Consider the following 115,343-nt stretch of genomic DNA (forward strand, 5'->3'; position numbering starts at 1 on the left):
CCTGATAAGCTTCGTCAGTGCTTTCGTACCACCGATATCTCCGTCTGCTTTATAGGAAGTAACCGGTACTGCATTGATTCCGCCTTTCTGCCAGCCTTTATAGACAGTAAAGATATCGGTAACCCCCTCTGCTCTTAAATCCTGATACATGGAACGGATATTATCAACGGTTGTCATGGTGACATTTCGTTTGAAGATCAGCCAGTTCTCTTTGTCAATTCCTAAAAAATCCAGCCTTATCTTAAAATCATCCTCTTTTTTAACAAGCTCACCGGCATTCAGCAGATATTCTCTGTAGCTTAATGCCAGACCGGTATAATCAGCTTTCTCACCGGATACAAAACGGTAATGGATACGGATGTCAAATTCATTACGTTTTGCCTGTCTTGTAACCACAGAGCCTTCTTTGTTACCCGTAGGCTGTGTGTAGATCTGCCTCAGCACGAATTTAGAACAGATCCAGTTATAATCTGTGTAAGCTCCATTGGGATAAGCTTCTATCTTGGCACTGTAGTCACCGCTTTCGATAATTCCCAGATACCCCATTCCAGAATCCGTATGTACCATACCAAACACCGGAGCCATAATCTTTTCAGCTTCATTTACACTTTGATATTCACCCCAAAGCAGGGATAAGGTATAGGCTTCATCAAGACCTGCATTCATTCCATAAACATACTGGGAGAAGTTGGAGGAGAATCTTCCTTCATTATCCTCCAGATAGATTAAAGCTCCGTTTCCGTCAGGGATGAACATATATCCCTTTCGTTCCCCTAAATAGGTATTGCCTAAGAAAGGGTACACATAGATTTCACCGATTTTATACTCCTCAGAGGTTTCTTCAATGGAATCAGAGGGAATTTCCGCCGTATAACCATCCTCTGTAAGAGTTACTTCCAGCTGGAACTTAATACCGTACTCTTTTAAGGATACTTTAGCAAGAAAACCGTCCTCCTTGAGAGTGACCTCCTTCTCGGCCTTTCGTATATCCACGGTAGTAGGAACAATATTTATTCCTTTTAACACCTGAAGTACTACACCGGATTTCATAAAAGACTGCCAGGCAGCATTACTTTTACCGTCATCCTCTTCCACAATGGATTCCATAACTGCACCGGTTTTTTTGTCACGGATAATAATAGACAGAGCTTCTTCTTTAAAATACATCTGATAATTATTATTTTCTGCTATCAGCTGATGTCCCTTCAAGGTATTACCGGGATTGTTCACAATCACCTCATCTGTTACCTGTCCTGAGGCGGAGTAATCCGATTTGACCTTGCTGTTATCAGAAAGTTTTAGTGTCTCACTGGCAGTATAGGAGGTACTTTGCAAAACACTGTCAGAACTACCGGATACTGCTTTTATCTGCTTTGAAAGCAATGCACTGACAGAGCAGACTGCAAGCAATGCACAAGCAGCTATAACAACCGCCTGCTTTTTGTTCTTTCTTATCTTTTTATTCAAGCCGATACACCACCTCTCCGTAAATTGCCTGCGCGAAATCTTTTACCTGAGACACTAATACATACAGGATAAATAACAATAACGCTGCAATCAGTGCACAGAAAAAGGTAAGAAGAATAACCTTAACGGTTTCTTTTACTGTGTAATTATTAATTTCCTTTACCGCTAAGAACAGCAGTATAATCACCCAGGTATACATACAGAAGTTAGAAAACCTCACCAGGAATACCTCATTATAAGTAATGATATTACTTATAATTACAACCAGAGGTTTTATTATCATGTAAGGTCCGAGTGCATATACAAATGCCGTATATAACTGTTTAAAGGTACCTTCGCCGTCATTTATGGTACTGATCAGATAGGTACAGGCTGTCATAAGAAGAAAAATTCCAAGCAGATACAGCACATCAGTAAAGATATCATATCTGCCGTCCATCACCGTTTTCAGTATAAAGCCGGTAGCATACTTGTTCACCAGATACACTACCATAAACACTGCCAGCAGGATATTCGCACTGGCATATGAAGCTTTCGCTTCTCTTCTCACACCATAACAGCCGTCTATTGGATGTTTCATAAAATACCTTGTATAATTCAATCTGCCTATGAGGGGTTTATGAAATAGCTTATCCTTAAGGGCTAGTGCAGAGGAAAAGGTCTTCCGTTTCTTTTGCAGGTACTTAACTCCCTTCCTCAGGAAAAAGAGTCCAAGCAGTATTCCAACACCGGGAATCAGATTCTTATTCAGCCATACATTTCTAACTTCCCAAAATGCATCGGAATATCCCTGAAAGTCCTTTGCCATTCTAAAATATTTCAAAGCCAGAGTATAATTTTCTTCCTGCAGATAAGCCTGACCCATTGCCATGTTTGCATAATCGAACAGGCTGTTCATATCCAGGATACGGTTTAATGGCTCCTTGCTTTTGGTATATTCACCATTCTGATACAGATATAGTGCTTCATGAACAAGGTCAGTAAATTCCGTGGTCTCAAATACCTGAATCTCGTTTTTCTCCTGGTCCAGTACATAGAGACGATTATTTTTGTCTACTCCGATAGCTGCGGCTTTTTGGAATAGTCCGATTCTAAGGCGTCCCGAATCCTTTCCCCCGAATATAAACAGGGTACTGCCGTTCTTGTTATATTCGTACACATAACCGTCTTCTGACAGCATATAGATATTTTCGTAATTTCCCACTGTTACTGCTGTAGGCAATAGATCATAGCTATCCGGTTCCAGCAGATTCTTACCGGCTACATTCAGTTTCTTTAAAGAATACGTACCGACTCCCTGGGTAGTGGTATATACCATACCCTTCTTATCAATCATCAGATTGTTAGGAGTAGGAGGCAGATTCTTCGGCAGCTTTGCTAACTGTTCATCGGTAAGTACGATTCTTCTGAAAATGTCCAGTAAACTGGTGGAAGTCATATTGGTACCAAAGTACCCTAAGAAGGTTCCCCCTTCTGTGGGGCTTATCTGCACAATACCGTTGGTATTACCTTCGCAGATGATATACATGATACCCTTGGAATCCACTGCAATTTTCTGTGGTTTGAAGGCCATCTCCTCACCATAGAGAGGATGTTCCGGTTTCGTATACTCTTTGATAACCTCATCAGCATTGTTAAAAATAACAACTTTTCCCGCTTCCTTGTCAGCTACATACAACGTCTTGTCAGCTGTAACAAAGATACCCGTAGGAGTTTTCAAGGTACCTTCTCCGTATACCCGAAGGAAATTACCCTCCATGTCGGATACCAGCACTCTTTTGCCTTCCGTATCGGCTATGTATATCTCATCCCCCAGGATTTTCATATCCATTGCCCCTTTAAAGGACAGGTCTCCGACTTTTGTGATGGATGAAAGGGGCACATAGGCAGTCTGGGTTTCCACGATTCTGCCGTAGCCATCCTGGGTAAAGGTCTTATAAGGTGTTTCTGCAAACACCGTTATCCCAGGCAGCCACATGCATATAATCAGGCACAGGGAAAGAAGTACTAATTTTTGTTTCAGGCCTCTTCGCAGCAATTTATTACACATAATACAATCTCCTCCACTTCTTATCCTCTCTATTTAATACCCGAATGTGCCATTGTGTTCATTACGTTACGCTGCAGTATGATAAACAGAATAAGGTTCGGAATAAACATAATCAGTGAGGCTGCTGCTGCCATACCCTGACCAGCAATGGTATTACTGCTGGTGGCGCTGGTCAAGGTACTCATATAAAAGGCCAGAGTCCGCAGTCCGTCATTGCTGATATAATAAGTAGAGCTCTGGAGATCTCCCCATACCTGCTGGAAAGCCAGGAGAGCTCCTGTTGCAATTGCAGGTCTGATCAGCGGAAGAATAATTTTTCTATATACTCTGAAATCACTGGCTCCGTCAATATAGGCAGCTTCAATTAAGGCATCCGGAACCTGGTCAATGAACTGTTTAATAAGGAACAGACATACCGGCATGGAAATCAGAGGCAGGATGTGTGCAAGATAGGTATTTGTAATCCCAAGTGTATTGATGGTCAAATATCTTGGAATCATAACTGCAATGGGAACGAACATCAGTGCAGCATTGTTAAGTTCCATAATTGCAAATTTTCCCTTAAAGCGGAGTTTTGATAAAGCAAAACCCGCCATGGTGGAAAGAACCACTGATCCCAGCACTACCAGTACAGTAACAAATACAGTATTAAATACATACCGGCTTAAGGGTATACCGGATGTCCTTGCTGTCCGAAACAGATTTTCAAAATTATCAAGACTGGGTCTTGATACAAAAAATCTGGGAGGATAAGCAAACAATTCATCCATGGGTTTGAAGGCGTGACAAAATATAAATATAATAGGAAATAACATAAACAGAGCAAGGGGTAAAACCATAAGTATGATCTTGATCTGTCCTCTTTCAAATTTCTTCGGATTTATCCTGCTGCCTTTGTATCTGGCCATTCTTTACTCCTCCTCTCTACTCTGACTGAAATAACCGCTTGGAAACTGTGGAGAATAGATAAACGATTCCTAACAGCACTACGGATACAGCCGCAGCATATCCCATTTCATAACGGATAAAGCCATAATCCTCGATGTGGTTTACGATGAGCTGTCCTGCATATCCCGGCGTTGGATTGGCTCCTGCCAGCTGCACTCCGATTGCACCGTTTTGAAAAGCTCCTACAATAGTCATAACCGCTGCAAAGAGCATCTGAGGTTTCATAGTAGGGATTGTTATATAAATCATTTCCTGAAAACGATTCTTGACACCGTCAATTGCAGCTGCTTCATACAGGCTTTCGTCTGAATTTAAGATACCTGCCAGAATAGCCAGAAAACCAACCCCCATACTGCTCCATAAACCGATAAGAATAATAATCGGAAGCAGGAAGCGGACATCCGTCAGCCAGCGGATGGGTTCTGTGAGAATACCGGCATTGATCAGCCAGGCATTAATATAACCTGTCTGATCCCCGCTGAATAATATCTTCCAAAGAGAGGTCATGGCAACACCGGCGGTTATAGAAGGGGAGTATAAAATCAATGCCAGTATGGTTCTCGGTCCCGGTGAGAGCTGTGCCAATGCCCAAGCCAGCAAAAAGGACAGAGCATATCCTCCGGGGCCGACGATTAGGGCATAGGTCACTGTATTGGGCAATACATATTGCATAAATATCTCATCTTTGGTCAAAAGGGTTATGTAATTCATGAAACCTACGAAATTCGGTTTTTCCAGTGTATTAAAATTGGTAAAGGATAATCCAATAGCAATGGCGATGGGAACGACGATAAATATTATAAACAGTATCAGGTATGGTCCTAAAAATACATAGGCCTGCTTGTTACCATATTCTTTTCTGGCAATTTTACTTCTTTTTTTCATCTCTATACCATTAATGCCTTTCTTTTATTCTTGTGTCCCGCTTTCCTGTCCTGACAATATCTGTCGTACAGTCTCGATATCCGGCACTGCATATTCCTTAAGAACTGTGCCGTCCTCTGACAGGTACCCGAATTCCATCAGCTTTCGCTCTGTTTCCCTGTCAATTCTTTTTACGGAAGAATCAATGGTAGTTCTCAGATCTTTACCGTCTATTACTACTTTGTTATAGGAATTGCTCAGTTCACGCTCTACCATATAGGTTCCCAGGATTCTTGGAGCTTCCAGCATCCATTCTGTCTGCTCCAGAATGACCTTCTTGTCTTCCGATTTCCAGGGGAGCTCGTTAAAGGCTTCCGTATTGGCAGTATTCCAGATATATTCATCACCATAGGTAACCTGCAGGGTCTGACCGAACTCTACCTGTGTCTCTTTATCCGTCCACCATTTCAGATATTCCCAGGCCATTTCTTCACGCTCTTTCGTACTGTTAAAAATTACACAGCTCTCAGCACCACCGGAAGCATAACGTTTGACTTCTCCGCTCTCATCCTCCACACCTGGTACCAAAGCGATATCCCAGGAATTTGCTATTTCCGGTGCGGCATTGGTAAGGAGGTTATACATGTTATACTCAGCAATTCCGATTGGCATATCTCCGTTCCTGAAATGCTGATAAAAGCTCGGAACATCTGCCGGCAGATTATAGATGGTAAATAACTCTGTCAGCTCCGTTAGTCCTTTCATTGCCTTGTCGCTGTTGACCATGGTATCACCGGCAGTCTTACCATAAAGTGAAGCACCATATTGAAATAAGAGCGGTGTAGTTCCATGAAAGGTCTTTAATGATGACATACCGGCAGTGGGATAATAGAAGTTTAATCCTCTCATCTGAAGTTCCGGTAACATTTCCTTTACCTCCTGAATGGTATTTGGCACCTCCAGGCCTAATTTATTTAAAATATCTGTTCTGTAATATAAAACCCAGAAATTTATGGTCTCCGGCACTGCATAGATACCATCTCCTATGACAGAAGGGATTAAAAGTCCTTCCGTACTTCTGGATAAAACCTCCCTGTAATCCTCAAATTCCGTCAGGTCCTTTATGGCACCTCTGATACCAAGTTCAAAGGGTATGGAATAATTTATGGATGCAGCAACATCAGGTGCTTCTCCGGAAGCATTGGCAAGCACCAGCTTGTTCTGATCCGGCATAATGGAGACGTCCACTTTGATCCCGGTCGTTGGTGTAAACTCTTCATCAATCATCTTCTGCAGAATTTCCACATGCTGCCTGGAGCGGTTTACCCATACCTGCAGATGTTCTTTATCCACACTTGCGGAAGAATAAGCCTGATTGGTAAAGGAGGAGAAAAATCTTGAAACATTTAAATAAATGCTTTTAAAGAAACCTGCTCCTTTGGGAAGTTTCGCATCCTCCTGATAAATATAGATTTTGTCAAGACTTAAAGCATTACGATTCACTGTATCGATAAGGTTTGCCAGATACTGTGTAACGGAGTTGGTACTCTGTGCCAGTTCGTTGATTCTGTATGGAATGTTGTTTGGCTCCTTGGCAAGGCTTCGTAAGCGGCTGGAGGCAACACTTAAAGGTGAAAAAGCGGCAATTTTCTTAACCTTCGGATTATATATTTTTACACCGTCCTGTAATGCTTCTAACTGCTCTGCCCAGTTTATCAGCCTTTCCTGTACATCAGGTATGTATTTTACCAAATTAAGATCCCTGTACTTGTCTTTGTTCTTACCCGCCACTTTTGTAATTTCAAGGGCAAGATCGTTAATCTCACTCATAATACGGTCTACGGTCTCCAATACATTTCTTGTATTATCACCGTTTATGGTCAGGGTCAGGGTATGGGGTCCTGCCTCCAGATAAACAGAAGCATTGTCCTTGTTCTCATTCTTTACCGTCATATTCTTATAGCTTCTGGTGTAAGCAAAGGGATAGGCCTTAAATAGTGTTTCCAGAAGTTTTCCGTCAATCAGGATATCCGCAAACACCGGAAAATCCGCTTTATCCGATTGTTTATAGGCAAAGCCGATATTATACCAGCCTGCCTGCTCTGTGTTGAATTCATAGGTTACCGACTGTCCTGCCTCTTTAAAGGAAGCACCGTCTAAAATATTAAGAACCTTATTGGAAGTCTTATAAGGAGTCAGGGCTGTATCGAATTCAGAACTTGGCCTGATGGAGGAATCGTTACGGTAAGCAGCATCTTCTGCTTCTACGATAATCAGATTATTCCCCTCAGCCGGTTCCCTTTGTACCTCCTCCAAAACCTGGGGTTCTGCTTCCAGATAGATATTTCCGAGGAGGATGCTCCCTTCCGATACGGTCAGGTCTAACTGGTTTTCCCCTTTTTTAAGTTCTACTGCCAAAGGTGTGGAATAACGGTAACTGGCATCCATTATGTATTTATTTTCCCAACGGACTAATTTATCCGGAACGGATACAAGCTCATTACCATACCGGTCGTAGCTGATCTCACCTTTGTCCACCCAGGTATTTTCAAATACCAGACGGCTTGCTTCGTAAAAAGGGACTTCTCCGTTGACGGAAAGAGTCATCTGAACAGGCAGTATGGAATCCGAATCATTCAGATAGTCAAAGCTGATACAGTAAACTGCATCCTCCGGCGCATCAATTAGAAAAGAACCGGTTTCACCAATCTTTAGATTAAGCACCTTATTTCTGTATTGATAGGTATCCGTCACCAGACTGCCGCCTGAGCCTTCTACATAGGCTTCTTCCATGGAAAATTCCTGTTTTTCTCCCTTATATGCGCTATAGGTGTAATTTTGACTGACAACCGTATAATTTCTTCCAATCATATCATTGGTGTATTCTGCATTTGCGGAAGTACCTGCTGTCTCCTGACTGTTTTCCTTTTTTGCAAAGCCGGTTATACTGCCGGACATGACGGCAGTCATAACTGTCAAAGCAATAAAACGGCTTAACTTCTTGCGCCTCATTCCTAGTCCCTCCATACATTATTGTTTTTGCTAATGGAAACTTGACATCTGAATACTTCATCTAAATTATTTTAGTTTTTACTACAGTTCATTTTTGTTCTAAAATATTTTAGATTTATATAAACTTGTTTTTAATTATATATACATAATTCCTATATGTCAATAATTAAATTATATTTTTTGTGCACATTTTACAACTTAGTCTTTATTATTTATTTTATTCTATATGATTACATATATTCTACCATTGTTTTACTTTTTACTTTACTATTGATTTATTTTAGTTTTTACTTTATAATATTTTAATACTTGATAAAAGGGAGGCATCATGCATGCTGCATATAAAAACACTGGATGAAGGTCTGGATGTGTTTAAAGCTCTCGGCTCTGAAGTCAGAATTTCTATCATAAAGCTTTTAATTAAAAATAAAGGTATGAATATGAACGAACTGGCCGCCGGCTTAAATATCACCAATGGTGCTTTGACCAGCCATATTAAGAAATTGGAGGACTGCGGAATAGTCTCTATTGTCAGTGAATCAGCAGGCCACGGTAATCAAAAGAAATGTATGGTCCACCTGGACAAGATTTTAGTAGAATTGGAAAGCGAAGAAAACAAGAAAAACATTTACGAAACAGAAATAAAAATCGGTCATTATTCCGGTTATCAGGTGTTTCCCACCTGCGGTCTGGCTACTTCCGCCCAGCTCATCGGCGAAGTGGATGATGCCAGATACTTTGCACATCCAAGCCGTGTAGACAGTGATATCCTATGGTTTACACGCGGCTTTGTGGAATATGTGATACCGAATTTCATACCGATTTCTCAAAAAATAGACCAAATTACCATTTCAGCAGAATTAAGCTCAGAAGCTCCCGGTATTAATGATGCCTGGCCTTCCGATATCCATTTTTACCTGAATGACATTTGCCTTGGAACCTGGACCAGTCCAGGAGATTTCGGTGATGTGAAGGGAATCTTTACTCCTGACTGGTGGTATCCTAACTGGAATCAGTATGGCTTGTTAAAACTAATCGTTATAAACGAGAGCGGAACCTTTATTGACGGTCTTCAGATCTCCGAGGTATGTTTAAAGGATCTGAGCTTAAATTACGGTAGCAATATCAAATTCAGGCTTGCAATTCCCGATGATGCAGAGCATGTAGGCGGGTTAACGATTTTCGGGCGAAACTTCGGTAATTATAACCAGGACATAAAAGTGAGAATTCACTACAGCCCTCTGGATGACAGCAGCCAGTCTGTGAGCTTCCATAAGGCAGCTCTACAGAGCCTAACTCAGGTTTAAGAAAATAAATCATAAATCAATTTACAGATAGAACAAAGAAACCTTTTTATCAGACTCTGGCAATGGCGCGCTGTCACATTAGTGAAAGCGCGTTTTTGCATTCCACCCGGCAGGGCTTTATATTACCGGAATCCATTTACCATTAAATTAATAAGAGTACCACCGGCCAACCATCTTCATTCATGTGCATCTGATAAGCTCTTACTCTTACTTCATGCCCTTCTCCTTTGCTTCAAATCTGGTATGAAATATCAGGAAATACATTGGAAGCAAGACCGCCAAAACTTAAGATTATATAGTAATATTCTGTCTCCGGACTGTATTGCATGTAAGCTCCTTCAATCCTTACATGATTACCCCATCTGCTCCTTCTATAATTTGAAACCTGTTACAGAACCGTTTTATTGACTTTGGAATAAACTATTTTAATTGCAACTAAACATTTTATATTTTCTGCGTTTCCATTAAATGTAAAATCCTTTAAAACACTTAAACTATAGAATTAAAGAAAGGGCATTCTTCCGTTGAAAGATTAGTCTTAATAACATTTAGGAACTCTCAATAGGATAACTTGATTTATTTTAGATTTTACAATATAATTTACTTAATCATTGCGGATAACGTGAGTTTTTATTGTTTACGAATCGGATCCAGTATATGTAAGTAATTGTAGTCTTTTCTATGTTTGCAAGGCCCCTCTTAGTGTCCTCACAAACATAGAAAAGGTTATAGGCAGATAACCAAAGGAGGATAATAAACTATATGCTGCACATTAAAACCCTGGATGAAGGCCTGGATGTTTTTAAAGCACTTGGTTCCGATGTGAGAATCACCATTATTAAATTGTTACTGAAAAACAAAGGCATGAATATGAATGAGCTGGCTACCAGCTTAAATATTACCAACGGTGCACTGACAAGCCATATCAAAAAGCTGGAGGATTGCGGAATCGTCTCCATTGTCAATGAATCAGCCGGTCATGGCAATCAGAAGAAATGCATGGTTTATCTGGATAAGATACTTATCGAATTCGAGACCGAAGAATACAGAAAGAATATTTATGAAACTGAGATACGTGTAGGTCATTATACAGATTTTCAGATTTATCCCACCTGCGGACTTGCTACTGCCTCCCAGCTTATTGGTGAAGTAGACGATCCCAGATACTTTGCTCATCCCGGCAGAGTGGATTCAGATATTTTATGGTTTACAAAGGGTTATGTAGAATATGTGATTCCCAATTTTGTTCCTGCGTACCAGAAAATCGATCAGATATCTATCTCAGCCGAACTTAGTTCAGAGGCTCCTGGTATTAACAATGTCTGGCCTTCTGATATCTATTTTTCCTTAAACGGTACCACTATCGGTATGTGGACCAGTCCCGGAGATTTCGGTGATGTCAAAGGAATCTTCACACCTGACTGGTGGTATAACAACTGGAATCAATACGGAATGCTTAAAAATATTACAATAAATAATACCGGCACATATCTTGACGGTATTCAGATATCAAATATCTCTTTGAAGGAATTTAATTTTGACTATAAGAGCACCATTAAATTCCGCTTATCCGTTAAGGAAGACTCTGAACACGTAGGTGGATTAACCATATTCGGCAGAAACTTCGGCAATTATAATCAGAATATGAATGTACGGATCCATTTCAGTCCTCAGGAGGATAACCTTCCTTTAGCTACCGGTTTATAATCAGAATTACGGCTTCAACCAAATAGAAAGACTGCTACATATAACTTAAGTCATGGAGTTTCCTCCGTTATACTTATATTAAATGCAGCAGCCTTTATTAATACCAGTATAATTTGCAGCTTTCTTTAACAGCTTATTCTAAGGATTTATTTTATTCTCTAAGGAAAATACAGGCATGTTATTATCATCCCACTTTACTTCCAGCAGCATTGCATTTCTTCCCGGATCTCTTAAACTGTCACCGATTATCTCGTCATACTGTCTGGCATGGAATACCATAATATCTTTTGTTCCATCTTCCGATTTCGTGAAGCTGTTATGACCAGGACCGAATACTCCTTTTTCTCTATCAGAAACCAGCACAGGTTTATTCAGTTTCCTCCAGGATACAGGATCTAATAAGTCTGAATCTGCATCTGCATAAAGCATCCCCACACAATAACATTCTCCTGTAGCACTGGAAGAAAAGGTAAGGAAAATCCGGTTATCGCGTTTTAATACCGCCGGGCCTTCGTCTACCCAGTAACCCACCCTTTCCCAACTGTAATCCGGGGTTGTTAAGAGCACCTGAACCGTTTTTAATTTCCAGGGTGTTTCTAATTCAGCGATATAAAGATTGGATATCATCTTGCCAACACCTACTTTTTCAGCCCAGACATAATAATTCCTGCCGTTGTTTTCAAATACCGTTGCATCCAGGGAAAAGGAACGGAAGGAGAACTCATCCTCATCGGCACACTGCATCGGACCAAGTTCCTCCCAGCTGCCAGTCGCAGGATCAGCCTCTTTACAGGTCAGTACATAGGGTCTGATACGCCAGATATCCTCTTTCTCACCGGCTGCAAAATAGATGTACCAGTTACCGTCTATGTAATGAAGCTCCGGTGCCCATATATGGTAGCTCATCAGACCGCTTTCATGTTTGTTCCATATTACATGCTCCTCAGCTGCTGCAAGTCCTTTCAGTTCCTTGGCTTTGCGAAGTATAATCTTATCATAGGCAGGTACAGAAGCAGTGAAGTAATAATACCCATCACTATGCAGATATACATAAGGATCAGCCCTCTCTGTTATTAAGGGTTTGTTATAATAGGTTTCTTTAAAATTATCTCTGTTCATAAATTCCCTCTCATTCTGTTGCAAAATAACAATTAAAATAATTCTTCTGCATAACATTTGTATAATATTAAAATATTTTATAAATTTCTAAACATATTAAAATAATAGCTTATACCCATGTTAATTGTCAACTGGTTTTAATTATCTATAACGGACATATTGCTTTCAGTTAGTATAAGAGCAATCCAGGAAAAAAGCTTATAATTAAAATTGAACCAATAAAAGAAGCCCTCTGAGCTTCCACCATACAACGTCCAAAAGACAGGATATCGATTTCCCATGCTAAAACCGTACAATAAATCGTACCCAATTAGCACATCTAATCGATAACCTGTCTTTTACCCAGTCATTACAGAAATATCAAAGGACTTCTTCCAGTCTTTTATTGAGTGCCTAACAACCCTTCTCTAACTTATTTTTCGATATGTAAAAATATAATACAAAAAAACAGCCCATAACAGCAATTCCAGCCAATAAGAAATATGCAGCCCGTATATTATATCTGGAAGCCACATCCCCCGTTAGAATAGGAAAAAGTGTCATACCTATAGCATAAAATGCCTGAAAGAATCCCATAGCAGTTGATTTTTTCTCCTTTGGCACCTCTTTCATGGCTTCTGAGGTTGCAAAGGAAAAAAGAATTCCCGTAGACATACCAGGTAATATCTGAAGCAGGAAAATAACAGGAACAGAATTTACGCTTGGTACCAGGATACAGTACAACGCTATTATTATCAACACCAAAGGTATCCAAAACCTTGGTCCTCTCTTAACACAGCACTTAGAGGAGGCAAATCCCGAGAATCCTACAGCAGATATCATATAGACAATGGAAGCCAGTCCTATCTTAGCTCCTGTTGCTCCTAAATCTTTCAATATCTGGGAAGTGAAAGACATAGTCGTTGACAATTGAATTCCTTGCTGGATCAGAGCAATAAATGCAAACATCCAAATCCGTTTATTCAAACATATCTTTACCAAATTACCCACAGCTATTGTTTCATGCTTTTCCTTTGGTTCCTTAATCATCAGTCCCAGACAAAATGCAAGGCCACCTGCTGCAAAACTTAATATACAGATCATTTGCATACCCAGCCAGTCATAGAGCACCGTACTGGTGACAAATCCAAGAAGAATACCAACATTATTAAAGAGAATAATACGGCTGGTTGCAGTCTGCTGCTGATTATCTACATAGCAATTGGTATAGAATACCATAAAAGAGATCCACATGGAGGAAGCAAGACCGGATAAAAGGTTTGCCGCCAGAAATCCTGCGCCACCAGGCCAAAAAATTCTTATAAGGGAAGCCATTCCTGCTGCCAATGCACCTGTCACAATAAACAGCTTATGCCGTCCTGCCGAATCAGCCATTAACCCTACCGGAAAACGAAGCAGCAATTGTGATATTCCATATGCGCCTATTACTACACCCACAAAACTGCTTGTAACTCCATAAGCCGTTAAATACATGGTCTGATATGGCATGTAGACATATTGTGCAAACCAGAATAACGATACCATTGCCAGGAATATTATTTCCTGAGATTTTGAGATTTTCTTCACCTTATAGCTCCAATCCGTCCACTTTTTAACGAACATTTATTTCAAGATATTAAAAGTTTATCATATAAACTCTTATTTGTCCGCTTTAGCGGGCTAAATTTCAGTTGTACCTCCTCTTTTTTGATTGTACTCTCCCAATACCCTGTGAATATGTATTGTAAGATACAATTCTTCTGTAGCCGTCAGGGCTGTCTGGAATCTCTCCTGAATATATTTTCCAACCTTCTTCACACAGGCATATTCCTTTTTGCAATTGGATATTATTTGATTATACAAAAGGTCATTTGCTTCCTCCGGCATCTGGCAGTCTGTAAGCAGCCTCTGGGCGAAAAGTCTCAAATGTGTCGTAAATCTGGAATATGCAATGCTGTCTTCATCATAGCAAAGTATAAAATTATATTTCACAATATCCAGAATGTCCTTCAGGGTTTCTGTTATAATACGATTGTTGGCATTATAAGGATTATTGTGCTGTGCATTGATAAAATGAAATGCTATGTTTCCAGCTTCATCAACAGGAAGTTCCAGTTTCAGCTTTTCATTTATCAGCTGTAACGCAAATATACCCACCTGATATTCATTGGGACTGAATTTCTTCATTTCAGAAAGATAGAAATTCTCCAGAATGATACCCTTCTCCATTCTTTTCACTACAAAGGATAAATGATCCGTCAAAGACAGATAGATATGTTCCATTAATTCCATCTGATAATTATCTACTGCATAATCAATAATTGTCTTTGCCAGTTCAAAAAAAGTACTGTCAATCTCTGAAGCCAGACGCATTACATTTTTTGAAGTTTCTCTGTCTTTCATAACAAAGACCTTTTCTATTTCATCCTTTTTCAGCTGATAACCTATGGCTTTGTTAAACCCAATACCTTTGCCCATCAGAATAATTTCATGACCTACATCATCCAGCGCAAGTATTAATGAATTATTCAATACCTTTATAACACGCATTTCTACACCCATGCTTTCTGTTCTTTACAGCACTTCCCCATTCATCTCTATGACTTGTTTATACCAATGGAAACTGTCTTTCTTTATACGCTTTAAGTCTTTGATATCCTGGTCATTTCTATCCACATAAATAAAACCATAGCGTTTCTTAAATCCTTGATGTGAGCTTAGCAGATCCATCACTGACCAGGGAGAATATCCAAGCATTTCAACACCGTCTTCAATGGCAAGAGCACATGCCTTAACATGATCCCTAAGGTATGATATACGGTAGTCATCATGTACCTTACCATCTTCTGTCAGGGTATCAGCTGCTCCCAGGCCGTTCTCTGTTACAATTAAGGGCAGTCTATAACGTCCGTAATATTCATTTAAAACGATCCTGAGTCCCATAGGATCTATCTGAGCACCGTACTCACTGGCAAGGAGGTTCGTATTTTTCTCATCCCTGAAGTATCCATACTGATCAAAATCCACTTCATTTGTCCGGCAGATTCTGCTTCCAATTGGGTTTTCATCATCAACAGGTAGATATCTGGCACATAAGGTTCTATAGTAGTTAAGTGCTATATAATCCATCTTTCCGCTTTTCAGAATTTCTTTATCCCCTTCTTCCATAAACGGGATAATATTTCTTTCTTTTAAATAACGCATATAGTATCCAGGATACTCTCCTGTGAAGTGAATATCAAGACAATAATTTGTCTTAAAGTAGTCATTCATTCTGGCAGCCCAGACATCTTCCGGTTTATTGCTGTAAGGATAAGTACAGGTAGAGGATACTGCCGGCCCTATCTTACCCTCAGAAACAATCTGATGGCAGGCTTTTACTGCCAGAGCATGCGCCAGGAACATATGGTAATCCATCTGTGCTCTCATTTTATCTGCTTTATAGGCATCCGTTTCATAGATATTCATACGTTCATCAACACGAATCATCAAATTCTGTTCGTTATGCACCTGCCAGTACTTCACCCTGTCACCGAAAGCTTCAAAGCATACACGGGTATATCGTTCAAACGCAAATACACAGTCTCTGGATTCCCAGCCATTGTATTTTTCCACCAGAGCATAAGGAAGGTCAAAATGATACAGCGTAACAAAAGGCATAATATCATTTTCCAGAAGAAAATCAATAACCTGATTATAGAACTCCAGACCTTTGGGATTGACCCCGCCATCTCCATCGGGTATGATTCTTGCCCAGGAGATAGAAAAACGATAGATTTTAAGTCCAAGTTCTTTCATTAGTAAAATATCTTCTCTCCAATGATGATAAAAGTCACTGGCTACTTTACTGTCTGCCTGAATATGGGAACGCTTAAAGGAATTATAGTCTGCTACTGTCTTTCCTTTGCCGTCTTCCTCCCATCCGCCTTCAATCTGAAAGGCAGAAGAGGATGCCCCCCATAAGAAATTATCCGGGAATTGTTTATTCATATTGTATACCATTTTGCATCGCAGGTTTCCCTGCGATACTGCCATTTAAAAAGAGTGAAAGAATCTTATTTCGGCACCTTTCTTAATCGTATTTTCTTTTACTCATAGTATAGTTGAACTTTCGTTTTTTCTCTTCCAGACTTAAAAAGAACTGTCCTGGTGTCTTTGTCTGGAAGAGAGAAGAAACATAACATGCAATATGACATCTTTATTTATACTAATTGCCAAGGCTTATGACATCTTTATTTATATTTGCATGTTCTGCTTCCATACCGGAAACAAAGGAATACTCATCCGTATTACTTACGATAACCGGAACAATTGTGTCAAAGCCTGCTTCTTTTAACTTATTAATATCAAAAGATATTAGTTTTGTACCTTTACTTACATGAGCTCCTTCTTCCACGTGCTTCTTAAAATACCTGCCTTCCAGATTCACGGTATCAATACCCACATGTATTATCAATTCTGCCCCACTGTCTAATTTTAATCCCAGTGCATGCAAAGTAGGGTAAACCATTAAAACAGTACAGTCAGCAGGTGCCACTACTTCACCTTTTTCCGGGATGATTGCAATTCCTTTTCCCAGGGCTTCTGAAGAGAAAACCTCATCATTTACAGCAGCTAAAGAAACCGCTTTGCCTTCTACAGGAGAAGCAATAGCAATATCTGCGTGTTTAGCTGCAACGGAATCAACAGCAATTACTTTTTCTTTTTTTGATTTACTCACTGTTCCTATATCTTCAAAACCTACCAGGTAAGTCAAGATTGCTGCACCAAAAAAGGCTACTCCGATGCCCACTAAATAAAATAAGAATTTGGTAAGACCAAATGCTGCATAGGTTGCTAAGGTCATAACACCATTATTGGCAAAGGCATCACCGTAAACGCCTCCGGCGCCCATTATGGCACCACCGATGGCACCGCATATGATAGCGCAAACCATTGGTCTCTTTAATCTTAAATTACAGCCGTAAATAGCAGGCTCTGTAATACCGCAAAGTACCGCTGAAATCGTGGATGACGCAGCAACTGTTTTAAGGTTTTTGTCTCTTGATTTAAGCATTACTCCTAAAGCTGCTCCACCTTGTGAGAAATTGGCGGCACCGGCAAAAGCCAGAAGGTTCTGGTGTCCATATTGAGCAACATCGTTGATACCGATAGGAAGTAAAGCTCTATGAGCACCAAAGACAACGAATACACACCACATACCGCCAATAAAAGCTCCGCATAAAATGGGGCTGATATCCATCATTCCTGTGTACAGGAAATTTATAGCATTACCAATGTAGATACCAATAGGTCCAAATACCATAAAGGTTGCCGGAACCATAACAAATAATGATATTCCCGGAACCAGAATGATCTTAAGCACCTCCGGTATCACTTTCTCCAGGAATTTCTGTATATAAGATAAAATAAATACACCGATTATAATTGGTATAACAGAGGAGGCGTAGTTGGCTTTCGTAATTTCAATACCAAACATGCTGACTGCCGCTTCTCCGGTCATAAGTGCCACAATAGCCGGGTAACACATCGTTCCACCAAGAGCCATTGCAATAAACTCATTTGCTTTAAAGACTTTAGCACAGCTATAAGCAAGGATTAAGGGCATAAAATAAAAAATAGCATCCGTTGCACCAAGTAACAGTATATAAGTCTGGTTTGTCGTAATGTCACCGCCATTATTTGCAATAATGATCTTGGCAATTGTAAGAAAACCCTTCATCAAACCGGAAGCTGCAATAGCCGGAACCATAGGAGTAAACATATTGGAAACCGCAATTAACAATCTGTTCCAAATGTTTCCCTTAGTCTGAGCAGAGTTATCACTGTCGCCTTCTTCCAGGGATACCATAGGAATCATTGCATCAAATACTTTTGTTACTTTTGCTCCCAACACCACCTGAAATTGTCCGCCGCTTTCTACTACGGAGATAACACCTTCCAAATGTTCAATAATTTCTTTATTAGCCTTTTTAGAATCCTTTAACACAAATCTTAATCTGGTAAAGCAATGGGTCAGGTCCTTAACATTGGAGGAACCTCCCACATTGTCCAGAATATCTTTTGCTATTCTATTGTAATCCATAAGTTTTCCTTTCATAGGTAAATTCTTATTTCGCTAATGGCCGGTTAGAGAAATAAACGCACAAAAAAAGATCCAAATGAAGTATGAGTATAAATGGATAGACTACTATCCATTCTGCACTTCATTCCGATCTTGCCTGCACTACCAGTAACACGTCGTTTTACTATTATGTTTTTGAACAAACTTATATTATCATATTATTAGTTAATATGCAATAGAAATTTGTAGTTTTTTGCGATAAACCTATGAGTTTTATCATAGGACCAGTACGCACAGAAAAAAGGTTGGATAAAAATCCTAAATTATATCTAAAAGATCAGAAGTTAACGCCTACTGATTTTGGTATCTTTAACCCATAAAATTATTTTTATAGTAAAAGCCCAGAGCTATACTTCAAGGCTCCGGGCATACCCTCTGCTGATATTATTATTTTATTCTTTCTGAACAACAAAATAGCAATCGATCTATATAAAATGTAAGAACACATGTAAAAATTCACTCAAAGATTACCTGTCTTCAATATGCTCCTATAAAATGTCAGTGGGATTATTCATTAATGTAACCAGACGAAAGCCATGTCTGTGTCCATTCTCGTTAGAGGTATACCCTTCCAGGTAATGTACATGTCTGTCACCCATGGGTACAGCCCTATAAGTCTTTCCCTCAAAAGTGTGAAAATGTCCCTCTGCATTATCCGTATGAAAGGCAATTTCATGATAATGTTCACCATTAGCCGTATAAACAGCCTCACCGGTTACAAAAGAATATTTGTGATAATGCTTATCTTCAGCCATCTTCACATAACCCTGCACTTCATGCACATGATTCTTATATTGCGAGACATTGCTATTCATTCTAAGTTTTATATAATGCAAGCTCTTCAACTCCTTAAGACACCATCCTGTATGCTTTTGTGCCTAAGAGTATCATATGCTTATTGTATAAAAAGGGTGCTAACCTTACCGAAGTCTCTTGTCTTCAAATCTGGCATGGGTCTTCAGACAGTAGATAAGATTGTTTATTCTATCTTCTATATCGCCGTCTTCTATAATACAATCCATAGAGATTGCCATATGATTCACAATCCTGTCAGTAAGGTTCTTACGGCTTCCAACCAGAACATTCAGCTTCTCCTCATAGGTGTCAGCGTCAAGAAACGCAAGAAGAACAGGGCTCACAGCTTCATTATCCTCCTGCCTTGTCTTAATCTCTTCCATCTCTTTCACCTCATTGGACCGGGCTGTTGGTTCTGTATGGAATTTGGCAGCTGGCTGAGTGTATTCTGAAACAATCTTCTGTTCTGCTTCAGGCAGTTCTACAGAATAAGGAGTCATTTCCATAAGAAAGCTGCTTAGCTCTTTGGCATAAACCTTGTAGTCCCCTGTCAAATCCTGATACACCGCAATCTCCTTCTGGCTATCCTTATCAGTGGCAAGCAAAATAAATTGAAGTAGTTTCATATCTTTGTTAAAAAATAACTGTCCGGCTGCGGGTCCCCTTTTGTCCTCCATCTATGACTCTCCTTTTATCTATCAGAACAATTTCAGTCCGTCTCTGGTAACAATACCGTAAATATACTTCACCGGCTCTACCTGCTGTGAGCCTATAACATAAGCCCCAAGAAGCCTTTGCCTTGCTGCCTGAACCTTCTCAGGAATATTGCCGTAAAGCACTGCAAGAGTATCTCCTTTATTGATCTTATCACCGATTTTCTTAACGATCTCAATACCAACTGCTAAATCAATTTCGCTGTCCTTAGTTTCTCTTCCACCACCTAAAACCAGGGAAGTCATTCCGATTTCATCCGTTATAATAGAGGCAACATAACCATCTGAAGGAGCCTTAACTTCTTCTATTATGGATGCTTTGGGGAATTTATCAGTATTATATACAGAACTGTCGTCACCACCCTGAGCACGTACAAATTCTGCAAATTTATCCAAGGCTGTATGGTCGGTTATGGTAGCTTCCAAGGCTTTTCTTGCTTCTTCTACCGTTGCGGCTTTACCGGCACCATAAACCATATAACTTCCAAGAGTTAAGCTTACTTCCAGAAGGTCCTTCGGCCCCTTACCATTTAAGGTATCAATGGCTTCTTTCACTTCGATGGAATTACCCACAGCATTTCCCAGGGGCTCATTCATATCTGTAATTACTGCAAAAGTCTCTCTGCCTACACCATTACCGATTTCCACCATAGCCTGAGCTAAGGCAATGGATTCATCCAATGTCTTCATAAATGCTCCGCTGCCGGTCTTTACATCCAGAACGATTACATCCGCACCGGAGGCAATCTTTTTACTCATGATACTGCTGGCTATTAAAGAAATGTTGTCCACCGTGGCTGTAACATCTCTTAAGGCATAAATTTTTTTATCCGCCGGAGCCAGGTTAGCAGTCTGTCCTACAATTGCCATCTTCATACGGTTAACATTGGCAATAAACTGTTCCGTTGGAATAGCTGTTGAAAATCCTTCAAAGCTCTCCAGCTTGTCAATGGTACCGCCTGTATGCCCTAAGCCCCTGCCTGACATCTTGGCAACCGGAATCCCCAGTGACGCTACCATAGGAGAAAGGACCATGGAAGTCTTATCTCCCACTCCACCGGTACTATGTTTATCCACCTTAACTCCTTCAATTTCTGAAAGGTCTAACATATCTCCGCTGGCTGCCATAGCCATGGTCAACGCTATGGTCTCCTCCTTGTTCATGCCTTTTAAGCATACTGCCATTAAAAATGCTGACATCTGATAATCAGGGATACTTCCTTTTGTAAAACCATCTACGATAAATGTAATTTCATCTTCGGTCAAAACCTGTCCATTTTTCTTTTTTGTAATAAGGTCATACATATTCATAACAATTTCCTCCATCGGGTTCCATCTATTAAATTAAATTTCTTTTTTTCCAATCGCCAGGATGTGTATGAAAACAACAAAGCATTAGCCTACACAATTTAAAAGGTTACTTATTATTATATTCTTTTAAATGGTATTATTCAACTTAAACCTTAAAAATACACACATCAAACCTTAAAAATACACACACCAGATAAATGAAGATAATAAATATATATGACCGGATGAATTGCATTACCTTTAGGTCTTTGCATATTTATAAATTTTGTTGACTTGGCTTTCAAAAAAAGATACAATGCTCTATAATAAGTTTTGACTACTATACGCAAAGGAGCATTATTATGAGTTTCGATTACCGAAAAGAAGTTATATCTCCTGCCGAACTACTGAGTACTTATTCTCTGACAGAACAGGAACGACTTGCTAAAGCAGAAAGAGACCAAGAGATCAAAGACGTTTTCATGGAGAAATCCGATAAATTTATAGTAATTATAGGACCTTGCTCTGCTGATAATGAAGATTCTGTCTGCGATTACATTAACAGACTTGCCAAAGTGCAGGAGAAGGTTAAGGACAAGTTAATTCTGATACCAAGAATCTATACCAATAAACCCCGTACTACCGGAGAAGGTTACAAGGGCATTGCCCATCAGCCCGATCCCGAAAAGAAGCCGGACTTGCAGGAAGGCCTTATAGCCATGAGAAAAATACACTTAAGGGCAATTAAAGAGACCGGTCTTACCGCAGCTGACGAAATGCTTTATCCGGAGAACTGGCCTTATGTGGAGGATATCCTCTCTTATGTGGCTGTAGGTGCACGTTCCGTAGAAAACCAGCAGCACCGTCTTACCATCAGCGGTATTGACTGCCCTGCCGGTATGAAGAATCCCACCAGCGGAGATTTATCCGTCATGTTAAATTCCTGTGTTGCGGCACAAGCTTCCCACACCTTCCTCTACCGTGCCTATGAGGTGAAAACCACGGGTAATCCTCTTGCACATTGTATATTAAGAGGTGCTGTCAACAAACACGGACAGGCTATTACCAATTATCACTATGAAGATTTGATACACCTGCTTGAAATGTATAACGAAAGAGAGCTCACTTATCCTGCTGCCATTATAGACGCAAACCATGCCAACTCCAACAAGCTGTATTTCGAGCAGCCCCGTATCGTTAAGGAAATCCTGCACAGCAGAGCTGTGAACCCGGATATCTCCAAGCTGGTAAAGGGCGTTATGATCGAAAGCTATATTGAGCCCGGAAATCAAAAGGTATCAGAACACACCTATGGAAAATCCATTACCGATGCCTGCCTGGGATGGACTGAATCCGAAAAGCTGATTTACACAATAGCCGAACATATCTAATTATTAATTCAGTCAATTGAGGTTCTGTAATAAAACTGCATAATAATACACAAAGCTGCTGCTTTAAACCAGGTAAACAGGCAGATACTTAATAAATATCTTCCTGCTTTGTTTAAAACAGCAGCCTTTTTTATATTAATATTTAATTCTATGTACCAACTTGCTTGCAAATACTGTTTTAAAACAGCAGCCTTTTCATATTGATATCCTTACATATGCAGGAATCCCTTGAACTATCCTTGGTAATTCTATTAAAGCTCTTCGTTTAAGCCCTTGGATGGGTATCTGTATATACTTTCGTCAGCTTCCGTTCCCCGCTCTGTAAATAGAATTGTGTAGTGGAGATATCCGCATGACCCAAAAATTCCTGAATACTTCTTAAATCCGCTCCATTTTCAATCATATGTGCAGCAAAAGAGTTCCTTAGAATCTGCGGTGTTATTTCCATGGTTATTCCGGCATTTTTCCCATAGCTCTTAAGCAGCTTCCAAAATCCCTGACGGCTCATAGGCTCTCCGGAAAGGTTCGTAAAGAGAAAATCCGTACTTACACTTCCTACTAAATTCGGTCTCCCAAAGCTGAAATAATTCTCAAGAGCATGCTTTGCCATATTTCCGAAAGGTATCAGCCTTTCTTTTTTGGCACCGGCACATCTTAGAAATCTGTTCTTGAGATTCAGATCCTCCAGTTTGATCGATATAAGTTCCGTTACCCTGATACCTGTAGCATATAAGAGTTCCAGCATGGCCTTATCTCTCATACCTTTTATGGTATTGATATTGGGCTGTTCCAGAAGTCCGTTCACTTCCTCCGTTGACAGGGAAGTATGGGGTTTCTTCTCAATCTTAGGAGGCTTCATTCTCTCTGTGGGGTCATGTTTCATTTTACCATGCTTGATAAGGTATAAGATAAATGCTTTAATAGAAGCGATATTTCTAGAAACCGTAGCTGGTGACAAACCTTCCTTTTCCAGAGTCAGGACGTAGGAATTTAAACTGGTTTCGCTGATCTTATCTTCTTCCGTAATATTTTGCTTATACATATAATTGACCAGTTTGGTCAAATCATTTTTGTAAGAAAGACAGGTGTTTACACTTGCATTCTTAACCTCTGTCATATATGTAATAAATTCCTGCAGGGCAGCCTTCATACAGCAATTCTCCTTTAACGAAATGATATAACGTATGTCCTATTATTATCATTATAATTGCTAGTTTTGGGAATTGCAAATCAAAAATTACAGTTCTTTGCGGTTATCTTCATTTGTATGCTCTCTAAAGAGATTAAGGTAATAAATAATATTATTGTCAGATGGCTCAAAGGAGAAAGTGTATGAATACCACTACGTTCTCTTAAATTCAGCCATACAGCTGTAGCAAATTAATACCAGTCCGATTGCCGTATAACCTATTCTGCCTAATACAAATGACATTGGCAGTGTAAACGCCGGGTCCAGCGCTCCTATAGCAATCGGATAACGAAGGAAGACTCCTCCGCCTATTAAATCCACGGCATAGGGTAAACCAATGGAACTGATAATAAAAATTACTGCCATCAATCCATAAACAAGACTGTTGTGAATCCTTCCGGCTATTAATCCGATTCCCAATACGAATATTACGGGTGGAACCAGTATCACAAGGGCCGGCATCAGAAACGCCGAAAAGTCATTTAATTGGAATACCACAGCATAAAAGGCAAGACCAAGTATAAGGACACCTATGCATAAAAGCAGATACCCGATTCCAATAACAGCAATGCGGACCAGCATGTACTTTACAGTATCTATTGAGGTTGCCAGCGTTAACCGCTGGACACGTTTTTCTTTAGCCGAATAGATATAGGTAACAAAAAATAAGGTACAGATTAATTGAACAGGCATTACCTGCGCCAGATAATAACCAAAGCTCCAGGGTGAGAAAGGTGCTGTATTTGATATTCCCATTATTACTTCACCAAATAAAGTGTACCAGCCATTAAATAAAGTAATTGCAAAAAGTATTATATAGAACTTGTTCCACAGCAGCCGTTTTGCTTCATATCCAAATATTTTAATCAAGGTTTAAGTCCTCCTTTGTCAGACCGCAGGCATCAAGAAACTCCTGATAGCTCAGTTCCGGCTGGTTAGAATTCCTAAATATTTCTGCCAGTATCTGATCCATTTTATCCTCTCCCCCTACCAGCTCTTCGGCCTTAAGAATCTTAAGTGGAATTTCACAGTAATTCATAACGGTAGTTTTAGAGTTTTTAATCCTTGCCTGATAGGTTTCCGGCAGTTTATCTAAATATTCAGGATTTCTGTGGTAGAAATTCAGGTAGTAATCTGATACTTCCTTTTCCCACACCTTAACATAATGTTTCCTGGCATACTCCTCACCATACTTTTCCTTCATTAACCGGTAGGTGGTATAAACCGTCAGTCCTTCACTGGACCATCCGCTTTCATTATCCCAAGGAAACATCTTTCCAAGCCCCCACCACTGATGTATGATTTCATGTGCCATAACTTCATTGCCTGAAGCTCCTTTCAAAGGGTCTCCCAAACCTTCTTCACTGAAACAGTTCTCATCCATTACACTTATACCGTCCATGGCAAATCCGCCTCCCATATAAGCGGTGAGTTCCACCAGCTTAAAGGGATGTTCTTCCGTAATAAAAGGAAAGGCCCCATAATGTTTACTGCAGTATTCAAAGACTTCCTTTAATGTATCTTCTATATTAACACGCTCCATGGCAGCTTTATGTTTGGCACTGTAGTAAAAATCAATCTTGGCTCCGGCAGCTTCAATATGCTTAACATCATACTCTGCAGCATAAAGATGCCAAACAGTACCTCCACCGCTGCTTCGCCAGGTTGTTGTACCATCCTTATTTTCCTGAAGCACTTCTATGGTATCCCCGGCAGTAACGGGTATCAGATCTGAAGGCACTGTAATGTCCGCTATGGTTTCCTCCCCACCATAAAAGCCTGGGATGGGAGCGAAATCCTGATTTACAAGAAATATGTAATCCTTGCTAATTTCTGTTTGTCCGGGAAAGATTTCTTCAATACTCCATAGCTTAGGAAAGCCTCCATATTCAATCACCAGCTCTATTTCTTTGTCCTTTGGCAGAGTAAACCTGATTTGCTTCTGATTTAAATCATCATCTTCAAGATCAGTATAATCGATAGCTTTCGTATTGGCAGTTATCTTTAGAATCTTATAACCGGGATTAACAGATATCATACCCACCTGTTCCTGACCGCTGTCATTAATTAATTGAAGTGTCTGTACCCCCTGCTGTTGTCCGCTTTTTATATCCGGCGTTATGTGAACATAATATTTCTTTAACTGTATTTCCTCGTTATAGACCAGTTTATTATAGGCATCATAGTTTATTTCAAGAGGGCTGTTGTCAATAAAAGGCTGTCCGGTATATAAATAGACAGCACCTGCAATCATAACAACTGACATAAATGGCAACAGTATCTTTTTGCTGTTAGTAATCAGGGAACCAGGTAAGCCTTTTGCGTATCTTCGAACACATAATAATGAAAATATCCATCCGCCGCCAAGTAAGAGAAGCCAGAAAATTCTGTTATACAGCACCATCATCAGAACATAGCTGTTTCCAAAATCATCCGAAAGTACGGGTATTACAGGGTTAATCCAACGTAAGATAAAGCTGTTATACATTAATCCCGTTAAATTAGCACAGGCAAAGATAAAAAAAACAAGGAAGCTTACATCCACCCGCCTTACTATTTGATATATTCCCGTAACCGCCAAAACAGTAATGATATAGGCTGGAACTGTGACAAACCAGAAGCACTTTAAATATAAGGACAACCGGAACACAGAGCCAAGAACAATTACTGTATAGGGCAGATACAGGATTGTTAAGAAAATACCACATACTATTGCAGCTATTATAAGTGAGGTCATCCTTACCACATTTAACAGCACCGGTGATACGATGCTGTCTGTTATCACGGCGGTTCTGTTTCTATGTACCATATCAAATTCATAAAGAGCTAATATCGCAAATAGAAAAGCACCTCCAAATGCGCCTGCCAGTGCGGGGTTTGCAATATAAGCCGCTGATCTCATTAAGGTATTTGAAGGTTTGTAGAGAAAATACCCTGCCAGCGGAGTAAGAACAGTAAGAAGCAGAATACACCAGGTAAATCTGGTACGAAAGATTCTCCCGGTTTCAACTTTCAGATAGGTCAAAAAGTTCATATATCCACATCCTCTCTGGTAATCAGATACATATATGCATCCTCTAAAGTCGGCTCGGTTTGCTTGGCCTCCGGAGGCAATTCCTTAGCAACTATACGGCATTTCACCCCATTTGCAGTATTGATACGGGTTGTTATATGGTAATCCCCATGCTCTTCTTTCTTACCTTCTTCCAAGACACCCACATGCTCCCAAGCCATCAGGATTAGCTGCTCCGGTGTTCCGTCATATCGAATTCTGCCTTCATGCAATACAATCAGCCGGTTACAGATTGACTGGACATCTTCGATAATATGAGTAGATAATATTACAATTTTATCCTCTGCTTTTCTTGAAAATAAATTACGGAAATTTATTCTTTCCTCCGGATCAAGTCCTACCGTAGGTTCATCAAATATGAGTAAATCAGGATTGCCAAGGAATGCCTGAGCGATACCAACACGTTGCCTTTGTCCACCTGAGAGCGTTTTAATCTTTGCTTTTCTTTTCTCCTCCAGATTCGTTTCCCTTATAGCTTCATTAATAGCTTCCTTACTATTCTTAATTCCTTTTAAAGCAGCCATATAATCCAAAAACTGATATACTGTGAGCTCATCATATAAACCGAAGGTCTGAGGAAGATAACCTAAGGATGCTTTCAACTGCTTTTCATTTCTGAGTAATTCTACTCCATTAACTGTTATATTGCCGGAAGTAGGCAGCAATTCAGCTACCAGCAGTTTCATAAGTGTTGACTTGCCGGCACCATTTGGTCCAACCAACCCAATCAGATTGGGACTTTTCATCTCAATGGCAACATCATTAAGAGCCTTTTTCCCTCCAGGATAGATTTTATTGATCTGACTAATTGCGATATCCATTATAAACCCCTTTCTATATTAGAAATTTTTATTTTTATTTATAAATCTCTCTTTTTTTATTAAATTACTTATAACTTGAATCCCTATCTTTGAATTACTTAATCTGCCTGTCTGTAATAATAACTGCTTTCTGAGCTGTAACCAATTTCTCCGTCTTCTCCTGTCTCAGTTATATCCGTGGTTATAGCGATTACTGTTTCTACCGTTGTAGTATTAAAATCAATTCCAGTCAGTATGATTCCGAATAAGGTCATTGCAATAATAACTGCACCTGTTTTCTTCTCACTACCATCCATAATGGAATGGATTCTTTGTTTTATCCCCTTCATACCATTTGATAAGTTGGCCGAAAATACCGGCTCCGCTTTAGAATGCCCCTGCATCATTCCTATAATAGTTTCACAATACCGTATTCTACTCTCGGTATCTGACCCTTTAACTACTTCATAATCACAGGAAAGTTCACATTGCTCTGCGATTACTTTTCCCATTATGTATACCAGTGGATTAAACCAGTTGATTGCTGTTGCTATCAGCACCAAGCCTTTATACCATAGATCCTTTCGTACAAAATGAATCAGCTCATGCCTCAATACCAGAGAAAGCTCTTTATCAGATAATTCCAGGGCAGGAATTAATAAAACCGGATTTACAAATCCTATCTGCATGGGACTTGAAATACATGGACTAATCAGTAATCTGACCGGTTTTGTTATTCCCATATCCCGGCTTAGCTTCTGCAGCTGTATATATTGCTCTGAATCTTTATCCTCCTCTCCCCAACGTCTTAGCAGCTTTGTAAATCGGTAATGCCTTCGTCCCTGGTACAGGATAAAGCTAATAAAACCAACAAGCCATACACTCCCTATAATTTGATACCAGGGGATGCTTACACTCTCTGCCTCTTTTCCTTCACTTAGATATATATCCTGCTCATTATCTGGTGGATAGCTATAAATATATATGGGTTCGTTAGAGGGACGTTCAACCATAATTTCAAAATGAATACGAAAGGGTACAACTAAACCTATAACAAGAAACAGCCAGGAATAATAGATCCATTTAGCACGGTATTTAGTTATCAATCGTGGAGTTATGATAAGAAAGCAAATAATTAGCAAGGACATGGCAGCTGAGTTTCCCACTAATAAATTCAAAATCCTCTCCATGCTATTTCCTCCTGCTCTTTACCCACTCCATTAATTCCTCCAGATCCTTGTCATTAACCTTCTTATCATCATAGAGGGTATTGACGAGACTAAGAAAAGAGTTCTCATGATAATTTTTCATAAAATTTCCTGTTTCCAGTTTAAGATATTCTTCTCTGGTGATTAAAGGAAAGTATGTTCGTTCCTTGCCATTCTTTTCTGTCTTAAGAAAACCTTTCTCTACCAATCTAAGCATCAAAGAAATAATTGTCGGTGCTTTCCACCCACGGAGATTACCCAACTGCTCCATAATTATATTAGTTGTAATAGGTGGTTCATTCATCCAGATAACTTTCATTATTTCAAATTCTGCCTCCGGTAGTTTCTTTATGTCTTTCATTATAGCCTCTCTTTCTGCTGTCTTTTCTGCTGTTTTTCTACTGTCTTTTTCACTATCTTTTTCACTGTTTTTTCTACTGTCTTTCATATCATCCAGCCTTCTACAAGCTTACTTTATTCTACAATCTACTGTTTTTCTGCATTCTCCTCTATCTGTAAATCAGCTATTGTTTGCATATCTACTTCTTTCTTCATCTTACTTCTATCTGCTTATCTTCTTCTGTCTCTTGTCCTCTTTTATCTGCTTGTCTTCTTCTGTCTGCTTGTCCTCTTCTGTCTGCTTGTCCTCTTCTGTCTGCTTGTCTTCTTCTGTCTGCTTGTCCTCTTCTGTCTGCTTGTCCTCTTCTGTCTGCTTGTCCTCTTCTGTCTGCTTATCCTCTTCTGTCTTCTTGTCCTCTTCTGTCTTCTTGTCCTCTTCTGTCTGCTTGTCTTCTTCTGTCTGCTTGTCTTCTTCTGTCTGCTTGTCTTCTTCTGTCTGCTTGTCTTCTTCTGTCTGCTTGTCTTCTTCTGTCTGCTTATCTGTCTGCTTATTTCCTTCTGTCTTTCTTGCTGCTATGTTATTAACAACAAAATCAAAATCCTTATTTTAACAGTTGTAATGATATTTTACACTTGCCTAAAATAAAAGTCAATTCTTTTTTTACATTTGTCTAAAATATTTATTTAAAAATACATGAGGCTATAGATTTAATGCTGCATCTATAACCTCTGCTTATTTTAGTTTTGATCTATTGCCAGTTAAGAACTTTTATTTTGGAAAATCAGTCAAATTACTCCCCTGCACTCCCATCTCAAAAGAAATACAGTATTTTCCTGATTATATAGGAACCTATATAAGCCTCCGACAGACCTCCCAGCGCCAGAACCATCCCCAGTAATATTACCAGAAACATATATTTTCCTATTTTCTCTCTCTTTCCTTTCTTACTTGTCATGTCATATCGCAGACTCTTGCAGAGCCAAAATGCGCATCGAAGGGAAATCAAAGCAACCGGTATGTAAATCAGATATTGAGGGAAGGTGTAACCAAATATCAATAACAATCCCTTAAAATGATATTCCATAAGTATTACCGAAATAAAAAAACTACCCTGAAACCCTATATAAACCAGGCAAAGGCATATAAAAGGAATACCAAGAGAGGTTACACATACCATCCAAAAGAGGATAAAATTCTTAAAAAGATCCCAATAAACATATTTTAATAATAGCTTATAATCAATGGAGGCTGTCCTTATCTGATATAAATAATCTTTATCCAATATATTTATATTCCCCTGATAGAAGCTCTTAAATACTCTTGCGAATATTATACCGAGAACAGCTCCTATTGCCATTAACAGCAGACCAGCCTTTACTTCTCCCAGTCTGCGCAATTGCTGTTTCACAAAATCCATAATTACACCTGTGCCAACGTCTATAAGATAACATATGAAGCTTATACAAAAAAAATGCCGGCATATAAGCCGGCATAGATAAGTTATTTATTTCTTTTGGTTTTATAAGCCAAAATGGCTGCAATAGTTTTAGCGTCTTCAATCTGCCCTGTAAATATAAAATTGACCAGCTCCTCTACTGTATAGCTTTCCACCGATACAAATTCATCTTCATCCGGGTTCTGCTTTGAAGGAATTAAATGCTCTGTATAATAGATCCCTATTTTCTCATTGCAGAAGGCAACCGTCGTATATAGATCAAATAAATGCTCTATCTGTTCTGATCTGTAACCCGTCTCCTCCTCTAACTCCCTTCCGGCACAGGTTTTCATATCTTCTCCGGGGTTCAGGCCTCCGGCCGGAATCTCAAGGGTATATTTTTCCACAGCATTCCTGTATTGTCTGACCATAATAATTTTGCCATCCTCTGTAACCGGGACAATAGCAGCAGCCCCCTTATGGCTGATAAAATCCCAATCAGCTGTCTTTCCGCTTGGCAGTCCCATAGTATCTGTATACACATCTATGATATGCCCTTTATGCACCGGTGTCCTCTTTAAACGCTTATATTCGTTATCCATATTTACTCCCATCTGTGTGCTTTGGCACACGACAACTTAAAACTGGTCTGCATTCATAAATCAAGGCTATTACCTGCTATACCGCTAACAGAAAAACCTGCCGAGCGTAATTTCATTTCACTGGCAGCCCGCCTTCATATTAAAGCACCAGCACTTTCACTATTTTATTTACTAAGAGCTACCGCCTTTTCATAGCAGGCATCCGTAGCTTTCATTACCGCATTACGGAATCCGAATTCCTCCAAAGCTTCTACTGCAGCAATTGTGGTTCCACCTGGTGAGCATACCTGATCCTTTAATTTTCCGGGGTGCTCCCCAGTTTCCAGTACCATCTTTGCTGCTCCCAATACTGCCTGAGCCGTCAGCTTGTATGCCTTCTCTCTTGGAATCCCATACTTTACCGCACTGTCTGCCAATGCTTCAATAAACATATAAACGTATGCCGGAGAACTGCCGCTGGCACAGATTATAGCATTTATAAAGCTTTCCTCAAACTCCTCGTATTTACCAAAAGCTTCAAAGAACCTATGAAGCAGCTCCTTTTCAGCCTTAGTGTATTCATCCTTGGAATAGCAGACTGCTGTCATTCCTTCTCCTACAAGTGCGGGAGTATTTGGCATGGAGCGAACAACCCTGACAGAATCACCGAGTGCCTCTTTCATAGCAGCAATTGTAATACCTGCCGCTGCAGAAATCAAGATATGCTCCTTTGTCAGACTGTCCCTGATATCAGCATAAACCTCATGAAAGAACTGAGGTTTAACAGCTAATACAATATATTTACAGGACTGAACCAATTCCTTGTTGTTATTTACAAAATTTACTCCGGTCTTTTGGTTTATGAATTCTTTTCTTTCAGCTCTTACACAGTTAAACAGAAGAGATTCCTTACCAAACACCCTTACAGCTCCCATAAGCATTGGTAATCCCATATTACCGACACCTATAAATCCTATTTTATCCATTGTAATCCTCCTGGTTCCATTCCCTGCTATCCTGACTATTTTATCAGGACGTGTTTATTTATAATATCACATAATCTATCAAATAACAAACTTACACACAAACATACCGCAAGCCTCCCTGCGATACCGCTACAAATCAGGGCGGGAATTGTGTATTTAAAATTCCCCACTAAAACCGGTGCATACAAGTCCTCTTGCATACTGCCCAAATAAGAAGTGTGGCATGCCCTTTATTTCACACTAACTCCCATTGTACACCACTTCTGTTCTGCTTTCAGATAATACTACAAATCAGGATGTGAGATGTCCCTGCTTCCTACTTCCAGATACTAATGCTTTCATTTTCTCATTTCATCAAGTTAAAGTATTAAACTATATCATTTCAAAAAAAGATGGCGAAATTCCTGTATCAGGAATTTCGGCCATCTTAATAACTATTCATTATTTTGCGTAATCTGTCACTCGTGATTCTCTGATTACATTGACCTTAATCTGACCCGGATACTCCAGCTCAGACTCAATTTGCTTTGATATGTCACGGGCAAGTAATATCATGTCTGCATCAGATATCTGATCTGGCACTACCATAATACGTACTTCTCTGCCTGCTTGTATCGCAAATGACTTATCTACTCCCTTAAAGCTATTGGAGATATCTTCTAATTGCTTCAATCTGTTTGTGTATGTTTCTAATGTTTCTCTTCTGGCACCTGGTCTCGCAGCCGAAATGGTGTCCGCAGCCTGTACGATGCACGCAATCAATGATTCAGGTTCCACATCACCGTGATGGGATTCTACTGCATTAATTACAATTGCAGATTCCTTATACTTTCTGCACAAATCAACACCGATTTGAATATGTGAGCCTTCCATTTCATGGTCAACAGATTTACCAATATCATGCAGTAATCCGGCTCTCTTTGCCATTCTGATATCAACGCCTATCTCACCGGCAAGTAATCCGGATAATTGGGCAACTTCTATAGAATGTTTTAAAGCATTTTGTCCGTAACTTGTTCTAAACTTCATCTTACCGAGAAGTCTGACAAGTTCAGGATGAATTCCATGAACACCAACTTCAAGAGTTGCTGCTTCACCTTCTTCTCGAATCATGACTTCAACTTCTTTTTGAGCTTTTTCCACCATCTCTTCAATTCTTGCTGGATGGATTCGTCCGTCCACAATCAGCTTTTCAAGGGCAATTCTTGCCACTTCTCTTCTGATAGGGTCAAATCCGGATAGAATTACAGCTTCAGGGGTATCATCAATTATAAGATCAACACCTGTAAGGGTTTCAAGAGTACGAATATTCCTTCCTTCCCTTCCGATAATTCTTCCTTTCATCTCATCATTTGGAAGCTGTACAACGGATATGGTAGTTTCTGCCACATGATCTGCTGCGCATTTCTGTATTGCAGTAACAACATAATCCTTTGCTTTTTTGTCTGCTTCTTCTTTTGCTTTGCTTTCAAGTTCCTTAACTAACATTGCAGTTTCATGCTTAACTTCGTCTTCAACTGTCTTTAAAAGATATTCTTTCGCTTGTTCGGAGGTAAGTCCTGAAATCTTCTCCAATTCCTGCAGCTGTCTTGCATGAAGCTCTTCAGCTTCTGCCTTGATTTTGTCAAGTTCAGCCTCTTTTGCAGAGAGTCTGGATTCTTTCTTCTCGAGTGCTTCGATTTTCCTGTCTAAGGTTTCTTCCTTGGACAGAACCCTTTTTTCATAACGTTGAACTTCTGCTCGTCTTTCCTTCGTTTCCTTCTCTAACTCATTCTTAGTCTTTAATGACTCTTCCTTTGCTTCAAGTAAGGCTTCTCTTTTCTTAGTTTCAGCTGTTTTTAAAGCTTCATCTATGATTTCCCTTGCTTTTTCTTCTGCAGTACCTATCTTGGCTTCTACAACCTTAACATGGTAGGAAATAGCAAGTTTCCAGACAAGAGGAACAACGATGGCCGAGGTTGCAATAATAGATATTATTACCCAAACTGGTATCGGCACTGGAGCACCTCCTTATTGAATTTTCATTGTACAAATATACAACATATAAATTTTATACTGTTTTCATGAGTATGTCAAGTATCCCCATTAAATTTTTATGCATTATGTCAAATTCCACCGAAATTAGACACAATAACCTAAAACCCTTCATTGCTTTCATATATTTTTGCTGACATTCTATGAAAGGATATTTTTTTCCTGTAATATAAAAAACTTCTGTTATATTTATTAAACATATTTTCAGAAAGATAAATAAGTTGAATTAAGTTTATCGACTTTTTAGTTCCAATAACCTGAAAAAGTAAAAAACTATAATCCAACTTATCTTATATGCTTTTATTTAATATCCTGCACATCCTACACCATACAATTGATTTTGCTTCCCTCTCAGAGTATAAAAATGCTCAAAGTAAGGTATTTTTATACTCTAAAAGGTATCAAAGATTTATATCAATTACATAGTTCTCCCAGATAATAAAATCCTTTACACTGGGCTAGCTTAACCTTTACTATTTTACCAATCTGTTCCTCTGACCCTTTAAAATGTACAAGAATATTATTGCTGAGCCTTCCGGTCATAAGAGAGGGGTCCTGTCCGTTTATCTCTTCTACCAGTACTTCTTCCACATTGCCTGCTACTCTTGCTGTCATTTCGGAGGAGATTTTCTGAACCACCTTTAACAATCTGTCAAAACGATCCTTGGCCACCAGTTCTTCTACCTGATTCTCCATTACAGAAGCAGGAGTACCAGAACGTTTGGAATAAAGGAAGGTGTAAGCACTGTCATAACGCACTTTTTCCACTACCTCCAGGGTTTCTAAAAAATCCTCCTCAGTCTCACCCGGAAAACCAATAATAATATCTGTAGTAAGGGATATATCAGGCATGGCTGTCTTTATCCTGTCAACCAGACTTAGGTAATCTTCCTTGGTATAACTTCTGTTCATCTTTTTTAGTACATTGGTGCTGCCGGCCTGAACTGGTAAATGAAGATGCTTACAGATCTTCTTTGAATTCTTCATCACCTCAATCAATTCATCGGATAAATCCTTAGGATGAGAGGTCATAAACCTTATTCTCTCAAGCCCTTCTACTTCCTCTAAGAGCTTAAGCAGACCCGCAAAGGTGGTCTTCTCCTCAAGGCTTTTTCCATAGGAGTTAACATTCTGACCAAGCAGCATAATTTCTATTACGCCGTCAGCCACCAGTTCTTTGACTTCCTTTACAATATCCTCGGGATTTCTGCTTCTCTCCCTGCCTCTGACATAAGGTACAATACAGTAGCTGCAAAAATTGTTGCAGCCATACATGATATTTACACCTGCTTTAAACCGATACTTTCTCTCACTGGGCAGATCCTCCACAATCAGATTGGTATCTTTCCAGATATCAATTATCATGGTCTTACTGTGTATTCTGGTATGCATAAGTTCTGCCATCTTAAAGATATTATGGGTACCGAATATCATATCTACGAAACGATAGCTCTTCTTTATCTTATCAACAACTGCATCCTCCTGCATCATGCAGCCGCAAAGGGCAATCATCATATTGGGATTCTTTCTCTTTAAGCTGTTCAAATATCCAAGTCTGCCATAAACGCGGGTATTGGCATTCTCCCTTACGGTACAGGTATTGTAAACTACAAAATCAGCTTCTTCCCCTTCTATCTGATGATAACCTATCTGCTCCAGGATTCCTGCCAGCTTCTCTGAGTCCTTGGCATTCATCTGACATCCAAAGGTAACTACTGAAAAAGTAAGGGGGCGGTTAATTTCTTTCTCTTTATTTCTTACCCATTCCCTGCATTTTGCCATGAAATAATACTGGCGCTCAGGCTCGGTTATGGGTTCTTTGCTATTTAAATCAAATTCATCAAGGTTCATAAGTACACTGCTCATTCCATATTCTCAACTTTCAATATACATTTATCTGGTGCCGCATCATAAAATTATATCTTATGCAGGCCAAAAATACAATACTCATGTAATCAAAACGGAACAAGTAACTCAAAACATAGCAGGCAGTATAATGACGGAAAAACCAGAAAATCACTTACAGACATTATTTAATAAATCTGTATCTTATTCTTGAGATACTTCTCTTCAGATAGACAAGCAACTTATGGAAACGGAATATCTTCTTACCAAAATAAACAGCCAATCGAAAAAATGTAAAACCAATTGTTAAATATAAAATTATCAGAAATAATGATATTAACATAATGCCCTCATCCTTTCACAGTAAAAATCAGATTTGCACCTTACTGCCATATATAATTTTTAGTATTAAGCTTATATCCAGCTTAAATTTATCCATTATAGGATATATTTAATTTATCATATCTTAATCAAACTATATCACATCTTCACAAAGGGAACAAGAAATACAAAGAAAAGCCGAGGGGTGATTTCCTCAGCTTCTCTTTCTTTTATTCATTGTCCCTTATGACTTCTTTATAATTCAATATCTTACCGCTGTAATCCACATATGCTCTTCCTTCATAATCCGAATCACTTTCATATGCAACTTCTATCTTATCCGACAACAAATTGATTTTATAAGGCCAATAAGCTTTCCCTTTTGAAGCATCAGCAACCTGCCATAGAATCTTACCTTTTTTATCAATTGCCACAACATCAGGCCCCTCATATCCTCCAATGTACAAAACACCTTTTTTATCGAATGCATAATGTACAGAAGCTCCTGCTATACTTTTTGTTTTCCAAAGTACCTTGCCAGTATTCTTGTTTAATGCAATAACTTTACCCTCAACCACAAGATATACAATACTTCCCTTTTGAAAATAGGAAGATATGGTTTCTAATTCCGTCTGAACTGCCCAGCCTGTTTTGTAGGTCCACACAAGCTTTCCTGCTTTGGTATAACCTTTTATAACACTCCGCAGTCTGCTGTTTTCTGTATCCTCAATATAGGACTGAGCAATTTTTGTTACTTTAGCTGCTGCATTAGCATGTGGTGTCAGGCTGCTCCAGCTATAAAATAATACCATGGCAATAAATAAAACGAAATATCTTCTGTTTTTTTCCAACTTTCTTCCCCTTATTAATTATTATACAGGTAAATTATAACATGCTGTCAGTCTACTGTATATTAGTATGTTAAATTATATAATGTAAGTTATATATTTGTCCATCATATCAGTTCTACCAATACTATCCTGAATATACAACTTTAATTTTCTCCCCTATCAATGCAAATACTTATTTTCAATTAAATTCTTTTTATAATGTTCATGTTTTTCATTAATAACTGTCTCAATATCAATATCATAATAATTACATATTCGAAATACTCTCAAAATCAAATCTGCAAGTGCTGCCGGCACTCCTCTGGGATTATTATCACCACGATAATAATTGTAGGTAACATGATATCTGTTACCGGCTGCTTCTTCCGTCACCTTTGATAAATCCAAATGGCAATGTGCTATAGCTTCTGTAAATCTGCACTCATCAATTTCACGGTCTTTTCCTGCAGGCGGATATTTCCCTGCTTCTTTCACAAAGCTGCTGAGATTTAATTCATCCTCGTCTCGGATTTTACAGACACTGTTCTTTTCAATATTTAATTTGCCTTTAACATAAAGATTCAATACCTGGCGTCCTAAATCCAACAGAGTCTCATTATATTCCTGAACAGTGCCCGCTCCAGGCTCCTGTAGTTTCTTTGCCTTATGTAACAGTCTTTCCAGCTTATTCATATCTGCCCCTCTTCGAATGTAATGAAATTGAATTATCACTGACTGCTAAAATGCCTATGCAACTGGATTTATCGGAATGTGTCTTCTTATAGGAAAATCTTCTGACACGCCCTGATAAATCAAATTCCATAGGCAGCTTAATTCGTTTTGTTTTCTTATGCAACCCTTTTCCTTAGGGTCTTATTTGTCCGCTGCCGAAAATAATATATTTCGTAGAGGTTAAAGCAAGAAGTCCCATAGGCCCTCTGGCATGGAGTTTCTGAGTACTGATTCCGATTTCTGCTCCAAACCCAAACTCTGCACCATCGGTAAAACGGGTTGACGCATTGACATAAACTGCTGCTGCATCTATCTCGTTAAGAAATTTCATGGAATTGTTATAATCCTTTGTAATAATTGCCTCAGAATGACCTGTATTGTATTGATTTATATGCTCTATGGCTTCCTCAATGGAATCCACGACTCTTAAGGATATAATTCTGTCCAGGTATTCCGCAGCATAATCTTCCTCAGTTGCCGCTTCTATACTTGGACAAATTTCTCTGGAAATTTCATCTCCTCTGATAACCACCTGATTCTCTTTTAACATTTCATATAAAGCCGGAATAAATGCATCTTTTATCCTGCTGTGCACTACCAGTGACTCACAGGCATTACAGACACCCAGACGCTGTGTCTTGGCATTGTGTATTATATTTAGTGCCATTTCAAAATCGGCAGTTTCATCCACAAATACGTGGCAGTTGCCGGTTCCTGTCTCAATTACCGGGATGGTACTGTTTTCTACTACTGTTTTAATAAGGCCTGCACCGCCTCTGGGTATTAAGAGATCGATATATTTATTCAAGCACATCAACTGTTTAGCAGTTTCTCTGCTGATATCCATAACCAGCTGTATGGCATCTTCCGTTATACCAGTATTAGCAAGCGCTTCCCTGATAACATCAACTATGGCAGTATTGGAATGAATTGCATCGCTTCCGCCTCTTAATATTACTGCATTACCGGTTTTAAAACATAAACCAAAAGCATCTGCTGTTACATTTGGTCTGGATTCATAGATAATACCGATAACCCCCATTGGAACCCTTTTTTGTCCAATCAACAGTCCGTTTGGTCTTTCTTTCATGGATAAGACTTCACCGACAGGATCCTCTAAGGCTGCAATATCAATAAGCCCCTGTGCCATAGCTTCAATTCTGGCTTCTGTTAACCGTAGCCTGTCAATAAGTGCATCCGTCATACCATTTACTTTGGCATTATCTACGTCTGAAGAATTAGCATGAAGTATTTTATCCGTGTGACTTTTTAATGCCTGGGCTGCTGCTTTCAATCCGGCAATTTTCTTTTCCTGACTGAGAGTATTTAGACTGGTTGCTGCTTTTTTTGCCTTTTGTCCTATCTCTACTAACTCCATGAAATCACCCTTTCTACTTTTATGTTTATAGATTATCAGAAATACACCTGTAGCTGAACAATCGATTACATATATTTGATTTTGTTTTGCTTGTGCCGTACCGGGTATCCAGCTTGTGTAAGCCACTTTGCCAGTAACAGCACGGATCTTTGACGCTGGGCTCCTAACAATGCAAACCTGGCTTCCGCAAATCGGAAGTGGTCAGGTCAGCACAATAAGTGAGGGCATGCACAACTGCCTGTTATTACAATATCAACTGTTTCATCTGAGCTTATATTAACGTATACAACTAAACAATATCTGAATTAAATCATCTGTTTGATATTCTTAACACAGTATCTTCTGTTATTAGAATATCTATTTTTACATCATGAGCTTCAAAAGGTATTTCCTCATACACCTGAAATTCATAGGCAAAACAAACCTTAAGAAAGGATTCCTTGTGAGCTCCAAAATACCTGTCATAATAACTTTTTCCGTAACCTATTCGATTCCCCAGTTTGTCAAAGGCCAGACCCGGTACTAAAATTAAATTCCTGCCCTCCTCTAATTGAAGGATATCAACAGGTTCCGGCTCCGGAATTCCAAAAGAGCTTTCTTCCAGCTCAGAAATAGAGCTGATATAATAAAATTCAATGTTTTCCTTCATGACTCGCGGGAGTGCTACTTTTTTACCGTCAAGGAGTGCCTGCCTGATTAATGGCAGTGTATTAACCTCCTGGTTAAATGCTGCATAGAGTATTACCTGGCTGCTCTCCTTATACTCTTTTAACGCCAGGAACTGCTCTCTGATCAAACTGCTCTGCAGGTCAATTACCTCCTTTGAAAGGGAAGCTTTCTGCCTTCTGATTTCCTGCCTTATTTCTTCTTTTATCATTAATGTTTATCCTTCTTTGATAGCTCAGTTACAGTCCCGTCAGGATTTAAGATACTTATCTGATTAAGCGTACCTCTTAAGTTATTTCTGACAGATTGAATATATTCGCCGCGAAGTTTTACCTGCTCTTCTTTTTCTTCTGCTGTCAGACCTGTTTCCTGTGATTTTTTATATAATTCATTTATTCTTGTCAATTTTGAATCTTCCATTTGTATTCCTCTTCTTTATGCGTTCTATAAACTTATTGCTGTTTATTAATATAATCTATTTCTTATTTTGAGTATTGCTTTGTACTGATATAGTCCAGTAATATAAACTTTTCATCTCTATGAGCCTTAAAGAAGGTACCTTTATTTTCTCCGCTTACAATAGCACTGATTACACTGACATCCTCGCCATTGGCTATTACCATGTCTGCACCGGAAGCTGTAGCAATCTTGGCAGCACTGATCTTTGTTGCCATACCGCCTGTACCTACTAAAGAGGAGGACTCCTTCGCCATGTTATTCAGATTCGTATCGATATGCTCAACATAATCTATAAACTCAGCCTGGGGATTTTTCTTCGGATCATCCGTATAGAGTCCGTCTATATCAGACAGCAGTATTAAGAGGTCAGCATGTATCAGCGCAGTAACAATTGCGGACAGAGTATCATTATCACCAAATTCTAGCTCATCGGTAGAAACAGTATCGTTTTCATTTACAATTGGGATAACGCCTTTTCGGAACAATTCTTCAAAGGTATTAGAAGCATTTACCCTGCTGATGTCATTAATCATTGTATATTTGGTCATTAATATCTGTGCCGGAATCTGGTTGTATTCCGCAAATAACTTCTGATATACCATCATCAGCCTTGCCTGACCGACTGCTGCGCAAGCCTGCTTCTCTACTTTCTCAGTTGGCCTCTTTTGCAGCCCTAAAGTCTCCTTGCCTACAGCAATAGCTCCGGAAGATACTAATATAACGTCTTTTCCCTGATTTCTGATATCTGTCAGTATACGTACTAATTTCTCCATTTTAGAGAGGTTGATACGTCCTGTTTCTTCATGAGTCAATGAAGATGATCCAATCTTTATAACAATCCTTTTCTTATCCTTTAACAGTTCTCTTAAAGACACCTGTGATTCATCCTTCCCCGAGGCTTATTCCCTCTCTATGATGACAGCCCCTCTTAATATTCATAACAATTATTATTATTGTACATTAATTTCCATGCGGTGTAAATATCAGCTTTGTATATTTTGTTAAAAATCACTGTATTCCTTTACCACGCTGCTCCTATAGAATACATATAATTCCACTTGATTCTAATTATATGCTTAATTTGCCTTATATTTGGAGGCAATAGCTTCAAATACCTTGATTCCGTCAATTGCCGCAGAGGTGATTCCGCCGGCGTAGCCAGCACCTTCACCACAGGGATATATACCTTTTATACTGGCTTCAAAAAATTCATCCCGTTCCATTCGAAGTGGAGAAGAGGTTCTTGTCTCGACCCCGGCTAAAACCGCCTCTTCATTGGAAAAACCTTCGACTCTTCTCTCAAAAGCCTGAATTCCGTCTATTAGTGCAGTAGATACATATTCCGGCAGACACTCCCTAAGGTTTGCCAGATTATAATCACCTTTGGTATTAGGCGTTATGCTGCCAAAGCCGCTGCCTGCCCTGTTATGTTTGAAATCACCATAGAGCTGCACCGGTATACGCCCTTTTCCGGCTTCATAAGCTTTCCCTTCCCAGATCCTTTGAAATTCAACACCTATCATAGGATTCTCCTCAGCATTGACTCCTCCGTACATCTCATTAAATGCCTGTCCGTCTTTCAGTACCGTTTCCTTAAAATCTTGAGGAGTAACCGTTACGATCAAGGCACTGTTTGCATTCCTTTCATCTCTGGCATGATTACTCATACCATTTACTGCAAGGCGTCCTTCTTCCGAGGAAGCATTTACAACAAACCCTCCGGGGCACATGCAAAAGGAGTAAATTCCCCTGCCATTTATAGCATTGTGGGTCAGTTTATAGTCTGCAGGAGGAAGTTCTGTGTACCGGTTACCATACTGGTTCCGGCTGATAAGGATCTGTGGGTGTTCCATACGAAGTCCAATGGCAAAGGATTTCGGTGTCAGTTTCATTTTCTTCTCCCAAAGAAGCTTAAAGGTATCCCTTGCACTGTGTCCTAAAGCCAGTACCAGACAATCACAGGGAAGAAATTCCTCATGGTTTAGTTCTACTCCTGTTATCGTTCCTTTTTCAGTCTGTATATCCGTAAGGCAGGTATTGAACCTGACTTCACCTCCAAGGCTTTTTATTTCCTCCCTGATGGCTTTTACCACGTCTCTTAATTTATCCGTGCCAATATGAGGTTTGTTAAGGTATAAGATTTCCTCCGGTGCTCCATGCTCGGCAAGAATCTTTAGAACTTCCTGATTTCTTCCCCATTTGTCTTTAACAAGGGTATTCAGCTTCCCATCAGAAAAGGTTCCTGCTCCGCCTTCACCAAATTGCACATTTGACTCTTTATTGAGCTTTTCACTTTTCCAGAATTCTTCAACTGATTTAACACGGCTGTCAACCGCTTCTCCACGTTCCAGGATTATGGGATTGTATCCGTTCCTTGCAAGCATTAACCCACAGAATAATCCGGCAGGACCAAATCCGGCTATAACAGGTCGTGAGGAAAGCTTATTTAAACCGGAGGGTTTAAAATCATATCCGGCGGCTTTTGCTATGGTTACGTTTGGTGCCTTCAGTTTTGCAAGTTTTTTCTCTTCAGCTGCTATCTGTACCTCTACCTGATAGACATAAAATATATCTTCTTTTCTGGCATCAATGGATTTCTTTGTTATAACAAGCTGTTGTATTTCCTGCTCTGTTATCTTTAAGGTTTTTGCCGCCAGTTTATATAAATCCCCTGAACTATGACCGACTCTTAATTTTAACTGGGATATTTGTAACATTATTTACCTCTTTTTTCTGCCCTAAGGAGCTGCTTATATATGAGTCCCCGCCGCATGACCGCTGGACCATGCCCATTGCAGGTTATACCCACCGCAGGTACCGTCAACGTCCACAATCTCCCCTGCAAAGTAAAGTCCTTTTATTAGCTTTGATTCCATGGATACAGGATTAATTTCCTTTGTGTCAATTCCCCCTGCCATTACCTGGGCATGTTCAAAGGAATGTGTGTCTGTTATGGGTACTTTCCATTCCTTTAACTGATTCACAAGCTGAGTCAGCTGAGAATCTTTTATATCCTTCATCCTATGGTAAGGATCTAATTTGCTCTCCTTTATTGCAACATAGGCAAGCTTTTTGTTTAGAAGTCCCAGAAAAGCTTCCTCCAGGGTTTCTTTCGCATTACGCTTTAATCTGAAATACAGCATTTCTTTTAATTCTTCCTTCGAAAGAAACGGGAGAAAATCAAGTACTGCTGTTACTTTACTGCCTCTGCTAAGCGCTTCTGCTGCATAACGGCTTATCTGCATTACCGGAATTCCGGACAATCCATAGTCAGCAAGTAAAACCTCACCTTTTTCAAATGCTTTCATCTGTTTATCAATAAACAGTCTGACTTCTGCTTCTGTTCTGACACCTGAGAGTGTCTTAAAGTATTTCTCTCCTGATTTTAACTGTACAAGTGCCGGTAAAGGTGTGAGAATGTTATGTCCTAATTCACGGGCGATTGAAAGGCCGCTCCCATCCGAGCCATGGGCAGGAGCTGCCTTCCCTCCTGCTGCCAGGATAATTCCCTCTGCCTGGTATTTTCTATCCGCCATATAGATAGCAAGATTCTTATCGATTTTCTGCACATGTGCATTACATTCAATCGTAACACCGGTTCTCTCCGCTTCCAGTAATAACACCTCAAGAACAGATGCTGCCTGTCCTGAATTAGGGTACAGATATCCATTCCTATCCAGGGGATATATGCCAATCTCCTTAAAAAAATCAACGGTAGCATTAACATCAAAAGCCCTTATAACTTCCCCGGCAAAAGCCGGATTACTGCTGCGGTAGCACTCTTCCTTCTGAACCAGATTGGTATAATTGCATTTCCCATTACCTGTTGCAAGAATTTTCTTCCCCGGCTTGTCCTTGTGTTCCAGTATCGTGACCTTTTTATTTCTTCTTGCAGCACAAATAGCTGCAAAAAGTCCTGAGGCTCCTCCTCCGACTATATATATTCCACTCATTGGCCATGCCTCCTGTCTTTACTATATAGAATCAAAATACTTTTCTATTGTCTGTGCCGTATATTCAACATCCTCTGCAGTATGAGCTCCTGATAGGAACATAGCCTCGAATTGAGAAGGTGCCGCATAGATTCCGTTCTCTAACAGATACTCAAAAAATACTGCATAATCCTTTACTCTGGCAGTTAAAGCACTGTTGTAATCTCTTATTTCTCCATCTGCAAAATAAATACATAACAAGGAACCGATAGAATTCACTCTGATGCTTTCTTTACCTGCAGTCTGGATTCTGTTCTTTAACAGCTCTCCCTTCGCTGCCAGTTCCTCATATAACCCCTGAGAACTCTTTAGCAGCTCGAGGGTCTTAATACCTGCAGCTGTTGACAGAGGATTGCCGGAGAGGGTACCAGCCTGATATACCGGTCCTAAGGGAGCTATTTTCTCCATGATTTCTCTTCTTCCGCCATATGCCCCTATAGGCATTCCGCCTCCCACGATCTTACCCAAAGATGTAAGGTCAGGTTTTATATGGAAATATTCCTGAGCACCGCCTAAAGCCAGTCTGAAACCGGTAATTACCTCGTCAAATACCAGAAGGCTTCCGTTATCCTCTGTTATTTTCCGCAGAAAAGAGAGGAAATCCCCTTCCGGAGGTACAACACCCATATTGGCTGCTACCGGCTCAACAATTACTGCAGCAATCTCTCCTTTATATTTATGAAATAATTCTTTTACTCCTTCTGTATCGTTATAATCAGCCAGAAGAGTATGTTTCGTAAATGCTTTTGGCACTCCAAGACTATCCGGCAGAGCCTGGGTTAATAAGCCGGAGCCTGCTTTTGCCAAAAGTCCGTCTGAATGACCATGATAGCAACCGGTGAACTTAATAATCTTTTTACGTCCCGTATAACCTCTGGCAAGCCTGAGTGCGCTCATAACTGCTTCCGTTCCTGAGTTTACAAGTCTCACCATTTCCATTGAAGGAACGCATTCCTGAATCAATTCTGTAAGGCGTATTTCACGTCTGGTGGGAGCACCAAAGGTAAGCCCGCAGGCTGCTGCTTCTCTCACGGCCTCCACCACCTCTTCTCTGGCATGTCCCAGAATCAGCGGTCCGTAGGAACCTACATAATCTATAAATTCATTACCGTCTGCATCATAAATACGACTGCCCTTTCCTTTCTCAATAAACAGCGGGTTACGATTCACCTGACGAAAAGCCCTGACAGGACTGTTGACTCCACCGGGCATATATTTCAGCGCTTCTTCATAAAGCTTCTGCGATTCCTGATCTTTCATACTTTATACCCCTTGCATATCGCAGGCTGGCCTGCGATACTGCCACAAATAATAAGGAGTGAAAGAACCTCTATGTGGCATCCTTTCAATCTATTTATTTTCTTTCACTCTGTCAAACATGCCGATGCGGTATGCCCTCCTGCGTCGTTTCTGTCTTTCTGCCTCCATTAATCGCTGACAGGGCACATAATCTCCTCCTTCACACTTATACCAGATCACTCACTTAACCACCTGGCAGCATCAAGTGCATGGTAGGTTATAATAATATTGGCACCTGCCCGTTTCATTGCCATAAGGTTCTCTAAGACCACTTTTCTCTCATCCAGATATCCAAGTGCCGCAGCAGCTTTTACCATAGCATATTCACCACTGACATTATACACCGCAACCGGGTAACCCGTTTGTGCTGCTGACTGAACAACATCCAGATAGGCAAGTGCAGGCTTTACCATAATAATATCTGCACCTTCCCTGATATCATCTTCTATCTCTCTCACAGCTTCCCTGCCATTGGCATAATCCATCTGATAAGTCTTTCTGTCTCCAAAGCCCGGAGCAGAGTGCGCTGCCTCTCTGAAAGGAGCGTAATAACCGGAAGCAAATTTTGCACTGTAGGCCATTATAGGAGTATTCACAAAACCTTCTTCATCCAACGCTCCCCGAATGGCCTCAACATGCCCGTCCATCATATCAGAAGGTGCTATCATATCAGCTCCTGCCATTGCACAGGTTACCGCAGCTTTTGATAATAATAACAGAGTGTCATCATTGATTACCTGTCCCTCTCTTACGATTCCGCAATGACCATGGTCAGTGTATTCACAAAGACAGATATCAGCAATTACCGTCAGTTCACTGCAGTTAACTTTGATATACCTGATTGCCCTTTGAATGATACCCTCTTCGTTATAGGCTTCGCTTCCAATCTCATCCTTATGCTCCGGAATCCCAAACAGTAATACACTCTTGATTCCGCAAGCTCTGACTCTTTCCAGCTCTTCTCCTAATCTGTCTATGGAGTATTGATAGATTCCCGGCATGGAGTTTATGGGATTCTTTATATTATTTCCTTCTATTACAAATATAGGATATACCAGTTCTGCTATTCTTAAGCTGTTTTCCTGCACCATAGCCCTGATATTTTCACTTACTCTTAATCTTCTTCGTCTGATCATTCTGCATCCTCTTTATTAACAGCATAATCCCTCACTACAGTCTGTACAAGTGAGGATATGCTTGTTTTCTCTGCCTGTAATATTTCTGAATTACCAAGGGCTTTTAATCTGTCCTTGGTAGCCTCACCCATACATACAAGTTTAGCTTTAATGGATCTTTTCAGATTCTCCGGCAGTTCATGATAAAATTCTTTCACTCCCAGGCTGCTGGCAAATATAAGATAGTCTGCATCCGAAATCTCTTTTAGGACTCTCTGTTTCTTATATTCCTCCGGAACCAGGCTATATAAAGGAAAGTCCTCGAATACTACATGATTATTCTTTAGTACGATTGTCATGTCTCCCGATGCATTCCCTGCCCGAAGAAGTAATAATCTGTCCTGTTCTGTCAGAAATGGAAGCAGTTCTCCTGCAAGTGCCCCACCATTGCCTTTCTCTGAAACATAATCCGGCGTAAAGCCAAAACTTGCTATAGCATCGGCTGTTCCCTGTCCTACCGCAGCAATTTTAAAAGCTGCTAAACGTCTGAAATCTATTTTTTCTTCCTTTAATGCATCAAAAAATATCTGAACTCCATTATTGCTGGTAAATATAAGCCAGGTATACTCAAATAATCTGGAAATAAGTTCTTTAAATTCCAATGATTTGGTATGCTTTTTAACCGTCAGAAAGCCAAAATTTATCACTGCTGCATCCTCTTCCCTTAAGGCATCTGAGAGCTTTCTCACAAAGCTTTCTGTTCCGGTTATACCAATTCGAACACCGGACAGGCTGCCTTTCCTGCCGGATAAGAAACGATATGCTGCTGTTTCACCAATCACTATAACGGCAGGTGCCTTTATATTTCTGCCGCTGGCTATTTCAGAGATGGTCCCCAAGGTTCCTCTGACGGTTATCTGATTATCCCTGGCGGCATTTGAAATGACTGCAGCCGGAGTATTACTGTCCTTGCCTTCTTTTATCAATTCTGCAGTAATGGTCTTAATGCTCTCCATACCCATGAGAAAGATTAAAGTTCCCTCGACTTTCGCAAGGTTTTTAAAATCCCAGTCTTCTTCCTCCTTGTCCCGATGACCGGTTATTACATGAAAGCTCCTGCTTACGTTTCGGTGGGTAACAGGAATTCCGCCCAGTGCCGGGGCTGATAAGGATGAACTGATACCCGGTACCACTTCAAAGTCGATGCCGGCTTTCTGCAATGCAAGTATTTCTTCTCCGCCTCTTCCAAAAACAAAAGGATCGCCGCCTTTTAATCGAACGACTTTCTTTCCTTCCTCTGCTTTTCGTACAAGTATACGATTAATATCCTCCTGAGGGACAGAAATTCCTCCCGGAGTTTTGCCAACATCAATTTTTTCACAGTTTTCCGGTACCAGGTAAAGCAGCGACTCCGGTATCAGTCTGTCATATACCACTGCCTCGCAATTCTTTAAGAGCCTCTCACCCTTTAGGGTTATAAGCTCAGGATCACCAGGCCCTGCACCTATAAGATATACTTTCCCTTTGGCATTTTTATTTCCATCCATCGTCACTCCTCCTATTCCGGCTGTATTAAGCTTGCTCTTTTTAATTCATCCGTCACTTCACCTGCCAGAATAATTCTATCCTTTGATAATCCTGCTTTTTTAACACGAATGGCCTTTTCACCATTACCAAAGATGGCATGGATTGTCATGTTCTCTTTCTCTATTTCCGCATAGACACCTAAAGGTGTAGTACAGTCGGCTCCAAGGAGTTTAATGACTTCTCTTTCAGCTTCGAATGCTTCTCTGGCTTCTTTATCAGACCAGCTGCCTAATAGATCACATAATGCCTGTTCTGTTCTTCCCTCCACAGCTATGATTCCCTGTCCAGCTGCCGGTATAAAGCTTTCCGGTTCTAAATACTTAAAATCATACTCCGAAAGATTATCTGCCTGCAGTCTCTTAAGTCCTGCTGCTGCCAGCAGCAGCCCCTCATATTCACCTGCTGAAAGTTTGCCAAGTCTGGTGTTTACATTCCCTCTGAGTTCCCTGGCAACATAAGGAGTATCCGCTTCCAGCTGAAGCTTTCTTCTGGGGCTTCCGGTTCCAATAACCGCCTTCTCCTTAAGAGCTTCACCGGCACGGGTAACCAATACATCCCTTGGATCCTCTCTTTTAGAGACACCTATAATATCCAGCCCTTTCGGAAAGGATAAAGGCAGATCCTTGGCACTATGTACAGCAAGATCAATATCGCCCTTTAACATGGCCTCTTCAAGTTCAGCTACAAAAGCTCCCTTTCCTCCAAAATGAGTAAGTGCTACGCTTTGAATTCTGTCTCCCAGTGTACTTAAGGGAACAATCTCAAACTCCAGATCAGGCCTAAGGCTTTTCAGCTCTGCTATTACTGTTTCTGTCTGGACCAGTGCAAGTTTACTCTTTCGTGTTCCTACCCTGAGCTTCTTCATCCATACACCTATTGCATACCGCGGATATAATGCGGTACTGCCACTATTAAAAAGAGTGAAAGAATCTCTTTGTGGCAACCTTTCCTATCATTATTTTCTTTCAATCTAACGTAGATGCATAACGCTAATTGATTTGCGTCATTGCCAATATAAGAAATACGGAATGTTAATTAAATCAGAAAGACAATTTCTACCCCTATAAATATATTATATTACATATACAATTCCAAATTATCTTATTTTATGTCACTACTGTCCTGATGTAATTCTTTTTTCATTTCTTCAATGATATCATAAATGTCTTCTTCGGTAAGATTACCTTTTTTCTTCTCACCGATTTCTGCCATTCTTATATACACCTGTTTTCTTTCCCGTTCTGTGTGAAATTCACTTTTGACCAGCTTTCTGGCATTTCCCATTTTATCTGATAAGAGTCCTATATAATCCGGCAGGTTCTTCTCCACCGTCTTTTTAATCTGCTGTGTCAGCACCGGACTGTTACCGGAGGAGGTGATTCCCACCGTAATGGATTTTTTCCGCACATAAGCTGGAAAAATAAAGCTGCATTCTTCTTTTACATCCACAACATTAACCGGTATTCCTTTTGTCTTGCAATCAACAGAAATCCTTCTGTTCAGTTCTTTATCATCCGTTGCTGCAATTACCAAAAAGGCTTCCTGTAAATCCTCTTCTTTATAGTCTCTCTCTATTATTTCCACTAAAGGTCTATGATTAGCTTCCAGCTCTATAAATTCCGGAATAATTCTGCTTGCAACAATTGTCAGACCGGCTTCAAAGTCAAGTAAAGCAACAGCTTTTCTAAGGGCTACCTTGCCACCGCCGATTATAAGACATTTTTTACCCCTCAGCTCTACAAACATAGGAAAATACGCCATTACCGGTCCCTCCTTTTGCCGTATGGCTTTAGTTCCTCCGCCGCAAGCTCCAGGCTCCTTAGGAGGGTTTCAAGCTCTTCTCTGTTGACATGACTTTTCATATGGTATAACAAGGTTTCTAAGGAAGTCTCTTTCAGATTACCCTTAATTCGTTCAAGCTCAGGTAAAAATCCATGAAATATCACTGTCTTCAAGAACTCATCTGTTCTTTTATCTATAATCTTACGAGCGATTACAGCTTCTTCTTCTTTCACCTTATTATTTTCCTCTGCCAGTTCCTCAAAGTAATCCATATCTATTAATTGAATTCCTTCCATACCTCTGATGTCCTTATCAACATCTCTTGGAACAGCAAGATCTATAAATAATCTTTTCTTCCTATCAGTCAGGGCGTTTTCAAGCTCCTTAAAGGTAATGGTATAATGAGGGCTCTGGGTAGCACTGATAATAACATCCGCGTCTTTTATTGCCTCGTACCGGTCCTTGTAGTCATAATATTTTATCCCTGTAAACTGAGTTTCGACATCATCTCCTGACATGTGATTTCTAACAGTACCTGCTATAGCAATACCCGGTGTTCCGTAAAGATTCTTCATCACGATGCTTCCCATCTTACCGGATATGCCTATTATCAGAACCTTTTTAACCTGCAACTCATCTGCCTGAAAGGTTATAACTTCCTTGGCGGTTAATGTTCCCACAGAAACCGGAGTTTTTGACAGTCTGGTTTCTGTCTTTACTGCTTTTGAACAGGAAATTGCTTCACGAAACAGGGTATTTAACAGATACGAGGTATTTCCGCCCTCATATGCCTGTCCATAATCTCTCTTTACCTGCCCAAGAATTTCATCTTCTCCCATCACCATAGAATCCAGGCCACTGGCAACGGTCATCAGATGCTTTACCGCTCCTTCTCCCTCATAACGGAGAAAATATTTCTTTAAATCCTTTAGATCCAGACCTTTATACGCAGCCATCAGTTCCATAGCCCTGTCAGCTGCTGCTTTATCCCCTGTAACATATATTTCTGTCCGGTTGCAGGTAGTTATTAATACACACTCCCCGATATTTTCTTCTTTCTTAACCAGGCTTAAGTACTCTTCTTTTTCACTTCCGGAAAACGCAAGCTGTTCTCTGATATCTACCGGAGCAGTTTTATGGCTGATGCCTATTTGATATATATCCATACTAATTCCAATCTGTGTGCCGGGCACACCTTTATCTCTGGCCAATTAAAGCTCTGAGGAATATTATATCATAACGCTATTCACCTTGCAAACACGTGAGAAGCCATGCGCTGCCTTAATGTGATTACCGCAATGCCAGAGCCTGCCGGCTTACCGTTCCATAAATTAACATATTCTTGACAAAAGAAAGCTTTTAGCATAAGATATCAGTTAGACAACATACATAGGCCATTATCACTATAAGAGTTGTATTAGATGAACTTATTATTCTCTCTAAAAATAAAAAGTAAAGAGCTTAAATGCAGCTTATACCGCTTTATTAAAATGTACAAGTACTTAGTTCAACCTAATATTACTAAGAAAGGAGCAAAGGATGAACACATTAGTTGTTTTCTATTCTCTGGAAGGAAACACCAAGATCATTGCTGACATCCTGGCAGAAGAATTAGATTCCGATTGTATAGAGTTAAAGCCGGACAAAGAAATACCCAAAGGAGGTTTAACCAAATTCTTTTGGGGTGGAAAGAGCGTTCTTTTCCATGAGAAGCCCAAACTGGTAAATGACCTGCCGGATTTATCCAATTACGATACAATTTTTATCGGAACTCCGATCTGGGCAAGTTCGTATTCACCTCCTATCGCTTCTTTTCTGGAGCAGGTGTCCATAAAAGACAAGCAGCTGGCCTTCTTTGCCTGCCATGCAGGCGGTGGTGCAGATAAATGCTTTGACAAACTGGCCGCAGAATTAAAAGACAATACCGTAATTGGAACCATCTCTTTCGCAGATCCTTCCAAGGAAGAAAAAGATAAAGTTAAATCCCAGGTTAAACGCTGGCTTCACGAAATAACTTAGAAATAGAGCAGGCAACGATGGAACCCAAAAAGTAAAACAGCTTCTATCAAAAAAGGCTTACACCGACGACCATAAGTCATCTGTGTAAGCTTTTTTATCTGAATTTTATTAGAGAAAATTAAGCTTTTTCACTTGCTGCAGAACATCACCTTCTCTGAAAGGCTTCACAATAAATCCTTTGGCACCGGCACGGATGGAATCATTGATCATTTCTTCCTGTCCCATGGCCGATACCATTATAACCTTACAGTTCTTGTCAATTCTTTTTATAGTCTGAAGGGCTTCTATCCCATCCATTCCAGGCATTGTTATATCCATCGTCACAAATTCAGGTTTCAGCAAAAGATACTTCTCTACAGCATCTCTTCCATTAGAAGCTTCACCTACTACCTCGTAGCCATTTTTCTCAAGTATATCTGCCAATACTTTTCTCATAAATATAGCATCGTCAGCAATTAAAACTTTCTTCATGTCCCCTCCGATAACCTGCTTAACTTGATACCTTTAGAGGTATTTTCTCATTTAAACATGTTTTATATACTAACGAACTACAATATTATAAATTTTATCTTTAACATATATTTCTTTCACTATAGTTTTTCCTTCAAGGAATTGAGTAACGGTTTCGGTTCCCATTACTTTTTCCTTTACAGTATCCTGTTCTTCTCCCCTATTTATCAATACTGTAGCTTTTAACTTACCATTTACCTGAACAGCTATTTCCAACTGACTTTCTATGGTTTTCTCTTCTTCCCATATCGGCCAGGTAGTCTCAAACAGATTACCTTCAAAGCCAGCCAGGCTCCAGAGTTCTTCTGTCATATGAGGTGCTACAGGATTTAACAGGATCAGGAAGGTACGGTACTCAGCCTTCGTTATTTTACCAACCTTATTAAAATCGTTAATTAAGGACATTAATGCAGCAACAGCCGTATTGAATTTGAGGCCTTCAAAGTCCAGGCTGACTTTCTTAATGGTCTGATGCATCTTAATCTCTAATTCTTTTGAATATCCCTTCTCTTCGGTTACAAGATCCTGCAGCTTCCATACTCTCTCAAGGAATCTACGGCAGCCCTTTACACCATCATTAGACCAGGCAGCACTTAATTCAAATGCACCGATGAACATCTCATAAGTACGAAGTGTGTCTGCACCAAATTCATTTACGATATCATCCGGGTTAATTACATTTCCTCTGGATTTGGACATCTTCTCACCGTTCTCACCAAGAATCATACCATGGGAGGTTCTCTTTCTGTAAGGTTCCGGCTCACTGACTAATCCTAAATCATAAAGGAATTTATGCCAGAATCTTGAGTATAAAAGATGAAGTGTGGTATGCTCCATACCGCCGTTGTACCAATCAACAGGCAGCCAGTAATCCAGAGCTTCCTTGGAAGCAAAAGCATCCATATTGTCAGGATCGATATAACGAAGGAAATACCAGGAGGAACCTGCCCACTGAGGCATGGTATCTGTCTCCCTGTGAGCATGTCCGCCGCAATTAGGGCAGGTAGTCTCAACCCAGTCTGTCATACGGGCAATAGGGGATTCACCATTTTCTCCAGGTTCATAGCTTTCTGTTTCAGGCAGCAGCAGCGGTAATTCACTTTCAGGAACGGGCACAAAACCGCATTTCTCACAGTGAACCAGAGGAATAGGTTCTCCCCAGTATCTCTGTCTTGAGAATACCCAGTCTCTTAATTTAAAATTTACGGTCTTCTTACCGATCCCTTTTTCTTCTACCCACTCAGTCATACGTTTCTTGGCTTCTGTAACCATTAAGCCATTTAAGAAATCAGAATTAATTAATTTTCCGTTATAATCAGTAAAGGCTTCCTCTTCTACGTTACCGCCTTCAATTACGGGTATTATAGAAAGCCCGAATTTCCTGGCGAATTCCCAGTCTCTTGTATCATGTGCAGGAACTGCCATAATAGCACCCGTTCCGTAGGTCATAAGGACATAATCAGAAATCCAGACAGGTACTTCTTTCCCTGTAACAGGATTAACAGCGGTAATTCCTTTGACCTCAACACCAGTTTTGTCTTTGGCAAGCTCAGCTCTTTCAAAGTCTGATTTCTTGGCTGCTGCTTCTCTGTAGGCAGTAACTTCTTCCCAGTTCTCGATATTGCTCTGGTATTTATCCAATAAACCATGTTCGGGTGAGATTACCATATAAGTAGCACCAAATAAAGTATCAGGTCTTGTGGTAAAGATCTTAAGGGTTTCGTCTGCTCCCACCAATTTAAAATCTATTTCGGCACCTTCTGAACGGCCAATCCAGTTCTTCTGCTGATTCTTGATACGGTCTGCATAATCTACCAGGTCAAGATCATCGATTAAACGGTCTGCATAAGCAGTGATCTTTAACATCCACTGACTCTTAACCTTGTGTACGACTTCACTGCCGCAGCGTTCACACACCCCGTTTACCACTTCCTCATTTGCAAGTCCAACCTGACAGGAGGTACACCAATTAATTGGCATCTCTGCTTTGTAGGCCAGCCCTTTTTCAAATAATTTAAGGAAGATCCATTGTGTCCATTTATAGTAGTTCGGATCTGTTGTGTTGATCTCTCTCTCCCAGTCAAAGGAATAACCCAGAGACTGAAGCTGTTCTTTGAAATGCTTTATATTATTATCCGTTACTATCCTTGGATGAATTTTATTCTTGATGGCATAATTTTCAGTAGGAAGTCCGAAGGCGTCCCAGCCCATAGGGTATAGCACATTATAACCTTCCAGTCTTCTCTTCCTTGCAATGATATCAAGTGCAGTATAAGGTCTTGGATGGCCTACATGCAGTCCCTGTCCTGAAGGATAAGGAAACTCAACAAGGGCGTAGTATTTTGGCTTACTTTTGTCTATTCCGGTCTTAAAAGCATTGCTCTTTTCCCAGATGTCCTGCCACTTTTTTTCAATTTTCTTCGGTGAATAATCCTCTGTCACGCTAAATGACCTCCTAAAATGTACTATATTTTTCTTAATTATACACATTATTTATTATTTTAACAACACTAAAACTTAATTTCTGTTTTTCTTTTAGGAAGTAAAAATTATGTGGGACTGGGTGTTATTATTAATTTTAAGTATGGAGATGTATGAAAAGATTTGGATGGTGAAAGGGACAGGTTCTAACAAGGGGACGGCAATTAGCAGAACCTGGAAAGAATTCATGCACTCATTCCAATGTATAAGAAGTCCTAATTTCTCTGATGCTTTTGTGCTGGACATAGCCTCAAACAGATAACTCGCTTCGCTCAGACAATCTGTTTGAGGCTATAGCACAAATGCTTCAGAGAAAAGGACTTCTAATACATTTCCATAGGCGCATTCATTCTTTCCAGGTTCTGCTAATTGCCTGAAATGTTGAAAAGACAGGTGCATCGATACTCAGATATTAGTGTGATAATTTTAATAGATGGTTTAAGAGCTTTATATATGGCTGTTTTTTTCGATATATAGCTTAAGGGCTTTGATAGCCAGAACCAGAGTATAGATAAAAAGACTGTATAAAGGAATACTTATAAAAGTGACAATTAATAACATAAATAAGGATAAAAAAGGCATTTATATTCTCCTTTCATTTTCATATAGCTCCATTCAGGCCAAATAACTACTTACATATTCGTTATGTATTATTTAAAATGATTATCGAGCATGCTGAAATATAATTGATTTATTTTATCACATAGCTCATAATCTGCTTTATAGCCTTTTTCTATGTTAATAATATAGAACGGATTACTTGCTGCAAAATCTATATTTGAGGAATCTTTCATATTTAGTTGAAACATTAAAAACTTGCACCCGGTATAGTCCTTAAATTCCTGAGTTCCTTTCCCCTTTAACTCTACCCTTTTAAGATAACTTAATAATTGTATCTTTTCATCTTCAGACAAAACTTCCTTTTCTAAAGGCAAGGAATATATTGTGATTGACTCTATTTGGGATATTGGCAGATTTCTCATAGGATATAATCCCAGATTATTGTATATAAACCAGGCCAGTATGATTACTGTTAAAAGAACTACCAACATTCCAGCTATTAATTTACTATGATATGAATTTTTCATTAAACAGTTATTCCTTTACATCAATTTACAATTAATATATAGGATTGCTTTATGATTGTCAATGGATTCCATTCTTATTAAAACTTAGTAAAGGCTTGATTGATATGAATAGAATATATATAATAAATCAAGAAATACTGTAAGTCATAACACAGAACCTAAAGTTTTGTAACAACTACCATAAGAAAGATGAGGCACTATGAAGATTTATGAATTCGATGCTTTACTTATAAAACATGAAACACTTAACTCAGCTTATATTGAATTTCCCTTTGATGTGGAACAGGAATTCGGTACCAGGGGACAGGTTAAGGTACTGGCTTATTTTGACGGTTATGAGTACAGAGGTTCTCTGGCTAAAATGGGGCATTCCTGCCATTTTCTTGGGTTGAATCAGAAGGTAAGAGAAGCTATCGGTAAAAACCCCGGAGATACCATTCATGTAAAATTACAAAAAGATGAGGCAGAACGTATTCTTGAATTACCGGAGGAATTTGAGAAGCTTCTGGATAATGAAACGAAAGCGGGGGATTTTTTTAAGGCACTTTCTTACAGCAATCAGAAGAAATTTACGGATTGGATTATCAGTGCTAAGAAAATAGAAACCAGAGATAAAAGAATTGAAGAAGCAATCGAAATGCTTCGGAATGGCGTAAAGAAATAACACAAGCGGCTGTTGCATTATTATATATTGCAGCAGCCACTCTTATATTATGAGTATCTTTTTGAGTATCTTTTGTTACAACCCTATGTTATTAAATTACGCCTTTTTGCAGCATGATATTGGCATATAAGGCCTTCTCTCCTGTTGCCACTATTGCATAGGCCGTTCTTGCGGAATCATAAAAGGCAAATCTCTCCATTTGCCCAATGGTATCGCTGCCTCTGGCATCATGCTTTTCTACAATTGTCTCATAGGTGTTCCAGATAGGAGTTAAAACAGTATCACCTTTTACTTTTTCCATTAGTGTTACCGGTTTTTCAACATAAGTATCCAGCGGGAAAACCGTGAGTATGGCATCTAAAATCTCTGGTACACCATGGCCGTCTAAACGTATTACAATACTGTCCTTACCCATTGACTGGGCCGGAAAATTACCGTCTGATATTACTATTCTGTCACTATGCCCCATCTCACAGAGAACCTTTAACAGTTCCGGAGATAAAATTGGCGGAATCCCTTTTAGCATAATTTATTCCTCCTTAACCTGTTACCGCCTTATAGCGTTGGTATGCAGCCTCCCAGCTTTCCTGTTCCATTGGCTGATAAATACTGATTTCTGCGGACTGACCGATAATGCTTCTTGCTGCTGTAAGGTTTTCTATTTCTCCTGCAGCAATTAACTGAAGGGCTATGTTTCCATAGACCGTAGCTTCCGAAGGTCCGGCAACCACTTCTTTCTTACAGGCACAGGCAGTCATCCTGCATAGTAATTTACTGTTGATTCCTCCACCTACCATATAAAGTCTGTCATAGGTCAAGCCGGTACAATCTGCTATTTCCTCCATCACCGTCCGATATCTGAAGGAAAGGCTTTCATTGATGCAGCGCACGATCTCTCCCGGTGTTTCAGGAACCTTCTGTCCGGTCTTTCTGCAATATTCCCGAATACGCTCCGGAAGATTTCCGGGCAATGCAAATTCTTCACTGTCCGTATCTATAAAGCTCTGAAAAGCTTCTGTACTTTCAGCCATTTTCTCTAACTCTGAAAAGCTGTAGGAGGTCCCCTCCTTCTCCCACCAGCGTCTGCTCTCCTGAACCAGCCATAAACCGGTGAGATTTTTTAAATAGGATATCTTACCTCCGAAACCTCCTTCATTGGTGAAATTATATCCGGCGGACTTCTCATCTATCAGAGGACTATCCAGTTCTGTCCCCATTAAAGACCAGGTGCCGCAGCTTATAAACAGGAAATCTTTCTCTCTGGCAGGTACAGCAACCAATGCACTCTGGGTATCATGTCCTGCTACTGCTGTCACATTTATGGATGCTACATTTAATTCTTCTTTGATCTCATCTGTTATTGAACCAATAATAGTACCGCTGGGTATTATCTCCGGCAGCAGGGTTTCTGAAATTCCCAAGGCTTTTATAACTTCCTCAGACCACTTTCTCTCTTTCGCATCTAATAATTGTGTGGTAGAAGCTATGGAATATTCGGCATATCTTTTTCCTGTAAACAGATAGTTGAATAAATCCGGCATAAGCAGCAGAGTATCTGCTCTATCCAAAGTATCTTTATCAGATACCAGGGAAAGAAGCTGGAATGCTGTATTTATCTCCATCAGCTGATTACCTGTAATATGGTAAAGTTCCTCCAGGCTGATTCTTTCTTCCGCTGCCTTTAGCATACCTTTTGTTCTTAAATCCCGGTAATGAACCGGGTTCTCAAGCAGCCTTCCTTTTCCATCAAGGAGTCCGAAATCCACTCCCCAGGTATCTACTCCAAGACTGGTGATCTCACCCTCAGCCTTGGCTTTTACTAACCCCTGTTTCATTTCATGAAAGAGTCTTAGAACATCCCAATATAGAGTTCCTCTGATTAACACCGGTTCATTTAAGAATCGATGGATTTCCCTGATAGTAATCCTGTTATCTGAAAGTTCACCGACCATAGCCCTGCCGCTTGAGGCCCCAAGGTCAAACGCAATAACCTTCTTCATAAAACTCCTTCTGTGTACCATGACACACCATGATTCCTTTTACTTATACAAAGGTCCGAAATTCTGGCAGGCTCTGTAATCCTGTCCTTCCTTATCCATGCCGAAAGCACTCCATACCGCAGGACGGAAGATCTTTTCTTCAGGGACATTGTGCATATTAACAGGAATTCTTAAGATAGAGCACAAGGTTATTATATCTGCACCGATATGTCCATAACTGATAGCACCATGGTTGGCTCCCCAATTATTCATTACATCATAAGCAGAGGTAAATGCACCTTTACCCGTAAGTCTTGGAGCAAACCAGGTACAGGGCCAGGTGTAATCTGTTCTCTTCCACAATTTATCAGATACCTCTTCGGGCAGATTAACGGTATAACCTTCTGCCAGCTGAAGTACAGGACCTATGCCTTTTACCAGATTTATACGAACCATGGTTACCGGCATTTCACTTCTGGTCAAGAATCTGGAGGAGTAACCGCCGCCTCTGAAATATCCTGTATCTGCCGCATTCCAGGTAGTTGCCTTTAAGCAGGCTTCCTGATCTGCCTCTGTCATTTCCCAGAAGGGTTTCATTATACCATTGCCGTCAGCATCTTTTATCTCACCGCAGGCATCAATGCAGGCAGCACCGGAGTTAATCAGATGGATAAATCCTTTGGATTCTGCCGCAATACCTTCCAGTTCATAACCGGTAGCTTTCTTAACTGCCTCAGGACTCCAATAAGTCCTTACATCCGCAAAAATCTGAGGGGTATTGGTAAGAAGTTTGCCAAAGAGCATACCAACGCCATTTAAGGTATCATTTTCAGTAGCTAATATGTAAGGTTCTCTTGCACCCTCCCAGTCGAAAGAGGAATTCAACAAAGATTCCGGGAAATCACAATTGGGATAGAAATCCGTCCACTGTCTCTGCCCCTGGAAACCGCCTGCAATGGCGTTATGACCTACACTTTCTTCTTTTGCATAATCAGGCAGGTTGGGATTTCCGTTAAATAAGTCTTTTATGATACACATCATCTTAACAACAAATTCCCAATCCTTCTCTTTTTCTTCCGGTGATTTACGTAATTCCTCCGGATTCTTATCAAAGCCTTCCTTGCAGTGTTCTTTTGTCCAGGCAAGCGCTTTTTCATACTCAGCCTTATCATATATTTCTTCCATCATTCTGCGGATTATTTCAACTTCATCAACAGATTCCACTCTCATCCCTAAGTATTCTTCGAAGAAATCCGTGTCAATAATAGATCCTGCTATACCCATACAGATAGAACCGATCTGAAGATAGGATTTGCCCCTCATAGTTGCTGCGGCAACGGAAGCACGTCCGAAACGGAGCAGCTTCTCTTTTACATCCTCCGGTATCTCCGTGTCGGTAGCATCCTGGACATCATGCCCATAGATTCCAAATGCCGGAAGTCCCTTCTGTGCATGACCTGCCAGAACAGCTGCAAGATACACTGCACCGGGTCTTTCCGTACCATTAAAGCCCCATACTCCTTTTATTGTATTGGTATCCATATCCATGGTTTCGGAGCCATAACACCAGCAGGGAGTTACAGTCAGGGTAATGTCTACACCTGCCTTTTTGAATTTATCTGCACAGGCTGCTGCTTCTGCAACACGTCCAATGGTAGTATCCGCAATAATAACTTTCACAGGCTCGCCATTGGAATATTTGATATTCTCTTCAAATAGTTTTGCTGCTGCCTTTGCCATATTCATGGTCTGTTCTTCCAGAGATTCTCTTACTCCTAAGGCACCTCTTCTTCCGTCGATAGTCGGTCTGATTCCGATTACCGGATAATCCCCAATCAATCTGTTTTTAGCCATAATTAACCTCCTTCTGCCGCTTTTTTGCGGCATACAAATACTCACTATTCTCGCATGTAATATTGTAATTTCATTATACGGTTGCTGGTAATCAGATACTTGTGTTATAATAGCAAAAAATATAACGATATTCACATTGGAGGTTTTATGCAGAAACTGGGCTACAATGAAAGCAAACAAAGAGGAACCTTTGATTTTCCAATAGAATTCTATCATGTCGATCAGAATCATCCACAATACATAATGTCTTACCATTGGCATATGGAATATGAAATTATTCGTATTTTAGAAGGCTGCTTCGTTGTTACTCTGGACGAAAGGGAGCATTTGGCAAAGAAAGGGGATATCCTGTTTCTGAACAGTGGTACCCTTCATGGGGGTACTCCCACAGACTGCATCTATCAATGCGTTGTTTTTGACATGAACATGCTTGTGAAAAAAGATAACGCCTGTAATCGTTACATTAAAGAAATCATGAATCATACCTATCTGATTAATGAATATTATCCAGCTGCTCCCTCTGAGAATAAAATTAACAATTCAGAGAATTTAGATAATACAGAGAATTTAAATAACTTACAGAATATAAATGCCTTGCAGAATTTAAATGCCTTGCAGAATTTAAATGGATTACAAAATATGGATAACTCAAAAGACATGAATACCGTACAGAATATGAATACCTTACAGAACATGGATAGCTTACAGAACTTGACTACCATACAAAATATGAATACCTTACAAAGCATGAATGCCTTACAGAATATAAATCATACAGAGCAGCTTTTATTAAAGCAGCATCTGGACTGTCTTTTTGATACCTTAAAAGAAAAAGCCCCGGGTTATGAGTTAATTACCCAGGGACTTTTATATCTGATACTTGGAAGTATTACGAAAAACCATTATTATTCTACGGACTCCGAAACACAAAGAAACCACAAAAGAATTCATTTGATGAAACAGGTTCTGGAACTTATGGAGGATTCCTATCAAACCAGTCTGACCCTGGAGCAGCTTTCAAAAGCTGCCGGTATGTCTCCTAAATATTTCTGCCGTTTTTTTCAGGAAATGACTCACAAAAGCCCTTTTGAATATCTGAACAATTACCGTATTGAGAGAGCCTGCTGCCAGCTGCTGTCATCGGAGGACACCATAACTGAGATTGCCTATGCCTGCGGTTTTAATGATTTAAGTTACTTTATTAAGCTGTTTAAACGCTTTAAAGGTATCACTCCCGCCAAATACCGAAAACTTTTTTCTCTTCCTTTTAGCTGATGCAATTACCGATTGCAATATAATAAAGAAGCAAAGCAGTGCCGATAATACTATTCTTACCCACCAGCTGGATAAGGTTCCCTGGGTTGTTATGAGACTTGTAATGGTTCCTTTTATTAATACCCCGAATAAAGTTCCCACAACCGTACCCACACCGCCGCTAAGAAGAGTACCGCCTATAACAGCCGCTGAAATTGCATCCATTTCCATTCCTTTTGCCTGTTCCACAAAACCTGCACTGCTGTTAAGACAGAAGAGAAAACCACCAAGCCCTGCCAGAAAACCCTCCAGAACATAAGCCTGAAGTTTTGTTTTTCTCACATTAATTCCCATCATTAAAGCACTCTGCTGATTCCCGCCGATTGCATAAAGCTTACGCCCAAATTTCGTATATTTAAGCATTATAGTAATTCCCACTACAATTGCTATTGCAATTAATACTGTAGGATAGATATAAGCCGCCTGGTAGACACCCTTTTTATTTACAGTCCCAAAGGGCATATAGATCTTATAGTTGGCCCACTTCATAAATAAATCATTCTGAATTGATATCATCTCGGTACTGACCACTGCAGTCATACCCCGGCCAAAGAACATGCCTCCCAGTGTTACGATAAATGGCTGTATTTCCAGATAGGCTATCAAATATCCCTGTACCAGTCCAAAGAGAATTCCGATAACTAAAGCCATTGCCAAAGCTGTATAGGTAGTGGCCCCCTTTTTTTCCATGAAATAAGCTGCTGTCATGCAGACCAGGGCAGTAACTGAACCCACAGAAATATCAATACCGCCTGTTATCATAACCAAAGTCATACCGCAGGCTATCACGATAAGTCCTGCATTGGAAATAAAAAGATTTAAGAACATCTGAGGTTTCGCGAAGCCTTTATCCTGATAAAGAAGCATTCCGGCTGCATACATTACCAGAAAGAGTCCTATCGTTATAAATAAGAGGAAGGTATTGCTTTGAAGCTTACTTTTATTTTTAGATTTTACCATATTAGTAACCATGCCTTTCTTCCCTTTTTCGAAATGCATTCCGTTTATGGTTTCCCATGAATTTTCTGAAAACGGGACTTTGCAGCACTACTATGGTAATAACCACAACCGCTTTGTATACGGGCAGCTGGTCAGCGGATACATTCATGGCGTAAAGAGTAGTGGTCAGTGCCTGAATGGTATAAGCACCGATTACCGAACCTATCAGGCTGAATTTACCTCCGCTTAAAATATTCCCCCCTAAAGCTACTGCAAGAATAGCATCCATTTCCATATACAGGCCTATGTTATTTGCATCAGCTGAATAGATACGGCTGGAAGCAATTATACCAGCAAAACCTGCTAAAACACCGCAAAGTACATAAGTCAGGAATTTGATCAAAGAGGAGTTTAAGCCTACCAGTCTGGAAGCAGATGCATTAACCCCAACACTTTCAATATAAAGGCCAAGAGCTGTCTTTTTAACAACTACTGCAATAAGAATTACAGCTGCCATACTCATAAATACTGGTGTAGGTATGGGGCATTTTCCGATATAGCCGCCTAAAACCTTATAGCTGTCCACACGTATGTAGGTTATCTGACCCCTCGTAATTAACTGGGCTATTCCTCTGCCTGCCGTAAATAATATTAATGTAGCGACCATGGGCTGAATATGTAGTTTTGCCACCAAAAAACCGTTAAAGGCACCGCACAGAAGAGCTGCAGCCAAGGCTGCCAGCATAGCCAGAAGCAGTGGATTCTCAAAAATATTTGTGGATACCTTCCCACCGGAAAGAATCTGACAGCATAATGCCGCAGCCACAGCCATTACTGCCCCGACGCTGATATCCTGTCCGCCGGAGGCTGCTGTTACCAGCGTCATTCCGATTGCAAGTATTACCAGTTCAGAACCACGGTTTATAATATCCACCATATAACCGTAAAAAACACCGTTATTCATGGAAATCTGAAAGAAGGCCGGAGTTTTTAAAACATTTACCAGTAAAACTACTGCCAGGCATAAAAAAGGCATAAACAGCCGATGCCCCGTAAGGATTTTTATCTTATATCTCATCTGCCTTCTCACCTCCTGCAATGGTTTTCATGATAGTCTCCTGACTAAGTTCACTGCCGCTAAGCTCTCCTACCTTCCTGCCATCCCGCATTACGATCATCCTGGAACAGGTTCTTAGCATTTCTTCAATTTCCGAGGAAATAAAAGTTACAGCCTTGCCTTCCTCTGCAAGCTTTAATACCAGTTTTTGAATTTCGGTTTTCGTACCTATATCAATGCCCCGTGTAGGTTCATCCAGAATCAGATATTCCGGATTGGTCAGCAGCCATCTTCCCAGTATAACCTTCTGCTGATTGCCTCCCGAGAGATTCTTTATGGGAGTTTCCCTGTTGGCTGCCTTAATCTGCAGAATATCCATATATTTATCAGCTGCCTCTTCCATTTCTTTTCGGCTCATAGGTTTTAGCATACCCCTTTTTGCCTGTAAGGCTATAATAATATTCTCCCGCAGGGATAAGTCCTTAAGAATACCCTCTCCTTTTCTGTCCTCCGGTAAGTATCCCATTCCCAGCTTCATGGCATCAAGAGGTGAATTTATATTTACGGCTTTTCCATTCACTTTAAGCTTACCTCCGTCAGCTTTATCGGCACCATATACGGTGCGAACCAGCTCGGAGCGCCCTGATCCCAGGAGTCCCGTCAGTCCTATAACTTCACCTTTGTGTACAGACAGGTCAAAGGGTTTTATGCTTCCTTCATGTACCAGCTGTTCGGCTTCAATTATTGGCGTTTCTTCTCTTTTATACTCCGCCTGCTCCCCTTTTATATCTGCAAGCTCGTCAAAGTCTTTCCCCATCATCTTTGCCACTAATTGTACTCTGGGCAGCTGTTTTATCTCATATTCTCCAACCAGTTCTCCGTTTCTTAGTACAGTTATGCGATCGCAGACAGTATAGACCTGCTCCAGAAAATGAGTTACAAAGATGATACCTGTTCCTTCCTCCTTCAAGTGGTTCATTAATTGAAAAAGCCTCATTACTTCCTCTTCATCCAGGGAAGAGGTAGGTTCGTCTAAAATTAACACTCTGCATTTCATATCCATAGCCCTGGCTATGGCGACCATCTGCTGAATTGCAATGGAGCAATCCTTTAGGAGCTTTAAAGGAGACACCATGATGCCAAGCTTATTCAAAAGAAGTTCAGCTTTTTGATTTATGGTTTTCCAATGAATAAGACCAGCTCTTTTCGGTTCTCTGCCAAGAAATAAATTTTCAGCCACTGTAAGGTTAGGACATAAATTCACCTCCTGATACACCGTACTGATTCCGTTTTCCTGAGCTTCTTTTGGAGAATGAATGATGACCGGGTTCTCCTTTCCCTGCATATGTATTTCCCCTGTATCCAGCTCATATACACCGGTCAGAACCTTGATCAAGGTAGATTTACCGGCACCATTCTCTCCCATCAGCCCATGAATCTCCCCTTTTCGCAAGGTAAAGTTTACATGTGACAGAGCTTTTACACCAGGGAAACTCTTACTGATATCCTTCATGATTACAATACTCTCAGGACCCATTCTAACTTTTGCACCTGCTTTCGTTTACACTGGTACTTCCTTGCATACACTTAATTCAACACTCGCTGTTTACACAAGGCAGTACGGATTTACTGACCTTAACTTTGCTTTACTCAAACGAAAAGGTGCGATACCGTCCATCCCCATGAATCAACCATACCGCACCTTAAACTGCACTTTATTTAGTAGGAACGGGCTTTTATAACTTCCTCCGTCACCTGTGTTACCGGATAATCCGTTCCGTCTACCTTTATACTGGTAACAGAATTATCATAGGAGAATATTCCTTCATCTACAAATTTCTGCTTGTCAACGGTTCCACCCTTTTGAAGTGTCTCTATTATTTCCTGTACACGGGGACCATGAAGAGGATTGCATTCTGTATTTACGGCTATTTTACCACTTAAGGTATCTGTTAAACCGGCATTGGTACTGTCAAAGGACATAACAATTATATCTCCGTCACTGCCTACTTTATAACCTGCTGCTTCAATGGCATCAATTGCGCCAAAAGCTTCATTGTCATTCTCGCAGTAAACAACATCAATCTGGTCTCCATATTGCTTCAGCAGGGATTCCATGACCTCCTGTCCCTTTGCCTGCGTAAATTCACCGCTTACTTTGGCAAGCAGCTTCCAGTTGCTGTGTCCAGAGACCGCTGCTTCTAAGCCGGCAGTACGTCCTATCTGGGCAGATGCACCGATTGTACCTTGAATATCTACAATATTTACTTCCTCTTCTCCTTTACCTGCTGCCTTTAAATACGCATCCAGCCAGCCTGCCGCTTTCTTGCCTTCCAGTTCAAAATTAGAACCCACCCAGGCTGTATACAGGCTGTCATCGGATACATCCACCATACGGTCAACAATGATTACCGGAATTCCTGCATCTTTTGCCTCCTGCAATACGGTATCCCAGCCTGTCTCAGTAACCGGTGCCAATACTATGTAATCAACTTCCTGCTGTATGAAATTACGAATTGCTGCTATCTGGTTATCTTGTTTTTGCTGTGCATCGTCAAAGATCAGTTCAAAACCATTAGCTTCACTGAAGGTGGATTTCATGGACTCTGTATTGGCAGTACGCCAGTCAGATTCCGCTCCTACCTGTGAAAAACCTACTGTTACCAAATCTTTTGCAGAAGAAGAATCACTTGGTGTGGCTTCCTTCTTATCCCCGCAGGCTGCCAATACAAAAACCAGGCAGAAAATCATTAAAACTGCTGTAAACCTTTTTAACATCATATATCCTCCTCTTTCTTGTCAGGATGTGCCCGAGAACCCAATGCACCATTCTGAACACGCTATGTACGGTACATGAAGTCTTATACACTTCCTGTTGATATATACAATTATATATAGCTATCCGAATTTTCCCATTTATTATCTTACGATTTTCGTTGGAATATTTACTGATTATCCTGTGGAGGTAATTATTTTACGAAGAAAGTTGATTTATTTGGGGAATACACACTTTAACAGTTGTTCCGCTGCCATACTCTGAAGAGATCGATACTCCGAAGGCATTTCCAAAATATAGTTTTATTCGCTCATGTACCGCCAAAAGGCCGAATCCGATATGTTCTGAACTCTCCAGTGCAGTTCTGACAGCATTTAATTTATCTGGCTGCATGCCAATGCCATCATCTGTAACTGTAAGTATCACCTCTTCTCCCGACCGCTTGCAATCAATAAGAATGGTACTCTTTCCCCTTTTCTCCTTTACACCATGATATAGTGCATTTTCTGCCAGAGGCTGCAAGGTCAGCTTGGGTACCAGAACAGTATTGAGTTCCTCCGGAAGCCGGATGTCATATTCCAGGATATCCTGGTATCTGATTTTTTGTATATCCAGATAACTGCGGGTATGCTTAATTTCTTCTTCCAGACTGATGATATCATTACCCTTTGATAAAATGGTCCTGAAAAATACCGACAGATTCGTTAACATGGTTACAGCCGGCTCGTTCTGCTCTGACTCCACAAGCCATACAATGGTATCCAGTGTATTGTATAAAAAATGAGGATTTATCTGCGCCTGAAGAAGCTGCAGCTGTGTTTTGTGCTGAAGCTTCTCTTCCTTCTTCACATTATCCAGCAGGATATCTATTCGGCTTGCCATTTGCTGAATGCCAGAGTTCAACTGTTCTATTTCTGCATATCCTGTATCAATTTGCGGTACAGAGAATTCTCCTTCGCCAACAAGCCTGACATTGCAGCACAATCTGCTGATTGGTTCCGTTATGCTTTTAGAGAACCGCAGCCCGTAGTAAGACAGAAAGATTACAGTCTGGCACACAAATAAAATGGCAAGCAGCGTTACTGTACGGATATCCTTTGTCATTTTCTGCTCCAGGGTGGTCATATATCCGGCTTCATAATAGATATAATCAATCATTTTAGCTTGTATGAGGCGGGTCAGAACATAGATATTATTCTCCAGCTGCTGCTGTCGGCTGTCGTAGTTTTTTGTCTCTGCAATCATAAACATCTTCTTCTCCAGATTATCGCAATAATCCAGTATGTTTTGTAAGGTACGTCTGCTTTCCTTCCGATAGGTTGTCCGTCTTAAGGAAGCAGCGAGGTCAATGGCATCCTCTACATCCTGTGTGGGAAGTGTAGCCTGCTGCTTGCTTCCAACAGTATAGTGATACATCTTTAAGTCAATGGTATTTTTAAAGTCCATATTAAATTTACTGCTGACATTCACATTATAGGTAATCTGGGTATACTGCATTTCATAATATCTGATTATCAACAGGGACAACAGCATCCAGAGCACAAGGGGTAAAAGCATTATCAATACAATATGCCGTAATTTCTTATCAAGGCTTGTCTTTGGCGCTTGAATTCTCGTTCTTTTCATCTGATGCTTCATCAGCTTCCTCCCTTTTGGTTACGGTAATCACTTGGTGTCAGCCCCTGTGTCTTTCGAAATAGAAAGCTGAAATAATGAGAATCCTTATATCCTATCTCCAGGGCAATCTCACCGGAACGCATATCGGTACAGCGAAGGAGCTGTTTCGCTTTATTCATTCGTAGTTCTGTCAAATATTCGATAAAGGTCTTCTTCATTTCCTGGCTGAACAGCGCACTGAAATGGTTTGCGCTGACATTTGCTGCACAAGCGACTTTGTTTAGAGATAACATGTCATCAGTATAGTTATCCTGAATAAACGCCAGTGCCACCTCAAGTACGCTCTTATACCTGCATCTGACACTCTCTTCCCGCAGTTGTATTGCTATTCGCAGGATCTCAGTAATAATCTCTGAGCCCTTCTGCATTGACATTATTCCTTCTGTGCAAATAAGGGGAATATAACTTTTAAATTCTTCTTTTTTAAATCCTAATTTCTGAATAAAAGAAACTGTACTGAAATGAATATTCAAAAGTATATACTGCCTGAATATTTTAGACTTTAATGCTTCCTCCCCGATCATCTGGAAATAATCTTTTACAAAATCATTTACTTCATTGACAAGAGCATGACTTAAGAAATTATGTATGACTTCCGGGTTCAGGACATTGGCATCAATATTCCTTATATCCATAGCTTCTGATTCCTCAGTTCCCCTGCTTATTTCCTCTATTGCTGGCAAGCGAAATTTATTCAGATATCGCAGGGCAAAATTATGCATAGCCTCTTTATAGCTCTCCGGAAGCTGACTCAGACGCTCCACTGCTTTTCCAGCGCAAATAAACCAGTCGATTTCCTTGCTTACCCTGTTAAAAAATTCCTGCAGCCTGTATACACATCCATTTGTCTTCTCCTGTATTTCCTTATCCCCCTTAACCAACACTGCATAGCTAAAGAGCTGGTTACGGAACAATATACAGTCCTCTGCTTCATGAAATAACTGTTCCAGAGAGCTTTGCAGTTTTGCCGTCTCTTTTGTATAGATATCAGGAAAAATCTGATTCTCCTTTCTGGAATTAACAGAAAACAGAATGATATTATAGCTTTGTGCCGCAATATCGATTTGCAGTTTTTCTGCCTTTTGATAGATTGCCTGAATATTATCACTTCCTGTTACCAGCGTATCAAAAAAATCCCTTCTGGAATGCTGTTCATATTCCTGAAGCTCGGCTTTGAATTTCTCAAAGTAAATTCTTTGCAGCTTCTCTTCCTCATATTTTTTCATGATATCTTTTAAAACCTCCAGAAAACTGCTCCGGGTAATTGGTTTTAACAGATACCGTTCTACACCGATTGATATTGCCTGTCTGGCATATTCAAAATCATCATATCCGCTTATTATTACAATTTTCGTTGCCGGAAGTTCTTTCTTAACCAGCTCGCTTAAGGCCAGTCCATCCATAAAGGGCATCCTTATATCTGTTATTAGTACATCCGGCTTGATTTTTCGTATTAAAGGAAGGGCTAACTCTCCATCCCCAGCCTCTCCAGCCAGCTCATACCCATATTCCCCCCAGGGAATAATTTTATGTATACTATCCCGAATAACAACCTCATCTTCCACTAAAAATACTTTAATCATATTACATCCCTTCCAAATCACCGTTCACCACCTGCTGTTCACCACCGGTTGTATTAATGCCCAATCCAAAAATCCTCACATGTATTGTAATTACAATACTTATGAGGATTAAGTGAACACTTGATGTATTTGTATTTCATCACTTTTACGATCGCAGATTTTAGAAATCTACATACTCATATAAGGACTTATTATATTATGATTATAACACATTTTTTTCCAATACCGGTTGATTATTTTATGTAAATATATCATTAATCCTGAATTATTCATGATAACTCATCTAACGGTGTGTCGCACCGCATAGTTACTGTATTTTCATCTATTTATTACTTTCACCTAAAAAGTGAAGTCAAAACAATAGAAAAAGAGTTTCAACTTTGTTAAAATGTAGTCACCACAACAAACATCAACACAAAGGAGAAACCCTTATGTCTAGTTTAATGGCACTTCGTTCCGAAAGCAATAGTAAGATTAAAATAAATTTTGATGGAGGCGATTTATCCTCCGATGCAGGGATGCTCTTACTCAAAGAATTTATCTGCAAAATCGGTCTCGACAAGCTGATTGAACAGCATTTTCAGACCAATGATAAGACTCTTCGTATCCACAAGGATGGCGAAAACCTGCTACAGAAAATGTATCAGCAGTTAGCAGGCTACTTTACTGATGATGATTCGGATGAGCTGACCACTGACCCTATTTTTACAACTTTGCTCGATAAGGATTCTTTGGCTTCACAACCTACAATGTCACGCTTTTTCAACCGAATGGATGACATTACGCTGATGCAAATGGACTGGATTTTATATCTTTATTCGTAAGAAAATATATTCCATCCGTAAGCCGGATATGGTGCTATTTGATATTGATTCCACCCTGTTTGATACCTTTGGAAATCAGGAGGGTGAAGGCTTCAACTACCATTACTCGAATCATGGATATCATCCTCTTCTCTGCTATGATGGTTTGACTGGTGACTTGTTAAAGGCTATGCTCAGACCTGGTGCAGTTTATACCTCCACTGATTGCTGTCAGTTTTTGAAGCCTCTGTTGATGGAGTACCTAGAAGATTATCCTGAGGTAGCTCTTTATCTTCGTGGAGACAGTGGCTTTGCGTGTCCAGAGTTATTTGAGTTGTTGGAGACCAATGGTACTTCCTATGCCATCCGCCTCAAAGTAAATGAAACGCTAAAAAATCTGACAGAATCTCTTGAGAAAGAATTAGATGAGATTACTGCGGATAATAAGGTGGATTATGCCGTAGTATATGGTGAATTCCGTTATGCAGCTGCAAGCTGGGGGCAAACTAGACGTGTTATCGTAAAGATTGAAAAACCAGCAAACCAGCTTGTGTATATGCACACATTCATCGTAACAAACATGGATTTAAAACCAACAGAAATCATACGATTCTATTGTAACCGTGGCAAAATGGAGAACTTTATCAAGGAATCCAAAAGTGGTTTTGACATGGATACCATGTCTAGCAGCATGCTTATAAACTCCAATAGAATGCAGATTTCGGTACTGGTCTATAATATTTTCAACTGGTTTCGTCGTCTCGTACTTCCACCGTCTATGAGGAAATTTCAAATAGATACGGTTCGGCTGAAGTTGTTGAAAATCGCAGCTAAGATGGTTCACTCAGCAAGATATATTACATTCAAACTTTGTAGTAGTTGCCCTTATAAGGAAGCATTTATCGAAACATTGAATAATATCAGACTACTTCCAAAGTTGGAATAACCTAATGATGAACCTTGATAGCTCAAAATGATAATTGTGGATACTACAGGGATTTTCTACCCTTTTTTAATGGTGAATTCATTAATCTATCAACAAAAATGAGCTACAATGATAAATCGGTGGGTAGATTATTTTTTTCTACATCACCATGAATAATTCAGGATTAATACAGTTCTAATTAATAAATCTCCAATTAGAGATCTTATTTTATCTTCTTTATTAATTAACCTCCTAATTTTTTACGTTTTTTCAGAACTCATAAAAAACTAAGTTCATGAATTTCTTGCTCACTAATATCTGAAAGTTTTAAACTTTAAATTATACATTTTTGCATGGTATCACATTGTAAAATCATTCCGTTTTCTTCCACCCTAAAATCCCCAGTTTTCTTAAAACCATGTTTCAAATAAAAATCTATGGCATGGTTATTCGATGACAAAACTTCCAAAATACAATATTTATAGTTTTTTACTTTCATAGCTTTCTCGACTTCAGTATAAAGTCCATGTCCTACTCCATAACCAATATATTGAGGGGTTAAATAAATAGCATGGAGTATAGCATTTTCCGAACTCACTCCACCATCTGTCTTTCCGAAAACCGCTGTTCCAATTATTTTATCATTATCTTTTGCAACAAGACATGAATCTCCTCTGGATATACTATTTTGCAATATATCAATCCAATGTTCGTCAGTTAAAGTTAACAAATACTCTTCATTCATTAGTCCTTTATAAGCTACTTTATAGCTATTACTAATTTGTTTGCTTACTATTGCTAATTCATTACTTTTTATCGATTGGAAAATTACCTTACACATGTTATTCTCCTCCACATTTTCCCAATAATATAATAGATAATTATACTCTATTTAATATAAACCATTCAACCTTTATTTATTGAATTAAAAACTAATAGGATCGCTCATCGTCAAAGCCTAAAAAATTACCGTTTCTTAGAATTAAATATACCAAAAAAAGGTGATTCTGTATCACCGGATGGTAATTCCCTTTTCTGCATGTTAACCTAAAAATTTAAAACTTTTCCGAAGAAGCACTATAAATTGCTACACTCTATAAAATTTATGTTAAGCACCAAAAACAGGAGAGAAAAAAGCCCCAACATCCAAGCAATTTGTTCCTATGCTATATTAGACACACCAGGTAGTAAAAGTAGTATAGTATTTACGCTATTATACCAGTTTACATGAGTAGTTCAAGGGGTCCGCAAATGGACTCCGCCCCCGGCCATCTATAAAATAAAGAATAATCGTCAAATAAAAAGCCTTTCATCACATTTATATTAAGTATGCCTTGTGGCTTTGCTGTGTCCTCCACATAAATAAAATTGGGTTGGGTAATAGGTAAATAGGGTATAAAAAAATTGGACTAAGATTAGCGAAAACCCTTTGATATAGCTGTTTCACTTACTTAGTCCAATTATAACAGAGTCACCTGTTGCTCCCGTAGGTCCCTGCATTTCAGAAGATGCCAATGCACTCTGCATCTTACTCTTATACAATAATTGGTTTTGGAATATGGCATCAATCATATTACGAACACTGTCATTGGCTGCCAGAACATCTTCTACTATTGCACCCGGTCCCGGAATACCTGGCAGGGTTCCAATAATATATTGTAACTTTTCTCCTTCTGTATTAATAATATGACTTAATCGCAACTCTTCCATAGCAATGGAAGACAATATCTGATTTATAACATCTTCCCTTGTGAAAGCGGGGCTTATGACAGGAAAACTGGGCTGAGACATTTTAAATCCCCCTTATTTTGATAATATTTGCATATAGCAGAAATCTGCTTTTATGCAGTTAATATAAAGAGTGAATTTTCCATAAACTAATCAGGTCGTGATTATCACTCTTAAGCCGTATATTCCTTAAGCCGTTCTTCGGCTTCTGGAAATTCAGTCTGGTAAAGTAATGCCTGCCTGTAGGCTTCCAATGCATACTCCTTTTCTCCGCACATCCTATACGCCTCACCCATATAATAATAGGCAAGAAAAGTACCGCTGCCGTATTTTATAAGATAATTCGGGTTATCCTCTCCTAAAAGAATACAGTAAGAAAAGGCTTTCACTGCTTCCTTATATAGATTTAACCTGAACAATACAATTCCTCTGTAAAAATGAAGTTCTACATAATCCGGAAATAAACTGATGGCTCTTTCAATCCCCTCATTTACATTTTCCGTGTTACCACATGTTATCAAAAGATCATATTTTAGATTATATAAATATGATGGGGGCACTTTACCCTTAGATAAAAATCCTAATATGGAGAAGTTAATAAATTCAAGAGATTTCTTCATATCCCCTAAGCGGTACAATTCAGCTGCTATATGATAATCCAGCCACGGATTTTCCCTGTCATTTTCCTTAGCCTTCAGACAGAGGCTTAAGTTCCTGATACTTTTCTCCTTCAGATGAAGCTCTGTATATCCATAATGATACAGCTCTATAACATCGGTAATTTCTTTCGATTGGAGTTCATTTCCTTTCCTGTCCACCAATTTCTCATGAATGATTCCCTGAAATTGATATCCAGCTTTTCTTTGAAACAGCCTGATATGATATGATATATAATACCGGCCTTTTCCCTCCTCCATAGAGTTCATAAAATGCAGCATTCTGACTGTGTACGATTTACAGCGTTTCTTTGATAACTTTTGCTGCAAAAGTTTACGGTCCTTTAGAATCAGTCTCTCATCTGCATCCAGCCATAATATCCAGTCACAGGTAGCCTTCTCGATACATTGATTTCTTGCCAGACTAAAATCCTCCTGCCACTCTGCTTCATATACCTGATCCGTATAATGGGAACAAAGTTCCTTCGTCCGGTCAGTAGAACCGGTGTCCAGGATTATAATCTCATCAACCAGATGTTTTACACTCTCAAGACAAGCTTCAATATACTCTTCTTCATTTCTTACTATCATACAAAGACTTACAGTAGACATCTGACTATCCTTCAATCAATAGGATTTATACCATTTTATGTCCATAGCCTGTAATGGTTACCAAAAAGTTTTACAAAATATAAGTTTTTTCAATTTTGCATTCACTTCCAGGTGATTTCACCATATAATGTAACAATAATATTTTTTAAGGACGTACAATGGTAACAATAAGCCTGGCTATGATTGTTAAAAACGAAGAAAGAAATATCAGAAGATGCCTGAATTCAGTTTCCAGCATTGTGGATGAGATTATAATAGTGGATACCGGCTCCAAAGATAAAACCAAGGAAATCTGTTCACTTTATACGGATAAGGTGTATGATTTTAAATGGATAGATGATTTTTCTGCAGCCAGAAACTATTCCTATGAGCTTGCGACCATGGAATATATTTTATGGCTTGATGCAGATGATTTCCTGCTGCCTGAGGATGCCATAAAACTTAAAAAATTAAAGAAGAATATGACCACCGATTACAATGCTATCATGATGAAATATGTAACAGGCTTAGATTATAAAGGCAATGAGACTTTCTCTTATTACCGTGAACGTCTGACCAAAAAAAGCTGCAACTTTCAATGGAATGAACCCGTACATGAATATCTTGCTACCAGCGGACCAGTATCTGAAAGCAGTATCCGTATTATTCATGGTAAAAAACCGGAAGCAGCCGTTAAAAGCAGCCGCAACATTAAAATATACGAGAAGCATCTAAAAGAAAAAGGTTATCTTTCTCCAAGAGGAATTTACTATTACGCCAGAGAGTTAAAAGACCATAACAGATTAAAAGAAGCTATCAACCAATATGAGCTATTTCTGGATACAGGTATGGGTTGGGTCGAAGACAATATCGCTGCCTGCAGTGACATGGCCAAATGCTATTTTCAATTAAATCTTGATAAACTCGCTCTTACCAGTCTCTTTAAGAGCTTTCTTTATGACACCCCTCGTGCTGAAGTTTGCTGTCAAATCGGCTATCACTATCAGGAAAAAGAAGAATATGAAAGGGCTATCTACTGGTTTCAATTTATTCTGACCTTAAAGAAACCCAAAAATTGCTGGGGTTTTCTGCAGCCTGACTGCTGGGCATATATTCCTCTTATCGAATGCGCTGTCTGCTACGACCGTTTAGGTGATTATAAAAAAGCACTTCAGTTTAACAAAAGAGCTTTAAAACAGAAACCCGATTCTGTTCAGGCCATAAGAAACCAGGAATATTTACAGAAGAAGCTGTCTGCTCTGTAAGATTATATTATAGAAAGGAGGGTGTAGATGTCCATTCCTAATTTTCCGGATATCAGTCCTGATATCACCCGGGAGAAGGCTCTTACCATGATTCTGGCCTCCATTGCTTTAGAAGAAGTAGGACTGAGCCATATCATTAATGCAGAAGGCGAAAAAATACAATATGTTATAAATGACCTTCAGAAAAACACAGGTGACAGTGCCACTATTGAGGATATTCTTTGCGTTAATAAAAGTGTAGAATCTTTAATTGATGTGTTAATGCAACTACAGATTTTCCTAAAGAACAAAATGGAGCGGGTATTAGATGTTATGTGTGAAGAAATCGCTCCTACCGGGCCAGCTGGAGCTACTGGCCCCGCCGGACAAACCGGTGCCACCGGTCCCAGAGGACCTAAAGGAATAAAAGGTGAAACTGGACCAGCTGGAGCTACAGGACCTAAAGGCTCTACCGGAGCACAAGGGCCTGTCAGGCCTACGGGGGCTACCGGTTCTATCGGGGCTACTGGGGCTACCGGAGCTACTGGGGCTAAAGGCGATACGGGTACGCAAGGTCCTATTGGTCCTATCGGTTCTACCGGGGCTACTGGTTCTGTCGGACCAGCTGGGGCTACCGGCCCTAAAGGTGAAATTGGTCCACAAGGCCCTATCGGTCCTACTGGAGCCACGGGGGTTACCGGCTCTACTGGAGCTACTGGCCCTAAAGGCGAAATCGGCCCACAGGGACCTATAGGTCCTACCGGAGCCACGGGGGCTACCGGACCCACTGGAGCTACCGGCCCCAAAGGTGATACAGGTCCCCAGGGGCCTTACGGACCCAAAGGAGTTACAGGCGCAACCGGGCCTGCTGGTGTCACCGGAGCTACTGGTGCCAGAGGTGCTACAGGTTTTCCCGGGCCACGAGGAGCAAAAGGAGCAATGGGTAATACTGGTGCTACAGGTCCCAGAGGACCGCAAGGTATACCAGGGCCAATTTGCAATATCACTACCTGTTTATCCTCTTATAAAGAGCGGCAGAGAGATTTTACCTGGAATTGTAAAGCACCTTTTATATGGACACAGGATTATCAATCCTGTAATTGTAATAACAAGATATCTTCAGATGGCTGCTATATCTTTTTAGAACGCAATGCCTCTTATTCAATCTCTGTAAATATTAACATCCTATGGTTGAATACAACCGCAAAAAAAAATCTGGAAATCGCCGTTTGCTTAACGTGCAATAACCAGACAGTTGAAATATTCAGAATCTATAAACCATTTAACACTTGTGGAAATACACCTATAACGATATCAGCCGGCAACTTTATTGTGAATACAAATCAATACCAGGAGAATCCTGCTTTGTTCATAAGCCTTTTATCACCGGCTGCAGTTGTTACTGGTCAGGCAGCGCTTTCCGTAATAGCACTCTCAACGCAAACCGATGAGAAACCTGATTATCATCCTTATTAGCTTGAATAGTTCTCTAATACAGCATATAATTCATCAAGATCTTTGATAAATATACCCTTTTCCAGATGAAGCCTGTCCTCCAGGGGAAGATTTTCAACAGCCACACCAGTATAATCGTACACTGTCTTCTGGTCACCGTAATAGGCTACAATATATCCATTAACTGCCTTTAAGTAATATTTGTACTCTACGGAATCCGAATTGTACGTTTTACGGAGAATAATCGAATCTTTTGAAAAGGATATCAGTTCAAAAGATATCAACCCTTTTTCAAATTCATTTAATGATAAATCCGCCTGATAATCTGTTAAGTAAGTAACAACCTCGTCTCTCGTAAGACCAATCAGATAACTTGGTGTGGGAAGCTCTTCTTCACTAAGCTGCCCTGATTTCATATCATAGGTCTGCAAAGTATACTGGGTAGAAGGTAAGACTGTATCCGCTATTGCACTGGCTGCTTCGGCATCCTCCTGCCCATCCTCTGTATCACTTGAAGCTCCTTGATCATTTGTTTTTGTATCGCCCTGTTTCACAGTATTTGTCAAATATCCCTGCTTCTCCAGTTCTTTAATCAAATCATTATTGCGTTCTACCGAACTTTCGTTAAAGTCTCTTAAAGCTTGTTTATAGCTGAAATAATAGGTGGCAGTAAACATGCACGCTATAGCTGAAAAAGTCAGGAAATAGGTAACTGCTTTTTTATATCTCACTGATATCACTCCTTTGCAATAAGTATTCACCGTAAAAACAGGTTTATACATGTTGCAAAAGGATTGGACTATAAAAGATGAAGCTTTACTGCAATCCGTGCCAATGTTCTTCCCATAGGCATCTTAACGAGTTCAGTTTCTGTTACTGCTTTAAATACAAGCAGAAGCACACCGTAAACAATTACCGCAAATATAATAGCCAGCAGAGTGCTGATGGTATTGCTCTTAACAGTATTATAACTAACCCAGTATACCAGATAGGCAACTCCTGCCATGAAGATCGAACAGCCTGTAGGAATAATAAAAGTCTTCTTAATCTCCTGTTTATAGCTTAACAGTCTAGCTACCGAAATCCAATTTAAAATACTGACGACTAAGGCAAATACAATATTACTGATTACCAGTGCATAAGCACCCAGTCCGGTAAACTGCAGCAGTAAATACAGAACGATAATATGTATACCTAAAGCTATGACAGAATGAATAACAGGAAGCCTCATTCTATTGATTCCTTGCAGAACCGCATTGGTAAGTGTAGAAAAGGCATAAAAAACAACCGCAATGGAACCTATGGTAAGCATTCTTGCGGGAAGCAGGTTGGCATCCTTTAACAATAATCTAAGGATAGGTGACGCCAAAGCCGCTAAACCGAAAGCACTTGGTATTGCAATTAACATATTAAATTTTAAGGTATCGTGAACCTTTTCCTTCACTACCAGATTAGCTCCTTCTTCTCTGGAGGTTACGATGCTTGGAACAATAGCTGCTGCCATGGCAGTTGCTATGGATATGGGAACATTAATAAGCATATTGTACTTATTGGAATAGATGCCCCATAGTTCAGAACGCTGAATATCATTAAACCCTTTTCCGTCCAGTACATAGGAAAATACAGAACCATCCAGAAGAGAACTGATCTGATATACGGTCTGACTTAATATAACCGGCAATACAGTAATTCCCAAAGCTCCAAATATTTCTTTCACCGTTTCTTTTGAAGCTCCTATATCCCTTCTTAATTGCTTATCAACAATAGGCTTATATAATGCAAATATAAATGCCAGGAATAAAAGGGAAACAATGGCACCAATTAATGTACCGAGGGTACCGCCTGCTGCTCCATAGGCTGCTATTTTCTGTGAAGCACTGTGACTATGCATCAAATATGCAGCAGCTGCAACACTTATTACAGCATTTACGATCTGCTCAACAATCTGTGAAAACGAGGTTGGCAGCATTGTTTTCTTCCCTTGAAAGAATCCTCTTAAAACACCCATGATGGCAAACACCAGTATGGTAGGTGCCAGTACCTTTAAAGGTATAGCCACCGCCGGCAGATTAAAGAAGGTTCCTGCCAGAAAATCAGCACCAAAATAAATTATCAGGGAGAACAAGGTTCCTGCTGCTATTGCAAAACCTAAGGAGCACATAAACACCATATAGGAATTGCGATACTGTTTCTTTGCATCTCTGGCTGCTACCAGCTTGGATACTGCCAGCGGAAGGCTGTAGGATGATAATATAAGTGCAATATTATAGATATTAAATGCATATCCATAATACCCCATTCCTTCATCCCCGATTAGGTTGGTTAACGGTATCCGGTAGACTACTCCTATAATTCTGGCAATCAGTGAGGTAGCTGCCAGAATACTCCCCTGAACTAAAAAGTTGCTGCTTTTGCTTTCTTGTTTACGCTTTGTTCCTTGGTAAGCACCATTATTTGATTCCATTTCAATTTAAAACCTTTCAATTTATTTCTAAATAAGCCAAGCTTTTTCAATTACTTCAGCATATTTATATGGTCTTCCCTGTCTACAGGAAACAATGCTATATAGGTTTTACCGGGATTTATGGTAAGCTCTTCTCCTGCTTTGTCATAATACCTCATCTTCTTGGTACTCTCATTTTTCTTCCAGGTTATATCCACGGCTTGTCCATTTGTAATATAATAACCTTTACCTTCAGCATTTTCAATATCCATGGTCTGATATCCGTTTTTATCTTTATTCCATTCCTTTACAAGCTGTACGATAATATTCTTATAGGCAAGCTGCTTGCCTGTGTTCTTATCAATATGAGCTTTATCAAACTGGAATCGTAAATAACTCTTTGATTCTTTGTCATAAGTGAGATAAGGTATGGAAAGGCTGGAAAAACCAAGCTCCACCTTATTAATCTCCTCGCCGTTTACTAAATCTGTATCTTTCTCATAGAATTTAAAATGGCCTTCGTAATCTGAACTGTATTCTGTCCTATAACCTTTTGCAGCAGTTCCTTTTAAGATACCTTCTTTTGAGGCAAAGGCATTGTGAGGGGCTTTTATAGAAGTATCTCTGTAGAATACGGTTTCTCCGATACCTGTTAAACCACTTAAATTATCAATACCCAACTCTTTGATCTTTTTCGTAGCATAAGTTGTTTCGCCGTAGTGTACATAGATCGCATTATATTCATCTGCCACACTTACAAAGTAATGTCTTGCACTGCGGACAGAACCGATTCTCTTTTCATTTAGTTCCTCATATATCCCCATTAACCTTGTAATACCGCCCTCAGCCAGAGCTTCATAAAGAATAGAAGCTTCTTCTGTTCCGCTTTGCGGGGATGCATATTCAATATTATTTAACATTACCGCATAAGGTCTTAATTTACCAACCTCCTCCGGCACCCATAAGCCCGTAAGCAGACTCTTCATCTCACCGTCATGATTTTCCACAGCTTCTGTTGGAGTTGCCGTAGGAGAAGGGGTATCCGTAGCAGCTTCTGTTGGAGCAGGAGTTGGAGTTATCTCTGAATCACCTTTATCCTTCTTACTGCAGCCCGCAATCAAGACCACTGCCAGTACTGCCAATAGCAAAAATTTTCTCATAGCATTTCCCTCGTAATTCCCAGCTTATCAAGTATTATACGCTGTTTCTCTTCCATTATCCTGCGCTCTTCTTCCTCCATATGATCATAACCGAACAAATGAAGCATACTGTGGGCAATCAGAAAGCCCAGCTCTCTTTCCTTGGAATGTCCATATTCCTGAGCCTGTGCCGTAACCTTTTCAACAGAAACTATGATATCTCCTAAGAGCAGTTCACCGGTTTCCGGGTTGAAATAATCGTCAGAATTGTCTTCCAGATGAGAAAAGTCCGCCGGTGTTTCATAATCGACCATGGGAAATGATAAGACATCCGTAGGAGCATCTACCTCTCTATAGCTTTTATTTATATTTTTTATTTCCTCATTATCGGTCAGAATAACATTTAGTTCAGCTTCATAGGGACAATCCTCTGTATCCATTGCCATATCCACTACTTTTGAAATAATGGTTTCATAATCTATTTCTAATTTGATCTCTGTTTCATATTCAATATTCAGTGTCAATTGGTGCCTCCTTCTGTGTAAAATAGTTCAGAAAGAACTTCTTCAGCTGTATGTACTGCTTCACTGTTAATCCTGAATTCATCAAGCTTTCCTTCTCCAGCCGCATGGTAAATAAGTTGCTTGTAAATTTCTCCATAAGCTCAGCCAGCTCTTCTTTTGTCTGTTCCTCTTTTTTATCTGTAAGGAAATATTCCTTCGCTGCCACCAGGCTTACCGTAAACATTACCAATGCCCCTTCCGGTGATGTGGGCCTGTCTGTTTTCAGGTTATGTGAGGCTATGATATTGGTAACAGCTTCAGGAAGCTGATAGGTCTTTGCTAAAGCTAACCCTTCTGCCACATAATCCTTACCCTTAAGCTTTCCAATTTCATGATACAGCCCGCCTGCTTTGGCTATCCTCTTATCCAAGCCCGCTACAGCCGCTGCCTGCTCTGATATTACAGCTATCTGACTGGAGTGTTCATAAAGCTTGTCCGACTCCTTTAACATTCTGCAGAGAACAAAGTCCTCTTTTATTATCTCTTCAACTGTAGGTTTCTTACTTACGGTTTTATCCTGGCTTGCCGCCTCATTTAATCTTTTCAGATAAATGAATCCCATTGTTTCACCAAGGGCAATGGCTGCCAAAACAGAACTCAGTGTTAGTAAGCTGTGCAGGTTTAACAAATCCTTCACAACAAAATTACAATTTATCAAAAGCATGATAACATCAAAGGATAAAACCAGAGCTACTTTATAGATAAGCTGTATGAAGTTAACCCTGTACACCGTCAACAGGCTGATCAGAATACCTGTTACCAGCAAAAAAATACTGTCTTCCAAGGAGGCCAGACTGGCTCCATACAGGAATAGAAATTGAACAATGGTATAAAAAATGCCTGCTTCTTTCTTTAATAATACTGTGGTAAATACTACACCAGTTAACAAAAGAGGCATGAAATCTGTCCTTAAAAATACTATTCCAGGCAGCGATACCATAACAGTTCCTATAAAAATTTCTGAAATGCGGGAACTGTATCTGTCTTTCTCTTTGATACTGTCTATATACAAGATAAGCAGTATTACAATAAGAACTGCATAAATACTTCCTCTAACAATGCTTATGAGCGGTACATGAATATGAAATGCCACTGATAGTGCTGCTATAGCAACTATAGCTGCCATCAGATATATTGGCATTCCATCATGTTTACCGTTACTTCGTTTCTTATCAGATGTCATATCTTCACCTATTCACCTGCTTTGTCCGGCAGTATTAGCTCTGTCTTTTTCTTCGGTATGGCTTTTCTGTATTTCTGGCAAGGGTCCCTTTCGGTCCTCTCTTTGCATATTTTTCACTTTTCAGCTCAGTTTTATTTATTTTACTTTCATAGCTCTCATATGCCATAACAATTTTCTGCACAAGAGGATGCCTTACGACATCCTGCCCGCTTAAATAAGCAAAACCAATGTCATCAATCTTATTTAACACCTTTAGTGCTACATCTAATCCGGACTGGGTTCCGGTAGGCAGATCCTTCTGGGATAAGTCGCCGGTTATTACGACTTTGGAACCAAAGCCTATACGGGTTAAGAACATCTTCATCTGTGCCGGTGTGGTATTCTGAGCTTCATCCAGAATAATAAAGGCATTTTCTAAGGTTCGCCCTCTCATATATGCCAGAGGGGCAACTTCTATTAACCCTTTTTCTGTATTCTTAAGATATCCTTCTGCTCCCATAATCTGATACAGCGCATCATAAAGAGGCCTCAGGTAAGGGTCAACCTTACTCTGCAAATCTCCTGGAAGGAAGCCTAATTTCTCTCCTGCTTCAATTGCCGGTCTGGTAAGAATGATTTTACTTACATCGTCATTCTTAAAAGCAGTTACCGCCATTGCCATTGCAAGGTAGGTCTTACCGGTACCTGCAGGACCCACTCCGAAAGTGATCATTTTCTTTCTGATAAGATCAACATATGCCTTCTGTCCCAAGGTTTTTGGTTTTATCGGTTTACCGGATATGGTATGGCAAATAAGATCCTGATCAATCTCTACTATAGCTGCTTCTTTGTTATCCTGACTAAGGGACAGGGCATAACTGACATTTTGTTCTGTTATAATATTCCCTCTCTTGGATAATTCCAGCAGATTCATAAAAACACTTTTTGCTTTGGCTACATTATCATTTTCTCCGATTAGTTTAATCTCGCTGTCACGGACTATAATAGTTACACTAAGAGTTCTTTCAATCATCTTTACATAGGCATCGAACTGGCCGAATACATTTTTTTCATGCTCAAGAGGCACATCAATTATCGTTTCTATCAGACTCATCCGTATCAATAATCCTCCACTCACTGTCATCAATAGCTTTAAAATCTTTCACGGATTCTAATACCACAAGTTTGCCATTTGCTGTACAGACATTCCCTTTCACGGCTATTTCAACATTATTTTCCAGTATTATAACATTATTTTCTTCTAATTTCTTTATAAATCTTTTTAATTTTAATTCTGCTAATGCTTTTGCTTCCGCTTCTGTGTATTTTTTCTTTTCTTCATTATATGCCAGGTAACGGTTTGCTGTCAGTGAAACAGGAAGATAGAATTCATCATTTAAATGAAGCGTAAACTCATTCCCAATTATATCATACTTGTCATAGGGAATTCTAGGTCTGTATAAATTTATTTTTTTCAGGAAAAATGATAAACTATAGGACTTCTTCTCACTGCCAGTATAAATCTTATCAATATAATTAAGGGAAAATTTGTCATTATATTCATAAAAGGTCTTACCGATAATATCAGCATCTGCTATAACCGGTTCTTTTCGAACCAGGGTTTCATTATCACCTATAATATTAACCACTCCGGATACAATTATATCACCTTTTTTTACTACATCTCCAATACCCACCAAAGGATCTCCGGTTCGAGTGACTATCTGAGATATAATGCAATCCTTAGAGGCGACGATATGGCAGTTCTCTGTAGCTGTTACAGCGGGTGCCGGCATATTTGTCTCAGTGATCTTAATAATCAGCCTTGTACCTTTTATTTCTGCAGATACCCAGCCTATGTCATTATAGCTGTGCCTTATAAGATCTTCAATTGCCTGACTGTTAATATGCTTTTTTTGAAGTCCCGGGTATATCTCATTGTTCTTTAGGAATTTAACCATCGCTTCCTGCGTATAGGTATATCCACCCGAAACATTAATATCCCAAATAAACAGGGATAATATGTATAGTATAACTGCAAAAAGAAGAAAACCAGCTACATATCCGCTTCTTTTTCTATAAGTATGTATGATAAAAGGCAGACCATATCTTTTTCGTATATAGGGAAGTGTACCTGTTTTTCTGGCAAAAGGTTTCAGCTTATAATAATCTTTCAGTCTGATTTTAAATTCATACTCATTATCTGTAACCTTAAGATCCCACAAGAAAATAAAACGATTACTGCAAAGATTTATAAAACGTTCCGTAGACATACCCTTTAACCGTATCAACAGATATCCCTGCAGCCAACGAATAAACAATAATACCATCTGACACCCTCCGATATTGTTATTACATCTTTTCATTTTTACACAGTTTATGTTTCCCTTCTGGTTTCATAGACTGCTTCTACTTAAAGGTTATGTACTAGGAGTCTTTCTGTGTTATATATGTTATGGCGGATACCAGTCCGGTTATACGCATTTCGTCATTTGTAAAATATGAAATATTCAAATTCTTACCTTCAATACGAATGGTACCAACTTTGGACAGAATCTTGATCAGCTTATCATTATATTCAAGTATGCCTTTATAATTCTCGATACATACCTCGCTTCTTCCCATAGCAGTTACTATAGGGGCACCCGCGAGAATATCAGAAGGCAGTTTCAACCTTTCAGAAACCGACTCAAGGAAAGTTCTCCTTTCTGCTTCTTCTTTCTTCTTACTTTTATTTATATGGCTGTAAAGCTCTTTATTTAAGCTCTCTTTGTTTTTATCATGCTTTGATTTGAATTTATGCTGCATCTCAAAGACTCCATATTATTCTGGATTATGATAGAATATATGGGTAAAATGGCAGAGATATACGTATAATATAACTTATCAGAAATTGCTTTTTAATTTCTGATAAAAGGCAGCGCCTTTTACAGCCGTATATATAACCTATCAGAAATTGCTTTTTTTATTTCTGATAAAAGGCAGCGCCTTTTGCAGCCGTGCATATAACTTACAGGGTTTGCTTTTCATATTTCTGATAAAAGGCAGCGCCTTTTGCAGCCGTGCATATAACTTACAGAGTTTGCTTTTCATATTTCTGATAAAAGGTAGCGCCTTTGCAGCCGTGCATATAACTTACAGAGTTTGCTTTTCATATTTCTGATAAAAAGCAGCTTCTTTTTTGCTAAGCATATAACTTATAGCGTTTGCTTTTCATATTTCTGATAAAAGACAGCTTCTTTGCTGCTATGCATGTCTGCTGCTTATGATAAAATGATTAAAGTTTTTGGACAAAATAAAAACCCCTGAACTCCTGTTCAAGGGTTATTTAAGCAGATAAATCTACTAGATATTCTACTTATTTGAATTTACGCTTACGAGCAGCTTCTGACTTCTTCTTACGTCTTACGCTCGGCTTCTCATAATGCTCTCTTTTACGGATTTCCTGCTGAATGCCTGCCTTCGCACAGTTTCTCTTGAATCTACGTAGAGCACTATCTAAAGTCTCATTATCTTTTACAATAACATTTGACATAGTCTCACACCTAACCTCCCTCCAGTTGTGTATTGTGCCTATACAACTGTTTGGGTATATTTTTGAATAGCACTAGGATAATTATATTGGTTACTTAATGTTTTGTCAATATATTTTTTAATATTCGAACAATTACTTTCGCTGTGACTAACACTTTACCGTCCTGCTGTGCTTATGTAATATCTTATAATACCAGTGTTTACAACACTTTTCGATTAAATTTTATTCCTTTAATCTGTTTAATCACTTCTTTAATTGATTGCGAAGATTCTCACTCAATTCACTCATAGCAGACATTTCTTCATTGGTTATTCGAATACTTTGATTCTGTTCTTCCATAGATGCAAGTATCTCTTCTGTAGATGCAGCATGGTCTGCCGATAGTGATGATATATTTTCCAGTTCTAATAAAATAGATGCAAAGGTATTATTAATCTCTGTAATTTTAATATCCTGCTCTGTTATTTCATTATTTATATTCATGGAATTTTCCTCAAGTACATCAAAGCGCTCTTTTACTTCAACAATCTTATCTGTACCTGCGGTTACAGCTTCTTTACCATCAAGTACTTTATCATATGTCTGAACCGCTGCTTCAGTCAGCTTGTCGACTACCAGCAGCACTTCTTTTACTGTAGTCGAACTCATTTCAGCAAGGTCTCTAACCTCCTCTGCTACAACTGCAAAACCTTTACCAGCGTCCCCTGCTCTGGCAGCCTCAATGGCTGCATTCAAGGCAAGAAGGTTCGTTTGTCTGGCAATCGCTGTGATATTTGACATAAACTGATTAATCTGCTCCATACTGGTCTGCAGATCTACAACGGTACCCATAGCAGTACCTACTGCATTTTCAACAGTCTGCATATTCTGAAGCATTTCATCAATACCCTCAGAATTTTTACGTATGATATCCTTCATTTCACAGGAATAGTTCATTGCTCTTAGGGATATTTCTTTTGTTTCTTTTACAACTGCTGTAGCAACAGCTGCCTTTCCTGCTATATTGCTGGTACTCTCCGCTTCTTTTGACACCCCATCCGCTATTTTATCTACTACCTGGGTTGTTTGACCGCTGACCATTTCAATGGATTGCATATGTTTGTATGCCTTGGCAACGGAATCATCCAACTGCTGTGTATTTTTCTCAATGACAGATAGGGTTTCCTCCAGTCTTTTTGCCATCAAAAGAGCTTCCTTTTCTTTTAACAGAGCCGAATCAATATAACCGCCGCCCCATTTTGTAAGAAAGAAAAATATAAACATCATTAAATTCAAGCAAAAAATTCTTGTAATAAATTCTGTTATCGAATGGGAATCACCTAATAACCCCTGTGGATCAAAGATAAAAAATGTTATAATAAATATATTAAATAATCCCCCGAAGGAAAGAAGTACCGATCTCTTGAAATATAAAGTTGCCATTGCAAAAGTTCCGGTATATATAAGGAACACTCTCATGGTTATTGCCCCGTCCATTATATGGCAAAGAAAGCTGGCTGACAAAACAACGGAGAAAGGAATCAAAACACCGCAGACATTCTCCATAACCGGTAATCTGTTGCTGATAAACCCAATCAAAGTGGAAAATACAACTGCCGCATAGGTAGCAATAAGTACCTTAATACCATAATCTGTTCCCACTGAAACAAAAGCCTGTCCCGTCAGTATTGTAGACAATCCCCATATTAGCAATACATTAAACTTGTTGACCCTCTTGATATTATAATCTACTTTCACTTTATACTCCCATCTGCGTATTTTATCGTGTGTACAAAATCAAGGGAGTGAAAGTGCCAATCTTTCACTCATATCCTCCGTAAAACGGACAGTATGTAATTTTTTTCTCCTATAGAATGCTTTCTGTCCCAAATAAAATATTATTGTAAATTTATATCTTTGTCAACCACCTCTTAATGCAGCAAAGCAACAACCTTAATGTCAGCTGTGTAACGCTCTTTTTATCAGTTATGAAACTCATTCTGTCAGTTGTGTAACACTCTTAATATCTGCTGCGTAATACTCTTACTGTCTGCTACGTAATACTCTTATTGTCCAGCTGCGTAATACTCTTGCTGACTGCTGCGTAATAACTCTTACTGTCTGCTGCGTAATACTCTTACTGTCTGCTGTGTAATAACTCTTATTGTCTGTTGCGTATAACGATAGCATAAGATAAGCTTTCGTTAAAAATCCCCACTTACAAAAACAAAAACTCTTGTGCTAATGTTATATCATTATAGTGACAATAACCAGAAGCATTTTCCAATAACAAATCAAGTATAAAAAGCCTCTCTTCTCAATGAAGTCAGGCGAATGGCACAAAGCAGAAAGAACGAATGCGCCTATGGAAAGGTATTAGAGGTCCGGACTTCTTATACCTTGGAATTGAAGCATGAGTTCTTTCTGCTTTGTGCCATTCGCCGTCCCCTTGCGAAAAACTTACTTTTGACCTTCAAACCCTTTCCCATAAAAAATGGCCTTGTCCGGTTCAGAATCTCCCCAGACAAAGCCATTATTTCTATTGTATCTGTTTTCCAAGCACCTTAGGCGCTGCTTCAATCAATGCGTCAATACCTGCTGGATTTTTTCCGCCGGCCTGTGCAAGATTTGGACGACCGCCGCCGCCTCCGCCTACGAGTACAGCAAGCTCTTTGATAAGATTACCTGCATGAGCACCTTTTGCAATAGCTGTATCTGTAACCATAACAATAAGGTTAACTTTATCCTCCACAGGGGAAGCCAGAATTATCACGCCTTCACCTAATTTATCTTTTAACTGGTCACCAAGATTTCTAAGGTTGTTGACATCAACACCCTCCACTCTGGCAGCAAGAAGTTTCACACCACTTACTTCTTTTACCTGATTCATAACATCTCCCAGCGCATCTTTGGCAAGTTTATTCTTTAACTTCTCATTTTCAGACTGCAGTGCCTTAATTTCCTCCTGAAGACCTTCAATTTTGGCTGAAAGCTGTGCAGGTTCTGTCTTGGCTGTTCTGGAAGCTTTAATAAGCTCACTTTCAAGCTCTTCATAGAAATTGAATACGCCTTTACCGGTAAGAGCTTCAATACGTCTTACACCGGCAGCAACTCCTGTTTCTGAGATAATTTTAAAAATAAGGATAGAACTGGTATTGGCAACATGGGTACCACCGCAAAGCTCTTTGCTGAACTCACCCATGGTTACGACTCTTACACTGTCCCCGTATTTTTCACCGAACAACGCCATAGCTCCGGTCTTCTTAGCTTCTTCTATGGTCATAATATTGGTATTTACAGGCAAGGCAGATTGTATCTGTTCATTTACCAAAGCTTCTACTTTACTGATTTCTTCTTTTGTAAGAGCAGAAAAATGCGTAAAGTCAAAGCGCAGTCTCTCTTCATTTACAAAGGAACCAGCCTGCTCAACGTGGGAGCCAAGTACAAGACGAAGTGCCTTCTGAAGTAAGTGTGTAGCACTGTGGTTCTTTCTGGTATCACCTCTCTTATCCTTACTGATAGCAAGGTGAACGGTTTCATTCACTTTAAACATACCTTTTGTTACAACACCTACATGACCGATTTTACCGCCCTGAAGTTTGATGGTATCTTCTACTTCAAATTCTGCATCGGCAGTTGTAATAAGCCCGGCATCTGCTGCCTGACCGCCACTGGTTGCATAAAAAGGAGTTTCCGCTGTAAAGATTGTACCTCTCTGACCTGCTACCAGCTCTGTAACAACCTCTGTTTCGGTTGTAAGGGCATTAATTGTGGAATCTGCTTCATCCTTCTCATATCCCACAAAAGCTGAAGTAAGTCCGGGATTTAACTGTAAATAAACGGTCTCATCAGCTCCCATGTAATTTGTAACAGCACGGGCACTTCTGGCAGTTTCTCTCTGGACATTCATCGCTGCTGCAAAACCTTCTTCATCGATTGCAAAACCCTTTTCTTCAAGGATTTCCTTTGTTAAGTCAAGAGGGAATCCATAGGTATCATAGAGTTTGAAGGCATCCTCTCCGGAAAGAATATTCTTCTTGTCCTTTACAAGGCCTTCTTCCAGATCTGAAAGAAGTTTAAGTCCCTGATCAATGGTTTTATTAAAGTTATCTTCTTCAATGGTAAGAAGCTTTAAGATATAGTCTTTTTTCTCCTCCAATTCCGGATAACCGTCTTTGGATTCAGTAATTACAGTAGTGCTCAAGGTTGCAAGGAAACGGTCCTTGATACCAAGAAGCCTTCCATGGCGTGCCGCACGTCTTAAAAGTCTGCGAAGAACGTAGCCTCTGCCTTCATTAGAAGGTATAATACCATCAGAGATCATAAAAGTCACAGAACGAATATGATCGGTAATCAGACGAATGGATATATCTGTCTTAGGGTCTTTCTTATAAGTAACACCTGCTACTTCACATACCTTATCGCGAAGGGCTTTAATCGTATCTACATCAAATATGGAATCTACATCCTGTGTTACTGTTGCAAGTCTTTCAAGTCCCATACCGGTATCAATATTTTTCTGAACCAGCTCTGTATATTTACCGTTACCATCACTCTCAAACTGAGTAAATACATTATTCCATACTTCAATATAACGGTCACAATCACAGCCTACCGTACAATCTGCACTATGGCATCCATATTTCTCACCGCGGTCATAATAAATCTCAGAACAGGGACCACAAGGGCCAGCACCATGCTCCCAGAAATTATCTTTCTTACCGAAACGGAATATTCTCTCCGGTGCAATACCAATTTCTTTATTCCAAATTTCAAAAGCTTCATCATCTTCTTCATATACGGAAGGATATAATCTGTCAGGATCAATACCAACAACCTCTGTTAAGAACTCCCAGGACCAATGAATAGCTTCTGTTTTAAAATAATCGCCAAAAGAGAAGTTTCCTAACATTTCAAAAAATGTACCATGTCTTGCAGTTTTACCTACATTCTCTATATCACCGGTACGAATACATTTCTGGCAGGTGGTTACACGGTTTCTTGGCGGTAACTCCTGACCTGTAAAATATGGTTTTAAAGGTGCCATACCTGAATTGATTAATAATAAACTTTTGTCATTCTGGGGAACCAAAGAAAAGCTGTCCATTTTTAGATGACCTTTGCTTTCAAAAAAGTCCAGGAACATCTTTCTCAGTTCATTTACTCCGTAAGCCTTCACACTATTTGCCTCCTGTGTATAAATAATGGTTCTTATTTCATTTATGTTTTATCATATTGCTATATAAGTCAAGTTTTAGTTTATTCCGAAAAATAAACATAATCCAACATATATAAGTCCACTAGTAACTTATTATAAGCAGATATTAGTTCTTTGTCAATAAAATCAAAAAGGCTGATTCAGCGATACAGATACTACTGTTATTCAATTACAGCTTTTTTAACAAACAGCATAAGCGGAGCCTCAGAATATGAAATCATTTGCATTTCATTCCATATAATGGTATTCTTTATATATGTGTATTTATTTGGAATAGTCAATTTCAATATTGAATCAATGGCATTAAGCTGCGAAAGGCTGGGTTTATAATGAAAAAAGCTCTTATTTTTACACGTACAGGTATGTTTCTTTGTATCCTTGGAATTCTACTGGTGGGGATAAACTATTTCACTGACTTTATAACTGCCAATCTCACCATAAGTGCTTCTCTTATTGTAGTAATCGCTCTTCTTATTGCACTTTACAACTTATTTTTAACCCATAGACAACTGAAAAATAGTAATAAAAAACCCATGGCTTAAAACAGCTGTTAATGCTGCTTAAAAGCCATGGATCAGAACATTTATTGAAGAAAATCCATTAAAGATATCTGATTGCTCTCCGGAAGATCTCCAAATAACCCTAAATCATTCATTAAATCTACTACTGTGGTACTTACCTTGCAACGACTTCTGAAATCATCCCGGGAGAGGAATTTACCATTTTTAGCAGCTTCTACTACCGCGTCGGCTGCCTTATCCCCCAAGCCGTCTATAGTACTTAAGGAAGGCATCAGTTTATCGTCTACAATCTGAAAATGATGAGCTTTTGCCGAATAAATATCAATGGGTACAAACTGATATCCTCTTGCATACATCTCCTGAACTATCTTCATGTCTTTATAGGTATCCTGTTCTTTCTTGCTTAACTCATTTCCTCTTCTCTTATAATCTGCCATATGCCGTTCCAGGCGTTCTCTGCCAAGGCACATCAATTCATAGTTAAAGGCAGAGGCACGTATTGAGAAATATGCTGCATAATAAGCCAAAGGATAATATACCTTAAAATATGCAATACGGAAAGCCATCATAACGTAAGCCGCCGCATGGGCTTTAGGGAACATATATTTAATCCTTTTACAGGACCAGATATACCAATCAGGAACTCCGGCTGCAAGCATCTCCTCTTCCATTTCTGCCGTCAGACCCTTGCCCTTACGTACACTCTCCATTATTTTAAAGGAATGGCCGCTGTCCACACCGGTATTGATTAAATAGGTCATAATATCATCACGGGTACAAATCGCAGAACCAAGAGTACATTTTCCTTCTGTTATAAGGGTCTGGGCATTGTTAAGCCATACATCCGTCCCATGGGATAATCCGGAGATTCTCACCAGATCCGAAAAGTTCTTTGGTTTTGTATCACGAAGCATCTGCATAACGAAGTCCGTACCAAACTCCGGAACACCAAGGCAGCCAAGGTCACAGCCTCCTAAATCCTCTGGCTTGATCCCTAAGGCACTCAGGTTGTCAAAAAGTGAAAGCACCTTCTCCTCATCCAGTCTTATCCCTTTGGCATCTACTCCCGTAAGATCTTCTAACATACGAATCATAGTCGGATCGTCGTGTCCCAGTATATCAAGCTTTAATAGGTTATGATCAATGGAATGGTAGTCAAAATGAGTGGTGATGGTTTTGGTAGTCATATCATTTGCGGGGCGCTGTACCGGGGTAAAGGAATAGATTTCTTCCCCATGGGGAAGTACGATAATTCCTCCAGGGTGCTGCCCGGTGGTCCGCCTTACACCGACACAGCCGCCAACAATACGTTCAATCTCTGCTTTTCTTCTATGCTGGTTATGCTCTTCGTAATATTTAAGGACAAAACCATAGGCGGTCTTATCAGCCAGGGTACCAATAGTCCCCGCTCTGAAGGTATGGCCTTCACCAAAGATAACCTCCGTATAATCATGTGCCTTACTCTGATATTCTCCGGAGAAGTTAAGATCGATATCCGGTTCTTTATCGCCGTTAAAGCCAAGGAAGGTCTCAAAGGGGATATCATGTCCATCTTTACTTAATGGATTCCCGCATACCGGGCAGGCTTTATCCGGCATATCACAGCCGCTGCTGCCTGCATAAGCTCTTACTTCCTCGGACTCGAAATCCGAATAATAACAGTGACTGCAATAATAATGTGCCGCCAAAGGATTAACTTCCGTTATACCGGACATGGTCGCAACAAAGGAGGAACCAACAGAACCTCTGGAACCTACCAGATAACCGTCTTCATTGGATTTCCATACCAGTTTCTGGGCAATGATATACATAACGGCAAAACCGTTGGTTATAATAGAGCGAAGTTCATGCTCCAGTCTTTCTTCAACCTGCCTTGGCAGATTGGGACCATACATGGAATGAGCTTTGTTATAGCAGATATCTCTAAGGGTCTTATCGGAATCCTCAATTACCGGAGGGCATTTATCCGGCCGCACCGGAGATATCTTCTCAATTCTGTCTGCAACCAGATTGGTATTGGTTACAACCACTTCATATGCCTTCTCTCGTCCCAGGTAAGCAAATTCCTCTAACATCTCTTCCGTGGTGCGAAAGAACAAAGGTGCCTGGTTATCTGCGTCTTTCATTCCTTTTCCATACAACAGGATTCTTCGGTAGATTTCATCCTCCGGATCCATGAAATGCACATCACAGGTAGCCACTACCGGTTTGTTGAACTCTTCACCAAGCCTGACGATCCGACGATTTATATCCATAATTTCTTCCATGGAATTTATGTTGATTTTCTCACTTTCAATCATAAATTCATTATTGCCCAAGGGCTGGATTTCAAGATAATCATAAAACTCTGCCAGTTTATTTATTTCCTCCTGGGGCTGCTCCCTTAGTATCGCCTGGTATAGTTCACCCGCTTCACAGGCAGAGCCAATAATCAGGCCTTCCCTGTTCTCCATAAATAAGCTTTTAGGAATACGCGGTCTCTTCTGATAGTAATCTATATGTGATAAAGAGATAAGCTTATACAGATTCACTCTTCCCACATCACTCTGTGCCAGAATAATTGCATGGTAAGTCGGCAGTTTCTTGATAGCATCCGGTGTAAGCTTGCCAAGCGGATTGATTTCATCCAATACCGTAACACCTTTTTCATTTAACATAGGAAGAAATTTCATAAATATTTCTGCTGTTGCTCCTGCATCATCAACTGCCCTGTGATGATTCTCCAGTGATATGCTCAATGTTTTGGCAACTGTATTAAGTTTATAATTATTGAGGTTAGGTAACAGCATTCTGGCCATTCCCACTGTATCAATTACAGTAAAATCTGTATTAATTCCAAGAGCTTCCGCTTTTTTATGAATAAAACTCACATCGAAGGAAGCGTTATGGGCTACGAGAACTGTTCCTTCACAGAAGTTAAGAAACTCCGGCAAGATAGCATCTATTGTCGGATACCCGATAACCATGTCATCATTTATACCTGTCAGTTCTTCTATTCTCTGAGGAATGGGTATTTCCGGATTAATAAAAGTACTGAATTTATCAATAACAATGCCATCTTTTACTTTAACAGCACCAATTTCAATAATTTTGTCTTTAACCGGTCCAAAACCGGTGGTTTCAATATCAAACACCACATATGTATCCGATAATGTCTGTCCTCTCGGATGAACGACGATTTCTTTCAAATCATCGACCAGATAGGCTTCAACACCATAAATAACTTTAAATTCCTTTAATCTTTCCCACTCAGACTCCGGATAATCCCACTTACTTAGAGCATGATTGGCTTCCGGGAAAGACTGTACCACACCGTGATCTGTTATTGCAATTGCTTTATGTCCCCATTCAAATGCCCTCTTTACTAAATCTTTGGCATCCACAACAGCGTCCATATCGCTCATCATTGTATGGGCATGAAGCTCAACACGTTTTTCAATGCTGGTATCCATTCGTTTTACGGTAAAGGAAGGAATTGTTTTAATACCTACAATGGAGCTTAAGGACACTTCTCTGTCATATTTATCAAGTAAGGCCATACCCTTTAACTTAAAGAATTTCCCCTTTTTAATAACACTGGTCACTTCTGCTGCTTCTTCTGTTTTTAAGAATAATTTTGCAGAGATAGAGTCTGTAAAATCCGTAATCGTAAATATGAATAGTGTCTTTTCATTTCTGAGTTCTCTGGCTTCTGTATTTAAAATCTGACCTCTGATTACTACCTCACCAATCTCATCCTGGATGTCAGCTATAGGTATTGCCTCGCCTTCAAAACCTCTTCCAAAGATAATATCCGGATCGTTTATGACCTTTTTGGGAGTATATTTAGGCTTTTCTTTATCACCGAAATGAAAACCGCCGCTCTTACTCTTTTCGCTTTTGTTTTCTTCTTTTACAGCTTTAACAGCTTTATCATTGGCCGGTTCCAGGGCCTGACTGTCATTATTACTTCCATGATTGACACTTGCTTCATTTTCTTCCTCCTGGTCATCACTCACCGTAACACCTGCTACCTTAACAAATTCGTAGGTTTGCTGCTTCTCTTTGACCGCCGGTTCATAATAATCAAATATGACAGCCACCTTCAGATTGAATTTCTCATAAATATAAGTTAAATGCTTTTGAAAATCAGGTGCTACTCTTCTTATTAGAAAATTATCTTCACAAGTAAAGATTATCTTGTTGTCCTCAAAATTAATTTCTGACAGCTCAAAGATATTGTATTCCAGAATACTTCGTTCCCTGAATTCCGTAAAAATACTCTCTTTATATGCATCAAAAAGATTCTTAGGAGTATATTGTGCCGACAGATGATAATTTTCCTGAAAGCAGACAGCGTCCGGTGTAGATGAAAATAATCTTTGTTTAACCAGCTGTTCCATTTTCTTAATATCTCTGCGCTGGATCAGTCTGCTGCTGTCCAAATAAATTTTTATTTCAGCCTTTGATTTGGAAACACAGACCTTTTCTACGGTAACCTCTTTAAAAAGGTTAGCGTACTCCTCCGGAATATCATATAGCTGATCGAACACTTCAAAAAAAAGCATTCCCATGTGTTACGCCTCTTTCCTGCTAAATTGCTGAACTTATTACAAAGCTGCTTTCATTGCCAGTAACTCTTCCCGTAAGGTCTCTAACAGTTTATCTTCAGGGACTTTTTTTATGACCTTGCCTTTTTTAATCAGAATTCCTTCCCCCGGCCTCCGGCAATTCCGATATCTGCTTCTTTCGCCTCACCGGGTCCATTAACAGCACAGCCCATAACAGCAACTTTTATATCCAGATCGAATTCCTGTATCATTTCTTCTACTTGTCCTGCAAGGCCTATCAGATCAATCTGGGTTCTTCCACAGGTAGGGCAGGATACCAGTTCAACACCGCCTTTTCTAAGACCAAGGGCTTTCAGTATCAGTTTCGCTGATTTTACTTCTTCTACGGGGTCACCGGTCAGAGATACTCTGATGGTATCACCGATACCTTCATATAACATAACGCCAAGCCCCACCGCTGATTTGATATTTCCCGATAACAAGGTTCCGGATTCTGTAATACCCACATGCAGGGGATAGCTGCTCTTATCCGCAATCAATTCATGAGCTTTGATACACATTAGCACATCGGAAGATTTTATACTGATTACCAGATTATCATAACCCATGGCCTCTATGGCATGAACCTTATCCAGTGCACTCTCCACCAGTCCCTCCGGCGTTACCCCTCCATATTTCTCCACAAGTTCTCTTTCAAGGGAACCGCTGTTTACTCCTACTCTGATTGGAATATTCTTAAGCTTTGCAACCTCCACCACAGCTTTTAATTTCTCCGTTCCACCTATGTTGCCTGGATTTATCCTTACCTTATCCGCACCATTTTCTATTGCAGCAATAGCTAGCCGGTAATCAAAATGGATATCCGCAACCAGTGGGATATGTATACTTTTCTTGATTTCTTTTATAGCTTCTGCTGCCTCCATGGTAGGCACCGCACAACGTATGATATCACAGCCTGCAGCCTCCAGTTTATTAATCTGTTCTATGGTTGCTGCAATATCTTCTGTCTTTGTATTTGTCATAGACTGAATAAGGATCGGATTGCCTCCGCCGATAACTTTATTACCTATCCTTATAACTTTTGTCTCTTTTCTCATATAAACTCCTGTCCGTGTGCAACAGCGCACATGAAATAAAGATGTCCAAACACATCTTCCACTATATAAACCATTCTCATTTTTAGAATAACCATATCTGACAACTTCGCCGTTACCTGCTGCCAGTATATTGTTAAGTAAATAGAAAATGAACTTTATTATACCTTATACCTAACCATACCGCAAGTCTTCCAGAAGGCAGAATTACTCTATACCAGGATTTAACATATGCTAATAAGAGTTACTATACCATAAAAAGAGGGCTGCTGCGAAATTAAATTAGCAGCAGCCCTTCTAAAATTCAACAATGATCTACTGCTGTACTAGTTGCAGATCCTAACAATTAGAATATACGGCTTAAATCATTAAATACTACAAATACCATAAGAATCATCAAAGCTATGAAACCAATCATATGCACGATTCCCTCTTTGGTCTGGTCCATAGGTTTTCCTCTGAATACTTCTATCACCAGGAATACCAGCCTGCCGCCATCCAAAGCCGGAATAGGCAGAAGATTCATAACGCCTAAGTTAGCGCTAAGAAGAATACTGAAACTTGCAAGACTTAAAAAGACTGCTGTAAAACCACTGTCTTTTGTACCTTGTACGATGTCTCCTATCATACCAACTATACCAACCGGACCTGCCAGCTCATCAGCCGATACTTTTTGTCTGATTAACAAACCAATACTATCAATGGTACTGACAATAGAATACTTCACTTCAATATAACTGTATTTGATAACATCCAGGCCACTAACCTTAACTATGCTGCCATCCAGCGAAAGACCAAGGTCATAACCCTGTCCTGAGAGTTCCGGTGTAACTGAAACTGTATTCTCAGCACCATCACGTAAGAAAGATACGGTAATTGCTTTATCTGATAACGGATTTTCTTTCAGGTATGCCATTAGTTCATCTCTTGTAGCAACTGCTACTCCATTGATACCAGTGATGACATCCCCTGCTTTGAATCCGGCTTTCTCCATTGGATAACCTTCCATCAGCTCTCTTATCATGGGCTTGGTACCGTCTGCATAATAAAATCCCAACATATAGGTTTTTACAAAAACCGGGTCCACAGTAGTTTTATGAACCTCTCCGTCTCTTTTATAGGTGATGTCGACTCCTGCTTCACTAAGAGGATTTACATACAGATACATCCTAAGCTCTCTTGAAAGGTCTATATTCTTACCATTAATCTGAGTAATCACATCACCTTCTTGCAATCCTGCTTCTACTGCAGGTGTTTTAACAGATGCGATTTTGGCAGGGTCATATCCCTGCATTCCCACAATAATCAAAGCAAGGATAAAAGCTAAAATAAAATTGAAAATTGGTCCTGCCAGAATAACTGATATTCTGGCCCATACACCTTTCTTATTAAAAGCTCTCTCATCCTCTACGGTATCATCTTCTCCAAGCATCATACATGATCCGCCGATAGGAAGAATCTTTATGGAATAGATTGTTGCTTCCAACTCCCTGTTAGCTGCTGCAAAATCACCGGGTGACAGAAGACCTCTCAACCGGTAACCTTTTGGTGTCTTAACCATTGATAGAATTCTTGGTCCCATACCTATTGAAAATTCTGTAACATAAATACCATTAGACTTTGCCAGCAGAAAATGTCCGAGTTCATGGATAACAATTAGGACACTGAATACTACTATTGCTATAATTATGTTCATGCTTACTCCTAACTAAGTGTGCTTACACCATATTTATTGTTGACTGTATCAGAAAATGAATAATTTTTGTCTCATCTATTTATGCAGTCTGTGTTTCAGGAATTCATAAGTCTCTGCTTCAGTGGACAGAATCTCATTAACATTAGGATTTTCCCTGTATTGATGAGCATCCATAGCTTCTCTGATGAAATCTGTTATATCCATATAAGCTATTTCTCTGTTCAGAAATTTGGCAACTGCAAATTCATTGGCTGCATTGTATACAGTTGGCATGCTTCCCCCTGTTTCTGCTGCCCTGTAGGCCAGTTTAAGTCCCTCAAATGTATCGTAATCCGGCTCATAGAAATCTAGTCTTTCCAATTTAAACAAATCGAGTCTCTCACCTTTAAGCTGACGTCTTAAAGGATAAAAAAGAGCATATTGAATCGGCAATTTCATATCAGGCATACCCATCTGTGCAATTATACTGCCGTCTAAAAATTCAACCGCGGAGTGAATGATGCTCTGAGGTTGTATAACTACTTGTATTTTCTCCAATTCCACATCAAATAACCATTTTGCTTCTATAACCTCAAGACCTTTATTTACCATAGTTGAAGAATCAATGGTAATCTTTCTGCCCATCGTCCAGTTAGGATGCTTCAAAGCATCTTCCACCTGGATATTTTTTAAGTCTTCTTTCTTTTTTCCTCTAAAGGGCCCACCGGAAGCAGTTAGGATAATACGTTCAACTGCATTATTCCCTTCACCGTTTAATGCCTGATATATGGCAGAATGCTCACTGTCAACAGGAAGAATATGTACATTACAGCTTTTTGCCAAAGGCATTATGATATGACCAGCTGTAACAAGTGTTTCCTTATTCGCAAGGGCAATATCCTTTCCGGCCTTAATGGCTTCGATGGTCGGAGTTATCCCAATCATCCCGACCAACGCTGTGACAACTGTTTCAGCTTCTGCTATCGTACTGCATGCTATCAGTCCATCCATACCCGCAAGAACGGACACCTTCGTATCCTTCACCCGGCTTGCCAGCTCTTTAGCCAGTACCTCGTCATACACTGCCACTATGGAAGGTGCAAATTCTCTGATCTGTTCCTCCAGCAATGCAATACTGCTGTTAGCTGCCAGGGCAACTACCTTAATATCCGGATTCTCCCGAACCACTTCCAGTGTTTGTGTTCCGACTGATCCTGTTGACCCCAGAATGGATATATACTTCATGATAACCTCTTTCATTGCTGTTGTTTTTATAACTGCTGATGTTATTATAATATAACTTATCGGAAATTGCACCTTAAATTTCCGATAAAAGGCAGCTCTCTTGCTGCCGTCCATCCGATTATAGAAACACGCTCTTTGTTTCTATAATATAACTTATCGGAAATTGCACCTTAAATTTCCGATAAAAGGCAGCTCTCTTTGCTGCCGCCATCCGATTATAGAAACATGCTTTTTTGTTTCTATAATATAACTTATCGGAAATTGCACCTTAAATTTCCGATAAAAGGCAGTTCTCTTTGCTGCACTTTTAAGCTCATATGCCTACACAATTACAGAGAGAAAATATACTATGGGAGCAACAAAAATAATACTGTCAAAACGGTCTAAAATTCCACCGTGTCCCGGTATTAGTGTCCCATAATCTTTGATATCATGATTTCTCTTAATTGCTGAAGCTGCCAAATCACCTAATTGTGAGATAATACTTGCAGCACCGGAAATCAATCCAAAGGTAAGCCAGGGATTTTCAAAATTCCCCAAACGGTTTTTTACGATAATTGCATACAAGGCCCCAAGCAATGCAGCTCCCAGTACACCTCCAATGCAACCCTCAATTGATTTTTTAGGGCTTAGCTTCATAAAACCTTTATGTTTTCCAAATAACATTCCCACACAATATGCGCAGGTATCTGATCCCCATGCACCAATAAATATAAGCCATACCAGATAGGATCCGTTATCAGCAATTCTTACCTGGTAAATATAACTTAACATTACCGCAACATAGAACAAACCAAAAAATGCTATCGTAACTTCTTCTGTTCGGAACTTTGGATAAGAAAATACATATACCAACATTAATACCAATAAAAAGCCAATAAACAAAAAGGGCTGATATTCTCCCAAACCAAATCGTATCAAACCAAAATATAATATTGCCGCCCCATATCCGGCAAAACCTATGGGTGACTTTTGAAGGTTCACTGTTTTATACAACTCTGTCATACCAATGATAGATATGGCTAGAACCACAGCAAATAACGCATCTCCTCCCAACAGGATTACCGCCAGGGTTATAACCATTAGTATGACCGAACTGCGAAATCTTACCCAAAACATGTGTTACCTCCTAGTATTCAATCTTCCTTAATTCCACCATATTTTCTGTCTCTGTTGCTATAATATTCAATAGCTTTTCTTAACTCTTCCCGGTTAAAATCCGGCCATAAAGTATCTGTAAAATAAAATTCCGTATAGGCTAACTGCCATAAAAGGAAATTGGATATTCTTGTTTCACCGCTGGTTCGTATTAATAAATCGGGGTCCGGTATTCCTCTGGTATCCAGATAACCTGAAAATAGATCTGCATCAATATTCGATACCTCAAACTTATTCTCTTTGTAATCTAAGGCCAGCTTTTTTACTGCTCTTACGATTTCATCTCTTCCGCCATAATTAAGGGCAACCTGGAAATTTAGCCCTGTATTTTTAGAGGAAACTTCCTCCAGTTCATAAATGCTCTTTCTGATTTCTTCAGACAGGCCAGTTAATTCTCCCAGCACTCTTACCTTCATATTATTCTTACTGCTGGTCTTCTGACAATTCTTCAGATAACTTCGCAGAAGTTTCATTAAGGCCTCAACTTCATCTTTTGGTCTTTTCCAGTTTTCTGTCGAAAAAGCATATACGGTAAGATATTCCACTCCCATATTATATGCTTCTTCACAAATGTTTTCAACTGTTTTGCTTCCCTGTACATGCCCGTAATTTCTGGGCATCATTCTTTTCTTCGCCCAACGACCGTTTCCATCTAATATAATTGCCACATGTCTTGGTATTTTATAATCCAAATTAATATCCCCCTTGGAGACCTCCAACTGAAAAAGACTGCTTCAAAGATCCAGAAACTTTTGTAATTACCAAGAGTTTTCTTTGAATTTTGGAGCAGTCCTTGTCAATATCATATTATTATACTGTAAGTATTTCTTTTGATTTGTCTTCTGTAAGTTTATCTACATCAACAATGAATTTATCTGTGGTTTTCTGAATGCTGTCTTCTAATACCTTAACTTCATCTTCGGAAATTTCACTGTTTTTATTCAGCTTCTTTATTGTGTCATTGGCATCTCTTCTGATATTGCGGATAGCAACTTTTGCATTTTCTGATTTCTTCTTAACATCCTTAACCAGATCTTTTCTTCTTTCCTCTGTAAGCTCAGGAAATACCAATCTGATAACTTTTCCGTCATTATTAGGTGTCAGGCCTAAGTCAGAAGCAATAATAGCCTTTTCAATATCCTTTATCAGTTTACTCTCCCATGGCTGAATCTGAATGACTCTGGGTTCAGGAACTGAGATATTAGCTACTGACTGCAGGGCTGAGGGGGTACCATAATAGTCCACTCTAAGCTTGTCAAGCAAATGAGGGTTTGCTCTTCCTGCACGAATTGTTGAAAATTCCTCTCTCAGATTATCCAGTGTTTTCGTCATTTTGCTTTCGTATTGTTCCAATCTAGCATCCATAAATGTATCTCCTATCATTATAATAACTTTATTAAATTCACAGCCTGTTAAGCTGTAACGATTGTTCCGTCAGATTCACCCCTGACAGCTTTGATGATACTGTCTTCTTTTTCTAATGCAAACACAAGCATAGGCATTTTATTTTCCATGCTTAATACGGTTGCCGATAAATCCACAACAGCAAGTTTTTTATCGAGAGCTTCCTGAATACTGATTTCATCATACTTCTTTGCATCAGGATTCGTTCTCGGATCACTGTCATAAACACCATCCACTGCTTTTGCCATTAAGATGATATCAGCTTCCAATTCAACTGCCCGTAATACTACACCGGTATCTGTTGAAAAATACGGATGTCCTGTACCGCCTGCAAGAAAAACAACCATACCTTTATCCAGATATTTATTTGCTCTGTCCTTGGAAAAAAGCTTTGTCATTGAACCACATTCAAAAGGTGTAAGTATCTGAGTCTTCATGCCTACAAACCGGAAGATTTCCGAAACATAGATACAATTCATAACAGTTGCCAGCATACCTATCTGATCAGCTTTTGTACGGTCAATCGTTTCACTGGTCCTTCCTCTCCAGAAGTTACCTCCACCAATGACAATACCAACCTGGATGCCTTCCTGCACCAGCTGTTTTACCTGATTAGCAACCTTTATACAGGTAGCTTCATCAAACCCAGTTTTTTTATCGCCGGCCAGAGCCTCTCCGCTTAATTTCAGTAAGACTCTTTTATATCTGTTCATTTAATATACCTCCAGTTATTCAAAAATATTATCAATATTAACGGACGCATAAGACAGTGAGCAGAATCCATCGATTACAGCTCCGTTGTTAATCTGGATGGAAGCAGCCTTGATGTTTCCTTTAATAACAGCGGAGGAATCAATTACGACAGGACCATTAATATCCACATCGCCTTTCACCGCACCGGCTATGTAACACTCTGTACCAAGTACGTCACCGATGATTACTGTACCGAGTCCGATTCTTACATTACCTTCACTGCTGATAGCGCCTTCGAATCGTTTTGCCCCAATATATACTTCTGCTGCCGAACAATTACCAGTAACTTTACCAATTACCGACAACTTACCTTTGCAGTCAATATCACCTTTAATTGTTCCGATTACTTCAAGGGAACCATCTGTACTTAAGTTACCGCTTAAAACAGTGCTTTTAGCAATAACGGTTACCTCATCAGCGTTTGCGGTGTCCTTGTCTTCAATTTCCTCTTCACTTAATGCAGCTGCAAGCTCCTGGCTCTTCACTTCTTCTACATCTGTTTCGTTTGTTAACAAAGCTTCCAATAACTCTTTATCAACATTGTCTTCTTCACTTGTTTCAACTGACTCTGCACTGGCATCTGTCTGTACAGTACCTTCGGTTGCTATAACAGATTCTTCTCCTTCAACCTTCAGAACATTGTCCTTCTCTTCAGAAGTATTTCCTTCTTTATCACTTTCTAAAACTTCTTCCGGTAACAGTTCATTCACTGCCTGTGATAAATCATCTTTAAAATCCTTAAAAAAGCCCATTTAAGATTCCTCCTATGTAATTACTTATTGTTAAGTTCTGATGAACTACTCCTAACTTGCTGTATAGGTTTAACAGTATTATCTAATTTCAGAAGCTTTGCATCACATTGTGTGAGCGTACTAAGCAGGGTTTTAAGGGATGTGACTGTATTCCCTTTCCTATCTGTATCATGTAATAAAACGATGGACCTTGTATGGTCTGCAATACCCTCAAGCACATTTTCGGATAATTGTTCAGGTGAATAATCAACACCTGTCGCATCACCACTTGCAACATTCCAATCGTAATAATTCACTTTTTCCTTGCCAAGAAAACGAATAAAGATGGACATATCTGCACCGCTGACTGTATTCCCGCTTCCTCCAGGAAAACGGTAGAGATCAGTCATTACACCGGTTGTATCATATATCAATTTCTTTATTTGTTTGAAATCAGTCTCAAAAGCTTTCTGAGATTTATATATCTGTTTATAGTCATGAGAATAGGAGTGCATACCTATGGAATGCCCTTCCTCGACTATTCTCCTATATAATTCCTTGGATTGTTCATCTGTCTTACCAATTACAAAAAAGGTTGCCTTAACCTGATACTCAGCTAAAAGATCTAATATCTCACTGGTATTGCTACTGGGGCCATCATCAAAAGTCAGGTAAATTTCTTTCCCTTCATACTTTTTCCTGTCCTTTTCACTAACCTTTATTTCATCAGTTTTCTTATTATTCCCCTGATTCTCAGGGATCTGTTTACCGGTATTTTTAGTCGAAGTATTGCTTCCGGAGGGCTTTTCTGTCACATCTGCACCTGCTGCATAGTTGCTAATTGTCTTGTTACCAGACTTCTCAGCAAATGTCCCAGCAGTATTATCAGAAGCAGCTATATCCCCTTGTTTGGCGGCGGCAGATATCTCTTCCTCATTATAACTGTTTTTCTCCGATTCTTCAAGTGAAGATGAATAATCTTCTGCCTGATAATACAAATTTTTTTCTATTTTCTCTGATTGTTCCTGTGAGCTGGATTTTCCAGCTGCCAGTTGATTGATTTTCTTCTCTAAAGTATTAATTCTATTAAATAAAACAACACAAAGTATTGTTGGTAGTAAAATACTGCAGATTATCGCTATGATTATAGCTTGTCTTAAGCGTTTGACACGTTTTTTTCTGCGGATATTATTTAATATCTCCCTACGGGTGTCGTCCATTGTTGTTTAAGTCTCCCTTATAAACCCCTTTTTGTTATATTCTATCATATTATATCGAAAATTAAAAGAAACAGGGTTAGTACTATTGACCTACAGAATGCAAATCCCTATTTTTCCCTAAACTTAAAAAAACACCGTGAAATACAGTGTTTTTCTTAGTATGAGAAATGTTGAGCATATCAACAAAAGCATCTGGTAACATCTTCCACTCACAGACATTAAATAACATTAACCATTCTTTTCACCATTGCAGTCATTATATATGGCACTATGCAAATAGCCAGTCAAAAATTGACTGGCTATTATTTAGAAGCACAAGCTTACTATTTTATTCAACTACCTTTTAAAAACATAGGAAAAAGAATATTAACCTTAAATTGATACGTTCATAAACCCATGTATTCCTTCTCCACCGGAAGCCTTCAACATGATTCCTTCCGATAAAGGTAGGATAAAACCAGAAACTATTTCCGTTTATCAACCACATAAAGGTATTTCGGAATAAACATATCCATAAATTACCGCCACCAATCTGTCCACCTAATCGGAAAGCTTCCGGCCCTGCTGTATTACTCGGTAATTCCGGAATAAAATTAGGGGGTGGTATCATAGGCTGTGGTGGTCTTGGGCCTGGCCCTGGTCTTGGTCCTGGCCCTGGTCCCGGTATCGGCGGTCTTGGGCCTGGCCCCGGTCCTGGCATCGGTGGTCTTGGGCCTGGCCCTGGTCCCGGTCCCGGCTGTGGTGGTCTCGGTCCTGGTCCCGGCTGTGGTGGTCTCGGTCCTGGTCCCGGCTGTGGTGGTCTCGGTCCTGGTCCCGGTCCCGGCTGTGGTGGTCTCGGTCCTGGTCCCGGCTGTGGTGGTCTCGGTCCTGGTCCCGGCCCTGGCATCGGCGGTCTTGGTCCTGGCCCTGGTCCCGGCTGTGGTGGTCTCGGCCCTGGTCCTTGGCCTGGTCCTCTCTGATCTGGTCCAGGTCCGATGCCAGGTCCCTGATTATTAGGACCTGAAGGCGGAATTACAAATTCTTTACTGGATAAAACCTCATCATCCGTTAAAGACTCGTCATTATAATGACCCTGTTTGTTGAAAGCATTACTATCGTCCAACGTACAGTCTCCTCACATTTCTATCTTACAATATCATATGTCATTTCGATAAATATGTGATTATACTCTTTTATAAGGACGAATCAATATATTGCCTTTATTATAAGCAGTTTCCCATTTTATAAATTGTTTTAAATGTATAAATACTAGCAGCATTGCCAATCATAGTTGGCTTTCGCAAAATCCTTTTTTAAGATTTTGATATAAACTGTGCTGTACCTGCATCGTCAAACATCCTACCTACTTCAGTATCACTTCACAATCTAACGGTAAGAGCTAAATTCCATTTAACTCCTGGTAAAGGTTTTTTGCATAAGAATCCGTCATACCACTAATGTAATCTGTAACCATAAGAAATCTTAAATATAAATTTTCAGCTTCATCATCAGTTTTTGCGCACAAATAATCTTCTTTATAATTTGAAGAGATAATATTTATAAGCTTCTTATCTGCTTTGGATAACTTATATTCAGCTTCCTCTGATTTATTGCTTTCTGCTTGCCAATGCAACGTTGCATAAACAAAATCATCCAGTAAAGAACTAATAATTTTTTTAGCTGATAATTCCAATTTTAAGATTCCTTTATTATCATATACAAATTCACTCATTGCCCCTTTTAGAATTCGTATTGATTCCTGGTGGTTCGTATCATCGAATAAATCCTTCTTAAATACCCCCTCCATAATGTCGTCATAGCTTTTCGAGAATCTATAGGCTGCTGCATACATCAACCACATTCTTACACGTTCCATCCACTTCTGAAAAGCAATCAGGTCTTTTTCCACACTTCTGCTGCTATCATCCATACGCTTTTTTAAGTCATCAATTAACTCTTGAGAATATTTCTTGTGAAAAGGATTAGTGATTTCCATAATCTCTCTATCAAAATATTCAATAAACTGCTCTGTAGTAAGTAAGCCTTTCTTCACTGCATCTTCTAAATCAGCAGTTGAATATGCTATATCATCAGCCGCCTCCATTAAGTATACAAGAGGGTGGCGTACATATTCTTTATCCTTCTTGGTTCCTGTTACAGAAGAAATCAGGTCAATTGTACTTTTTTCAGAATAAAAATATCCGAGTTTATGCTTCTTTATATCCTCATCCTCAGAATTATACTCTAAAGAGGAGGTTGGATATTTTATAAGTGTATTTACTACACCATAAGTTAAATTTACTTCATAACCTTCCTGCCTGTTCATTACTTTAGACAGAATTCTTAATGCCTGGGCATTACCTTCAAAATTCTCCAGATCTAATCGCATCTGTTTATGCAGAACTTCTCCAACAGGCCTTCCTTTGTAGCTGAAATTGTCATTTTTAAATTCTTTCTTAAACCACTCACCAATAACCACTTCACCAAAGTGCCCAAAAGGCGGATTTCCAATATCATGTAACAATCCCGCACAGGATAATATTACAGGTATTTCATCCGTAACTTCACTGTTATTTTTAAAAAATTCCTGCAAATAGGGAGTCGTATTTCTGGTTATCATTATTCCCAGCTGCCTTGCAATTGTAGAAACCTCAATGGAGTGTGTTAATCTAGTTCTGACAAAGTCACTTTTATCCAACGGAAATACCTGTGTCTTATCCTGTAATCTCCTAAATGCTGCGCTGGATATAATAGATTTATAATCCTTTTCCAAATCACTTATGGGATACTTTTCAAACGTTTCAGGTTCTTTCTCTCTTTCAACTTGGGTTTCTAATGATAATAATTCATTCCAATTCATATTGTGCCACCAATAACTCTTCCTTTGATTACTTTCTGATTAAATCTTTATCTCACCTAAAGATTTATAAGCCTATAAGCATTATAAGATAAACACTAGTTAATTTCCACTATTTCTTGTACGAATACGCCCTTCACTTTTTTCACCCTTTGAAGTATATGCTTATGGCTTTGGCTCTTGATGAATTGATAATCCTCACAAGAGTTAGATATTTCGTATCATAATAAGTGAAAGTTACCTTTATGTAAGTACACCTATAACCACTAGAATCATCATCTGCAGCTATGACTTATTATGCTTATGGAGTATATATTGGTTCATTCAGTTACCTCTTCTTTCACCATAAAGTTATTGATTAAATATTCATAGGTAGTTGCAGGTACAATTTTCTTCATTGCTTCCTCATTCTTTTCCTTCAGATATTTTCGAACGGAGGACGCACTAATTGGTTCGTTTTCTTTTTCAATCCGATCAAATATTACCAATTGTACTCCGTAATACGGAAGTAACTCTTGTGTGTGCTGCACAAGCTGGCTTGTGATTGGACATATTGGCTCTGTTCCCATAAACCGCATGGTAATATTCAGTGTCGGTGCTATGAACCCTGCCATTACTGTGATATCCTTGCTTATATCAAATTTCACCTCTTTTTTAATTTGTTCCCGTTGGAAATATTCAGGAAACAATGCTGCCGAAGCCATAACATTTCCTGTTGGCAGTACCTTTACATTTTCTAAGTCTTTACAGCCTTCCCTTACCATAGCAAACCGGTCTTTAAAAGAAAAATATGATCTATCTTCCTGCACTACAAAAACATATAGATTCTCAACGTGCTTTAGTGACATTTCTACCAGTCCCCGATGTCCCAGGGTAAAAGGATTCGCATTCATGATAATACAACCCGTCTTTTTTGAATTCTGAAAACGGTATTGTTTTAATTCCTCTATACTTTTTAGAAATTCTTTATCTTGGGACAGCTTGGTATAAAATGCATTATGAATCACCTGTTTCTTTTGGGCATTATCATATATACCGTTATCATTCAGAATGCAATCTCCCAAAAATTCCTCAACCAGGAATTCACTGATTTTGGCATTTGGTTTATGGTTCCAGTGTGTCGTATCTAAAAAGATTTCACCCATATCATGAGGTCTTTGAAATATTTGATGGGCATCAAGATATTTTATCTTTTCAAAAGCAAATCGGATATTATGTTTTTCTTCCAATCTGCTGTATACTATAACTATCATATCAGCAGATTTCACTGGTGTGCTGCGAATAAGTCTGGCTATGTCAATATCATCTGCCCTTGGTACACCGTGATTAACCACTCGAATTTTTTTATCCGGAAACTTCTGATTTACATATCTTTGTACATAACTGGATATCGTATGTTTATCCTCAACACCTACTCCAAACAAGGTACTCGGGCCAAACATATGAATTGTCCGGTTATACACAAAAGGCGTGTCCGACGTAAACCGGATTCCATCTATAATATTCAGCATAGAGTTTCTGACATCAATATTATGAACTCCCGTATGGTTTCCAATAAATTGAAAATCCATCATCTCATTAATCTTTTTTCCGTCATAATCTTTTAGTCCATCGCAAAATACCTGGATTCCTTCCTGGGATCGAAACCATTCTTTGTCCTGCACTGTATGCATTGCCAGAAGGGCTTCCCGTTCTGTTTTCTGCTCTACATCCATAACCAGGGGACAACGCAGTATACATAAATTAGAAGGCAATATCTTTTTTAAAGCTTCCGTCAACATATTATCTTCTTTTTTGTATACATTGTAGATGCTATCATACAATAGCACCAGCAGCTGATACCAGGATACAAAGTTACTACTTTTGGCAGAAACTTTATCCGCTCCCAGTATGATATCAAAATCACTTTCCTGAAATTCCTTTTTCTCCAATAACACAATCCAATTCGTATCAGTAAGCATTTTATATACCTGTTCACTCATTTCATCTGGTAAGAAGGCAATTTTTTTGTAATTATGATAGGTTAAATAGAAGTTGAAAATACTGTCAAAAACAATCTCCAATTCTTTAAGATATTCTAAAGTGATTCGGGTCTGATTCTTTATTCTTTGAAATCTTGATTCGTCCACGACAAAATAAAGGGGTGTTCCATCCTCTTTTAGTACCAATAAATAGCGCAGTTCTTTTTCGGCTATAAATTTTCTAACAATTTCATATTCTGTTTCCTCTTCCGTAAATCCATTAAAGTCAGCTGTACAAGTTCGCTCTGCCAAAGATTTCAAATTTCCTTTTAAACCATCGCCTTCCTCTAGCAGCTGCTCCACTTTATCATAGGATATCTCACCAATAATCTTATTATCATCTTCCAGATATACCACTTCACATGTATCATCCTTCTTAAATAGGTCCAATAGGTCATTTATGGTACTATTGCAATGTAATTTTCTTATCTTATCTTTTATAATCATAATATCTCCCCTATCTGTGCAGGCTTAAATGCCGGCATTATTTTAAAATAACTGAACAAATCAATCCTTGAGCTCTTGAGCCATAAGTTTATATAGGTTGGTTACAACAGGTAATTCTTGTTCTTTCAGGTTTTGCAGCTCCTCAATAAGTTATTGCAAAACCTCCTATGAACTGAATCATCAAATCCATCTTTATAATCTATTAGAAACCAGCGGACTCTGACTTTATTCATAACTTCTACTATTTCCTGCAATTTGGCAATCGCTCTTTTGGGTAAACAGGGTCCATTGGAACATAAGCTGCACCACTCTTTATGATTCCATAGATTCCAACAACCATCTCAAGACTTCTCTCAGCAATAATCGCAACAAAATCCTCCGGTTTCACCCCTTCCTTTCTAAGGCAATGTGCAACCTTGTTGGCTTCCCTGTTCACTTCCTGATAAGTCATGGTATGCTCACCATAGATCAAAGCTACCTTATGTGGAGTTTCTAATACCTGCGCACTTTCCTATATACACTTGTATAAGAGATATTTCCTGACTTCTCAGAAAAACTTTTAAAATCAGTTGGTATCTCCAATGCCGTATATCTTCTTTTAACAGGTTTGTCCAATATAACAGGTTTGTCCAATAACATTTTCGCTTATCCAGGCTATTCATAATCCTATCTAAACTCCTTAACTTTATAGTTTGATTTCTGTGCCCTCTGCTTTTTTCACAGTATAATCCACTAGTTTAATCTTCATGAGCCTTAGACACCATCAATATAATACCGTAAGCCGCAAGTTTTATATGGTATTTTATACCATATTATACCTTTTTTTGTTATTATGCAAGATATTTTACATATTTAGTAATTTTCAATGCAGTTTGCAAAAGTCGAAAATAATCGCATTACAGAAGTGGCTGTTACAATTTGAACCGTATAGAGGTAAGATACCTATACATTCATTTTGCAACAGCCACTTAATCATTTATTTATATCTTCTATTTTATTAAAGGATATCTCAGATAACCTGATTATCTACTTTTATATTTAGGGAATATAAAGGAAATACCTTAATTGGGTATCTTCCTATATTTTTACACGTTTTTTATTTCTGTAATCAGGATAAAATCCATGTGAAATTTTGACCAGTATGGTAACACCTTTTCTTAATGCTCATAACAATCTATTCCTGCATTTTTGCAAATGCTCTTTTTTCAATCCTAATCATATTATACGATTTTTTATCTAATGTTTCTATTGCTTGTTGGGTATCCCTATCTTTAATAGTTATAGCTACTATTGTTTGACCTAACTTCATTCCAACAATTGTGTCAAAGAAACTCTTCAAATCCTTCATTACAATACTATGCTGATCAGGTTCATCAAACATCAATATATTCGGATGGTTGCCTCTCTTGGTGATAGACGTTTGCATTAAAGCTATAGTAAACGCCCAAATAGCACGTATATTATCACTTGCTGACGAATCAAATTTCATATCAAAATTTTCTCTTACTGGAAGATACGAATCTTTTGATATTTCTATTTGTTCCATTGTTGATAAACTTTTATATCCAAAATTACGAAGATTCTCCACAAAGCTATCTCTTAAGGTTATTAGTTTACCATCATCCTCGGATGTGAACTTTCTCTTAGGTGTTTTTTCCTTTTCTTCCAAATATTTTTTCCATCTGTCAGATAAATTATCAATCCTACAAAATACGATTCCCAGTTCACTTTGAAGTTTTTCTAAATCCTCAATTTCCTTGGAAATTTCTATTTTTTTATATACGATACTCTCTGCAAATTCATCATCAACCGCATATATATCATTTCTTAAAGATTTCGCTAATCTATTTAATGTGGCTAATTTTGATTGAATCTCACTCAAAAATGCATCTAATTGTGCTTTACTATTTTTATGACTTTCTAAAGCATATACAAAAACCTGTTCTTGTGCACTTAAATGCCTTATATTTTCATCTATGGACATAAATACATATTCATCCTGATTTGGAAATAATGCATCTTGTATCTGTTGATGACATACAGGACAAACATTTTTTAAAGTAAGAATATCTATTTCGGAACCAAGATCTCTCAGTTTTTTTGCATCTTTATTATTACTAATATCAACTTTAATTGTTTCTAAATTTTCACTCAACTTCTTAATGGCTAAGTTCTCAGCCATAAATTTCCGGTAAGCTTCTCTCTGTTTTTCTTCTAATTCCCCAATTGCTTCTTCTGTTAATTTTAATTCAGTTTCAATATCATCATAATTATCAACTACTTTGGGTTCAACAGAATTCAATTTATTATATTTATCCTGTAAATCAATTATATAGTCATCAAGTGCTATACCCCCATTTACATTTTTAAAAATGTTGGCCACTGTGTTTATGCCGATTTCTACTACCTCTGGCTCCATGGGTATTCCCTTAACAAAACAATTCTCACGATAACATATTGCGTTGATTTCTCTAATTGCGCTCCCCCATTCCTGGCGGATTACTCTCTCGTCATTAACCAATTCATTCTTCTTTTTTTCATTTGACAAGGTATTTAAGCCAATTATATATTCGACTATTCTTTTTTTAGATTCTTTTATTCCAAGATACGGCATTGCTGAAAATAAATCTGACCACCCACGCTTTTGTTCTATAAACATACCCGAAAAAATTAGTTGTAAATATAACTTTCTGTCAGATGAATCTGTTGTTGCCACAATAGGCAATGGCATGCCGATAAACTTTTCTAAAAATGCATGAAACCCTTTTTCATGCTGCGCTGCATTTTGTGAATGGACATACATATCATCCTTATCTGTATCTACAGCATAAATTTTATCCATTGTACTATAAAATACAGTTACTAATTTACTTTTTCGATTTTCCATCTTAGCACAACGCAAAACAGTAACAACATCATGACCATTGGATATTTCGAGTAATATACTTGACTGTAGGACTGTATACTCATCATCTTCATCCTTAATGCTACTTTTATAAACAGGTGTCAAAACTTTTTCAGTTTGTCCGCCAATGATTTCTTCAAAGCCAAGACAATAATATATTGCCTCAAGAATGGAACTCTTCCCACAAGTATTATCATTACTTGCAATAAAATTTAATCCTTTTTCAAATTTCTGATCAAATCCATACGTACCATTGTCTGTTATAATTGTTATCTTAAGTCTTCCGATTTCCAACATCAGCATACCTCCACATATCCATTAATTCGGATATTTTATCTTCGGACAGTTTATTCTTTACCTTCTCTAAAAACTTAATTTCTTTTATCATCAAGTCTTTATCTGATTTTATCTTTTTTACAAATTCTTTTCCCTTATCTGTAAGTTTGTATGTACCTTTGACAAGTTGTTTTACCATCCCATCTGCCACTGCATAACCTAAAACTCGATTAACTGCCGGGTCAAATCGAATAGCTGATGCAAAAAAAAGATTATTATCATTGCAAAAGTCAAGCAATTTCGTTTCTGCTTCCTTATCATTTAATGCATTTGATATCATTTGTATTTTTAAAAATGAACAACTTGAACCATCGCTACAAATGGCAAGAATCATACAGAATTGCCCCATTTTATAACTAATTCTATATTTATATGGCACTGCATCCGGTTTTGCATCAAAAATAACTGTATCAGTCATAAGAAATTTTTCATTCATAATGTCACCTAAATTCCATTGAACAGTCAGCAAGCCACCCTGCAATCATATCATGCTGCAATTCCGTTACAGACGCAAATGATAGGTATCTAAATTCCTGTTCTAGCCTTGCTCCAAATTCCGCTAGAATCTCATTAAATATTGTAGCATTCATACTCTTGTCCGGATTAAATAAGGTTCTAGAATATACTTTCTTCTTGTATGCAAGAAG

At 39.2% G+C, this 115,343-nt stretch carries 89 protein-coding genes and 3 pseudogenes (2 of these 92 cut by a window edge); 10 read left to right on the forward strand and 82 right to left on the reverse strand.

What is annotated here, in order from left to right:
* The 5 genes in view from BR73_RS0118460 to BR73_RS0118480 are tightly spaced (at most 29 nt apart) and all read right to left on the reverse strand, a layout consistent with a single transcriptional unit that may run on beyond the window.
* On the reverse strand, nt 1-1,467 hold the 5' portion of the coding sequence (locus BR73_RS0118460; protein ID WP_051685304.1) for a DUF5696 domain-containing protein. It extends 867 nt beyond the left edge of the window; only the first 1,467 of its 2,334 coding nucleotides appear in the window; it begins with the start codon at nt 1,465-1,467; the stop codon falls past the left edge of the window.
* Nucleotides 1,460-3,517 carry a YIP1 family protein gene (locus tag BR73_RS0118465; protein WP_033166752.1) on the reverse strand — a complete coding sequence of 686 codons (2,058 nt, stop codon included), beginning with the start codon at nt 3,515-3,517 and terminating at the stop codon, nt 1,460-1,462. The genes BR73_RS0118460 and BR73_RS0118465 overlap by 8 nt, the downstream gene beginning before the upstream one ends.
* A gap of 29 nt (nt 3,518-3,546) precedes the next feature.
* Nucleotides 3,547-4,425 carry a carbohydrate ABC transporter permease gene (locus BR73_RS0118470; protein ID WP_033166753.1) on the reverse strand — a complete coding sequence of 293 codons (879 nt, stop codon included), beginning with the start codon at nt 4,423-4,425 and terminating at the stop codon, nt 3,547-3,549.
* Between the two features lie 16 nt (nt 4,426-4,441).
* Nucleotides 4,442-5,350 (reverse strand): sugar ABC transporter permease, encoded by a 909-nt coding sequence (locus tag BR73_RS0118475; RefSeq protein WP_051685305.1) that lies wholly within the window; start codon nt 5,348-5,350, stop codon nt 4,442-4,444.
* Nucleotides 5,351-5,374: 24 nt separating this feature from the next.
* The gene (locus BR73_RS0118480) at nt 5,375-8,341 is read right to left on the reverse strand and encodes an extracellular solute-binding protein (RefSeq protein WP_051685306.1); all 2,967 of its coding nucleotides are present in this window, start codon (nt 8,339-8,341) and stop codon (nt 5,375-5,377) included.
* 332 nt (nt 8,342-8,673) lie between these two features.
* Here BR73_RS0118480 and BR73_RS0118485 point away from each other — a divergent pair, with 332 nt between their 5' ends.
* Both BR73_RS0118485 and BR73_RS0118490 read left to right on the forward strand, forming a co-directional pair.
* Complete coding sequence (locus tag BR73_RS0118485; protein ID WP_051685307.1) at nt 8,674-9,648, forward strand: winged helix-turn-helix transcriptional regulator; 975 nt, start codon at nt 8,674-8,676, stop codon at nt 9,646-9,648.
* A 762-nt stretch (nt 9,649-10,410) separates the two neighbouring features.
* Nucleotides 10,411-11,355, forward strand: coding sequence for a winged helix-turn-helix transcriptional regulator (locus BR73_RS0118490; protein WP_033166755.1), 945 nt, complete (start codon nt 10,411-10,413; stop codon nt 11,353-11,355).
* A 138-nt stretch (nt 11,356-11,493) separates the two neighbouring features.
* Here BR73_RS0118490 and BR73_RS0118495 read toward each other — a convergent pair whose 3' ends face one another.
* From BR73_RS0118495 to BR73_RS0118530, 8 genes are all read right to left on the reverse strand, one after another.
* Nucleotides 11,494-12,474, reverse strand: a complete 981-nt coding sequence (locus tag BR73_RS0118495; protein ID WP_033166756.1) for a family 43 glycosylhydrolase — start codon at nt 12,472-12,474, stop codon at nt 11,494-11,496.
* Nucleotides 12,475-12,867: 393 nt separating this feature from the next.
* Complete coding sequence (locus BR73_RS0118500) at nt 12,868-14,040, reverse strand: MFS transporter (RefSeq protein WP_033166757.1); 1,173 nt, start codon at nt 14,038-14,040, stop codon at nt 12,868-12,870.
* A gap of 93 nt (nt 14,041-14,133) precedes the next feature.
* Entirely contained in the window at nt 14,134-15,003 is an 870-nt protein-coding gene (locus BR73_RS0118505; RefSeq protein ID WP_033167610.1) for a PRD domain-containing protein, read from the reverse strand.
* Between the two features lie 24 nt (nt 15,004-15,027).
* Nucleotides 15,028-16,443, reverse strand: a complete 1,416-nt coding sequence (locus tag BR73_RS0118510) for a glycoside hydrolase family 1 protein (RefSeq protein WP_033167611.1) — start codon at nt 16,441-16,443, stop codon at nt 15,028-15,030.
* Nucleotides 16,444-16,660: 217 nt separating this feature from the next.
* The gene (locus BR73_RS0118515) at nt 16,661-18,538 is read right to left on the reverse strand and encodes a beta-glucoside-specific PTS transporter subunit IIABC (protein ID WP_033166758.1); all 1,878 of its coding nucleotides are present in this window, start codon (nt 18,536-18,538) and stop codon (nt 16,661-16,663) included.
* Nucleotides 18,539-19,065: 527 nt separating this feature from the next.
* A complete protein-coding gene (locus BR73_RS0118520; RefSeq protein WP_242860700.1) occupies nt 19,066-19,413 on the reverse strand; it encodes a YmaF family protein in 348 nt (115 codons plus the stop codon).
* An 84-nt stretch (nt 19,414-19,497) separates the two neighbouring features.
* Nucleotides 19,498-20,049, reverse strand: coding sequence for a hypothetical protein (locus BR73_RS0118525; protein ID WP_033166759.1), 552 nt, complete (start codon nt 20,047-20,049; stop codon nt 19,498-19,500).
* A 21-nt stretch (nt 20,050-20,070) separates the two neighbouring features.
* Nucleotides 20,071-21,396, reverse strand: a complete 1,326-nt coding sequence (locus BR73_RS0118530) for a pyrimidine-nucleoside phosphorylase (protein WP_033166760.1) — start codon at nt 21,394-21,396, stop codon at nt 20,071-20,073.
* Nucleotides 21,397-21,737: 341 nt separating this feature from the next.
* Between BR73_RS0118530 and BR73_RS0118535 the strand changes: the two genes are divergently transcribed.
* On the forward strand, nt 21,738-22,766 hold the full coding sequence (locus BR73_RS0118535) for a 3-deoxy-7-phosphoheptulonate synthase (RefSeq protein WP_033166761.1): 1,029 nt from the start codon (nt 21,738-21,740) through the stop codon (nt 22,764-22,766).
* A gap of 265 nt (nt 22,767-23,031) precedes the next feature.
* On the opposite strand, the gene BR73_RS0118540 is transcribed toward BR73_RS0118535, so the two are convergent.
* The 26 genes from BR73_RS0118540 to hemA form a co-directional block, all read right to left on the reverse strand.
* A complete protein-coding gene (locus BR73_RS0118540; protein ID WP_033166762.1) occupies nt 23,032-23,916 on the reverse strand; it encodes a tyrosine recombinase in 885 nt (294 codons plus the stop codon).
* Between the two features lie 192 nt (nt 23,917-24,108).
* Nucleotides 24,109-24,825 (reverse strand): hypothetical protein, encoded by a 717-nt coding sequence (locus BR73_RS0118545; RefSeq protein WP_033166763.1) that lies wholly within the window; start codon nt 24,823-24,825, stop codon nt 24,109-24,111.
* A complete protein-coding gene (locus BR73_RS0118550) occupies nt 24,818-26,989 on the reverse strand; it encodes a hypothetical protein (RefSeq protein WP_033166764.1) in 2,172 nt (723 codons plus the stop codon). The genes BR73_RS0118545 and BR73_RS0118550 overlap by 8 nt, the downstream gene beginning before the upstream one ends.
* Complete coding sequence (locus BR73_RS0118555; RefSeq protein ID WP_033166765.1) at nt 26,986-27,849, reverse strand: ABC transporter ATP-binding protein; 864 nt, start codon at nt 27,847-27,849, stop codon at nt 26,986-26,988. Before BR73_RS0118555 ends, BR73_RS0118550 begins: the two co-directional genes overlap by 4 nt.
* Nucleotides 27,850-27,947: 98 nt before the next feature.
* Nucleotides 27,948-29,018 (reverse strand): M56 family metallopeptidase, encoded by a 1,071-nt coding sequence (locus BR73_RS0118560; protein ID WP_051685309.1) that lies wholly within the window; start codon nt 29,016-29,018, stop codon nt 27,948-27,950.
* 1 nt (nt 29,019) lies between these two features.
* Nucleotides 29,020-29,484, reverse strand: a complete 465-nt coding sequence (locus BR73_RS0118565) for a BlaI/MecI/CopY family transcriptional regulator (RefSeq protein ID WP_347463455.1) — start codon at nt 29,482-29,484, stop codon at nt 29,020-29,022.
* Between the two features lie 703 nt (nt 29,485-30,187).
* On the reverse strand, nt 30,188-30,793 hold the full coding sequence (locus BR73_RS0118570; protein WP_033166766.1) for a stage II sporulation protein M: 606 nt from the start codon (nt 30,791-30,793) through the stop codon (nt 30,188-30,190).
* 83 nt (nt 30,794-30,876) lie between these two features.
* A complete protein-coding gene (locus BR73_RS0118575) occupies nt 30,877-31,413 on the reverse strand; it encodes an NUDIX hydrolase (protein ID WP_033166767.1) in 537 nt (178 codons plus the stop codon).
* 164 nt (nt 31,414-31,577) lie between these two features.
* Nucleotides 31,578-32,378 (reverse strand): pyrroline-5-carboxylate reductase, encoded by an 801-nt coding sequence (proC, locus tag BR73_RS0118580; protein WP_033166768.1) that lies wholly within the window; start codon nt 32,376-32,378, stop codon nt 31,578-31,580.
* 441 nt (nt 32,379-32,819) lie between these two features.
* Nucleotides 32,820-34,370, reverse strand: a complete 1,551-nt coding sequence (gene rny, locus BR73_RS0118585) for a ribonuclease Y (RefSeq protein WP_033167615.1) — start codon at nt 34,368-34,370, stop codon at nt 32,820-32,822.
* A gap of 456 nt (nt 34,371-34,826) precedes the next feature.
* The gene (gene miaB, locus BR73_RS0118590; protein WP_033166769.1) at nt 34,827-36,278 is read right to left on the reverse strand and encodes a tRNA (N6-isopentenyl adenosine(37)-C2)-methylthiotransferase MiaB; all 1,452 of its coding nucleotides are present in this window, start codon (nt 36,276-36,278) and stop codon (nt 34,827-34,829) included.
* A gap of 530 nt (nt 36,279-36,808) precedes the next feature.
* Nucleotides 36,809-37,429 (reverse strand): PQQ-binding-like beta-propeller repeat protein, encoded by a 621-nt coding sequence (locus BR73_RS27600; RefSeq protein ID WP_051685310.1) that lies wholly within the window; start codon nt 37,427-37,429, stop codon nt 36,809-36,811.
* Between the two features lie 159 nt (nt 37,430-37,588).
* Nucleotides 37,589-38,101: a hypothetical protein gene (locus tag BR73_RS27605; RefSeq protein ID WP_051685311.1), complete on the reverse strand. Its 513-nt coding sequence runs from the start codon at nt 38,099-38,101 to the stop codon at nt 37,589-37,591.
* A 172-nt stretch (nt 38,102-38,273) separates the two neighbouring features.
* Nucleotides 38,274-39,518: a glutamate-5-semialdehyde dehydrogenase gene (locus tag BR73_RS0118605; protein ID WP_033167618.1), complete on the reverse strand. Its 1,245-nt coding sequence runs from the start codon at nt 39,516-39,518 to the stop codon at nt 38,274-38,276.
* A 310-nt stretch (nt 39,519-39,828) separates the two neighbouring features.
* Entirely contained in the window at nt 39,829-40,395 is a 567-nt protein-coding gene (locus tag BR73_RS0118610; RefSeq protein ID WP_033166770.1) for a 5-formyltetrahydrofolate cyclo-ligase, read from the reverse strand.
* Nucleotides 40,395-40,604, reverse strand: coding sequence for a DUF896 domain-containing protein (locus tag BR73_RS0118615; protein ID WP_033166771.1), 210 nt, complete (start codon nt 40,602-40,604; stop codon nt 40,395-40,397). The genes BR73_RS0118610 and BR73_RS0118615 overlap by 1 nt, the downstream gene beginning before the upstream one ends.
* A gap of 62 nt (nt 40,605-40,666) precedes the next feature.
* Nucleotides 40,667-41,518 (reverse strand): glutamate 5-kinase, encoded by an 852-nt coding sequence (gene proB, locus BR73_RS0118620; RefSeq protein ID WP_033166772.1) that lies wholly within the window; start codon nt 41,516-41,518, stop codon nt 40,667-40,669.
* Between the two features lie 201 nt (nt 41,519-41,719).
* Nucleotides 41,720-43,360: an FAD-dependent protein gene (locus BR73_RS0118625; RefSeq protein WP_033166773.1), complete on the reverse strand. Its 1,641-nt coding sequence runs from the start codon at nt 43,358-43,360 to the stop codon at nt 41,720-41,722.
* Between the two features lie 33 nt (nt 43,361-43,393).
* Nucleotides 43,394-44,596 (reverse strand): NAD(P)/FAD-dependent oxidoreductase, encoded by a 1,203-nt coding sequence (locus BR73_RS0118630; RefSeq protein ID WP_033166774.1) that lies wholly within the window; start codon nt 44,594-44,596, stop codon nt 43,394-43,396.
* 21 nt (nt 44,597-44,617) lie between these two features.
* The gene (gene hemL, locus BR73_RS0118635) at nt 44,618-45,895 is read right to left on the reverse strand and encodes a glutamate-1-semialdehyde 2,1-aminomutase (protein WP_033166775.1); all 1,278 of its coding nucleotides are present in this window, start codon (nt 45,893-45,895) and stop codon (nt 44,618-44,620) included.
* Nucleotides 45,896-45,985: 90 nt separating this feature from the next.
* Nucleotides 45,986-46,114 (reverse strand): hypothetical protein, encoded by a 129-nt coding sequence (locus BR73_RS29670; RefSeq protein WP_278248534.1) that lies wholly within the window; start codon nt 46,112-46,114, stop codon nt 45,986-45,988.
* On the reverse strand, nt 46,111-47,070 hold the full coding sequence (gene hemB, locus BR73_RS0118640) for a porphobilinogen synthase (protein ID WP_033166776.1): 960 nt from the start codon (nt 47,068-47,070) through the stop codon (nt 46,111-46,113). Before hemB ends, BR73_RS29670 begins: the two co-directional genes overlap by 4 nt.
* Nucleotides 47,067-48,596, reverse strand: a complete 1,530-nt coding sequence (cobA, locus tag BR73_RS0118645; RefSeq protein ID WP_033166777.1) for a uroporphyrinogen-III C-methyltransferase — start codon at nt 48,594-48,596, stop codon at nt 47,067-47,069. Before cobA ends, hemB begins: the two co-directional genes overlap by 4 nt.
* An 11-nt stretch (nt 48,597-48,607) precedes the next feature.
* Nucleotides 48,608-49,501 carry a hydroxymethylbilane synthase gene (hemC, locus tag BR73_RS0118650; protein ID WP_033166778.1) on the reverse strand — a complete coding sequence of 298 codons (894 nt, stop codon included), beginning with the start codon at nt 49,499-49,501 and terminating at the stop codon, nt 48,608-48,610.
* Between the two features lie 236 nt (nt 49,502-49,737).
* The gene (locus BR73_RS0118655; RefSeq protein ID WP_033166779.1) at nt 49,738-50,397 is read right to left on the reverse strand and encodes a bifunctional precorrin-2 dehydrogenase/sirohydrochlorin ferrochelatase; all 660 of its coding nucleotides are present in this window, start codon (nt 50,395-50,397) and stop codon (nt 49,738-49,740) included.
* Nucleotides 50,397-51,629 (reverse strand): glutamyl-tRNA reductase, encoded by a 1,233-nt coding sequence (hemA, locus tag BR73_RS0118660; RefSeq protein WP_051685312.1) that lies wholly within the window; start codon nt 51,627-51,629, stop codon nt 50,397-50,399. The genes BR73_RS0118655 and hemA overlap by 1 nt, the downstream gene beginning before the upstream one ends.
* Before the next feature lie 328 nt (nt 51,630-51,957).
* On the opposite strand from hemA, the gene BR73_RS0118665 reads away from it, so the two are divergent.
* The gene (locus BR73_RS0118665; RefSeq protein ID WP_033166780.1) at nt 51,958-52,437 is read left to right on the forward strand and encodes a flavodoxin; all 480 of its coding nucleotides are present in this window, start codon (nt 51,958-51,960) and stop codon (nt 52,435-52,437) included.
* A gap of 108 nt (nt 52,438-52,545) precedes the next feature.
* Here the strand turns inward: BR73_RS0118665 and BR73_RS0118670 are convergent, their stop codons facing one another.
* From BR73_RS0118670 to BR73_RS0118685, 3 genes are all read right to left on the reverse strand, one after another.
* The gene (locus tag BR73_RS0118670) at nt 52,546-52,908 is read right to left on the reverse strand and encodes a response regulator (protein ID WP_033166781.1); all 363 of its coding nucleotides are present in this window, start codon (nt 52,906-52,908) and stop codon (nt 52,546-52,548) included.
* Between the two features lie 69 nt (nt 52,909-52,977).
* Nucleotides 52,978-55,389 carry a leucine--tRNA ligase gene (gene leuS, locus BR73_RS0118675; protein ID WP_033166782.1) on the reverse strand — a complete coding sequence of 804 codons (2,412 nt, stop codon included), beginning with the start codon at nt 55,387-55,389 and terminating at the stop codon, nt 52,978-52,980.
* 689 nt (nt 55,390-56,078) lie between these two features.
* Nucleotides 56,079-56,516: a hypothetical protein gene (locus BR73_RS0118685; RefSeq protein ID WP_033166784.1), complete on the reverse strand. Its 438-nt coding sequence runs from the start codon at nt 56,514-56,516 to the stop codon at nt 56,079-56,081.
* Nucleotides 56,517-56,715: 199 nt separating this feature from the next.
* On the opposite strand from BR73_RS0118685, the gene BR73_RS0118690 reads away from it, so the two are divergent.
* Nucleotides 56,716-57,180, forward strand: a complete 465-nt coding sequence (locus BR73_RS0118690) for a YdeI/OmpD-associated family protein (protein WP_033166785.1) — start codon at nt 56,716-56,718, stop codon at nt 57,178-57,180.
* A 91-nt stretch (nt 57,181-57,271) separates the two neighbouring features.
* Here BR73_RS0118690 and BR73_RS0118695 read toward each other — a convergent pair whose 3' ends face one another.
* From BR73_RS0118695 to BR73_RS0118705, 3 genes are read right to left on the reverse strand one after another with little or no spacing between them, the layout of a single operon-like run.
* The gene (locus BR73_RS0118695; RefSeq protein WP_033166786.1) at nt 57,272-57,706 is read right to left on the reverse strand and encodes an RbsD/FucU domain-containing protein; all 435 of its coding nucleotides are present in this window, start codon (nt 57,704-57,706) and stop codon (nt 57,272-57,274) included.
* A gap of 13 nt (nt 57,707-57,719) precedes the next feature.
* Nucleotides 57,720-59,180: a rhamnulokinase family protein gene (locus BR73_RS0118700; protein WP_156034764.1), complete on the reverse strand. Its 1,461-nt coding sequence runs from the start codon at nt 59,178-59,180 to the stop codon at nt 57,720-57,722.
* 39 nt (nt 59,181-59,219) lie between these two features.
* A complete protein-coding gene (locus BR73_RS0118705; RefSeq protein WP_033166788.1) occupies nt 59,220-61,013 on the reverse strand; it encodes an L-fucose isomerase in 1,794 nt (597 codons plus the stop codon).
* Between the two features lie 147 nt (nt 61,014-61,160).
* Between BR73_RS0118705 and BR73_RS27610 the strand changes: the two genes are divergently transcribed.
* Nucleotides 61,161-62,288 (forward strand): AraC family transcriptional regulator, encoded by a 1,128-nt coding sequence (locus BR73_RS27610; RefSeq protein ID WP_051685313.1) that lies wholly within the window; start codon nt 61,161-61,163, stop codon nt 62,286-62,288.
* Here the strand turns inward: BR73_RS27610 and BR73_RS0118720 are convergent.
* The 6 genes from BR73_RS0118720 to BR73_RS0118745 form a co-directional block, all read right to left on the reverse strand.
* On the reverse strand, nt 62,202-63,287 hold the full coding sequence (locus BR73_RS0118720; RefSeq protein WP_081848794.1) for a sugar ABC transporter permease YjfF: 1,086 nt from the start codon (nt 63,285-63,287) through the stop codon (nt 62,202-62,204). The genes BR73_RS27610 and BR73_RS0118720 overlap by 87 nt on opposite strands.
* A 1-nt stretch (nt 63,288) precedes the next feature.
* Complete coding sequence (locus BR73_RS0118725; protein WP_033166789.1) at nt 63,289-64,344, reverse strand: ABC transporter permease; 1,056 nt, start codon at nt 64,342-64,344, stop codon at nt 63,289-63,291.
* Entirely contained in the window at nt 64,334-65,860 is a 1,527-nt protein-coding gene (locus BR73_RS0118730; protein ID WP_033166790.1) for a sugar ABC transporter ATP-binding protein, read from the reverse strand. Before BR73_RS0118730 ends, BR73_RS0118725 begins: the two co-directional genes overlap by 11 nt.
* Nucleotides 65,861-66,042: 182 nt before the next feature.
* Entirely contained in the window at nt 66,043-67,101 is a 1,059-nt protein-coding gene (locus BR73_RS0118735; RefSeq protein ID WP_033166791.1) for an ABC transporter substrate-binding protein, read from the reverse strand.
* Nucleotides 67,102-67,297: 196 nt separating this feature from the next.
* The gene (locus tag BR73_RS0118740; protein WP_033166792.1) at nt 67,298-68,737 is read right to left on the reverse strand and encodes a sensor histidine kinase; all 1,440 of its coding nucleotides are present in this window, start codon (nt 68,735-68,737) and stop codon (nt 67,298-67,300) included.
* The gene (locus tag BR73_RS0118745; protein ID WP_033166793.1) at nt 68,737-70,359 is read right to left on the reverse strand and encodes a response regulator; all 1,623 of its coding nucleotides are present in this window, start codon (nt 70,357-70,359) and stop codon (nt 68,737-68,739) included. The genes BR73_RS0118740 and BR73_RS0118745 overlap by 1 nt, the downstream gene beginning before the upstream one ends.
* 431 nt (nt 70,360-70,790) lie before the next feature.
* Between BR73_RS0118745 and BR73_RS26825 the strand changes: the two are divergent.
* Nucleotides 70,791-72,108, forward strand: a pseudogene (locus tag BR73_RS26825) (IS1380 family transposase).
* A gap of 313 nt (nt 72,109-72,421) precedes the next feature.
* Here the strand turns inward: BR73_RS26825 and BR73_RS0118755 are convergent.
* From BR73_RS0118755 to BR73_RS0118765, 3 genes are all read right to left on the reverse strand, one after another.
* Nucleotides 72,422-72,928, reverse strand: coding sequence for a GNAT family N-acetyltransferase (locus tag BR73_RS0118755; RefSeq protein ID WP_051685314.1), 507 nt, complete (start codon nt 72,926-72,928; stop codon nt 72,422-72,424).
* A 602-nt stretch (nt 72,929-73,530) separates the two neighbouring features.
* Nucleotides 73,531-73,878 (reverse strand): hypothetical protein, encoded by a 348-nt coding sequence (locus BR73_RS0118760; RefSeq protein ID WP_051685315.1) that lies wholly within the window; start codon nt 73,876-73,878, stop codon nt 73,531-73,533.
* Between the two features lie 110 nt (nt 73,879-73,988).
* A complete protein-coding gene (locus tag BR73_RS0118765; protein ID WP_033166794.1) occupies nt 73,989-75,083 on the reverse strand; it encodes a glycosyltransferase in 1,095 nt (364 codons plus the stop codon).
* Between the two features lie 158 nt (nt 75,084-75,241).
* Between BR73_RS0118765 and BR73_RS0118770 the strand changes: the two genes are divergently transcribed.
* Together BR73_RS0118770 and BR73_RS29815 are read left to right on the forward strand one after the other, a co-directional pair.
* Nucleotides 75,242-76,327 (forward strand): glycosyltransferase, encoded by a 1,086-nt coding sequence (locus BR73_RS0118770; RefSeq protein WP_033166795.1) that lies wholly within the window; start codon nt 75,242-75,244, stop codon nt 76,325-76,327.
* A gap of 27 nt (nt 76,328-76,354) precedes the next feature.
* Nucleotides 76,355-77,782 carry a collagen-like protein gene (locus BR73_RS29815; RefSeq protein WP_051685316.1) on the forward strand — a complete coding sequence of 476 codons (1,428 nt, stop codon included), beginning with the start codon at nt 76,355-76,357 and terminating at the stop codon, nt 77,780-77,782.
* On the opposite strand, the gene BR73_RS27620 is transcribed toward BR73_RS29815, so the two are convergent.
* The 11 genes from BR73_RS27620 to alaS form a co-directional block, all read right to left on the reverse strand.
* On the reverse strand, nt 77,779-78,492 hold the full coding sequence (locus BR73_RS27620) for a BofC C-terminal domain-containing protein (protein ID WP_051685317.1): 714 nt from the start codon (nt 78,490-78,492) through the stop codon (nt 77,779-77,781). The two genes, BR73_RS29815 and BR73_RS27620, sit on opposite strands and share 4 nt — an antisense overlap.
* A 68-nt stretch (nt 78,493-78,560) precedes the next feature.
* Nucleotides 78,561-80,225 (reverse strand): polysaccharide biosynthesis protein, encoded by a 1,665-nt coding sequence (locus BR73_RS0118785; RefSeq protein WP_033166796.1) that lies wholly within the window; start codon nt 80,223-80,225, stop codon nt 78,561-78,563.
* Nucleotides 80,226-80,275: 50 nt separating this feature from the next.
* Nucleotides 80,276-81,364: a DUF3048 domain-containing protein gene (locus tag BR73_RS0118790; RefSeq protein WP_051685318.1), complete on the reverse strand. Its 1,089-nt coding sequence runs from the start codon at nt 81,362-81,364 to the stop codon at nt 80,276-80,278.
* A complete protein-coding gene (gene ybeY / locus BR73_RS0118795) occupies nt 81,361-81,867 on the reverse strand; it encodes an rRNA maturation RNase YbeY (RefSeq protein ID WP_033166797.1) in 507 nt (168 codons plus the stop codon). Before ybeY ends, BR73_RS0118790 begins: the two co-directional genes overlap by 4 nt.
* Nucleotides 81,851-83,089 (reverse strand): HDIG domain-containing metalloprotein, encoded by a 1,239-nt coding sequence (locus BR73_RS0118800; RefSeq protein ID WP_033166798.1) that lies wholly within the window; start codon nt 83,087-83,089, stop codon nt 81,851-81,853. The genes ybeY and BR73_RS0118800 overlap by 17 nt, the downstream gene beginning before the upstream one ends.
* A 34-nt stretch (nt 83,090-83,123) precedes the next feature.
* Nucleotides 83,124-84,182, reverse strand: a complete 1,059-nt coding sequence (locus tag BR73_RS0118805; RefSeq protein ID WP_051685319.1) for a PhoH family protein — start codon at nt 84,180-84,182, stop codon at nt 83,124-83,126.
* Nucleotides 84,157-85,398: a sporulation protein YqfD gene (yqfD, locus tag BR73_RS0118810; protein ID WP_033166799.1), complete on the reverse strand. Its 1,242-nt coding sequence runs from the start codon at nt 85,396-85,398 to the stop codon at nt 84,157-84,159. The genes BR73_RS0118805 and yqfD overlap by 26 nt, the downstream gene beginning before the upstream one ends.
* A 97-nt stretch (nt 85,399-85,495) precedes the next feature.
* A complete protein-coding gene (yqfC, locus tag BR73_RS0118815; protein WP_081848712.1) occupies nt 85,496-85,876 on the reverse strand; it encodes a sporulation protein YqfC in 381 nt (126 codons plus the stop codon).
* A gap of 550 nt (nt 85,877-86,426) precedes the next feature.
* Nucleotides 86,427-86,603, reverse strand: coding sequence for a 30S ribosomal protein S21 (gene rpsU / locus BR73_RS0118820; protein ID WP_033166800.1), 177 nt, complete (start codon nt 86,601-86,603; stop codon nt 86,427-86,429).
* A gap of 243 nt (nt 86,604-86,846) precedes the next feature.
* On the reverse strand, nt 86,847-88,340 hold the full coding sequence (locus tag BR73_RS0118825; RefSeq protein ID WP_033166801.1) for a methyl-accepting chemotaxis protein: 1,494 nt from the start codon (nt 88,338-88,340) through the stop codon (nt 86,847-86,849).
* A gap of 781 nt (nt 88,341-89,121) precedes the next feature.
* A complete protein-coding gene (alaS, locus tag BR73_RS0118835; RefSeq protein ID WP_347463473.1) occupies nt 89,122-91,728 on the reverse strand; it encodes an alanine--tRNA ligase in 2,607 nt (868 codons plus the stop codon).
* Nucleotides 91,729-92,129: 401 nt separating this feature from the next.
* On the opposite strand from alaS, the gene BR73_RS0118845 reads away from it, so the two are divergent.
* The gene (locus BR73_RS0118845) at nt 92,130-92,342 is read left to right on the forward strand and encodes a hypothetical protein (RefSeq protein WP_033166805.1); all 213 of its coding nucleotides are present in this window, start codon (nt 92,130-92,132) and stop codon (nt 92,340-92,342) included.
* 41 nt (nt 92,343-92,383) lie between these two features.
* Here BR73_RS0118845 and BR73_RS0118850 read toward each other — a convergent pair whose 3' ends face one another.
* The 17 genes and pseudogenes from BR73_RS0118850 to BR73_RS0118930 form a co-directional block, all read right to left on the reverse strand.
* A complete protein-coding gene (locus BR73_RS0118850; RefSeq protein ID WP_033166806.1) occupies nt 92,384-96,874 on the reverse strand; it encodes a PolC-type DNA polymerase III in 4,491 nt (1,496 codons plus the stop codon).
* A gap of 36 nt (nt 96,875-96,910) precedes the next feature.
* A pseudogene (ispG, locus tag BR73_RS26840) lies at nt 96,911-97,968 on the reverse strand (flavodoxin-dependent (E)-4-hydroxy-3-methylbut-2-enyl-diphosphate synthase).
* 343 nt (nt 97,969-98,311) lie between these two features.
* Nucleotides 98,312-99,661, reverse strand: coding sequence for an RIP metalloprotease RseP (rseP, locus tag BR73_RS0118860; protein ID WP_033166807.1), 1,350 nt, complete (start codon nt 99,659-99,661; stop codon nt 98,312-98,314).
* Between the two features lie 75 nt (nt 99,662-99,736).
* Complete coding sequence (locus tag BR73_RS0118865) at nt 99,737-100,885, reverse strand: 1-deoxy-D-xylulose-5-phosphate reductoisomerase (RefSeq protein WP_033167630.1); 1,149 nt, start codon at nt 100,883-100,885, stop codon at nt 99,737-99,739.
* Nucleotides 100,886-101,206: 321 nt separating this feature from the next.
* The gene (locus BR73_RS0118870) at nt 101,207-102,004 is read right to left on the reverse strand and encodes a phosphatidate cytidylyltransferase (protein WP_033166808.1); all 798 of its coding nucleotides are present in this window, start codon (nt 102,002-102,004) and stop codon (nt 101,207-101,209) included.
* A gap of 17 nt (nt 102,005-102,021) precedes the next feature.
* The gene (locus BR73_RS0118875; protein WP_242860702.1) at nt 102,022-102,735 is read right to left on the reverse strand and encodes an isoprenyl transferase; all 714 of its coding nucleotides are present in this window, start codon (nt 102,733-102,735) and stop codon (nt 102,022-102,024) included.
* Between the two features lie 118 nt (nt 102,736-102,853).
* Nucleotides 102,854-103,408, reverse strand: coding sequence for a ribosome recycling factor (frr, locus tag BR73_RS0118880; protein ID WP_033166809.1), 555 nt, complete (start codon nt 103,406-103,408; stop codon nt 102,854-102,856).
* 47 nt (nt 103,409-103,455) lie between these two features.
* Complete coding sequence (gene pyrH / locus BR73_RS0118885; protein ID WP_033166810.1) at nt 103,456-104,160, reverse strand: UMP kinase; 705 nt, start codon at nt 104,158-104,160, stop codon at nt 103,456-103,458.
* Between the two features lie 15 nt (nt 104,161-104,175).
* Complete coding sequence (locus tag BR73_RS0118890) at nt 104,176-104,952, reverse strand: polymer-forming cytoskeletal protein (protein WP_033166811.1); 777 nt, start codon at nt 104,950-104,952, stop codon at nt 104,176-104,178.
* Between the two features lie 20 nt (nt 104,953-104,972).
* On the reverse strand, nt 104,973-106,151 hold the full coding sequence (locus BR73_RS27625; RefSeq protein WP_051685320.1) for a polysaccharide deacetylase family protein: 1,179 nt from the start codon (nt 106,149-106,151) through the stop codon (nt 104,973-104,975).
* Nucleotides 106,152-106,494: 343 nt separating this feature from the next.
* The gene (locus BR73_RS27630; RefSeq protein WP_051685321.1) at nt 106,495-107,253 is read right to left on the reverse strand and encodes a hypothetical protein; all 759 of its coding nucleotides are present in this window, start codon (nt 107,251-107,253) and stop codon (nt 106,495-106,497) included.
* Between the two features lie 276 nt (nt 107,254-107,529).
* Nucleotides 107,530-108,990: a deoxyguanosinetriphosphate triphosphohydrolase gene (locus BR73_RS0118905; protein ID WP_033166812.1), complete on the reverse strand. Its 1,461-nt coding sequence runs from the start codon at nt 108,988-108,990 to the stop codon at nt 107,530-107,532.
* Nucleotides 108,991-109,307: 317 nt separating this feature from the next.
* Complete coding sequence (locus BR73_RS27635) at nt 109,308-111,455, reverse strand: adenylyltransferase/cytidyltransferase family protein (RefSeq protein ID WP_051685322.1); 2,148 nt, start codon at nt 111,453-111,455, stop codon at nt 109,308-109,310.
* 241 nt (nt 111,456-111,696) lie between these two features.
* Nucleotides 111,697-111,945: pseudogene (locus tag BR73_RS0118915) on the reverse strand (AMP-binding protein); the annotation flags it as partial.
* 684 nt (nt 111,946-112,629) lie between these two features.
* Nucleotides 112,630-114,657 carry a hypothetical protein gene (locus tag BR73_RS0118920; protein WP_033166814.1) on the reverse strand — a complete coding sequence of 676 codons (2,028 nt, stop codon included), beginning with the start codon at nt 114,655-114,657 and terminating at the stop codon, nt 112,630-112,632.
* Entirely contained in the window at nt 114,635-115,132 is a 498-nt protein-coding gene (locus tag BR73_RS0118925) for a hypothetical protein (RefSeq protein WP_156034768.1), read from the reverse strand. Before BR73_RS0118925 ends, BR73_RS0118920 begins: the two co-directional genes overlap by 23 nt.
* A gap of 4 nt (nt 115,133-115,136) precedes the next feature.
* Nucleotides 115,137-115,343: the end of a hypothetical protein gene (locus tag BR73_RS0118930; protein WP_033166816.1), read on the reverse strand. 738 nt of this gene lie beyond the right edge of the window; 207 of the gene's 945 nt are visible here — the last part of the coding sequence; its start codon lies beyond the right edge, outside the window; it ends in the stop codon at nt 115,137-115,139.

It is taken from the genome of Clostridium sp. KNHs205 (assembly GCF_000702945.1).
Taxonomy (GTDB): domain Bacteria; phylum Bacillota; class Clostridia; order Lachnospirales; family Lachnospiraceae; genus Anaerocolumna.

Excerpts from the sequence above, each read along its gene's own strand:
- BR73_RS0118465 (WP_033166752.1), bottom strand. The coding sequence starts at position 3,517 with ATGTGTAATAAATTGCTGCGAAGAGGCCTGAAACAAAAATTAGTACTT.
- BR73_RS0118470 (WP_033166753.1), bottom strand. The coding sequence starts at position 4,425 with ATGGCCAGATACAAAGGCAGCAGGATAAATCCGAAGAAATTTGAAAGA.
- BR73_RS0118475 (WP_051685305.1), bottom strand. The coding sequence starts at position 5,350 with ATGAAAAAAAGAAGTAAAATTGCCAGAAAAGAATATGGTAACAAGCAG.
- BR73_RS0118480 (WP_051685306.1), bottom strand. The coding sequence starts at position 8,341 with ATGAGGCGCAAGAAGTTAAGCCGTTTTATTGCTTTGACAGTTATGACT.
- BR73_RS0118485 (WP_051685307.1), top strand. The coding sequence starts at position 8,674 with ATGCTGCATATAAAAACACTGGATGAAGGTCTGGATGTGTTTAAAGCT.
- BR73_RS0118490 (WP_033166755.1), top strand. The coding sequence starts at position 10,411 with ATGCTGCACATTAAAACCCTGGATGAAGGCCTGGATGTTTTTAAAGCA.
- BR73_RS0118495 (WP_033166756.1), bottom strand. The coding sequence starts at position 12,474 with ATGAACAGAGATAATTTTAAAGAAACCTATTATAACAAACCCTTAATA.
- BR73_RS0118505 (WP_033167610.1), bottom strand. The coding sequence starts at position 15,003 with ATGCGTGTTATAAAGGTATTGAATAATTCATTAATACTTGCGCTGGAT.
- BR73_RS0118510 (WP_033167611.1), bottom strand. The coding sequence starts at position 16,443 with ATGAATAAACAATTCCCGGATAATTTCTTATGGGGGGCATCCTCTTCT.
- BR73_RS0118515 (WP_033166758.1), bottom strand. The coding sequence starts at position 18,538 with ATGGATTACAATAGAATAGCAAAAGATATTCTGGACAATGTGGGAGGT.
- BR73_RS0118525 (WP_033166759.1), bottom strand. The coding sequence starts at position 20,049 with ATGGAGGACAAAAGGGGACCCGCAGCCGGACAGTTATTTTTTAACAAA.
- BR73_RS0118530 (WP_033166760.1), bottom strand. The coding sequence starts at position 21,396 with ATGAATATGTATGACCTTATTACAAAAAAGAAAAATGGACAGGTTTTG.
- BR73_RS0118535 (WP_033166761.1), top strand. The coding sequence starts at position 21,738 with ATGAGTTTCGATTACCGAAAAGAAGTTATATCTCCTGCCGAACTACTG.
- BR73_RS0118540 (WP_033166762.1), bottom strand. The coding sequence starts at position 23,916 with ATGAAGGCTGCCCTGCAGGAATTTATTACATATATGACAGAGGTTAAG.
- BR73_RS0118550 (WP_033166764.1), bottom strand. The coding sequence starts at position 26,989 with ATGAACTTTTTGACCTATCTGAAAGTTGAAACCGGGAGAATCTTTCGT.
- BR73_RS0118555 (WP_033166765.1), bottom strand. The coding sequence starts at position 27,849 with ATGGATATCGCAATTAGTCAGATCAATAAAATCTATCCTGGAGGGAAA.
- BR73_RS0118560 (WP_051685309.1), bottom strand. The coding sequence starts at position 29,018 with ATGGAGAGGATTTTGAATTTATTAGTGGGAAACTCAGCTGCCATGTCC.
- BR73_RS0118565 (WP_347463455.1), bottom strand. The coding sequence starts at position 29,484 with ATGAAAGACAGTAGAAAAAACAGTGAAAAAGATAGTGAAAAAGACAGT.
- BR73_RS0118570 (WP_033166766.1), bottom strand. The coding sequence starts at position 30,793 with ATGGATTTTGTGAAACAGCAATTGCGCAGACTGGGAGAAGTAAAGGCT.
- BR73_RS0118575 (WP_033166767.1), bottom strand. The coding sequence starts at position 31,413 with ATGGATAACGAATATAAGCGTTTAAAGAGGACACCGGTGCATAAAGGG.
- proC (WP_033166768.1), bottom strand. The coding sequence starts at position 32,378 with ATGGATAAAATAGGATTTATAGGTGTCGGTAATATGGGATTACCAATG.
- miaB (WP_033166769.1), bottom strand. The coding sequence starts at position 36,278 with ATGAGCAGTGTACTTATGAACCTTGATGAATTTGATTTAAATAGCAAA.
- BR73_RS27605 (WP_051685311.1), bottom strand. The coding sequence starts at position 38,101 with ATGAATAAGCTGGAAAGACTGTTACATAAGGCAAAGAAACTACAGGAG.
- BR73_RS0118605 (WP_033167618.1), bottom strand. The coding sequence starts at position 39,518 with ATGGAGTTAGTAGAGATAGGACAAAAGGCAAAAAAAGCAGCAACCAGT.
- BR73_RS0118610 (WP_033166770.1), bottom strand. The coding sequence starts at position 40,395 with ATGATAAAAGAAGAAATAAGGCAGGAAATCAGAAGGCAGAAAGCTTCC.
- BR73_RS0118615 (WP_033166771.1), bottom strand. The coding sequence starts at position 40,604 with ATGGAAGATTCAAAATTGACAAGAATAAATGAATTATATAAAAAATCA.
- BR73_RS0118625 (WP_033166773.1), bottom strand. The coding sequence starts at position 43,360 with ATGTTACAAATATCCCAGTTAAAATTAAGAGTCGGTCATAGTTCAGGG.
- BR73_RS0118630 (WP_033166774.1), bottom strand. The coding sequence starts at position 44,596 with ATGAGTGGAATATATATAGTCGGAGGAGGAGCCTCAGGACTTTTTGCA.
- hemL (WP_033166775.1), bottom strand. The coding sequence starts at position 45,895 with ATGAAAGATCAGGAATCGCAGAAGCTTTATGAAGAAGCGCTGAAATAT.
- hemB (WP_033166776.1), bottom strand. The coding sequence starts at position 47,070 with ATGATCAGACGAAGAAGATTAAGAGTAAGTGAAAATATCAGGGCTATG.
- cobA (WP_033166777.1), bottom strand. The coding sequence starts at position 48,596 with ATGGATGGAAATAAAAATGCCAAAGGGAAAGTATATCTTATAGGTGCA.
- hemC (WP_033166778.1), bottom strand. The coding sequence starts at position 49,501 with ATGAAGAAGCTCAGGGTAGGAACACGAAAGAGTAAACTTGCACTGGTC.
- BR73_RS0118655 (WP_033166779.1), bottom strand. The coding sequence starts at position 50,397 with ATGGCGTATTTTCCTATGTTTGTAGAGCTGAGGGGTAAAAAATGTCTT.
- BR73_RS0118665 (WP_033166780.1), top strand. The coding sequence starts at position 51,958 with ATGAACACATTAGTTGTTTTCTATTCTCTGGAAGGAAACACCAAGATC.
- BR73_RS0118670 (WP_033166781.1), bottom strand. The coding sequence starts at position 52,908 with ATGAAGAAAGTTTTAATTGCTGACGATGCTATATTTATGAGAAAAGTA.
- BR73_RS0118685 (WP_033166784.1), bottom strand. The coding sequence starts at position 56,516 with ATGAAAAATTCATATCATAGTAAATTAATAGCTGGAATGTTGGTAGTT.
- BR73_RS0118690 (WP_033166785.1), top strand. The coding sequence starts at position 56,716 with ATGAAGATTTATGAATTCGATGCTTTACTTATAAAACATGAAACACTT.
- BR73_RS0118695 (WP_033166786.1), bottom strand. The coding sequence starts at position 57,706 with ATGCTAAAAGGGATTCCGCCAATTTTATCTCCGGAACTGTTAAAGGTT.
- BR73_RS0118700 (WP_156034764.1), bottom strand. The coding sequence starts at position 59,180 with ATGAAGAAGGTTATTGCGTTTGACCTTGGGGCCTCAAGCGGCAGGGCT.
- BR73_RS0118705 (WP_033166788.1), bottom strand. The coding sequence starts at position 61,013 with ATGGCTAAAAACAGATTGATTGGGGATTATCCGGTAATCGGAATCAGA.
- BR73_RS27610 (WP_051685313.1), top strand. The coding sequence starts at position 61,161 with ATGCAGAAACTGGGCTACAATGAAAGCAAACAAAGAGGAACCTTTGAT.
- BR73_RS0118720 (WP_081848794.1), bottom strand. The coding sequence starts at position 63,287 with ATGGTAAAATCTAAAAATAAAAGTAAGCTTCAAAGCAATACCTTCCTC.
- BR73_RS0118725 (WP_033166789.1), bottom strand. The coding sequence starts at position 64,344 with ATGAGATATAAGATAAAAATCCTTACGGGGCATCGGCTGTTTATGCCT.
- BR73_RS0118730 (WP_033166790.1), bottom strand. The coding sequence starts at position 65,860 with ATGGGTCCTGAGAGTATTGTAATCATGAAGGATATCAGTAAGAGTTTC.
- BR73_RS0118735 (WP_033166791.1), bottom strand. The coding sequence starts at position 67,101 with ATGTTAAAAAGGTTTACAGCAGTTTTAATGATTTTCTGCCTGGTTTTT.
- BR73_RS0118740 (WP_033166792.1), bottom strand. The coding sequence starts at position 68,737 with ATGAAGCATCAGATGAAAAGAACGAGAATTCAAGCGCCAAAGACAAGC.
- BR73_RS0118745 (WP_033166793.1), bottom strand. The coding sequence starts at position 70,359 with ATGATTAAAGTATTTTTAGTGGAAGATGAGGTTGTTATTCGGGATAGT.
- BR73_RS0118755 (WP_051685314.1), bottom strand. The coding sequence starts at position 72,928 with ATGTGTAAGGTAATTTTCCAATCGATAAAAAGTAATGAATTAGCAATA.
- BR73_RS0118760 (WP_051685315.1), bottom strand. The coding sequence starts at position 73,878 with ATGTCTCAGCCCAGTTTTCCTGTCATAAGCCCCGCTTTCACAAGGGAA.
- BR73_RS0118765 (WP_033166794.1), bottom strand. The coding sequence starts at position 75,083 with ATGTCTACTGTAAGTCTTTGTATGATAGTAAGAAATGAAGAAGAGTAT.
- BR73_RS0118770 (WP_033166795.1), top strand. The coding sequence starts at position 75,242 with ATGGTAACAATAAGCCTGGCTATGATTGTTAAAAACGAAGAAAGAAAT.
- BR73_RS29815 (WP_051685316.1), top strand. The coding sequence starts at position 76,355 with ATGTCCATTCCTAATTTTCCGGATATCAGTCCTGATATCACCCGGGAG.
- BR73_RS0118785 (WP_033166796.1), bottom strand. The coding sequence starts at position 80,225 with ATGGAATCAAATAATGGTGCTTACCAAGGAACAAAGCGTAAACAAGAA.
- BR73_RS0118790 (WP_051685318.1), bottom strand. The coding sequence starts at position 81,364 with ATGAGAAAATTTTTGCTATTGGCAGTACTGGCAGTGGTCTTGATTGCG.
- BR73_RS0118800 (WP_033166798.1), bottom strand. The coding sequence starts at position 83,089 with ATGACATCTGATAAGAAACGAAGTAACGGTAAACATGATGGAATGCCA.
- BR73_RS0118805 (WP_051685319.1), bottom strand. The coding sequence starts at position 84,182 with ATGAGTCTGATAGAAACGATAATTGATGTGCCTCTTGAGCATGAAAAA.
- yqfD (WP_033166799.1), bottom strand. The coding sequence starts at position 85,398 with ATGGTATTATTGTTTATTCGTTGGCTGCAGGGATATCTGTTGATACGG.
- yqfC (WP_081848712.1), bottom strand. The coding sequence starts at position 85,876 with ATGCAGCATAAATTCAAATCAAAGCATGATAAAAACAAAGAGAGCTTA.
- rpsU (WP_033166800.1), bottom strand. The coding sequence starts at position 86,603 with ATGTCAAATGTTATTGTAAAAGATAATGAGACTTTAGATAGTGCTCTA.
- alaS (WP_347463473.1), bottom strand. The coding sequence starts at position 91,728 with ATGTTCCTGGACTTTTTTGAAAGCAAAGGTCATCTAAAAATGGACAGC.
- BR73_RS0118845 (WP_033166805.1), top strand. The coding sequence starts at position 92,130 with ATGAAAAAAGCTCTTATTTTTACACGTACAGGTATGTTTCTTTGTATC.
- BR73_RS0118850 (WP_033166806.1), bottom strand. The coding sequence starts at position 96,874 with ATGGGAATGCTTTTTTTTGAAGTGTTCGATCAGCTATATGATATTCCG.
- rseP (WP_033166807.1), bottom strand. The coding sequence starts at position 99,661 with ATGAACATAATTATAGCAATAGTAGTATTCAGTGTCCTAATTGTTATC.
- BR73_RS0118865 (WP_033167630.1), bottom strand. The coding sequence starts at position 100,885 with ATGAAGTATATATCCATTCTGGGGTCAACAGGATCAGTCGGAACACAA.
- BR73_RS0118870 (WP_033166808.1), bottom strand. The coding sequence starts at position 102,004 with ATGTTTTGGGTAAGATTTCGCAGTTCGGTCATACTAATGGTTATAACC.
- frr (WP_033166809.1), bottom strand. The coding sequence starts at position 103,408 with ATGGATGCTAGATTGGAACAATACGAAAGCAAAATGACGAAAACACTG.
- pyrH (WP_033166810.1), bottom strand. The coding sequence starts at position 104,160 with ATGAACAGATATAAAAGAGTCTTACTGAAATTAAGCGGAGAGGCTCTG.
- BR73_RS0118890 (WP_033166811.1), bottom strand. The coding sequence starts at position 104,952 with ATGGGCTTTTTTAAGGATTTTAAAGATGATTTATCACAGGCAGTGAAT.
- BR73_RS27625 (WP_051685320.1), bottom strand. The coding sequence starts at position 106,151 with ATGGACGACACCCGTAGGGAGATATTAAATAATATCCGCAGAAAAAAA.
- BR73_RS0118905 (WP_033166812.1), bottom strand. The coding sequence starts at position 108,990 with ATGAATTGGAATGAATTATTATCATTAGAAACCCAAGTTGAAAGAGAG.
- BR73_RS27635 (WP_051685322.1), bottom strand. The coding sequence starts at position 111,455 with ATGATTATAAAAGATAAGATAAGAAAATTACATTGCAATAGTACCATA.
- BR73_RS0118920 (WP_033166814.1), bottom strand. The coding sequence starts at position 114,657 with ATGTTGGAAATCGGAAGACTTAAGATAACAATTATAACAGACAATGGT.
- BR73_RS0118925 (WP_156034768.1), bottom strand. The coding sequence starts at position 115,132 with ATGAATGAAAAATTTCTTATGACTGATACAGTTATTTTTGATGCAAAA.